Source organism: Bradyrhizobium sp. HKCCYLRH2060 (genome assembly GCF_051168135.1).
In the GTDB taxonomy this organism is placed as follows: Bacteria; Pseudomonadota; Alphaproteobacteria; order Rhizobiales; family Xanthobacteraceae; genus Bradyrhizobium.
Genome location: NZ_JBNPUK010000023.1, coordinates 1 through 104,536, shown reverse-complemented (window position 1 = coordinate 104,536; position 104,536 = coordinate 1). Strand labels below are relative to the sequence as shown.

The 104,536-nt window shown below is 65.7% G+C and carries 85 protein-coding genes, 2 tRNA genes and 1 pseudogene; 46 read left to right on the top strand and 42 right to left on the bottom strand.

Annotated features, from left to right (window positions below; translation table 11 throughout):
• Positions 1–110: 110 nt before the first annotated feature.
• The 5 genes from ACQR10_RS30825 (at position 111) to ACQR10_RS30805 (ending at position 6,243) form a co-directional block, all read left to right on the top strand.
• Positions 111–989 carry an SDR family oxidoreductase gene (locus ACQR10_RS30825; RefSeq protein ID WP_316182076.1) on the top strand — a complete coding sequence of 293 codons (879 nt, stop codon included), beginning with the start codon at positions 111–113 and terminating at the stop codon, positions 987–989.
• Between the two features lie 118 nt (positions 990–1,107).
• Positions 1,108–2,061 (top strand): dihydrodipicolinate synthase family protein, encoded by a 954-nt coding sequence (locus ACQR10_RS30820; RefSeq protein WP_434848874.1) that lies wholly within the window; start codon positions 1,108–1,110, stop codon positions 2,059–2,061.
• A 2-nt stretch (positions 2,062–2,063) separates the two neighbouring features.
• Positions 2,064–2,867: an NUDIX hydrolase gene (locus tag ACQR10_RS30815; RefSeq protein ID WP_434848869.1), complete on the top strand. Its 804-nt coding sequence runs from the start codon at positions 2,064–2,066 to the stop codon at positions 2,865–2,867.
• A gap of 113 nt (positions 2,868–2,980) precedes the next feature.
• On the top strand, positions 2,981–5,662 hold the full coding sequence (locus ACQR10_RS30810) for a PAS domain-containing protein (RefSeq protein ID WP_316182081.1): 2,682 nt from the start codon (positions 2,981–2,983) through the stop codon (positions 5,660–5,662).
• Positions 5,663–5,787: 125 nt separating this feature from the next.
• Positions 5,788–6,243 carry a hypothetical protein gene (locus ACQR10_RS30805; RefSeq protein ID WP_409997977.1) on the top strand — a complete coding sequence of 152 codons (456 nt, stop codon included), beginning with the start codon at positions 5,788–5,790 and terminating at the stop codon, positions 6,241–6,243.
• A 16-nt stretch (positions 6,244–6,259) separates the two neighbouring features.
• On the opposite strand, the gene ACQR10_RS30800 is transcribed toward ACQR10_RS30805, so the two are convergent.
• Complete coding sequence (locus ACQR10_RS30800; RefSeq protein WP_434848870.1) at positions 6,260–6,643, bottom strand: VOC family protein; 384 nt, start codon at positions 6,641–6,643, stop codon at positions 6,260–6,262.
• A 222-nt stretch (positions 6,644–6,865) separates the two neighbouring features.
• Between ACQR10_RS30800 and ACQR10_RS30795 the strand changes: the two genes are divergently transcribed.
• From ACQR10_RS30795 to ACQR10_RS30780, 4 genes are all read left to right on the top strand, one after another.
• The gene (locus ACQR10_RS30795) at positions 6,866–7,576 is read left to right on the top strand and encodes a hypothetical protein (RefSeq protein ID WP_316216070.1); all 711 of its coding nucleotides are present in this window, start codon (positions 6,866–6,868) and stop codon (positions 7,574–7,576) included.
• Between the two features lie 114 nt (positions 7,577–7,690).
• A complete protein-coding gene (locus ACQR10_RS30790; protein WP_316216071.1) occupies positions 7,691–8,155 on the top strand; it encodes a hypothetical protein in 465 nt (154 codons plus the stop codon).
• A 194-nt stretch (positions 8,156–8,349) separates the two neighbouring features.
• The gene (locus tag ACQR10_RS30785; protein ID WP_315804852.1) at positions 8,350–8,763 is read left to right on the top strand and encodes a DUF3775 domain-containing protein; all 414 of its coding nucleotides are present in this window, start codon (positions 8,350–8,352) and stop codon (positions 8,761–8,763) included.
• A 69-nt stretch (positions 8,764–8,832) separates the two neighbouring features.
• Positions 8,833–9,279 (top strand): host attachment protein, encoded by a 447-nt coding sequence (locus tag ACQR10_RS30780; RefSeq protein WP_315804853.1) that lies wholly within the window; start codon positions 8,833–8,835, stop codon positions 9,277–9,279.
• A 66-nt stretch (positions 9,280–9,345) separates the two neighbouring features.
• On the opposite strand, the gene ACQR10_RS30775 is transcribed toward ACQR10_RS30780, so the two are convergent.
• The 3 genes from ACQR10_RS30775 to ACQR10_RS30765 all read right to left on the bottom strand — a co-directional run bounded on the left by ACQR10_RS30775 (position 9,346) and on the right by ACQR10_RS30765 (position 11,868).
• Entirely contained in the window at positions 9,346–9,540 is a 195-nt protein-coding gene (locus tag ACQR10_RS30775) for a hypothetical protein (RefSeq protein WP_315804854.1), read from the bottom strand.
• A gap of 161 nt (positions 9,541–9,701) precedes the next feature.
• Positions 9,702–9,884, bottom strand: coding sequence for a hypothetical protein (locus ACQR10_RS30770; protein ID WP_315804960.1), 183 nt, complete (start codon positions 9,882–9,884; stop codon positions 9,702–9,704).
• A gap of 796 nt (positions 9,885–10,680) precedes the next feature.
• A complete protein-coding gene (locus ACQR10_RS30765) occupies positions 10,681–11,868 on the bottom strand; it encodes an acyltransferase family protein (RefSeq protein WP_316216072.1) in 1,188 nt (395 codons plus the stop codon).
• A 134-nt stretch (positions 11,869–12,002) separates the two neighbouring features.
• Here ACQR10_RS30765 and ACQR10_RS30760 point away from each other — a divergent pair, with 134 nt between their 5' ends.
• The 6 genes from ACQR10_RS30760 to ACQR10_RS30735 all read left to right on the top strand — a co-directional run bounded on the left by ACQR10_RS30760 (position 12,003) and on the right by ACQR10_RS30735 (position 29,439).
• Entirely contained in the window at positions 12,003–12,293 is a 291-nt protein-coding gene (locus ACQR10_RS30760; RefSeq protein WP_315804856.1) for a hypothetical protein, read from the top strand.
• Positions 12,294–12,459: 166 nt separating this feature from the next.
• Positions 12,460–12,855 (top strand): hypothetical protein, encoded by a 396-nt coding sequence (locus tag ACQR10_RS30755; RefSeq protein WP_315804857.1) that lies wholly within the window; start codon positions 12,460–12,462, stop codon positions 12,853–12,855.
• A gap of 222 nt (positions 12,856–13,077) precedes the next feature.
• A complete protein-coding gene (locus tag ACQR10_RS30750; RefSeq protein ID WP_315804858.1) occupies positions 13,078–13,830 on the top strand; it encodes a hypothetical protein in 753 nt (250 codons plus the stop codon).
• A 7-nt stretch (positions 13,831–13,837) separates the two neighbouring features.
• A complete protein-coding gene (locus ACQR10_RS30745) occupies positions 13,838–17,467 on the top strand; it encodes a hypothetical protein (protein ID WP_316216073.1) in 3,630 nt (1,209 codons plus the stop codon).
• Positions 17,464–18,879, top strand: coding sequence for a hypothetical protein (locus tag ACQR10_RS30740; RefSeq protein ID WP_316182095.1), 1,416 nt, complete (start codon positions 17,464–17,466; stop codon positions 18,877–18,879). Before ACQR10_RS30745 ends, ACQR10_RS30740 begins: the two co-directional genes overlap by 4 nt.
• Positions 18,880–18,894: 15 nt before the next feature.
• Positions 18,895–29,439, top strand: a complete 10,545-nt coding sequence (locus tag ACQR10_RS30735; protein WP_316216074.1) for a LysM peptidoglycan-binding domain-containing protein — start codon at positions 18,895–18,897, stop codon at positions 29,437–29,439.
• A 108-nt stretch (positions 29,440–29,547) separates the two neighbouring features.
• On the opposite strand, the gene ACQR10_RS30730 is transcribed toward ACQR10_RS30735, so the two are convergent.
• Both ACQR10_RS30730 and ACQR10_RS30725 read right to left on the bottom strand, forming a co-directional pair.
• Positions 29,548–29,624 (bottom strand) — tRNA-Arg (locus tag ACQR10_RS30730).
• A 116-nt stretch (positions 29,625–29,740) separates the two neighbouring features.
• Positions 29,741–30,001 (bottom strand): hypothetical protein, encoded by a 261-nt coding sequence (locus ACQR10_RS30725; protein WP_316182112.1) that lies wholly within the window; start codon positions 29,999–30,001, stop codon positions 29,741–29,743.
• A 223-nt stretch (positions 30,002–30,224) separates the two neighbouring features.
• On the opposite strand from ACQR10_RS30725, the gene ACQR10_RS30720 reads away from it, so the two are divergent.
• Positions 30,225–30,668, top strand: a complete 444-nt coding sequence (locus ACQR10_RS30720; RefSeq protein WP_315804890.1) for a hypothetical protein — start codon at positions 30,225–30,227, stop codon at positions 30,666–30,668.
• Positions 30,669–30,919: 251 nt separating this feature from the next.
• Here ACQR10_RS30720 and ACQR10_RS30715 read toward each other — a convergent pair whose 3' ends face one another.
• Together ACQR10_RS30715 and ACQR10_RS30710 are read right to left on the bottom strand one after the other, a co-directional pair.
• A complete protein-coding gene (locus ACQR10_RS30715) occupies positions 30,920–31,225 on the bottom strand; it encodes a histone (RefSeq protein ID WP_316216075.1) in 306 nt (101 codons plus the stop codon).
• Between the two features lie 72 nt (positions 31,226–31,297).
• A complete protein-coding gene (locus tag ACQR10_RS30710) occupies positions 31,298–32,743 on the bottom strand; it encodes a cryptochrome/photolyase family protein (RefSeq protein ID WP_316216076.1) in 1,446 nt (481 codons plus the stop codon).
• 126 nt (positions 32,744–32,869) lie between these two features.
• Here ACQR10_RS30710 and ACQR10_RS30705 point away from each other — a divergent pair, with 126 nt between their 5' ends.
• Positions 32,870–34,573: a methyl-accepting chemotaxis protein gene (locus ACQR10_RS30705; protein WP_315804893.1), complete on the top strand. Its 1,704-nt coding sequence runs from the start codon at positions 32,870–32,872 to the stop codon at positions 34,571–34,573.
• Positions 34,574–34,582: 9 nt separating this feature from the next.
• Here the strand turns inward: ACQR10_RS30705 and ACQR10_RS30700 are convergent, their stop codons facing one another.
• The 6 genes from ACQR10_RS30700 to ACQR10_RS30675 all read right to left on the bottom strand — a co-directional run bounded on the left by ACQR10_RS30700 (position 34,583) and on the right by ACQR10_RS30675 (position 43,167).
• Complete coding sequence (locus ACQR10_RS30700; RefSeq protein ID WP_316216077.1) at positions 34,583–35,887, bottom strand: TRAP transporter large permease; 1,305 nt, start codon at positions 35,885–35,887, stop codon at positions 34,583–34,585.
• Between the two features lie 370 nt (positions 35,888–36,257).
• Positions 36,258–36,863, bottom strand: coding sequence for a TRAP transporter small permease subunit (locus tag ACQR10_RS30695; RefSeq protein ID WP_315804895.1), 606 nt, complete (start codon positions 36,861–36,863; stop codon positions 36,258–36,260).
• Positions 36,856–37,857, bottom strand: a complete 1,002-nt coding sequence (locus tag ACQR10_RS30690) for a TRAP transporter substrate-binding protein (RefSeq protein ID WP_315804896.1) — start codon at positions 37,855–37,857, stop codon at positions 36,856–36,858. Before ACQR10_RS30690 ends, ACQR10_RS30695 begins: the two co-directional genes overlap by 8 nt.
• A gap of 269 nt (positions 37,858–38,126) precedes the next feature.
• Positions 38,127–39,782 carry a hydantoinase B/oxoprolinase family protein gene (locus ACQR10_RS30685; RefSeq protein WP_315804897.1) on the bottom strand — a complete coding sequence of 552 codons (1,656 nt, stop codon included), beginning with the start codon at positions 39,780–39,782 and terminating at the stop codon, positions 38,127–38,129.
• A gap of 2 nt (positions 39,783–39,784) precedes the next feature.
• On the bottom strand, positions 39,785–41,869 hold the full coding sequence (locus tag ACQR10_RS30680) for a hydantoinase/oxoprolinase family protein (protein ID WP_316216078.1): 2,085 nt from the start codon (positions 41,867–41,869) through the stop codon (positions 39,785–39,787).
• 788 nt (positions 41,870–42,657) lie between these two features.
• Entirely contained in the window at positions 42,658–43,167 is a 510-nt protein-coding gene (locus tag ACQR10_RS30675; RefSeq protein ID WP_434912186.1) for a DUF6789 family protein, read from the bottom strand.
• A gap of 112 nt (positions 43,168–43,279) precedes the next feature.
• Between ACQR10_RS30675 and ACQR10_RS30670 the strand changes: the two genes are divergently transcribed.
• From ACQR10_RS30670 to ACQR10_RS30660, 3 genes are all read left to right on the top strand, one after another.
• Positions 43,280–43,786 carry a Spy/CpxP family protein refolding chaperone gene (locus ACQR10_RS30670; protein WP_315804900.1) on the top strand — a complete coding sequence of 169 codons (507 nt, stop codon included), beginning with the start codon at positions 43,280–43,282 and terminating at the stop codon, positions 43,784–43,786.
• A gap of 108 nt (positions 43,787–43,894) precedes the next feature.
• A complete protein-coding gene (locus ACQR10_RS30665; RefSeq protein WP_316216079.1) occupies positions 43,895–45,883 on the top strand; it encodes a DEAD/DEAH box helicase in 1,989 nt (662 codons plus the stop codon).
• Positions 45,884–45,941: 58 nt separating this feature from the next.
• Positions 45,942–46,343 carry a DUF2177 family protein gene (locus tag ACQR10_RS30660; protein ID WP_316216080.1) on the top strand — a complete coding sequence of 134 codons (402 nt, stop codon included), beginning with the start codon at positions 45,942–45,944 and terminating at the stop codon, positions 46,341–46,343.
• A gap of 108 nt (positions 46,344–46,451) precedes the next feature.
• Here the strand turns inward: ACQR10_RS30660 and ACQR10_RS30655 are convergent, their stop codons facing one another.
• Positions 46,452–47,111: a peroxiredoxin gene (locus ACQR10_RS30655; RefSeq protein ID WP_434912185.1), complete on the bottom strand. Its 660-nt coding sequence runs from the start codon at positions 47,109–47,111 to the stop codon at positions 46,452–46,454.
• A 365-nt stretch (positions 47,112–47,476) separates the two neighbouring features.
• Between ACQR10_RS30655 and ACQR10_RS30650 the strand changes: the two genes are divergently transcribed.
• On the top strand, positions 47,477–48,046 hold the full coding sequence (locus ACQR10_RS30650; RefSeq protein ID WP_315804904.1) for a hypothetical protein: 570 nt from the start codon (positions 47,477–47,479) through the stop codon (positions 48,044–48,046).
• A 172-nt stretch (positions 48,047–48,218) separates the two neighbouring features.
• Positions 48,219–49,343 carry a S1C family serine protease gene (locus ACQR10_RS30645; RefSeq protein WP_316216081.1) on the top strand — a complete coding sequence of 375 codons (1,125 nt, stop codon included), beginning with the start codon at positions 48,219–48,221 and terminating at the stop codon, positions 49,341–49,343.
• 188 nt (positions 49,344–49,531) lie between these two features.
• Here the strand turns inward: ACQR10_RS30645 and ACQR10_RS30640 are convergent, their stop codons facing one another.
• Positions 49,532–51,388 carry an alkaline phosphatase family protein gene (locus ACQR10_RS30640; RefSeq protein WP_316216082.1) on the bottom strand — a complete coding sequence of 619 codons (1,857 nt, stop codon included), beginning with the start codon at positions 51,386–51,388 and terminating at the stop codon, positions 49,532–49,534.
• Between the two features lie 204 nt (positions 51,389–51,592).
• Here ACQR10_RS30640 and ACQR10_RS30635 point away from each other — a divergent pair, with 204 nt between their 5' ends.
• Entirely contained in the window at positions 51,593–52,087 is a 495-nt protein-coding gene (locus tag ACQR10_RS30635) for a ferritin-like domain-containing protein (protein WP_316216083.1), read from the top strand.
• 235 nt (positions 52,088–52,322) lie between these two features.
• Here the strand turns inward: ACQR10_RS30635 and ACQR10_RS30630 are convergent, their stop codons facing one another.
• The gene (locus ACQR10_RS30630) at positions 52,323–52,871 is read right to left on the bottom strand and encodes a cupin domain-containing protein (RefSeq protein ID WP_316182196.1); all 549 of its coding nucleotides are present in this window, start codon (positions 52,869–52,871) and stop codon (positions 52,323–52,325) included.
• 196 nt (positions 52,872–53,067) lie between these two features.
• Between ACQR10_RS30630 and ACQR10_RS30625 the strand changes: the two genes are divergently transcribed.
• On the top strand, positions 53,068–54,351 hold the full coding sequence (locus ACQR10_RS30625; RefSeq protein WP_316182198.1) for an aspartate aminotransferase family protein: 1,284 nt from the start codon (positions 53,068–53,070) through the stop codon (positions 54,349–54,351).
• Positions 54,352–54,403: 52 nt separating this feature from the next.
• On the opposite strand, the gene ACQR10_RS30620 is transcribed toward ACQR10_RS30625, so the two are convergent.
• A complete protein-coding gene (locus ACQR10_RS30620; protein WP_316182134.1) occupies positions 54,404–55,075 on the bottom strand; it encodes a TetR/AcrR family transcriptional regulator in 672 nt (223 codons plus the stop codon).
• Between the two features lie 87 nt (positions 55,076–55,162).
• Here ACQR10_RS30620 and ACQR10_RS30615 point away from each other — a divergent pair, with 87 nt between their 5' ends.
• Entirely contained in the window at positions 55,163–56,302 is a 1,140-nt protein-coding gene (locus ACQR10_RS30615) for an FAD-dependent oxidoreductase (protein WP_316182200.1), read from the top strand.
• Here ACQR10_RS30615 and ACQR10_RS30610 read toward each other — a convergent pair whose 3' ends face one another.
• The 7 genes from ACQR10_RS30610 to ACQR10_RS30580 all read right to left on the bottom strand — a co-directional run bounded on the left by ACQR10_RS30610 (position 56,303) and on the right by ACQR10_RS30580 (position 65,778).
• Positions 56,303–57,556: an arsenic transporter gene (locus tag ACQR10_RS30610; protein WP_316216084.1), complete on the bottom strand. Its 1,254-nt coding sequence runs from the start codon at positions 57,554–57,556 to the stop codon at positions 56,303–56,305.
• A 22-nt stretch (positions 57,557–57,578) separates the two neighbouring features.
• Positions 57,579–58,853, bottom strand: coding sequence for an MFS transporter (locus ACQR10_RS30605; RefSeq protein WP_316216085.1), 1,275 nt, complete (start codon positions 58,851–58,853; stop codon positions 57,579–57,581).
• A gap of 39 nt (positions 58,854–58,892) precedes the next feature.
• Positions 58,893–59,546 carry a hypothetical protein gene (locus ACQR10_RS30600; protein WP_316216086.1) on the bottom strand — a complete coding sequence of 218 codons (654 nt, stop codon included), beginning with the start codon at positions 59,544–59,546 and terminating at the stop codon, positions 58,893–58,895.
• Between the two features lie 45 nt (positions 59,547–59,591).
• Positions 59,592–60,293, bottom strand: a complete 702-nt coding sequence (locus ACQR10_RS30595) for a hypothetical protein (RefSeq protein ID WP_315804965.1) — start codon at positions 60,291–60,293, stop codon at positions 59,592–59,594.
• A gap of 111 nt (positions 60,294–60,404) precedes the next feature.
• Complete coding sequence (locus ACQR10_RS30590; protein WP_316216087.1) at positions 60,405–61,763, bottom strand: sigma-54-dependent transcriptional regulator; 1,359 nt, start codon at positions 61,761–61,763, stop codon at positions 60,405–60,407.
• Positions 61,748–63,196, bottom strand: coding sequence for a sensor histidine kinase (locus tag ACQR10_RS30585; RefSeq protein ID WP_316216088.1), 1,449 nt, complete (start codon positions 63,194–63,196; stop codon positions 61,748–61,750). Before ACQR10_RS30585 ends, ACQR10_RS30590 begins: the two co-directional genes overlap by 16 nt.
• A 116-nt stretch (positions 63,197–63,312) precedes the next feature.
• Positions 63,313–65,778: a PAS domain-containing hybrid sensor histidine kinase/response regulator gene (locus ACQR10_RS30580; protein ID WP_315804913.1), complete on the bottom strand. Its 2,466-nt coding sequence runs from the start codon at positions 65,776–65,778 to the stop codon at positions 63,313–63,315.
• A 226-nt stretch (positions 65,779–66,004) separates the two neighbouring features.
• Here ACQR10_RS30580 and ACQR10_RS30575 point away from each other — a divergent pair, with 226 nt between their 5' ends.
• From ACQR10_RS30575 to ACQR10_RS30555, 5 genes are all read left to right on the top strand, one after another.
• A complete protein-coding gene (locus ACQR10_RS30575; RefSeq protein ID WP_315804914.1) occupies positions 66,005–67,132 on the top strand; it encodes a zinc-binding metallopeptidase family protein in 1,128 nt (375 codons plus the stop codon).
• 68 nt (positions 67,133–67,200) lie between these two features.
• Positions 67,201–67,428 (top strand): hypothetical protein, encoded by a 228-nt coding sequence (locus ACQR10_RS30570; protein ID WP_315804915.1) that lies wholly within the window; start codon positions 67,201–67,203, stop codon positions 67,426–67,428.
• A 157-nt stretch (positions 67,429–67,585) separates the two neighbouring features.
• Positions 67,586–69,601: an acetyl/propionyl/methylcrotonyl-CoA carboxylase subunit alpha gene (locus ACQR10_RS30565; RefSeq protein WP_316216090.1), complete on the top strand. Its 2,016-nt coding sequence runs from the start codon at positions 67,586–67,588 to the stop codon at positions 69,599–69,601.
• 112 nt (positions 69,602–69,713) lie between these two features.
• Positions 69,714–70,580, top strand: a complete 867-nt coding sequence (locus ACQR10_RS30560) for an isocitrate lyase/PEP mutase family protein (RefSeq protein ID WP_316216091.1) — start codon at positions 69,714–69,716, stop codon at positions 70,578–70,580.
• Positions 70,577–70,879 (top strand): acylphosphatase, encoded by a 303-nt coding sequence (locus ACQR10_RS30555; protein WP_316216092.1) that lies wholly within the window; start codon positions 70,577–70,579, stop codon positions 70,877–70,879. Before ACQR10_RS30560 ends, ACQR10_RS30555 begins: the two co-directional genes overlap by 4 nt.
• A gap of 24 nt (positions 70,880–70,903) precedes the next feature.
• On the opposite strand, the gene ACQR10_RS30550 is transcribed toward ACQR10_RS30555, so the two are convergent.
• Positions 70,904–71,713 (bottom strand): class I SAM-dependent methyltransferase, encoded by an 810-nt coding sequence (locus ACQR10_RS30550; protein WP_316216093.1) that lies wholly within the window; start codon positions 71,711–71,713, stop codon positions 70,904–70,906.
• 149 nt (positions 71,714–71,862) lie between these two features.
• On the opposite strand from ACQR10_RS30550, the gene ACQR10_RS30545 reads away from it, so the two are divergent.
• From ACQR10_RS30545 to ACQR10_RS30535, 3 genes are read left to right on the top strand one after another with little or no spacing between them, the layout of a single operon-like run.
• Positions 71,863–72,432, top strand: coding sequence for a GbsR/MarR family transcriptional regulator (locus ACQR10_RS30545; RefSeq protein ID WP_315804920.1), 570 nt, complete (start codon positions 71,863–71,865; stop codon positions 72,430–72,432).
• Between the two features lie 17 nt (positions 72,433–72,449).
• Positions 72,450–73,109 (top strand): DUF4166 domain-containing protein, encoded by a 660-nt coding sequence (locus tag ACQR10_RS30540; RefSeq protein WP_316216094.1) that lies wholly within the window; start codon positions 72,450–72,452, stop codon positions 73,107–73,109.
• Positions 73,106–74,542: a TIGR01777 family oxidoreductase gene (locus tag ACQR10_RS30535; RefSeq protein ID WP_316216095.1), complete on the top strand. Its 1,437-nt coding sequence runs from the start codon at positions 73,106–73,108 to the stop codon at positions 74,540–74,542. Before ACQR10_RS30540 ends, ACQR10_RS30535 begins: the two co-directional genes overlap by 4 nt.
• Positions 74,543–74,555: 13 nt before the next feature.
• Here the strand turns inward: ACQR10_RS30535 and ACQR10_RS30530 are convergent, their stop codons facing one another.
• Positions 74,556–75,602, bottom strand: a complete 1,047-nt coding sequence (locus ACQR10_RS30530) for an AraC family transcriptional regulator (protein WP_316216096.1) — start codon at positions 75,600–75,602, stop codon at positions 74,556–74,558.
• A 59-nt stretch (positions 75,603–75,661) separates the two neighbouring features.
• Complete coding sequence (locus tag ACQR10_RS30525) at positions 75,662–76,519, bottom strand: LysR family transcriptional regulator (RefSeq protein WP_316182159.1); 858 nt, start codon at positions 76,517–76,519, stop codon at positions 75,662–75,664.
• A gap of 108 nt (positions 76,520–76,627) precedes the next feature.
• Between ACQR10_RS30525 and ACQR10_RS30520 the strand changes: the two genes are divergently transcribed.
• On the top strand, positions 76,628–77,056 hold the full coding sequence (locus ACQR10_RS30520) for a tautomerase family protein (RefSeq protein ID WP_315804925.1): 429 nt from the start codon (positions 76,628–76,630) through the stop codon (positions 77,054–77,056).
• A gap of 2 nt (positions 77,057–77,058) precedes the next feature.
• Here the strand turns inward: ACQR10_RS30520 and lipB are convergent, their stop codons facing one another.
• Entirely contained in the window at positions 77,059–77,781 is a 723-nt protein-coding gene (lipB, locus tag ACQR10_RS30515; RefSeq protein WP_315804926.1) for a lipoyl(octanoyl) transferase LipB, read from the bottom strand.
• Positions 77,782–77,846: 65 nt separating this feature from the next.
• Between lipB and ACQR10_RS30510 the strand changes: the two genes are divergently transcribed.
• Complete coding sequence (locus ACQR10_RS30510; protein WP_315717718.1) at positions 77,847–78,095, top strand: FliM/FliN family flagellar motor switch protein; 249 nt, start codon at positions 77,847–77,849, stop codon at positions 78,093–78,095.
• Between the two features lie 136 nt (positions 78,096–78,231).
• Positions 78,232–78,316: transfer RNA gene (locus ACQR10_RS30505), tRNA-Leu, on the top strand.
• A gap of 786 nt (positions 78,317–79,102) precedes the next feature.
• On the opposite strand, the gene ACQR10_RS30500 is transcribed toward ACQR10_RS30505, so the two are convergent.
• The 3 genes from ACQR10_RS30500 to ACQR10_RS30490 are packed head-to-tail and all read right to left on the bottom strand — an operon-like array spanning position 79,103 to position 81,236.
• Complete coding sequence (locus ACQR10_RS30500) at positions 79,103–79,600, bottom strand: nuclear transport factor 2 family protein (protein ID WP_316182164.1); 498 nt, start codon at positions 79,598–79,600, stop codon at positions 79,103–79,105.
• A complete protein-coding gene (locus tag ACQR10_RS30495; RefSeq protein WP_316182166.1) occupies positions 79,597–80,451 on the bottom strand; it encodes an SDR family NAD(P)-dependent oxidoreductase in 855 nt (284 codons plus the stop codon). The genes ACQR10_RS30500 and ACQR10_RS30495 overlap by 4 nt, the downstream gene beginning before the upstream one ends.
• The gene (locus tag ACQR10_RS30490; RefSeq protein WP_316216097.1) at positions 80,448–81,236 is read right to left on the bottom strand and encodes an SDR family NAD(P)-dependent oxidoreductase; all 789 of its coding nucleotides are present in this window, start codon (positions 81,234–81,236) and stop codon (positions 80,448–80,450) included. The genes ACQR10_RS30495 and ACQR10_RS30490 overlap by 4 nt, the downstream gene beginning before the upstream one ends.
• A gap of 348 nt (positions 81,237–81,584) precedes the next feature.
• Here ACQR10_RS30490 and ACQR10_RS30485 point away from each other — a divergent pair, with 348 nt between their 5' ends.
• The 6 genes from ACQR10_RS30485 (at position 81,585) to ACQR10_RS30460 (ending at position 87,965) form a co-directional block, all read left to right on the top strand.
• Positions 81,585–81,881, top strand: coding sequence for a putative quinol monooxygenase (locus ACQR10_RS30485; protein ID WP_315804939.1), 297 nt, complete (start codon positions 81,585–81,587; stop codon positions 81,879–81,881).
• 169 nt (positions 81,882–82,050) lie between these two features.
• Positions 82,051–82,755, top strand: coding sequence for a Crp/Fnr family transcriptional regulator (locus tag ACQR10_RS30480; protein ID WP_316216098.1), 705 nt, complete (start codon positions 82,051–82,053; stop codon positions 82,753–82,755).
• A gap of 451 nt (positions 82,756–83,206) precedes the next feature.
• Positions 83,207–84,898, top strand: coding sequence for a PQQ-dependent dehydrogenase, methanol/ethanol family (locus ACQR10_RS30475; RefSeq protein WP_316216099.1), 1,692 nt, complete (start codon positions 83,207–83,209; stop codon positions 84,896–84,898).
• A 235-nt stretch (positions 84,899–85,133) separates the two neighbouring features.
• The gene (locus ACQR10_RS30470) at positions 85,134–86,261 is read left to right on the top strand and encodes a c-type cytochrome (protein ID WP_410051409.1); all 1,128 of its coding nucleotides are present in this window, start codon (positions 85,134–85,136) and stop codon (positions 86,259–86,261) included.
• Between the two features lie 69 nt (positions 86,262–86,330).
• A complete protein-coding gene (locus tag ACQR10_RS30465; protein ID WP_315804942.1) occupies positions 86,331–87,020 on the top strand; it encodes a response regulator transcription factor in 690 nt (229 codons plus the stop codon).
• Between the two features lie 210 nt (positions 87,021–87,230).
• Positions 87,231–87,965: a response regulator transcription factor gene (locus ACQR10_RS30460; protein ID WP_316216101.1), complete on the top strand. Its 735-nt coding sequence runs from the start codon at positions 87,231–87,233 to the stop codon at positions 87,963–87,965.
• Here ACQR10_RS30460 and ACQR10_RS30455 read toward each other — a convergent pair.
• Positions 87,919–89,271 (bottom strand): hybrid sensor histidine kinase/response regulator, encoded by a 1,353-nt coding sequence (locus ACQR10_RS30455; RefSeq protein WP_316216102.1) that lies wholly within the window; start codon positions 89,269–89,271, stop codon positions 87,919–87,921. The two genes, ACQR10_RS30460 and ACQR10_RS30455, sit on opposite strands and share 47 nt — an antisense overlap.
• Positions 89,268–90,440, bottom strand: a complete 1,173-nt coding sequence (locus ACQR10_RS30450) for an FIST N-terminal domain-containing protein (RefSeq protein WP_434912184.1) — start codon at positions 90,438–90,440, stop codon at positions 89,268–89,270. The genes ACQR10_RS30455 and ACQR10_RS30450 overlap by 4 nt, the downstream gene beginning before the upstream one ends.
• Positions 90,441–90,533: 93 nt before the next feature.
• On the opposite strand from ACQR10_RS30450, the gene ACQR10_RS30445 reads away from it, so the two are divergent.
• A complete protein-coding gene (locus ACQR10_RS30445; protein WP_316216103.1) occupies positions 90,534–91,025 on the top strand; it encodes a c-type cytochrome in 492 nt (163 codons plus the stop codon).
• A gap of 168 nt (positions 91,026–91,193) precedes the next feature.
• On the opposite strand, the gene ACQR10_RS30440 is transcribed toward ACQR10_RS30445, so the two are convergent.
• The 8 genes from ACQR10_RS30440 to ACQR10_RS30405 all read right to left on the bottom strand — a co-directional run bounded on the left by ACQR10_RS30440 (position 91,194) and on the right by ACQR10_RS30405 (position 100,680).
• The gene (locus ACQR10_RS30440; RefSeq protein WP_316216104.1) at positions 91,194–92,570 is read right to left on the bottom strand and encodes a HAMP domain-containing sensor histidine kinase; all 1,377 of its coding nucleotides are present in this window, start codon (positions 92,568–92,570) and stop codon (positions 91,194–91,196) included.
• Positions 92,571–92,574: 4 nt separating this feature from the next.
• On the bottom strand, positions 92,575–93,228 hold the full coding sequence (locus ACQR10_RS30435) for a response regulator transcription factor (protein WP_315804948.1): 654 nt from the start codon (positions 93,226–93,228) through the stop codon (positions 92,575–92,577).
• Between the two features lie 64 nt (positions 93,229–93,292).
• Entirely contained in the window at positions 93,293–94,612 is a 1,320-nt protein-coding gene (gene ccmI / locus ACQR10_RS30430; RefSeq protein WP_316216105.1) for a c-type cytochrome biogenesis protein CcmI, read from the bottom strand.
• Positions 94,609–95,121, bottom strand: coding sequence for a cytochrome c-type biogenesis protein (locus ACQR10_RS30425; RefSeq protein WP_315769962.1), 513 nt, complete (start codon positions 95,119–95,121; stop codon positions 94,609–94,611). Before ACQR10_RS30425 ends, ccmI begins: the two co-directional genes overlap by 4 nt.
• On the bottom strand, positions 95,118–95,654 hold the full coding sequence (locus ACQR10_RS30420) for a DsbE family thiol:disulfide interchange protein (protein ID WP_316216106.1): 537 nt from the start codon (positions 95,652–95,654) through the stop codon (positions 95,118–95,120). The genes ACQR10_RS30425 and ACQR10_RS30420 overlap by 4 nt, the downstream gene beginning before the upstream one ends.
• Positions 95,655–95,662: 8 nt before the next feature.
• Entirely contained in the window at positions 95,663–97,651 is a 1,989-nt protein-coding gene (locus ACQR10_RS30415) for a heme lyase CcmF/NrfE family subunit (RefSeq protein WP_316216107.1), read from the bottom strand.
• Between the two features lie 298 nt (positions 97,652–97,949).
• Positions 97,950–99,353 (bottom strand): ankyrin repeat domain-containing protein, encoded by a 1,404-nt coding sequence (locus ACQR10_RS30410; RefSeq protein WP_315804952.1) that lies wholly within the window; start codon positions 99,351–99,353, stop codon positions 97,950–97,952.
• An 85-nt stretch (positions 99,354–99,438) separates the two neighbouring features.
• A complete protein-coding gene (locus ACQR10_RS30405; protein ID WP_434912183.1) occupies positions 99,439–100,680 on the bottom strand; it encodes an NAD(P)-binding domain-containing protein in 1,242 nt (413 codons plus the stop codon).
• A gap of 417 nt (positions 100,681–101,097) precedes the next feature.
• Between ACQR10_RS30405 and ACQR10_RS30400 the strand changes: the two genes are divergently transcribed.
• The 3 genes and pseudogenes from ACQR10_RS30400 to ACQR10_RS30390 all read left to right on the top strand — a co-directional run.
• Complete coding sequence (locus ACQR10_RS30400) at positions 101,098–101,976, top strand: pyridine nucleotide-disulfide oxidoreductase (RefSeq protein ID WP_316216109.1); 879 nt, start codon at positions 101,098–101,100, stop codon at positions 101,974–101,976.
• A gap of 12 nt (positions 101,977–101,988) precedes the next feature.
• Positions 101,989–103,347, top strand: coding sequence for a cytochrome c3 family protein (locus tag ACQR10_RS30395; protein WP_434912182.1), 1,359 nt, complete (start codon positions 101,989–101,991; stop codon positions 103,345–103,347).
• Between the two features lie 491 nt (positions 103,348–103,838).
• Positions 103,839–104,536: pseudogene (locus tag ACQR10_RS30390) on the top strand (hypothetical protein); the annotation flags it as partial.

Genomic DNA, 104,536 nt, shown 5'->3' with positions numbered 1-104,536 from the left:
CAAAAACCCACAACAGTTGAGCCTCGCAATATGCGGAAGCTGAACCGGACAGCCGTGGGTCAAGCCCGGCCATGACGGAGAAAGCAAGAACATAAGCGGAGGACGCACCCATGGGACTGCTCGACGGCAAGGTGGCGCTGATCACCGGCGCAGGTGGCGGCCTCGGCGAGGCCTACGCCAAACTGTTCGCGCGCGAGGGCGCGGCGGTGGTGGTCAACGACCTTGGCGGGCCGCGCGACGGCTCCGGCTCCGACCTGTCGATGGCCGAGCAGGTGGTGGCCGCGATCAAGGCCGAGGGCGGCCACGCCGTCGCCAACGCCGCCGACATCTCCACCATGGCCGGCGGGCAGTCTGTGTTCGACGACGCCATCCGGCATTTCGGCCGCGCCGACATCCTGGTCAACAATGCCGGCATCCTGCGCGACCAGACCTTTGCCAAGTCGAGCGAAGCGGATTGGGACAAGGTGATCCAGGTGCACCTCAAAGGCACCTTCTGCTGCACCCTGCCGGTGTTCCGCTGGATGCGCGACAATGGCGGCGGCGTCATCGTCAACACCTCATCGACCTCGGGCCTGATCGGCAATTTCGGCCAGTCCAACTACGGCGCCGCCAAGGGCGGTATCTGGGGCCTGTCCAACGTGCTGGCAATCGAGGGCCGCAAGTACAACATCCGGGTGTGGACCTTGGCGCCGGGCGCGCTGACCCGCATGACCGCGGATCTGCCGCGCTACAAGGAGAACCCGGGCGCGGCGCTGACGCCCGAGGGCATTGCGCCGGCCGTGCTCTACATGGTCAGCAGTCTCTCGGGGGATCAGACCGGCAAGGTGCTCGGCGTCTCCGGCCCACGCGGCGTGCGCGAGTTGCGCATGATGGAAATGGACGGATGGAAACCGCCGTCGTCGGCCTGGAAGGCCGAGGACATCGCCGCCCATGCAGGGGAGATATTCTTTTCGGAGGCCGAGATAGCCAAGTCCGCACGGCGGTTTTGATGTATTCAGGTCGTCATTCCGGAGCGCTCGCGACGGCGAGCGAACCCGGAATCTCGAGATTCCGGGTCTCGTCCTGCGGACGATCCCGGAATGACGCCAGAGAGATTGGAGACAGATGATGAAGCTCACCGCCGCCGCCAAGGGCACCTTCGCGATCGCGCCGACCCCGTTCCATGATGACGGCCGCATCGACGACGCCTCGATCGACCGGCTGGTCGATTTCTATGCCGAGGCCGGCTGCGACGGCATCACGGTGCTCGGCATCATGGGCGAGGCGCCGAAGCTGGACGCGGCGGAATCCGAGCAGGTTGCGGTGCGCTTTGCCAAGCGCGCCAAGAACCTGCAGATCATCGTCGGTGTCTCCGCGCCGGGGTTCGCGACGATGCGCGCGCTGGCGCGCGCCTCGATGGATGCCGGCGCTGCCGGCGTGATGATCGCGCCGCCGCCGACCCTGCGCACCGATGATCAGATCACGGGCTATTTCAAGCAGGCCCAGGAGGCGATCGGCGAGGACATTCCGTGGGTGCTGCAGGACTATCCGCTGACGCTGAACGTGCAGTTCACGCCGGCGGTGATCCGCAGGATCGTCATGGACAGTCCGTCCTGCGTGATGCTCAAGCATGAGGACTGGCCGGGCCTTGAGAAGATCTCGGCGCTGCGCGGCTTCCAGAAGGACGGCTCGCTGCGGCCGCTGTCGATCCTGTGCGGCAATGGCGGCCTGTTCCTGGACTTCGAGATGGAGCGCGGCGCCGACGGCGCGATGACCGGCTACGCCTTCCCGGAAATGCTGGTCGACGTCGTCAAGCTCTCGCAGGCTGGCAAGCGCGATGCCGCGCACGACCTGTTCGACGCGCATCTGCCGCTGGTCCGCTACGAGCAGCAGCCCGGCGCCGGCCTTGCCGTGCGCAAATACGTGCTGCAGAAGCGCGGCGCAATCGCCTCCAGCGCGCAGCGCAAGCCGGCCTCGGCGATCACGGCGGCCGCCAAGGCCGAGGTCGACTATCTGCTGTCGCGTGTCGCCCGCACCGACGCCCGCGCCAATCTGCAACCCCGAGCCACCGCCGCGGAGTGACCATGGCTGACGCTGCCGCCGTCCGTCCCGCCTCGACCGTGCTGCTGCTGCGCGATAGCGCAGCCGCACGTGAGATCGAGGTATTCATGATGGTGCGCCACCATCAGATCGAGTTCAACTCGGGCGCCCTGGTGTTTCCAGGCGGCAGCGTCGACAAGGGCGATCAGGAGATCGCCGGCAGGCCGGAGCTCTATGCCGGCGACGATGGCCTGGACGCCGAGGCGCTCGGCTTCCGCATCGCCGGGGTGCGCGAGACCTTCGAGGAGAGCGGCATCCTGCTGGCGCGAGCGCGCGGCGCGCGCACGCTGATCGAGGCCGCTGCCGCCCGCGAGATCGAGGCTGCACATCGCCTGGCGCTGTGCGAAGGCAAGGCCAGCTTCCTCGAGGTCATCGAGGCGCACGGCCTGGTGCTGGCGCTCGACGCGCTGGTTCCCTACGCGCATTGGATCACGCCCGAGGGCATGCCGAAGCGCTTCGACACCTGGTTCTTCCTGGCGGCGGCGCCGCCGGACCAACTCGGCGCCCATGACGGCCGGGAATCGACCGACTCCGTCTGGGTCTCGCCGCGCGAGGCGCTGGCCGGCGGCGAGGACGGCCGGTTCAAGCTGCCGTTTCCGACGACCCGCAACCTGATCCGTCTGGGCAAACAGCCGGCGGTGGCGGGGGCGTTGGCGGCGGCGCGCGACATGGAGATCGTCACCGTCATGCCGGTCATGACCAGGACCGCCGAGGGCGGTCGCCAGCTGCGCATCCCCCGCGAGGCCGGCTATGATGGGGAGGTATTCGAGTTCGGTGCGGCCGGTTAACCGCACAGGCTATTTTTCGTCCGGCGGATGATGCGCGGACGAGAGTTGTTCTCTATATGTTCATTCAGCCGCGCGGCGGCTCGTATATAATGCGGTTCCGACCATCGGATCCCATGAGTAGATTACCGGACCTCGACACGGCCTGCAGCAGCCTCCGATCGATGACGATCGGGCGGATGATCTTTGGCAGCTTTTTGCTGCTGCTCGCCGTCATCACCGCAACCAGCATGGCGAGCGTGATCGCCATCCGTCACATCGATTCGACCTTTGCCGAGTTGCAGCGGCTGCAGGGCGTCGGCGATCTCGCCGAGGAGATCGACCAGCGCATGAACGAGCTGCGGCTCGCGGCGCGTGATTTTGTCACCGATCCCGGTTCGCGTTCCGACCGGGCCATGGAGGCGGCGACCGAGCTCAGCGCGCTCCTGAAGAAGACGCGCCTGCAGCTCGCGCCGGAGCAGCAGGCGACCATCGATGGCGTCGCCCAGCGGCTCGCCAATTACCGCGAGGGCATCGACCGGATCAGTGCGCTGATCGCCCGGCGTGCCGAGCTGCTGTCGGGTTTGCCGGCGGCGCGCGAGGGCTTCGAGGACGCCATCGCCGGCTTGACCGATCGCGGCACGGCGCGGGCGCTGTTCCAGGTGCAGAACCAGGTCGGCGCGGCGCTGCTGGCGCGCGACCCGGCCGGCGCCGAGCAGGCCGCCCGCAGCATGCGCGCAATGCCGATCGAGGACAGCGCGCTTCGCGCGGCCGCCGACCGCTATGCCGAGGCGATCATCGCCATTGCCGGCACGGAGGACGAGATCGCGCGCCTCGACAAGGAGGTGCTGGGCATCGAGGGGCGGCTGATCGGCCGGGTCACCGAGTTGCTGCGCGCCTTGAGCGCGAGCCAGGGCAAGGTGCTGTCGCGCGACTTCGCCCGTACCCTGGCGGAGACGAAATGGCAGAGCATCATCTTCGGCACGGCGGGCGTTCTGATCGGCATCTTCGCTGCGTCTTTCGTGGTCCGGCGCACCGTGCGGCCGCTGGCCTCGATCGCACGCTCGATCAGGGCGCTGGCGGCAGGCGAAAAGGCGGCGTCGATCCCCCAGACCGACGTTCAGAACGAGATCGGCGACATCGCGCGGGCGGCCGAGGTCTTCCGGCAGACTTTGCAGGACGCCGACGCGGCGCGCGAGGCGGCGGTCCGCGCGCTGGCCGAGCAGCGGCTGGCCGAGGAGAGCTACCGCAAACTGTTCGAAGCCTCGATCGACGGCATCTATGTGACCACACCGAGCGGTCTTGTGCTCAATGCCAATCCGGCGCTCGCGCGCATCATGGGCTACGAATCCGCGAGCGAGCTGATCCAGAGCGTCAACGACATCGCGGATACGATCTATGTCCATCCCCTGGCGCGCGAACGCTATCAGCGGCTGATGCGGCGCGACGGCATGGTGCGCGAGTTCGAATACCAGGTGCGCCGGCGCACCGGTGAGGTCCGCTGGCTTTCCGACAGCGCCACGGTGGTGCGGGACGAGAGCGGCGAGGTGGTTCGCTACGAAGGCGTGGTCCGCGACATCACGGATCAGAAGCGCGCCGAGGACGCGATCGCGGAAGGCCGGCGATTGCTGCAGCAGGTCATCGACACGGTGCCGGCGGTGATCAACGTCAAGGATCGCGAGCTGCGCTATGTCCTGATGAACCGCTATATGGCCGGCATCTTCAACGTCGAGCCCGAGGATGCGCTCGGTCGTACCACGGGCGAGCTGATGTCGCGCTACGGCGCGAACAAGACCGACTCGAACGACAAGCGCGTGCTGGCGACGAAGGCGGGCCTCGGGTTCTACGAGGAGGAATACCTCGATTCATGCAACGTCATGCGGCAATGGCTGGTCAACAAGCTACCGCTTCTCGATGCCGACGGCGAGGTTGACAAGATCGTCACGGTGGCGCTCGACATCGGCGAGCGCAAGAAGAGCGAACTGGAGATGCGCAAGGCCAAGGAGGCCGCCGAGACCGCGCTCCGGAACCTGCGCGAGACCCAGGCCTCGCTGATCGAAGCCGAGAAGCTCGCGGCGCTCGGGCGCATGGTCGCCGGTGTTGCTCACGAGGTCAACAACCCCGTCGGCATCAGCCTGACGGTCGCTTCCGCGCTCGAGCGCAAGACCGAGCGCTTCAGCGAGGCGGTCACGCGGGGCGAGCTGCGGCGGTCGAGTCTCACTGAGTTCATCGAGATGAGCCGCAGCGCCGCGGGACAGCTCGTCGCCAATCTCAATCGCGCGGCCGAGCTGATCCAGTCGTTCAAGCAGGTGGCGGCGGACCGCAACTACTCCGATCAACGCAGCTTCGATCTCGCCGATCTCACCGAGCAGGTGGTGATGAGTCTTCGCCCGGGCGTGCGCAGACAGAACCTGACGGTGAATGTGGATTGCCAGCCCGACCTGGTGATGAACAGCTACCCCGGGCCGTACGGGCAGGTCCTGACCAATCTGTTCCTCAATGCGGTCGCGCACGCGTTTCCGGACGGCAGGAGCGGCGTGATCGAAATCAGGGCCCGGGAGTCCGGCCGCGACAATGTCGAGATCATCTTTTCCGACAATGGCTGCGGCATGTCGCTCGACGTTCGCCGCCGCGCCTTCGATCCTTTTTTCACGACGCGCCGCGACCAGGGCGGCACCGGGCTCGGCCTGCACATCGTCTACAGCATCGTGACCAGCCGGCTCGGCGGCCGGCTCGATCTCGACTCCGAGCCGGGCGCCGGCACGCGCGTCCAGATCATTCTGCCGCGGGTCGCGCCGCTGGAGCAGGCGGCCGAATAGGGCGGTCTGCGTAAAACCCCGGATTGACTCTCACGAAGCCGAGATCGAAACGAAATCTGGCCCGGTTGATGCATTTCTATCCGTGCACCCTGGGGTGGTGCAGGAGCCAGATGGACCAGATGGAAATGAGCAGATGGATTGTTTGCCGCGGCCGTGAGCCGCATCGAGCTGATCGCTCCGACATCAGCAGGACGGTCTCGAGGCCGCAGGCGGCCGCGCGATGGAAGCCACCTGTCCAGGTCGGCAGTGCGGCGCTGCTGATCGCACTCGCCGCGCCACCGTCACTGGCGCGCGATCGCGGCCAGTACGCGAACTCGTCGCCGGAGATGAAGGCATGGTTCGACGGCCTGCGCAGCGGCAAGGGCCCGTGCTGTTCGGACGCCGATGGCAGCGCCGTCAGCGATGTCGACTGGGAGAGCAGGGGCGGTCACTACCGCGTCCGCATCGAGGGTGAATGGCTCGACGTTCCCGACGACGCTGTCATCACGGAGCCCAACCGGGTCGGCCGCACGATGGTGTGGCCGATGCGCGGCTATCAGGGCCTCCAGATCCGCTGCTTCATGCCGGGTAGCATGTCGTAGCCGGACGGGGCGGCGCTCAGGTGTATTTCTTGTCGCGCTCCAGCAGCTCGATGGAAATGCCCTCCGGCCCGCGGATGAAGCAGATGCGAACACCGGGGCGGATCGTGGTCGGCTCGGTCGTGAAGGTGATGCCCTTGGCCTTGAGCTCGGCGGCCGCGGCGTCAATGTCCTTCACGGTGAGGCCGAAATGATCGAGGCCCTGGTGCGGCGTCACAGGCGGCGCGTTGACGCCGTCGCCCGGCTCGACCTTGGCGATGAATACGCTGGCACCGCCGAGCCTGACGTCGATGCGGCCGGGATGGCGGATGATCTCGCCGCCGAGAATGTCGTGAAGCCAATTAGCGGTGGCTTCCGGGTCCGGACTGCGCAGATGGATGTGGTCCCACGTGACATTCAACATCGTCGATATCTTTCGAAAGGGTGAACCGGCTGCGGCGCGGCGGCGTTTCTCGAGGTGCCGGCAACGGGTCGGATGTTTACCGGCCCGTCACCGGCCGCGCCAGCCCGGCATACCGACCGGTATCCGGGCCTGCCCTCCAATTGTCGGCTTTGCATGCAACCCTATCGATGTTTGCCGATTGAAGCTTCCAGATGCCCCCGCCGGGCAGCCGATGGTGCAGACATGAGCGCGGGTCTCTCTCGTTTGCTGGGGCGCAAGCCCGATGCCACGGCGTCGCTGGCCATGCGCCGAAGCGACGGAGCGTCCATCCCATTGGGAGCTGCGGTGTCGGGGTTGGCGATCCTCGCGCTGATCATGTTCAGCGTCGTCGGGTGGCTGATCATGTCGGTCGAAGAGGAGGAGGTGGCCGACTCCAGCCTCACGCGGGTCGGATCGGCCTCCCCGAGCAGCGGCTATGAAGGGGATGAAGACGGGACGGAGACGTCGCGTGGACTCTCCTTGGTGGTGCCCAGCCCGGCGGCCAAGTCCAGCGCGCACCCCGATTCGTCCCCGGTGGTCGGCTCCGGCCGGACCGTCATGGACGCCAATGCCAGCCTTTCGCCGACGATGACGCCTGCTTCATCCCCTGCGCTCGACCCGGCCGCTCTGTCCGGCCTGCGGATCAGTTCCCAGTCCTGGCGGCGCGGCGGTCTTGGGTCGAGGGCGCTGGTGACCTTCACGGTACGGAATGCCAACAGTTTCGCAATCAAGGACGTCGAAATCACCTGCGCCTTCAGCCGGCGGGACGGTAGTCATGTCAGCGACCGCCGACGGATCGTGCCTGGCCAAGTCGGGCCGCGCAGCCGGAAGACCTTCGCGGCGGTCCATGTCGGATTCGTCAACGTTAACGTCAGCACGGCCAAATGCGCGCTGGTTGCAGCGACGAAAATCTAATTATGTCGCGCTAGTCTCCCACGGTTTTTGAACCCGAGCGTTCGACGCGGGAACATACTGTCATGATCCTCCGTTAGGTGGATGTCGGCGCAGGTGCCGACGGAGCGGTAAATTATGCCCATTCTGCGTTACTTTCTTTTCGTCGGTGGAACTCTGCTGGCGCTGCTGGTCCTGGCGGATGCCGTGCTTCCCAGCGTACCATTGCCTGCAAGCCTGTCGTCTGCGTCGGACTTTCCCCCGGTGCGCATTCAGTCCACCAGAAAGTGGCCGGAGCGGATCGTGATGGACACCTCGATCGCCACGCCGGCTCCGGTGAAGCTCGCGAAGGCGGAGCAGCCTGCGGCAGAAGTGGCCAAGCCCAGTGCCCGCGACGCCTTCGCGCAGATGAGCGCCGTCGAGACCAACCCGCAGGTTGCGGCCGTGAAGTCCGCCGAGAAGCCTCGCGCGACGCGGATTGCCGACACAGGCAAGCCGGCTGCAGAGGCGAAGAAGCGAAGGACCGCAAAAGCTCATCCGGGCAGACCGATGATTCTGGTCGCGCAGCAGCCGCATGTCGGCTCTCTCGATTGGACTTGGTAGTATCGATCGCCCGCGGTCCCTGGTCGATCCAAGCGGTCCCGCTGCAATCGCGCTCCGGGGCTCGCGCGGGGTGCTGCGCCGGTTTTCACGCCGCTACGCTGCCTTGATCTTGCGCAAAGTGCGCTCCTTCCGGAACGCCTAGCGTCTCTGCACGGGACCTGGGGGCGTTTGCCCGGGGACCCAGGAGACGCTGAATGACGACTACCACGCCCACCCTCTCGATCTCGCCGGAGAAGGTCGCCTTCGTCGTGACCAAGATCCACCAGCACGAAATGGAAGCGGCCGAACCCGAATTGCTGGCAGATTTGGCAGATGACGACACGGCGCCCGGTACCGGTGGGCGAGGCCTGAAAACGGACCGGTCGGAGCTCGTCAGCTTCATCAGGGGCCTCAATGTCGACGAACAGATCGATCTGGTCACGCTGATGTGGCTGGGCCGGGGCGACGGCTCGCTGGACAATTGGGATGAGCTTCGTGCGCAGGCCGCTCAGGCGCACAACAATCGCACGGCGACGTATCTGATCGAAACGCCGATGCTCGGCGACTATCTGGAGGAGGCTCTCTCGGAGTTCGGCCTTTCCTTGGAAGATTTCGAAGAAGGCATATAGCTGCGGTGGCTTCTCCCGATGAGTTCGCCGGCACATTCTTCGCTGCAATTCGGATGATGGAGTAATCTCATGGACAAGATGAAGGTCGGAACCGGTGATTGGATCGTCGTGTGCGACGGGCGCAAGGCGCTGATCCTCGAGAACGTCGGTGACAGCATGTTTCCGAACCTGCACACCAAAGAGGTCCGTGAACAGGAGAACGACCGCACGAGCGCTCAGGGCACGGACGCTCCCGGCTCGGTGCAGCCGTCATTTGGCAATGCTCGGAGTTCAGTGGATCAGACGGATTGGCATGATCAGGCTGAGCGCATCTTTCTCAAGCAGCTTGCCGATCGCCTGCATCATGCTGTCATTTCAGGCGAAACCAAAGCCGTCACGATGGTGGCGTCGCCGCGCGCGCTCGGGATCATCCGCGCCGACTATTCCGACGCGGTACGAAAGGCGCTGCATGGCGAGGTCCACAAGGATCTGGTCAAGCTTCCGGTCTACGAAATCGAGAAGCAACTGCTTGCCTGAGCCAGGCTGTCTCATGCCAATGAGTGTCCGGAGACCCCGTTCGCGGTCTCGGTGATCGCGACGGGATCAATGTGTGCTTTCATGCGACGGTGTCGATTCCGGCGCCGCAGGCACGAGGCTTGCGCCCACATGCGCAGCTCCTTTTTCGACGATCTCGTAGCCGCAATCGTCCAGCCAGGCGATCAGGCGATCGGCCATGGCGTAATCCCAGGTCGGGTAGGAGCGTGCGATGACTTGGCGTGGCGTGAGCTTGCGAGACATTGGTGATCCTTCCCTGATCTCATGGTGCTCGATGAAACGTCGAGCGTTGGTCTTGTCATCCTGAACCCCAGGACGGGATGCACAGTTCCTGCGGCGCCCGAGCGCTGCCGCTCAAGGAGCGCTGATCGTTCACCGCGCCCCGGCGAAAGGCGCTCAATTCATCAAGCGCCGATCACGTGTGGCCGCGCGTCATCGGTCACGAGAGCCGCGGTGCGCTCCGGCTTCTTCTCCACGATCTCGTAACCACAATGATCGAGCCATGCGATCAACCGATCCGCCATGGCATAGTCCCAACTGGGATAGGATCTGGCAATGACTTCGCGGACTGAAAGCTTTCGTGTCATGATGTCGATCTGTCGCTCCCTGCATTCGCCACGGGCCCGTCCGGCATACATCCGGACGATCCAAGGCTGGCCGGCAGTTCGTGCCGCCGGTTCTTGATGTTGTTTGGCTCGTCCCGCTTCTAAGCGCGCGCCCCAGCGCCTCACCACGATCAAACTGGCGTGGAGAGGTGACTTTTCCGCTTCCGGCTCGCCCAGGCTGCGCAATCATCGCCCAACATGGTGAAAACCTTCTCGCTACGATGGTTTCCCATTCCCGTGCACGGATATGGCGCAGTCGTGCGCGTAGTGGGGCTGGAGTGTGGTGGCGGCGCGGTGTTTCGTCACAGGCTGGCGGCGACGATCTCCGACGAAAGCAGCTCGAGCAGGCTGCGACAAACTGAGGAACGGTTTGGCACGTTCATGGTTTCAGCTGGGGCGCAGTCGCATGGGCTCGTCGTCTCAGAGGCAACGGAGCGAAGCGATGAGGCTGATGTTCTCGGTCGTGCTACTGACCGGCCTTGCGGCAGGGGCCGGCCGGATGGACGCCAATGAGTCCTGCGGCCCAGGGTGCCACGTCGCGCCGAATGGCGGCTGCGTCGTGAATGGCTGGGAGGTGGGAGCGCCGGTGTGGAACGAATGCCCCGCGGGCGCTCGGCCAAGACCGCCGTGCGGAACCGCGTTCAAATGGAGCAGACAGGCGAAGGCCTGTGTCAGCAGGTGAATATACGAGGGCTGATCACCGGCGCGAGAACGTGGGTCGGACCGCCGGCTGTCGCGAGCCGTGCCTTGTATCAGGAGCAAGACGAAGCTCCGGCGCTCAGACCGGCCTCGCATGGATCACGTCGCGTGGTGCGCTGGTGCGGAAGGCTCTCCGTAACCATGCCCGCGACGGTGCCTCGATGAGCATGTAGGTGATCCAGGCCATCGCCGTCGCAATCGCAACGAACAGACCGAGCCGCAGTGCGAGCTCAAGAGCGCCAGGAGCATCTGACTTTCCGATCATCGCAAGCCGAATGAGAAAGGGATGCAGCAGATAGATCGAATAGCTGCATTCGCCACCAATGATCAGGGCTCTGGACGACAGCCAGGGGGCATGGCCGTATCGACTGGCGGCGACGAAGACGATCGAAAATCCCGAGATCTCGATGAGACGTACGGCAAGTTCGATCGCGAATGACCAGCCGGGCAGACGAGGCTGCAGAAACAGCAGCACAGGCGCACAGATGAGGCTCACCAGCGAAAGCCAGAACAGGAGCCTCACGCAGCGCCGCTCCCCGTCACCGACGCTGGCATCGGCGCGGTTCCTGTAGATCATGGCGGCAAGGCAGCCGGCCAGGAACTGAGCGATGTGAAGATAGGGAGAGTAGTAGGTGAGCCACTGCATCCCGTTTTGCGTCAGGCTCGGCGCGACGGCCCGCAGCAACGCATCCCCGAAGGTGAAGGCGGCCGCGATCGTCAGCGCGAACGTCACGATGTTCACCAGCGCGATCCAGATGATCGTTTGCAGCCGGACGACGGCTGCAAACAGCAGGCAGACGAATGGAAACAGCAGGTAGAAGAACAGCTCCACGCTGATGGACCAGAGGTGCTGCAGCGATGGCACGACTGCGACCAGCATGGTGCCGTTCTGCACGGGAAACCAGGCTTGCGTCATCGTGAGGATGAAGCCGAGCGACGGGGCCGAAAGACCTCGCGCAATCACGATGTATGCGACGACTGCGAGCGCAATCACGGCGTACATGGGGTAGAGCCGGGCGAAGCGCGCGATGGCAAATTCGCGAAGAGCGCTTCCGAGCGGTTGCGACTGGAAGCGCTCGGCGTAGTTGAGCCACAGGACGAATCCGCTCAGCACGAAGAACATCGTCATTCCGATGCTGCTGATTTGTGCGATGAGCTCCGGCAGCGGGCCTTGCGCCAACGACGGGGCGCCATGGCCGATGGCGACCGTTGCGGCCGCGACGAAGCGTAAGCCGGTCAGCGAGCCGATGAAGCGTTGCTCGTTCACTTGGGGGGATGGTCCTGATGCTTGGGAGGCGCTCCGGCTGTTGTAGAAACAGGAGGGCCTAGAGGCAACCCGACGCACGCCGCCGGAGACGGGATTGCCGCCCGCCGAGCGACGATCAGGCGTCCAGGCCGGAGATGATTCTGCGCCTGATCATTCCGGCGTCTGCCGCTTGCGACGTCCGCCGCGGCGGCATCTCACGTTGCAGTCACGACAACGGATTGAAAAATATGGAAAAATCAACTTTGCCGTCAGCAGCGTCCGACCACCGGTCGAGGCGTTTCCCGGCGCGCGGCATGCGATCGGCGGGGGGGAAGGAGCGGGCAACAGGGCTGCTAGAGTTTGAGGAAACCTGGGAAGAGCAGCTCTTGCAGCGGATCGGGCCGGTTGCGAAAAGCCGCCTGGACTCCTCGATCCGCGGGACGTGACGGCCAGGGGCATGGTCGCCCCTGCGTGAGATGCAGAGCCCCCGTCCGGACTGGTGCAGGGGCCGGATTGCAAATGGACTCGCAAACCGACCACAGCTAGTTATTTGTTACCCTCTAGCGGGTCATTTTGCACGACGCTGAGCGCCTGAAGAGAACGGGAGTCGCCTTGCTCGCTGCGCCATCTCAGCTCACCGATCAAACCGTCAACACCCAGCTGACGACGAATTGCAATGCGCAGGTGGCTGCAACGTTCGACACGAATGACAGCACCTGGGTGACCTTCTTTTTCAACGGTACGATCCCGTGCTGGAGAGCGCTGGTGTCGATTGGCGAAGTGGAGGTCGAGCTGACCGAGGACATTGCCATTGCAGGCATCGTCCTGCGCAAGGGACTGACCGTGACCATGCACCCGATGGGTCGCTACTACACGGTCACGATGAGCGGGGAGATTGTCGATTCCGGAAAGGAGAGCAGCTTTACCGGATTCGTGCTCGGCTCGTTCATCCGGTCCGCAGCGATGAAGCGTGCAATGCAGATGCTCCGGAAACAAGTCAGCCGCTGAGCGGCGCCCGGCTTCGCCTGAAATGTAAACACCAGAATGTGACCGGGCGTGGGGGGAAGACTGTGATCTGGCCCGATTGACCACCGCGGCGAACCCTGTTACACGCCACAACCTCTGATAGATTTCAATCATTGGTAGCTTAGTTGATTTTCCATTCGTTTCAGCCGCGCCGGCGGTTGCGTACTGCGGGTTTCAATCTGTGTTTTAGAAAAGGAGATAGCCATGGCTCATCATGAAGGCCTTCGTTTTTCGGCTCCCGCCGTTGTCACCACCCCCACAAGCCCCAACACCGAGGTCGTCGCGACGCCGACGGGCGATCAAAACAACACGACGCAGCTCGTGTTCGAGTATCAGGGGCGCATTCCGGTCTGGACGCCGGTTGTCTCGCAGGCGCAACCTCAGGTCGTTTTGGCGACTGACATCACGATCGGCGCAACGACTTGGCGCAAAGGCATTACGATCCAGTATGCGGCGCTTGGATCGACCCAGTACACCGTGACCATCATCTCGGGCGAGATCGTGGACGACCGTGGGCTCTACCTGCTCCAGGGCGTGACGCTCGGCATCTTCCCGATCGGTTTGGATGTCAAGGCAGCGCCGCCCGCGACCACGCGGACCGAAGAGTATCCACGCGCCGCCTTCACGGCGCTGCCGACGGTGAATACGCCGACCAGTCCGAACAGCAACGTGGTGACGACGCCAAGCGGCGACACCAACAACACGACCTACGTTTCGTTCCAGTACCAGGGCCGCATCCCGGTCTGGACGCCGATCGTCTCGCAGTCCCAGATCACCGCGGTTCTCGCCGCGGATATCACGATCGGCGCGACGACATGGAAGGCGGGCATCACGGTGCAATATGCTGCGCTGGGCTCGGCGCAATATACGGTGACCATCATCAAGGGCGATATCATCGACGATCGCGCTCTCTATTCACTGGCGGGCACCTTGCTCGGCATTTTCCCGATCGGGTGATACGAGCATGGACGCGTCCGCGTCAGCGCAGTTCGAGCAGGTCGACTCCTCTGCGATTTACGAGACCAGGGTTGCCGGCTCGGTTGGCTGGGCCGGCTACCTTCTCGGCACGGGCTCGTCGCTGCCACCGTTCATCAACTACGATGACTCGCTGAAGAAGTACGGTGGCAGCTATATTTTCGCGACGCAGCGGCCCGCCGATCTTGATCGTGATCCCGGCGGGTTCGCCGAGCGTGTGCGGACCTATATCAGCAAGGCGACGCGCAACCGCGCCGTCGTCTGGCTGGCCTCGGCCAATCCGGTCAGGTTTGGCGACTTCGAGAGTTACGGCATCTCCTTCATCAACCTGCCGCCGGTCTACCAGGTCTCGGGCAACCTGAACCTCTGGTTCGCCCGCAACGCCAAATTCTACATTCTCGATCAGACCCGGATCGAGATCGATGGTGGGGCGCTGCGCCTGTCGGGCTCGGCGCTGAGCTCGCCTCCGTTCGTCGGCTTCTCGGGCAAGGGCGACAACCCGCTCGGCATTCGGCTTGCGCGGACCTCCAACAATCGCATCTACGCCTACGTGCCGTTCGGCGGTGCCAACATCGGTTGCGTCACCTTTGATGGGCTGCTCGATTCGAAGCAGGCGTTCGTCAGCCAGGGCTTGGAGCAGGGCGTCCGCTACGTCATCAACAACAACGCGACGACGTCGCCGCAAGCTGCGCAATATGCCGCCATGACGGTGGCGGCGTTGCCGTCGCAGCTTTCGATCGCAGGCGCCTTCGACCTCGGCGATCCGGCCAACCGCGCGATCGGCCGAGAGCAGCTCGAGCAGGGCTATCTGCGTTCGGGTTTCGCCATCAAGGGGGCGCCGGCGCTGACCAGCGAATTCCGCACGACCGGCGGGCGTGTCGTGCAACTGACGCCGCTCGGGGCTGGCAGCGCGGATACGGCGCCGGCGCTCGGGGCAGGGGGCTTCGCCTTTGCGACCAGCGCCGCGAAGACGGCCGCGGTCGAGACAGGCACGACCTATCTGAGCCTGGCCGGCCACTACGCGCTCGGTGCCGATGGCAGCTCGGCGGGGCAGCTTGCGAAGCTGATGGGCGGACTGTTCGGATCGGAAGCGCTGAGCTTCAAGGCGTACGACGTCAGCCTGCCTGCAGCCCAGAACGATCGTCTCAACGCCATTCCCTCGAAGCCGGGCTACGCGCCGGTGTTTCCATTCGAGACGGCGGACCTAAACCGTCCCACGAGCGGTGCCGTCGCGGCGCGCCTGACGGACGAGCATCAGACCTCCTGGGTGACCATCGTCTCCGGAGGCGGCGTCGTCGACTATCTCGCAGAGCCCGAAGGCAGCGCGATCTACGCTGCGGCTGAGGCCGGCGCCGGCGCCGAGGACGTCGCGATCCTGCAATCGGCGCCGCCATTCATGCCGCTTGCCCAGGGCAGCGACAAGACGTTTCCGCTGGTGCCTTATGGAGCTGCTGCGAGCAGCGGCCTCGATGGCGCTACGCTCGTCCAGTTCGAAAGCCAGATCGTGGCCGCGACCCGTAAGTCGCTGATCTCGAGCTATGGCAGCAAGACGTGGTCGGCGCGCGTGCAGGCGGCGCGGGCTCACGCGCTGCGCGGCACGCTGCCGGACGGCCCGAGCACCGATGGGACGACGCCGCAGGGCTTCATCATCGCGGGCGATCCGACGACGGGTGCCTATCTGAAGGTCAGCATGGCGCAGTCGATCGACCGCGACGGCAACACCCTGCCATTCGCGCTATCTGCTCCGACCCAGGCGATGCAGGACGCCTTGCAGACCAACCAGCTCTTTCTCGTCGCCGTCAATCCGGAGCCGTTCGGCACCGGCGCGCAGTTCGCCAACACCGTCAACATCGCGGGCTGGACCATGACCGCGGCGGTCGGCGCCGGCGCGTCGGCGACCGCCTACCGCAACGTTGTCATCATGAAGTTCTGCTCCGGTTCGTTGTTGGAGCGGGTCACGAATGCCAATCGCTGGACGTCGGCGGAGCAGTTCTCGCTGTTGCCCGGCACGCCGCCGGTCACCGCCGCGCTGTCCTACACCGGCCTGTCGCAATGGCTGCAGGACTACATCGCGGAAGCGATCGTGCGTTCGAAGGGAGCGTCCGGCCCATTCTACGAGAATTTCGCGCGAATCGCGCAGGATCCGAACTGGACCGGCGTCATCGTGCTCGCGGCCGATCTCGGCCAGCGCGACATGCCGCCGGAGATTGCGGGGCTTGCCGCCGGCATCGACTTCACCCGCTTCAACGCCCATCATTTCGGCTTCACCGTCAGCCGCGTCACGGTCGATGGCCGGAGCGGCCGGATCACGATGCCCCCGGGCAATTCGAGCCTGTTCGGCCTGATCGACTACGAAGATCCGCGCTATGCAATGAACATCTCCAACGGCGTTGCGCCTGACGTGCCGGTGGCGGTGCAGATGAGCGGTGAGTTCGACTTCACCGTGCTGCAGTTGCAGTCGTTGTTCGAGAACGCCAGGCTGACGCGGTTCGACAGCCACGTCCAGCTCTCGGTCGCGGCGCTGTTCGGCGCGCCGGTCTCGCGGCTGTACTCGCGCCGCACGCCGCAGCCCTTCACGGGAATCGTGCTCAAGGGCAGCTATGTCGACCAGGGCGGCCGCGGCGCCTATGTCTTCGAGCAGAACACGACCAACGTGCTGACCAGCCCGTCGAACGTGCTACCGGCCGTTGCCTTCGACCGCGTGCAGTTCAACACGATTGGCACCCAGGACCAGGGCGCCACGGTGGCCAGCAACTTCCTGGTCTGGGGACAGTTCGATTTCACGGCGCTTGAGAGCACCATCGGAGAGACGCTCGACCTGCTGTCGTTCGGCAGCCCGCCGGACACGCCGGAGGAAGCGCTCGGCGTCGGGCTTGCCTTCTCCGGCCTCGTGATCGGCATGACCTATCCGCAGGCGACGCCCGGAGCCAAGCGGTTCCAGGTCGCGACCGGCAACCTGGCCTGGAATCTCAACGGCTCGAGGATGCGCGACACCAGCCTGTTCCGCGGCTTCGCACTGCAGCTCAAGAGCTTCGTCAACGCGACCGGCGATCAGAAGCCGTCGGATCTCGGCTTCCTGCCGGTGACCTCGCAGCTCAACCTGACCGAGCTGGAGGGACCCTGGTTCGGCGTCGTCTACGACATCACGCTGGGCGGCCCGGGAGCACTCGCCTCCGGCGTCGGCTTCCAGTCGCAACTGCTTGCGGCATGGTCGCCGGTCACCACCGGCTCGGACGCGCAGCATGCGGTCTTCATCGGCATGAGCCTGCCGGGCGCGGCGCCCGGCGCCAGCCTGTTCAGCATCCAGGGCGTCATCAAGGTTGCGGTCGGCGCGATCTCGATCCTGCGCCAGCCGGTGCCGACCGCATCGGGACGCAAGCTGCCGGAAGACGGGCCGAAGTGGTTCTACTGCCTGCGGATCGACGATATCGCGATCAAGATCTTCGGCATCGCCAAGTTGCCGCCGTCCGCCAACATCCAGTTCTTCCTGTTCGGCGATCCCGACAACACCGGCAGCCTCGGCTGGTATGCCGCCTACGTCGCCGACGACAATCCGGGCTGCGAGCAGTCGCTCGCATTCGCCGCAAACAAGCCCGAGCTGCAGGAGCCGCCATCATGACGCGGATCCTGTTCTGGAACATCGAGAACTTCTCGATCAACAAGATCTTTTCCGCCTCGATCAAGCGGCAGCGCGGGCATGGCGGCCTCAACGACATGCAGAGCGCGATCCAGCGCCGCGCGGTGATCAATGCCGTGCTGACGGCCACCCAGCCGGACATCATCGTCATCATCGAGGTAAGCTCCGGCGACAATGCGCCCAACGCGCTGGCGAGCCAGACCGGCGGCATCAATGCGCTCGCCATGGTGCAGTTCGGGCTCAACAACCCCGCCACCATGGTGGCGGGCGGATGGAACGCCGTGCCGCCGCTCTACACCGGGGTGGGCGGGCGCGCCGAAACGGTCGGTATTCTCTATCGCCGCACCAACACTGCGGGCACCCTCAACCGCTACTTCACCGGGCCCAACATCTGGACCGGCGGGCATGGCGGCATGTCGGTGCCGCCGGGCGGCGGCGTCGCCACGCCGTACAACGGCATGCTGGTGCCTCTCGGTGCCGTCAACGTCAACGGAATGCTGGTCCCCCCGGGGCTTGGTGGCGTGCGGCAGATTCCTGCGGCCGCTCAGCACAATGGCGGGCTCAACGAGGACGTCGTGGCCGCGCGCATCGCCTTCACCACCACGCTCGGCGCGCCCGTTGCCTTCGCCGGGTTGCGCGAGCCGTTCATGGCGACGTTCACGGAGGCCGACAATCTCGGCAACGTCCAGCGCGACCTCACCATCTTCGGCATCCATTCGCCGCCGAACAACCCCGCGGCGGCGAACTACATCACCACGATGTCGACGATCAACGACGTCGTCGGCGCCCTGGGTGTGAACGAGACGCGGGTGATCGGCGGCGACTTCAACGTCAATCTGTTCGCCGTCAACGGGACGGCCTCGGGTCTCTACAATCCGCTCACCGGCGGGCCCGGTGCCTACACGCTGCTTCTCAGTCCGACGGCCGTGGGCGTTCCCGTCAATCTGGACCAGTACAAGGGCTATTTCTCCACCCATATCCGCGGCAAGGACAAGACGGCGGCGTCCAAATTCCTCTGGTCCAACGGCGGCGGGCCGGGACAGAGCTTTTATCCCGGCTACGGCTATGTCGGTTCGAACTTCGTCGCCGCGCCGTTCTACTCGATCGACAACGTCCTGGTCTGGCCGCACAACGGCATGCACAACTATCAGACCACGATCATGAACACGGTGACCGGCACGCCGATGAACGGGGTCATGGCGCCGCCGGACAATCCTCCCCTCGGCACGGTCGCGTTGGCCAACCAGTTCACCGCGGCGCCGATGGGATGGCCGGGCGCGCCGACGGCGGCGAACTATCCCGGGATCGGCGGCGCCGGAAATCTGACCGGCTGGAGCAACTACGGGCGCGTCCGCAACACCAGCGATCATTTCGGCGTCTTTGCCGACATCTGAAGGGAGCGCCGGCTGATGAGCGCTATCGACAATCTCCGCGCCGCTGTCGAAGCCGCCGCCGGCGAGACCGCGTTCGCGCTCGATGCCGCCTTCCTGACGGCGGGCCTCGCCGATCCCGCCGTGAAGGTCCCCGCCGACTACGACACCTGGCTGAGCCAGGCCTTCTTCCTCAAGACCGCGGCCGATTTCAAGGTCACGGTGGAAAAATCCGACGTCGGCCCCGTGGAAGGGGCGGCGTTCACGGTGCAGTCGGCGACGATCCCGTTCATCGGCGCCACCGCTCCGCTGGCCGCGAAGGCCACGCTCGTGTTCACGGTGGACGGCGACCAACTGATCGTGCAGGCCGAGGCGACGCCGTCGAACTGGACCTGGACCAGCAGCTTCGCCTTCATGGGCGGCTTCCCGTTCAATCAGTTCGGCACGCTGAAGAACGTCAGCTTCGTGTTCTCGACGGCGACCGGCAGCTATCCGTACGGTGACTCCGCGGGGCGTGCCGTGAGCGGCGGCGCGGTGCAGAATTTCGACGCCAAGGTCGCGCTGCCGGACGTCGCCAAGCCGTTCCTGCTGCTGTTTCCGGGGCTCACCGCGCCGACCGGCGACCTGCTGCTGAGCGGCGCCCTCAACATGGGCATCTTCAACGGCGAGACCGTTCTGTTCCCGCCGGGGCAATTGCGGGCGGCGATCCAGGACGGCACATTCAAGCTAGCGTCGCAGTTCACGGTCAAGGATCCGAGCCTGGCCCTGACCATTCCTGTGCCCGATGGCGCTGACGAGGTCGATGGCGTCCTGGTGCTGGCCGATCTCGTCGATCCGGATGCGGGCGACCAGGCGCCGACGCTCGCGATCTCCTCGCAGTTCGACATCGGCGGTACCGGTTCCTATCAGCTCGACGTCGAGATCACGCCCGGCGCGGATGCCAACTATTCGGTGGCGCTCGCCGTGGTCACAGGCGGCGATCCGCTGACGCCGGCGACGGTGATCGAGGTGATGGGCGGCAATGGCGGCTATCTCGCCGCGACTCCCGACGTGCTGCAGCAGTTCCTCGCCTTCGTCGGTCTCAACGGCTTCTCGATCGCCGGCACGCTCGGCAGCTCGCCGACGATCACGGCCGTCTCGATCGAGATCGGCAGCTCAAAGGACACGAGCTGGCAGATCCTGCCGGCGACCGGCGTTCTCGACTTCAAGATCACCAGCTTCTCGCTGCAATGGTCGATGGCGTATCCGTTCGACGGCGCCAAGCGACAGCAGACCTATGATTTCACCACCGAGTTCGTGCTGGCACCGAGCGTCTTCAAGGGACCGGACGGCGAGGGCGACGGCGTGTTCACCGTCCAGTTCACGTCAGCCAAGCAGTTCTACGCGTCCTTCGCGGGCACCGCCAAGCTGAGCGACTTCCTGACGGCGCTGTCCAGCGGCGCGGTTGTGCTCGACGTCGAGAATGTCGGGGATTTCGAGCTCGGCGACATCGCGGTCGCGGTCGACTACGGCGCGCAGAGCTTTCAGTTCGATGCCGGCTTCAGCCTGACCCTCAATCTGCTCAAGATCAACAACCAGCCGATCCTTGCCGTGCGAGAAGGGACCGTCTCGATCGCGGCGCAGACTCCGACGCAGACGCCGGACGGCGGCAATGCGACGACGCTGTTGCGGGCGGCGCCGCTACCGATGCTGCGGAGCTCGCGCGGGGGCGCGCTGCAGACGGCCTCGCAGACGCAGTGGAAGTCGAGCGTCGGCGGATTCCTCGATGTCGGGCCGTTGCACACCAAGGTCAGCGTGACCTATGACGGGTTCGAAACGCCGAAGCGGTGGGATCTCGCCGCCTCGCTGGAGGAGTCGCTCGAGGTCTCGGACCTCATCAACCAGTTCTTTTCGCCCGGCAGCGCCTACGGTTTCCCGAGCTTCCTGCCCGGCGACCTCACCATCTCCGAATTCGCGATCACCGCGACCATTCCGGCGGAGCAGGGCGAGCTGGAGACGAGCTACGACATCACCGTCGGCTTCGAGTGGACATTCGCGTTCGGCGATCAGACCGTCGGCATCGATCCGGCACGGCTCGGCGTCAGTTATGACGGCAACAAGCCGGCCCAGCAGCAGTTCTCCGGCTTCGCGCAAGGCACCTGGGTCTACTCGGCGATCAATCTCAAGCTCACCATGGGCTATGAGTTCAAGACGACCGAGGCGGGCTCGAACAACATCCTGTTCGTCGAGTGGGAAGGTTTCCGAGCCGCCTGGGAGAGCGACAAGGAACTGGTCACGTTCAGCCTCAAGGGCTGGAGCATCGGCTCGCTAATCCAGGCGCTGGTGCGCACGCTCGGAAATCCGTACTTCACCCTCGACTCGCCGTGGGATCTCCTCAACCAGATCTCGCTCGATGCGCTACGCGTCAACGTCTCGCTCAAGAACGGCGAGAGCTTCTCGCAACGCCTGTCGGCCACTTACGAGCTGTCGAGCCCGATCAACCTCGGCTTCATCAGCATCACCGCGCTGACCTTCCGTCGCGACACCGACGGCAAGGTGACGCTTGCCATCGAGGGCTCGAGCCCGCTCGTCGCCGACGATCCGGCGTTCAAGAATCTGCTCGATCCGGCCAAGGGGCAGGACGTGAAGGACCTGCCCTCGGTGCCCGGCCGGGGCGAGGAATGGTTCAAGCTGTTCCTGCTGGTGCTCGGGCAGCGCATCGGCATCACCGGCCATTCCAGCTTCGAGAGCACCAAGGAGGTGATCTGCGCGCTGCAGTCCGTCCCCGGCACGACGGGCAAGATGAATCCGGTCGATCCCAATGCGGACGACGGCGGGACACCGGGGCTGCCCTATTACGACCAGTCCAACAACTGGCTCATCGCCGGGCATCTCGGCCTGATGAAGGTGGCGGGCGCCTGGTCGATCGATGCGATGCTGGTGTTCAACGACCCCAATCTCTATGGTCTGCGGCTGGCACTCGCCGGCGAGAAGATGGGCGGGCTCGCCAATCTCGTCGTCGACATCCTCTACAAGAAGATCACCGACGACATCGGCGTCTACCAGATCGATTTCACCTTCCCGGACATCATCCGCAATCTCAATTTCGGCGCGGTGTCGATCACGCTGCCGCAGCTCGGGATCAAGGTCTATACCAACGGCGATTTCTTCATCGACATCGGGTTCCCCTACAATCTCGATTTCCGGCGTTCCTTCTCGATCTCGGTGATCGTCTACGGCGTCCCGGTGCTGGGCGCCGGCGGCTTCTACATCGGAAAGCTCTCCAACGCGACCTCGACAAGAATCCCGAAGACCGATCTCGGCACCTTCGATCCGGTGATCGAGTTCGGCATCGGGCTGCAGCTCGGTTTGGGCTACAATTTCGAGAAGGGGCCGCTGAAGGCGGGTTTCGCGCTCACGGTGTTCGGCATCGTTGAAGGCGTCGTGGCGCCGTGGCATCCCTATAACGCCACGCGCACGCTGGCGTCGCGCGCCAGCAGCGGTGCGCTGCAAAGCGATTATTACTTCAAGCTGTCGGGCACCGTCGGTATCATCGGCCTGCTGTATGGCAGCGTCGATTTCGCGATCATTTCAGCCTCGGTCAACGTCAAGATCGTGCTGTCGATCCAGCTCACCTATGAGAGCTATCGCGAGATCCCGGTGGTCGCCAGCGCCAGCGTGACGATCAGCCTCAAGGTCAAGATCAACCTCGGCCTGTTCTCGATCTCGATCAGCCTGTCGTTCTCGGCCCAGGTGTCTGCGACCTTCGTGATCGGACAGACCAGCACGGCCCCGTGGGAGGTTCAGGGGGCACGCGCCGATGCGCTGCTGATGCAGCGGGCGCATGCCCGCGGACCGGACGCGGCGATGCGGCTGGCGCGCAGCTTGAAGCCGCGACCGAAGCGGCTCGCGCCGGCCGCCGCTCGCCGGATGGGACTTGCCGCCGCAGATGGCAACAAGCCCAAGCTGTCGCTGATGGCCGGCGCGCAGTACACCGTGCTCGCTCCGGAGGGAGCCACCGACGCCACCTCGAACCAAGGGGCATTCGTGCTCCTGCTCGCGATGGACGCGCCGGATGCCGCGGCCAGCGCGCCGTCCGCCACCAAGACGTCCTTCGACGTGCTGGCCGAGGTCTACTTCCCCTGGATCATTGATGCACTGGGGAACGAGAGCGGGGATGCGGCCGAGCTCGCCGAGACGCTGGCCACGTCGGTGACGCTCACCCAGCTCGAGGCCTATGTCGCGCGCCTCGCCGACACGGCCGATCCGTTCCTGTCGATCAAGGGTCTGTTGCAGTTCCTGGCCGACGCCTTCACGCTCGACATCTTCAATCCGGCGACGGCGCAATCCTCGGGGCTGAAGACCAAGCTCGATGCCGGCTCGGTGCTGTTTCCGGTGTTCGACGGATTGAAGCTGCAGGTCCCCGGCGTGTCCGGCGGCCAGACGTCGCCGATTGCGTTCGAGACCTACACCACGGCGACGCCCGGCTATGCGACCGCGGTCAGCAAGTTGTTCGCGCAGGTGGCTGCGGACATCCAGGCCCAGAACAAGGAAGCGCGCCGGCTTGCCGCGGAGAGCGATGCGAACTCGGCAGAGTCGATGGCGGCCCTGGTGTTCGTCGACACGTTCACGCTGATCGCGCGCCAACTGCTCCAGGCCGCGGCCGACGCGCTGCAGAGCTATGCCTATCCGCTGACCGCGACGAGCAGCATCGGTGCCATCCTGGATGAGCTGAACGGAATCGTCGGCAACGCCTTGACCATTGCCGATATCGTCCAGCCCAACGTCGATCATGCCTTGGGAGCCGGGCTGTCGTTGCATATCGACGACCTCGAATACGTCGTTCAGACCGGCGACACCCTGCAAAGCATCGCTGGCCGCTATTCCGACGCGGCGCCGACGCCGCGCTGGACCACGACGCCGGACCGCCTGATCGTGGCCAACCGGTCACGCCACATGCTGCAGGGCGGCGTCATCCTGCTGCTCACCAACAGCCAGGGCAAGGAGCAGATCTATGTGACGCGGCAGGGCGACAGCTTCGACGAAATCGCGCTGCAACTCGGCGCGATCTCGATCGACGCGCTCGCCGCACAGAGCGTGCTCTATGGCGCCGCCGGCCTGCTGCAGCCGACCTTGCCGCTCGCGATCTGGCCGATCACCTACAGGACCGCCGGGGCATCCGGCCCGTCCTCCGATACGCTGGCGACGGTCGCGAGCCTCTTCCAGACCACCGCAGTTGCGGTCGCGGACGCCAATCGCGGTGTCGCCGGACTGTTCTCGGTGCAGGCGGAGCGCGGCCTGCTCACCGTCGCTAATCTTCAGGCTCTGTCGGTCGGCGCATTGTGGTCGGCGATCGCGGCCACGGGCCAGGTCGGCCAGACCGCCGGCATGGTCTCGCGCTTCCTGGTCTATGGGCTGCGGCTGCCGGTCCAGGATGGACTGACGCTGTCGCCTGCGTTCCTCTATCCAAGGACGCAGTCGGGCTACGGTGTCTATCAGCTCACCGGCCAGCAGTTCCCGACGCCCAGCTCTGCCAGCGGCTACAAGATCGACTTCGCGCGCGAGACGCAGAGCCACGGTGTCCTGCTCGATTTCATCATGCTGAATGCCGGCACCGGCCTCAGCATGGAGGTTGATCTGAGCCAGGCCTTTGCCGCGTTGAACGTCGTCGTCAGCTGGGCCAGGACGCCTGGCAATTTCGTTCCGAGCCCGACGTTTGCGGCGCTGCCGCTTGCCGAGCGCCAGCCGCGGCCGTTCACCGCCAGCGGCTATGCGCGTTGGTCGAGCGGATCCGTCGCGAGTCTGCTGGCGCTGACGAATCGCAGCGGCGTTGCCGCGGCCGCCGATGCCGGTGCGCAGACGCAGCCGACGCTGTGGAGCCTGCCGCCGGCGCAGACCAATCTGGTCGCCACGCGCGAGCAGTCGATCCGCGCCGTCATGCCGGATCTCCGTTCGACGTTCGCGCTGCTGCCGAAGTTCCAGCCGCAGATCGGGCGCAGCAATCCCGCGACCGCACGCACCGACTATGCTGACCTGGGGCGCTGGGCTTGGTGCACGCGGCTCGACATTGAGATCAAGCGTCTGCCGGATGCGGCGGCGCTGGCTGCTCAGGGCACGGGCGCAGGCGATCTGCCGAGCGGTCCGGCATCCGCGCCGTCGCTGCCGTTCGTCTATGAGCTGGTCGGACCCAGCTCGGAGGATGCGGTCCGGCTGCAGCGCATCCTGACCGCCATGGATGCGCTGGGCGAAGGCATCGCCTCCGCCGTCTTCCTGCTCTACAACCAGTCCGGACCGGGCGCGCCGATGCTGGTGACGCCGGCGGACGCCAACTTCCTCGCCTTCATCACCCAGACCAACCTGTCGACCGAGACCAATCCGGCGGCGGCGCTGCGGCTGATGCTGAGTGCCGAGGATGCTCCGCCGCGCGGCATTGCCAATTCTCCGGCGCAGTTCATCCGCCTGATGTGGGAGCTCAGCACGGTCCGCAGCGGCGGCTACTATCTCTACTACGAGAACGTCGAAAGCGAGGAGGGCCTGCCGGCGGCCGTGTTCGATTCCTCGGGCTCCGGCATCGTGACGATGGTCGTGACGTTCGCGGCGCAGGGCAGCGAGTCCTTCGGCACCACGCTTCCCGATTTCGTCAACGCCTTCGTGACGACCGACGCCGTCGATCCGCAGAGCGACCTGGTGCAGACGGTGTCGCTGGCCTCGACCGGCCCAACGGCGCCGGTCGCAGCAGGAGCATCGCTCGACGCGCTCGCGGCGATCTACGGCCCCGGGCCCGGACGGATCGCCGAGGTCAACGCGACCAGGCCGCTCGCCGCGGACGCGCTGGTGCCGATCGTGGGCGCGGTCCGCCAGCTCACCGACGCGGATCTGGTCCGCGGCACCGGCGGGGCGATCGATGCGCAGGCCACGCTCGACAAGCTCGCCAGGCTGTTCTCCGCCGGTGCAGTCCGTCCGATCACCGGCCAGGACATCGCCGCATTCAATCCACAAGTCGCCGTTGCGCTCGCGGCGGTATTCTACATCCCGCCGCTGACCTATCAGGTCAATTCCTCGGCCGCGCCCGGAATGAGCTTTGCCAGCATGGCCGCCTATTACGGCCTGGACGTCGACCTGATCGCCCGCGGCGCCTGCGCTGCGCCCGGACTGTTCCCGGTCAATGCCGTGCTCGATCTCGATCCTCAGCTGTTCTCGCTACGCGACCAGTTGCCGCCGCAGAACATCGGGTTCGCCCTGACGCGCGACAATTTCGGCCTCCCGCCGGACGATCCCGCCGCGCCGGACTTCGCCAAGAAGACGATGTATCAGCTCTACACCTCGCTTGCCGCGGGGCTTGCCGGCAACGTCTTCTACAAGGTCAGTCCGCTCGGCATGCCGTTCGGTCCGCAGGATCACGACGACAACGAGGCCGGCGCGTTCGACAGCCATGCCCGCTCGGCGAGGACGCGCAGCAACCGCCTTGCGCAGGTCGCTCTCGCCGATCTCGACTATCGCCAGTCGATCGGCATCGGCGCGCAGTTCGCGCTGGTCAACGCCGCGCCCGATCCGTCCGATTCCAATCTGCCGCCAAAGGCGGCCAATCCCTATCTCGGTGTCGGCACCATGGCGCAGGTCGCGCTGCAATGGCGCGATATCTTCGGCAACACCACGGTGACGCCGTTCGAGGCGCCGCCGCAAGGGTATCGCGGCGCGCTCAACGGGGCTGCGGTGCCGATGCTGTACCGCGACGAGCTGATCGGGCTCGGGTCCTGGATCAATACCAATGCCAGCTACACCTATGAATCCGCGAGCGGTGCGGCGTTCAAGCTTGCATTGTCCCTCAACGCTGCGGCCTATGCAGGGCCGGACGGTGCGGCGCGGGCCGCCGACGATCTCTCGCTCTACACCCGGATCTACTATCAGCTGCATCAGGACTATTCCGCCAATGTCTCCGTGAAGGTGCCGGGCGTTTCCGGCAACGCGGTGGCAATGCGGCTGTCGAATTCGCTGCTAGCCAAGCCCGACGTGGACCTCACCGATGCGCAGGCGGACATCATTCGCGGCTATGTGCGCGCCTGCTTGCTGTATCTGAAGCTCGTGACGCAGGGACAGGCGCCCGCAGCCCCCGCTGCGACGCTGTCGCTTCCTGTCGACGTCAATGCGATCGCTGCGGGCAACATCCTCGAGCTCGACGTGACGCTCGCGCTCAGCCGCAATCCGCTGCTGGTCGATCCGGCCGTGGCGGCGTTGCAGGGCGGCACCGGCGTGGTCGCAGCGATCCTGCCGCGGGCCGACGGCGACGGCAACGTGTCCTATACGGTGTTCAGCACAGCGGTCGAGGCGATTTTCGCCACGGCCGATTGGTATCTCAAGGTCGGGCAGGGCCTGTCCCGCGACGGCGAGGATGCGGCCGACGGCGCGCAGCAGCTCTGGGCGGTGCGCTTCGGCAAGGCGGCCGGGAAAGGCATCCATTTCAAGCTGGGCACGTCCCCGAGCTATTTCGCGCCGAAACCGATCGCCAAGGCGTTGACGAGCGGCGATGTGACGATCACGCGCTACGACACCGGCGAGATTGACACGCTGCATCTTGACGGCGCCGACCTGAACCAGTGGTTCCAGAGTACGCTGGACGCGATCGATCTGTTCCTGTCGGCGGCCTATGCGCCGCACGCCTTCATCCTCGACCTGATCGACGATGTGACCGATCCGCTCACGGATGGTTCATTGGGACGCGTGCTGTCGACCAAGGAATTGCTGGCGGATACGATCAGCCTGAAGACGCTGCCGGTGCTGTCGACCAGCGCGGGCGATCCCTCGACCGCCTTTGCCGCAGCTGAGAAGCTGCGCCAGCAGCTGCTCAACCAGCTCGGCGCAGCCTATCGGGCCGGTGCGGCCGTCGTGTTCGGGCTGACCGAGGTCACCGGTGGCGGCGACAACAATCCGGCCGGTCCGCCGAACCTCTACGGTCAGCCGGGCGGAAGCATCAAGGGCGCGGCGGACAATCAGAACTACACGCTGACGCCGACGCGCATCCCGCTCGGCGAGGTCTACGATCCCGCTAGCAAGACCTGGTATGATCCGCGACTGGCCTTCGTGTTCGCCACCAAGAACGTCATCGATCAAGCCTATGTGCCGCTGAAGCTTACGCTGTCGCTCACCCATCTCGAGTTCGAGCGGCGCACTGTCCCCGGCATCGACGGCTATGTCGGTTCGCGATGGCTCGCCTTTGTCAATGGACCGTTCGATTATCCGTTGGGAACGCAGGTCGCCAACATTCCGGTCGTCAATCGCGACCTGCCGACGCCGCCCACGGTCTCCGCCCAGCAGGCGCTGCAGCTCACCGGCGAGGGCGCGACCGATCCGTCGAAGCTGAGCGCCTGGTGCTATTCGTTCGACTATCTCTATCAGCAGGCGGCAGCAGACGCGGTGTCCTGCACGGTGGAGTTCAACCGTCCGACCATGCCAACGCTGCGCCGCTCGGCCAGGCTGAGCGGGGAGCCGGATCTGTTCACCGCGCTGGCGCAGTTCGTGACCAACTATCCGGCGATCCTGCGCGATCTCAACCAGTATCTGGTCGGCATCGATGGCGCCGAACCCGATCCGGCGACGCTGGCGGCTGCGCGCAAGGCGACCGCCGCCTTTGCACTGGAAACCAGGCAGGTCGCGGATGCCTACGCGCGGGAGAGCGTGGGAGCTGCAAGACTGGCGGCCGCACCGGCACATGTGATCGTGAAGTTTCTGTCGACGCTCGACGGCACTGCGGAAGGACACGCGCGCACCAATCTGGTCAACATCACCATCGATGGGATGGCGGCGAGCTGGAATGCGGTAGCCAATACGATCTCGAACGGCACCACCACGCTCCCGGCGCCGGTCATCGCAATCATCGCGCCCGAGCTCTATACGCCCCAGGCGGTGCCGCCGGCGGAGCTGCCCGCAGGCGTACAGATCGCCTACGTCTATACGCGTCAGGTCGACGGCAAGACGGTTTATCTCGGCGAAGCGGAGGCACGTGGTTTGCCGGCCCGGACGGTGTCGGTCGCGACGCTCGACGTCCTGCTGTATCAGAGCGGCTGGGCCTCGGTGTTCGTGCAGCGCAATCTCGCGCTGTTCCCGCTGGCCGATCTCAAGACCACCAGCACCAACCCGGCATTCCTGTTCCAGACGCCCGAGGTGCGGTTCGCCTCCACCGTGGTTCCCCAGCTGAATTATACGTCGTTCCCGCTCGACGCGATGCCGGGCGCATCCGGTGACCTCGACGCGCGCCTGACGACATTCTTCGCCGCGCTCTATGCCAACGGCAATGGCAGCACCAGCGACGAGGTCGCGATGCAGGGCATGTACAGCTATGAGATCGTGGCCGGCCAGCCGGCGATCCCGCGCGTCCGGGTGCCGATCAACCTGCTGACGCCGACCCCATCGGTGGTCGATCCCGGTGTGAAGCCGACCTTCGTGGCCCCGTTCGCGCAGATGATCGATACGTGGCGCGGGACGACCAAGCCAACGACCGCGGGCCATGCCCGGGTCGAGATCGAACTGAAGGTCTTCGGCGGAATCGGCGATGCGACGCAGCCGTTGATCCAGGTCGGCCGGCTCACGCACGACGTCGCGACCGCCTGAGCCCGTCTGTCCCGGCATCGAAACTGCGGCCGTCCTGGGAGGTCATCTGGACAGGCTGACCGGAGGGTCGGATCGCACTGGAGCAGGGCGCAGGCTGGTCAATGGCTCTGGCGCGCTCGGAGAGATTCGAACTCCCGACCCTCGGAATCGAAATCCGATGCTCTATCCAGCTGAGCTACGAGCGCGCGATGCGGGCCAAATCTCCCGCGTGACCGGGATACCAGACTTGGATGGGCAAGGCCAGCCTCTGTCGGATATCAACGGTCGTTTGCCGAAGCTGGCCGGGCGTCCTTGGATGGCGTCAGAAGCAGGGATGCCGGCGTCGGTCCTGGCCGATATAGGCGGCCGAGCTCTGGTAGCAGTGGTTGGTGGAAGGACCGTCATAGAACGCAAAGGTGCCGGGCAGCGGGCCGGGGCCATAATTGTGCAGGAAGCTGACGGTGTAGGGCAGCCCGTAGTGGTGGCGGTGATGCCGATGATGGCTGCGCGCCTCGGACGTGGTGGGCACCAGGGCGGCAATCGACACGATCAAGGCGGCGGCGAGGGATGCGAGCTTGCTCATGACTTTTCTCTTCTCCGGAAAACGACGTCAAGGCCGGCCGTCCGGCTGATAGCCTAACGCGGAAGTGGCGGAAAGGGTGCGCAAAAGGCGACAATCCGTCAAATTTTTGGCCTTTTCCGCGTGCTTAAGAAGACCATGACAAGGTCCGGCAAGTGCCGTCGCGCATTGGGCCCGAGGCGTTGTCGCGACAGCGCCAGAAAAGACCGGGTTTGCCGTCCTGTCCATGAATCGCCTGATCCCAAGCGTCTTGCTCCTGCTGGTCGCCGCTAGCCCGGCGCGTGCGGATTTGCACATTACGCGCGATCACGGTGGCTACATCGAAGAGTACAAGGCCAAGTACAAGCGCGTCAGGGAAACGCGTCAGCGCGTCATCATCGACGGCATCTGCAATTCCGCCTGCACGCTCGTCTTCGGCTTTGTGCCGCTCAACAGGATCTGCGTCACGCCCAGGGCCAGCCTCGGCTTCCACCAGGCCTATTACGACAAGGCGTTCACGTTCGGCATCAAGGTCACCAGCGTGGAGGGGACGTCCGAGCTGATGTCCTATTACCCCGATTCGGTGAAGGACTGGATCCGGCGCAACGGCGGGCTCACCACCGAGATGAAGCGGATCAAGAACGGCATCGAACTCTGGAAAATCGTCGACCCCTGTCCCGACGTCTGGTGAGGGCACCGCCCGCACGGAATCTCTCTGTCCAAGCAGACCTCCGCCGGCAATCCGATCGCAAGCCGGTCCCGCGTCCGCGCGGCATCACCGTTTGCTGCGCCGCGCCGCGGATGCCAGGTCCCGGCTCCCAACCGAACGGCGACAAACGAAACAATCCAGCGCCAGATCGTCCCCACTACCGGGCACTGGATTGTTTCGCCGAGACCAGCAGCGAAGGTGACGAGTCGCCTTCGGTCCCGAGCCAGGCAGAATCAGCGCTTGGCCTTCTTCGTCTTCTTGGCCGCTTTCTTGGTGGCCTTCTTGGCCGTCTTCTTCGCAGCTTTCTTGGCCGCCTTCTTCACGGTCTTCTTCGCAGTCTTCTTGGCGGACTTCTTGGTCGCGACCTTCTTGGCCTTGGCGGCGGCCCGCTTGGGTGCAGCCTTCTTGGAGGTCTTCTTCGCGGTCTTCTTGGCCGCTCGCCGGGCCTTGGGTGCCATCGCGGTCACCGGATCCTTCGGCGCCTCGGCGGGCATGCTGGTCTCGGTCACGGTCGGATCAGAGAGTGGAGTGTCGTCCATATCGGGTCCCCCGATTTGTTGGAAACCCTGCGACGATAGCTGGATTCTCCGTGCTGTCAAAGCGCGCCCCAACTAATCACTTGTGCGCAAGCTCGCGTAGGCTGCCAGCGCGCGCTCCCGCCCGGGCTTGTGATCCACGATCGGCGCCGGGTAGGTGCGGCCGAGTGCAACCGCGGCCTCGGCGAGCTCGAGCGGCTTCGCCGCCCAGGGCTGGTGGATCAGCGCGGCCGGCAGGCGTGCCAGCTCCGGGACCCAGCGGCGGACATAGGTCCCGCGAGAATCGAATTTTTCGCCCTGCAGCACGGGATTGAAGACGCGGAAGTAGGGCGCGGCATCGGCGCCCGATCCCGCAACCCATTGCCAACTTGCCGGATTGCTGCCCGGGTCGGCGTCGACCAGCGTGTCCCAGAACCACTCTTCGCCGCGCCGCCAGTCGATCAGCAGGTGCTTCACGAGCAGCGAGGCTGCGACCATCCGGACGCGGTTGTGCATGCTCCCGGTATGCCAGAGCTCGCGCATCCCGGCATCGACGATCGGATAACCGGTTCGCCCGCGCTGCCAGGCCTGCAGCGCCGCATCATCCTGGGCCCAGGGAAAGGCATCGAAGGCCGGCTGCAGATTGCGGATTGCGAGGTCGGGATTGTTGGAGAGCAGGTGCCGGCTGAACTCGCGCCAGCCGAGCTCGCTCAGGAACTTGTCGATGCCGGCGGCGGAACCCGGGCGCTCGGCGGCGGCAAATCGCGCCGCGTGCCAGACCTGGCGCGGGCTGATCTCGCCGAAGCGCAGATGCGGCGACAGCCGGGAGGTCGCCTCGATGTCGGGCCGGTCGCGATTGGCGGCATAGGTCTGCACGGCCGTTTCGAGAAAGCCGGCGAGGCGCGCCTGCGCCGCGCGCTCGCCGGCTTGCCACGTCGCACGCAGTCCGCCCGCCCAGTCGGGCTTGCTCGGCTCGAGCGCGAGCTCGTCGATCGTCAGGCTCGTGACGCCCGAGGCGTGCGACAGCCGGGCCGGCCGCGGCAGCGGCTTCGGCGGATCGCCCAGAGCGAGCACGCGCTTCCAGAACGGCGTGAACACGCGCGGGCCGCGTCCATCCTTGCCGCGCAGCTCGGCTGGGTCGACCAGGAGGTCGTCGGGAAACACGCGCGAGGAGACGCCGATCTCGGCGAGTGCTGCTTCGACATCGGCAGCGACGACGCGCGGTGCGGCCTGCGCGACATCGTTCCAGTACACCGCGCTCGCGCCGGTCTGGCGCGCCAGCTCGCCGAGCGCGGTGGCCGCGGGTCCGCGCCGGATCACGAGGTCGGCGCCGAGCGAATGTAGTTCGGCCTGGAGTGCACGCAACGATTGCGCGAGCCACCAGCGCGACGCGCCGCCGAGCGGACGCAACCCGGGGCTTTCCTGATCGTGGACGTAACTACAAACGATCCGAGCGCCCGACTTCGCGGCTTCATGCAACGCGGGGTGGTCAGACAGCCGCAGGCTCTCGCGAAACCATACGATGATGGGGGAGGAGGACATGATCAGGTATCTTATTGCCGTTTTTTATAGTGAGTTCCGGTATTCTACGTTCCGGAAAATAACTGCTTTGAAACCAACTACGGGCAGTTTGAGATTCAGTTGCAGTTCCCCTGGAAGGTTTATGACGTGTCCGTCCAATTGAAGCTCGGCACCAAGGCGCTGATCGGCGCCGTTGTCGTGATCGCCCTGAATACCGCCCTGGTCGTCGGCGCAGCGTACTGGTCGCTGTCCTCCGATTTCACCGATCGCGCCAAGCGCGACATCGAAGGCAATCTGCGCACCTTTGCGCTGACGTTCACCGAGACGTTCAAGGACGCGAAAGTCAGCGTGCAGAACGGCGTCGTTACGCGCATCGAGATTCCGGCGATTCCCGAGATCAAGGATCATGCGATCGTGGATCGCGCGGTGTCCTATGTCGGCGGCAGCGCCACGCTGTTCGTGGTCGATGACAGCGGACAGTTCGTCCGCCGTTCGACCAACGTGAAGAAGGAGAATGGCGACCGCGCCGTGGGCACCCAGCTTGCCGCGGATCATCCGGCGCAGGCGCTGCTGCGCCGCGGCGAGGCTTACAAGGGCCCCGCGACGCTGTTCGGCAAGTCGTTCATGACCGCTTATTTTCCCGTCACCAATCCGGCGGACAAGGTGATCGGCATTCTCTATGTCGGCGTGCCCATGGCCGAGCTCGACGCCATGCTGTCGCAGGCGATGCGGACCATGGTCGTCGCCGCGGCGATCGCTGCGCTGCTGGTGCTCGGCCTGACGATGCTGGCGGTGCGACGTGTCACCAAGCCTCTCGCCGCCGTGACCGACGCGCTCACCGCAATCGCTGAGGGGCGCGAGGACGTTGCGATCAAGTCCGATGACCGCAGCGACGAGATTGGCGAGATCGCGCGCAGCCTGGTCGTGTTCCGCAGTGCCGCGAGCGAGCGGCGCCGGATGCGCGAGGAGCAGGCGGCCGCGGCCACTGCGGCTGTCGAGCAGCGCAAGGCCGAGCTGCAGCGTTTCGTCGATTCCTTCCAGGCCAGCATCGGCGGCATCATCGAGAACGTCTTGACGTCGTCGGGCGAGTTCGAGCGCGAGGCGCGCCAGCTCACCCAGACCGCGCGGACCACCGCCGACCTGTCCGGCCATTCGGCCGGCGCTTCGGAAAGCGCTTCCGAGCACGTCCGCACCGCGGCCGTTGCCTCGGACGAGCTGTCCGGCTCGATCGCCGAGATCATCCGTCGCGTGCAGGAGTCCAACGCCATCGCCGCCGAGGCGGTCAACCAGGCGACCGCGACCGACCAGCGCATCAAGGAGCTGTCCGACGCCGGCAACCGCATCGGCGACGTCGTCAAGCTGATCACCTCGATCGCCGAGCAGACCAACCTGCTGGCGCTCAACGCCACCATCGAGGCCGCCCGTGCCGGCGATGCCGGCCGCGGCTTCGCGGTGGTCGCCCAGGAGGTCAAGACGCTTGCCGGCCAGACCGCCAAGGCGACGGAGGAGATCTCCAGCCAGATCGCCAACATGCAGACCGTGACCCAGGAATCGGTCGACGCCATCAAGGCAATCGGCTCGACCATCGAGCGCATCAACGGGATCGCTGCCTCGATCTCGGCCGCCGTCGAACAGCAGCGCGCCGCCACGCAGAACATCACCCAGAGCGTCCGCTCGGCCGCGACCGGCACCGCCGAGGTCGTCGAGAACATCCGCAGCGCGGCGCGTGGGGCGGGCGAGACCGGCGAAAGCTCCAACCGGATGTTCGCCTCGGCCCAGGCGCTGTCCAGCGAAAGCCTGCGGCTGAAGGCCGAGGTGCAGAAGTTCCTCGACGGAATGCGCGCCGCCTGACATCGCGGCTCATCCGTAGAGCAGCCTTGGCAGGATCGTCACGATGCCCGGGAAGAGGGTGAGCAGCAGCACGAAGGCGACCATGATGGCGAGATAGGGGGCGGTCACACGGGCGATATAGCCGAGACCGTCCTCCGTCAGGCCCTGGATCACGAACAGGTTGAAACCGACCGGCGGCGTGATCTGGGCCATCTCGACCGCGAGCACCAGGAAGACCCCGAACCAGACCTCGTCGAAGCCGGCGCCCTTCACGATCGGCAGCACGATCGGCAGGGTCATCACGATCATCGAAAAGCCGTCGAGGAAGCAGCCGAGGATCAGGTAGAACACGATCAGGACTGTGATCAGCATGAACGGCGACAGGCCGAGACCCTTGACGAAGGTAGCCACGGCTTGCGGAATGCCGAGGAAGGCCGCGGCGTTGCCGAGGATCGAGGCGCCGAGCACGATCAGGGCGATCATCGAGCAGGTGATGACCGAGCCGATCATCACGTCGCGCACCACCTGCCGCGACATCGCGCCCTGGAAGTAGGCCACCAGCGCTGCGCCGAGCACACCGACGGCGGCGGCCTCCGACGGCGTCGCCAGGCCGCCATACATCGAGCCGAGGACGCAGGCGATCAGGAACAGGGCGGGGGCGAGATCCTTCAGCGCCGCGAACCGCTCCGCCCAGGGCACCTGCGACAGTTGCGCCTCCGCCTTTGGCACCATCGAAGGCGTCAGCGTCGTGTGCAGCATCACCCAGCCCATGAAGGTGCCGGCCAGCAACAACCCCGGCAATACGCCGGCGGTGAACAGCTTCAGGATCGAGACGTCGCCGAGCACGCCATAGATGATCATGATGTTCGACGGCGGGATCAGGAAGCCGAGCGTCCCGGCGCCCGCGAGCGAGCCGACCGCGATGTCGCGCGCATAGCCGCGGCGCAGCAGCTCGTTGAGCGACATCCGGCCGATCACCTGCGTCGTTGCGGCCGACGAGCCGGAGATCGCGGCGAAGATGGTGCAGCCGATGACGTTGACGTGGAGCAGGCGGCCCGGCAGCAGCCCGGCCCATGGCGCCAGGCCTTGGAACAGCGAGCGCGACAGCCGCGTCCGGAACAGCAGCTCACCCATCAGGATGAACAGCGGCAGCGCCAGCAGCTCCTGGGTGGTGAGAATGTTCCAGGCATATTGCGGAAGCAGCTTGTCGAGCGGGATCGAGCGGAACATCGCCAGCAGCAGGGTCGCGGTGAAGGCGAGCGTGAGCCCGATCCACAGGCCGCCGGCCAGCAGCGCGAACAGGATGGCGAACAGGGCGACGACTTCGATGGTCATGGGGAGGGGGAGTCCGCGGTGAGGGAGGCGGGCGGGATGGGGCCTGCGAATCCCAAACTGGTGGGATCGTCGCGAATGGCATCGCCGTGATGCGCGATGGTCGTGCCGCAGGCGCGGTTCGACCTCGCCCCGCTTGCGGGGAGAGGTCGGATTGCATCGCAAGATGCAATCCGGGTGAGGGGGTACAGGTCTCTCCGCACGCACTTCCCGCGCGGCTGCCCCTCACCCCGACCCTCTCCCCGTAAGGACGGGGAGAGGGGGCGCACCGCGTGCGGGGTGAGAGTTCGCCTATCAGTTGATGGACAAGAACTGCGTAGTTCGGCGGCCGCTGCTCGCGGCGAACCGATCGTCGCGACGTGGGCACGCTCTCTCATTCGACCGGCGACGCCTTCATGCGGTGATCCTCCAGCGGCAGTCCCAGCGCGGCCTGAATGGCGCGGGCGAGGAATTGCAGGGTCAGGAGCAGCATGCCGAAGGTGACGACGGCCTGCGGAAACCACAGCGGGGTGTCGCTGGAGGTCGAGACCTGGCCGCGGACGAAGGAGCTCCAGGCGAACTTGGTCATCGCCGACGTCAGGAACGCCATGAAGGCGAAGCCGGCGGCGGCGGCCAGCACCTCCAGCGCGCGCTGCAGCGGCGCCGGCACGTTCTTGAGCAGCAGCACCACGCGGATATGGCCGCCGACGCGCAAGGTCATGGCCGCGCCGAAGGTGAACGAGGCCGCCATCAGATAGGACGAGTATTCCCAGGCGATCGAGATGGTCGGCGGGAAGAACGGCAGCACGTTCGACAGCGCCCGCGTCGTCACCTCGGCCAGCATCAGCGCCGTCAAGGTCAGCAGACAGCCGCCGCCGATCCAGCCGTCGAGCCGGCCCAGCCGGTCGATGACATCGAGCAGGATGCGCAGCGGCGCGGGCGCCGCTGCATTGAGGCTCGCCCGTTCGCCCGGCGACGGCTCCACGATCGCGTCAGCCACGCTTCATCTCGGCAAGATAGGACTTCACCGGTTGATCGGCAGCGGGCACGCGCTTGAGGAAGGCTTCCATCTGTGGCGCGGTCTTGGCCCGGATCTCGGTCATCATCGCATCCGAAACCGGCACCACTTCCATGCCGCCTTCCTTGAGCCGGTTGAGGCTGTCGACATCGGCCTTGAGCGAATTCGCCCAGAAGGTCGGCTCCATCTTGGCGGCGATGTCGCTGACGGTCTTCTGCTGCTCGGGCGTCAGCGCCTTCCAGGAATCCAGGTTCACGTTGAGCATCTGCGACGACCACACATGATTGGTCGGGTAGACGTATTTGAGGAATTCCCAGAACTTGCCGTCGACCCCTGAGACCGAGGAGGTCGAGACGCCCGCCACGGCGCCGGAGGCCAGTGCCGGGATCGTCTCGCCCCAGGGGATCATGACCGCGGCCATGCCGATGGCGTTGAGCATGTCGACCGCGTTCTTGTCGGGCACGCGGATCTTGATGTTCTTCAGGCCGGCGACGTCTGATGTCTTGACCTTCAGGTGCAGATACTGCGTCGGCCACGGCACGATGTAGAGGATCTTCTGGTTATTGCGCGCGGCGATCTTCTCATATTCAGGCCGCACGTATTTGTGCAGCACCTTGAGCTCGTCCATCGAGCCGGCGAGGAACGGGATGCTCTCAACGCCCATGAAGGGCTCGTCGCCGACCTGCTGGATGTTGAGCACGTCCGCGAGCGGGACGAGACCGTCGCGCACCGCGCGCAGATGCTCCGGGCCCTTGAAGCCGAGCTGACCGCCTGCCTTCACGGTGATGTTGACGGCGCCGTTGGTCTGCTTCTTTACCTCCTCGGCGAAGGCCATCGCGTTCTGGGTGTGAAAGTTGCCCTCGGGCCAGACCGTCGACATGTCCCAGTTGGTCGTCGCCGCGCGTGCCCTTGTCGAGACCTGGCTCGCCGTGAGCAGCGCCGCTGCACCTGCCGTGAACGTCCGTCGCGTGATCATCAGTGTCTCCGCTTCGTTGCTGAGCTAAGGGAAATGGAAGAGGTTTGGCGAGCCGTGTGGTCGTGGCCATCCTTCGAGACGCCCGCCTGCGGCGGGCTCCTCAGGATGAGGGCTCGTTGCGCGGCCAGATGCTGATCCTCTCCATGAGGACGCCCCTCATGGTCAATGTGCAGCACCGATAGCGGTGCTAAACCCTCATGGTGAGGAGCGTCGCTCTTGCGACGCGTCTCGAACCATGAGGCCACCAATGTTTCGACTGGCATGAGATCTCACCGCGCCTGCCCGTAGACCTTTGCCGCGTTGTCCGCCGACACCAGCCCGCTCTCGACATCGCTCTGCACGAGCTCCGCCGCGCGTTCGCGGGGATCGCCGATGCCTGCACCGCCCGGCGTCAGCACCACCAGCCGGTCGTCCGGCGGCACGGTCTGAAAACCCTTGCCACGCAGCTTCTTGCCCGACGCGAGCCCGACATAGCCGGCTTCGCCATGGTGGCCGCCGTCGCGGCCGCGCGGCGGGTGGTCGATGCGGTCGAAGGCGGCGAGGATGTCGAACGGCGCGTCGACGCCGCTGCCGACCTCGATGATCTGGCCGAGGCCGCCGCGGGTGCGGCCGGCGCCGCCGGAATCCGGCCGCAGCTCCTTGCGCCAGAAGATCAGCGGCGTCTGCGTCTCCGCGATCTCGACCGGCGTGCCGCGCACGCCGGAGGGATAGGCGGTAGCCGACAGCCCGTCCTTGTCGAAACGGGCGCCTGTGCCGCCGTTCGACGTCACCGCCATCGAGAACCCGTAATTGCCGCCGGCGCCGGAGCGGGTCTGGCCGCGGACGTTGAGATTCCACAGACACGACGTGCCTTCGGCGGGCACGCGCTCGGGGATGATCTGGCGCAGGCAGCCGAACACCACGTCGGGCAGCATCTGGCCGATGACATGACGCGAGGCGACGGGCGCCGGCTTCGGCGCATTGAGGATCGCGCCCGATGGCGCCGACACGGTCAGCGGCGATAGCGAGCCGGCATTGTTGGGGATCGCGGAGGCCACGACGCAACCGAGCCCGAACACCGTGTAGGCCGTGGTGTAGGACAATGGCACGTTGATACCGAATTTCGAGGCGGGCGAGGTGCCGTCGAAGTCGACGTGGATGCCGTTCTCCGAGATCGTCAGCGCCGCCTTCAGGGTGACAGGCGCATCATAGCCGTCGACCACCATCTCGTTGCGCCAGGTGCCCTTGGGCAGCTTGGCGATCTCGGCCAGGACGGCGTCGCGCGAGCGGTCGCAGATGTAGTCGCCGAGCGTATCGAGCGAGGCGATGCCGAACTCGGTCATCATCTCGACCAGGCGCTGGCAGCCGACATCGTTGCAGGCGGCGAGCGAATAGGTGTCGCCTTCGGTGTCCACCGGCAGCCGGGTGTTGGCGCGGATCATGGCCATCAGCGTCTCGTTGACGACGCCCTGGTCGATCAGCTTCAGCATCGGGATGTACAGCCCCTCCATGAATACGTCGGTGCCGTCGGGGCCGAAGCCGATGCCGCCGATATCCATCAGATGGCTGGTGCAGGAGAACAAGGCGACCGGCTGGCCGTCCTTGAAGCAGGGGGTGGTGACGACGAAATCGTTGAGATGCCCGGTGCCCATCCAGGGATCGTTGGTGATGTAGGCATCGCCGGGCTTCATCGTGTGGATCGGAAAATGCGCGATGAAGTGCTTCACCGACTCCGCCATCGAGTTGACGTGGCCCGGCGTGCCGGTGACGGCCTGCGCCAGCATGCGGCCGTTCAGGTCGAACACGCCGGCGGAGAGGTCGCCGCATTCGCGCACGATCGGGCTGAAGGCGGTGCGCAGCAGCACCTGGGCCTGTTCCTCGACCACGGCGATCAGCCGGTGCCACATGATCTGCAAGTCGATCAGGCTGCTCTGTGATGGACTCATTGTCAGGCCGCCTTCCGTTCCATGACGATGCTGCCGGCACCATCGATATGCGCGTCAAAACTGTTGGAGATGAAAGTCGAGGTCTCGTCCTCGGCGATCACGGCGGGGCCGGCGATGACCGCGCCCGGCGCCATCTGCTCGCGGCGATACAGCGGGATCTCGACGAAGCGTCCGGCGCGGCCGTCGAAGAACCTGCGGTGCCCCGCAGCCTTGCCCGCAGGCTTGCGCTGCACCTCGGTGACGGCGGGCGGTTGGTGCGCTTCCGTCGTCGCGAGCACCGACCAGCTCAGGACCTCGATCGCCGCACCGGGGATCGGGCGCTCGAACAGCGCGGCATAGCCGGCCTCGAAGGTCGTACGCAGGGTGGGCAGGTCGTCCGCCGTCAGGGGGCGGTTCGGCAACTCGACATTGATCTCGTGGCCCTGGCCGACATAGCGCATGAAAGCCGAGCGGCGCTCGCGCAACGGTGCGCCGGCCGCACCAGGCTCCACCAGCGCGCGGGCCTCATCGGCCATCTCCTGCAGCAGGGTGGAGACGAGCGCCGTGTCGAAATCATCGAGCCTCGCATGGCGGCTGCGCACCAGCTCATAGGCGATCGGTGCCGCGAGGAAGCCGACGGCCGAGCCGACGCCGGCGTTCGACGGCACGACCACCCTGGCGACGCCGATCTTCTCGGCGACGCGCGCGGCATGCAGCGGCGCGGCGCCGCCGAAGGCGATCAGCGTGTGCTGGCCGATCACGGCGCCGCGCTCGACGGCATGGACGCGGGCCGCGCTCGCCATATTCTCGCAGACGACCTCATGCACGGCGTAGGCAGCGGTCTCCGCATCGAGGCCGAGCGGGGCGCCGACGTCGCGGAGCAGGGCCTGTTTCGACAGTTCGGGATCGAGCCTGATGGTGCCGCCGGCAAACGCGTCGGGATCGATCATGCCGAGCGCGACATCGGAATCGGTGACCGCCGGGCGCTGGCCGCCGCGGCCGTAGCAGGCCGGACCCGGCTCGGAAGAGGCGCTCTCCGGGCCCACGGTGACGCGCTTCATCGCATCGATGCGCGCGATCGAGCCGCCGCCGGCGCCGATCTCGACCATCTCGATCACGGGGATGCGCACCGGCAGGCCCGAGCCTTTGAGGAACCGCGCGGCACGGTCGACCTCGAACACACGCGAGCTCTCCGGCTCGAAATTCTCGATCAGGCAGATCTTGGCGGTGGTGCCGCCCATGTCGAACGACAGCACCTTGCGCTCGCCGAGCGTAGCTGCGATCTGGCCGGCGAAGATCGCGCCGCCAGCGGGACCGGATTCGACGAGCCGCACCGGGAAGCGGCGCGCCGTGGCGATCGAGGTGACGCCGCCGCCCGAGGTGACGAGATAGATCGCGCCGCGGAACTGCTCGATTTGCAGCGCCCGCTCCATGCGCGCGAGATAGCTGTCCATCAACGGCTGCACATAGGCGTTGGCGACCGCGGTCGAGGTGCGTTCGTATTCCCGGATTTCGGGACAGACCGCCGAGGACAAAGTGACCGAGACATCAGGCATCGCCTCGGTCAGGATCTCGGCAGCGCGGCGCTCATGCGCGGGATTGGCGTAGGCGTGCAGGAAGGCGACGGCGATGCTGGCGACATCGAGGGCGCGCAACTGCGGCACCAGCGCGCGCACCGCCGCTTCGTCGAGCGGCAGTCTGACGTCTCCGTGGGCATCAACGCGCTCGGGCACGGTGAAGCGCAGGGAGCGCGGCACCAGCGGCTTCGGTTTGTCGATCGAGAGATCGTACTGGTCGTAGCGGCTCTCGGTTCCAATATCCAGAACATCGCGGAAGCCGGACGTTGCGATCAGTGCGGTCCTGGCGCCGCGGCGCTCGATGATGGCATTGGTCGCGAGCGTGGTGCCGTGAATGAAGACATCGATGTCGCAGATGCGCGCCTTCGCGTCGGCGAGAATGAGACGGGTGCCGTCCAGCACGGCCTGCTCCGGCTGCGTCGGCGTGGTCAGCAGCTTGCGCGTCCGGCGCTGCGTACCGATGTCGAGAACGATATCGGTGAACGTGCCCCCGATATCGACGGCCAGCCGGACTTCGGCTCCTTCAAGCATTCCATGTCTCCGCAAGCGACGAACTGATGTGCGATTTGAGCAAGTCCCATGCCATTGCGCCAGCGGGTATGCAGTTTGCTGCTCTGCGTTTGCTGCGGTGCGGACTTGAGGTCGCGGTGCGATGGGCGATCAACTTGGCCGATCGGCTTGCTGTTGTTTGCGACACCGTCATGTCGCCACGCGCGACGATTGGCGTGAGACCGACGATCATCTCCACAACGTCATTCCGGGGCTCGCCGTGCGGGCGCCCCGGAATGACACCGTGTGTTGATCGAACGCGCCAAACATGACTTCGCATTCCCGCGGCACGATGGGCCCGAGTTTCTGCTGCTTGCTCACCCTCCGCAAACGAGAGGGTGCAGGGAATGCCGGGTGAAGGCCTCACCCATGGCCCGCCTGCGAAAAAAATGCAGGCGGCAGGTACCACAGGCAAAGCCGAACACTCCGGCATTCCCTGCGCGGTGGTCTTCACGCTTATACGCAGTCTCCCTGGTGCGCCGGCTTGTTGGCCACCATTGTCCGCGCGATGCGCAAGCATCGTCACGAGCGTGATACCAGCTTCGGGGTATCGGGACGCTGCGACTTCACGTCCGCAATCATGCCGGTCGTCTGCGCGAAATGCGCGTCCGGCATGAATCGCGGCCACCGCATCCCGCACCGACGTTCGTGACGACGCGTACGTCCCTCTGCATGGGCAGGACGACGCGGATCATACATGAGTTACGAGAAAACGAAAGAAAAAAATTCGGTCTTTTCGAAATGACGCCAGGGGTCCCTCCCGGCGGCGCTCAGACGTGACCGCCGTCTCCGCGGCCGACCTCGATCTTCTGATCCGGTCCCTGCAGAGCCGCATACACGGCGCCCAGCACGACGCTATACGCCTCGACCATCGCCAGCGAGAACAGCGCCGGGCCGGCGCCCAGCCCGAGCGACGTTGCGAACGGTCCAAGGCCGATGGCGGGAAACAACACGATTCCGAGCAGCAGCCAGCCGGCGAGCCCGAGCAGGAAGCCTTTGGCGACACCGCTGCCGCCGGGCAGGCGGTGGAAGAAGCGCCCGAACAGCAGGCCGATCAGGAAGGCTCCGTTGAGCTGCGAGAGCAGCCACAGCGGCGCCCCGTCCTGCATCGCTCGGGCGAACAGGGGCTGGAGCGTATCGAGCAGCGCCGAGGCGGGATCGAACTGCGGCAACAGGTGAAGCCCGCTCTTGAGCTCCATCACGCCTATATGAGCCAACGTCCCGCAGCCCGATGCGACCGCCGACGTCCATATCCAGCGATAGCTGCGTATCGTTGTCATCTCCTCAATTTGGCCGTCGCCCATCATTGGTCCGTTGATCTTGCTCAAAAGGCAAGTTCGCCGTGCGCTTAGTTTGCGCGAACTCATTGGTGCCACGTCGAGGAGTTCTGCCATGCGATTAGATCCACGCGCGCTGGTGTTCGCAGCCGCAATCGTGACCGTCACCGCCGCCCCGGGCCTTGCCCAGCCGGGCGCAGGCGGACCGGGTTGGGGGCCGGGCATGATGATGGGGCCGGGGATGATGGGCGGCCGAGGGTTCGGCTTCCTCTGCAATCCCCGCATGGCCGGATTTGCCGAATGGCGGATGTCGCAGATCGAGGCGGCCATCAAGCCGAACGACACGCAGCGGGCGCGGCTCGATGATCTCAAGGCGGCATCGGCCAAAGCTGCGGAGCTGATCACGAAGGACTGCCCGGCGACGCCGCCGGCCAAGGCGACCGACCGCCTCGCGCTGGCGGAGCAGCGCCTCGACACGATGCAGCAGGCGATCAAGATCGTCCGGCCAGCGTTCCAGGCGCTCTACGACTCGCTCGACGACAAGCAGAAGGCGGCGATGGACAGCAGCGGGCCCCGCAACTGGGGTTGGCGTCACTGGCACTGGCCGTGGAGCGACGAGTAGCGGCGTAGCGGGGGCCGGGGAGCGCCGCGTTGATTGGGTGCGGGCGGGCATGGCGATTTCGCTCCGCATGGCGTAAAGCCATCGGAATCAAACGAGGTTTTCCGTCAATTGCCCTTTCCCGCGACCCATCCGCCGCTCGCCCGCGCCCTGGCCGAGCGCAACTATGAGACTCCCACGCCCGTCCAGCTCGCGGTGCTCGCGGACGACGCCGTCGATCGCGACCTCCTGGTGTCGGCCCAAACGGGGTCTGGCAAGACCGTCGCCTATGGGCTGGCGATGGCGGCGAATCTGTTGGGTGACGCCGAACGGTTCGCGCCGGCGGCGGCGCCGCTGGCGCTGATCGTGGCGCCGACGCGCGAGCTGGCGCTGCAGGTCCAGCGCGAGCTCGGCTGGCTCTATCAGCACGCCGGTGCGCGCGTCGTCTCCTGCGTCGGCGGCATGGATCCGCGCCGCGAGCAGCGCGAGCTCGAGGCGGGCGCCCATATCGTGGTCGGTACGCCCGGGCGTCTCTGCGATCATCTGCGGCGCGGGCGGCTCGATATCTCGGAATTGAAGGCCGTGGTGCTCGACGAGGCCGACGAGATGCTCAATCTCGGCTTTCGCGAGGACATGGAGTTCATTCTCGAGACCACGCCGGAGACGCGCCGGACCCTGCTGTTCTCGGCGACCTTTCCGCGCGGCATCGTGGCGCTGGCGAAGCAGTATCAGGACGACGCGTTCCGGATCGAGGTCGAGGGCGATGAAGGCGGGCATGCCGACATCGAGTACCGCGCCATCCGCATCGCCGCCGACGATGTCGAGCATGCGGTCGTCAACGTGCTGCGCTTCTACGAGTCGCCGAGCGCGATCGTATTCTGCAACACCCGCGAGGCGGTGCGTCATCTGCAGGCGGCGCTGCTGGAGCGCGGTTTTTCCGTCGTCGCGCTGTCGGGTGAGCTCACCCAGAACGAGCGGACCACGGCGCTGCAGTCGCTGCGCGACGGGCGCGCGCGGGTGTGCGTGGCAACCGACGTCGCGGCACGCGGCATCGATCTCGCGAAGCTCGACCTTGTGGTCCACGCCGAGCTGCCGAACGATCCCGAGGTGATGCAGCATCGCTCGGGCCGCACCGGCCGCGCCGGCCGCAAGGGCGTCAGCGTGCTGCTGGTGCCGCCGGCGCGGCGGCGGCGGGCGGAAACGCTGCTGAACCTCGCCGGCATCGAGGCCGCCTGGGGCGCGGCGCCGCAGGCTGACGAGATCCGCAAGCTCGATCAGGAGCGCATGCTGCACGACCAGGTGTTCACCGAGGAGACGACGGCGGAGGATCTGGCGCTCGCGCAGGCGCTGCTGGCGGAGCGGTCGGCCGAGGACATCGCCGCCGCATTGGCGCGGCTCTATCGCGCGCGGCTGCCGTCACCCGAGGACATTCTCGATCCGGGCCAGGATCGCGGCCGCCCGCGCCAGGATCGTGGTCGCGACACCGCCCGGCCGGCGCGCGGCGAGGAGCGGCCACCGTCGCCCCGAACGAAGACCGGGAAGCCGTCGGCGCGCCACGGCATGGGCGAGCCGAGCGTCTGGTTCCGGGCGGCGATCGGGCGCAGGAAGAATGCGGAAGCGCGCTGGCTGCTGCCGATGATCTGCCGTCGCGGCGGCATCGACAAGCACGACATCGGCGCCATCAAGATCCAGGACACGACGACCGAGTTCGAGATTGCCGCGCGCGTCGCCGACGCCTTCGCGGCGAACATCCGCCGTCCCGACAAGGAGGATACGATCCGCATCGAGCCGCTGGCGGCTGCGCCGTCGGGGCAGGGGGCCGCCGACAAACCGCGTCCGGAGAAGCGGGCGGCGCGGCGCGAGGCCGAGCCACGGCGCCAGGCAGAGGAAAGCGCCTACCATCCGCTGCATCGCGATCAGCCTCGCCGGGACAAGGAAACTCCGCCGCGGAGCAGGGCGCATCACGACGCTCCGCCGTCGAAGTCCGGCCATGCCCAGGCGTTCACGAAGAAAAAGAAGCACGGCGACAAGTCCAGCCGTGGCGGACCGGCGTTTCCGTCTCATAGCCCACGGTCGAAGGCGCCTGGTGGAAAGAAGCCCAAGACCAAGCGTCGCGGCTGACGGCACCGGCCGATCCCGCGCCGACGGCAGTGCGTGAAACGTGAAGGAGGAGCCGTCCTTGAGCCGCTACGCCGTCCTGTATTTTGCAACCCTGGCCGTGCTGCTCGGCTTCGACATCCCGTTCCTGAGCATCGTCGCCAAGGGCTTCTTCCAGTCGCAGGTCGGCGAGATGCTCGGCGAGATTCGTCCCGTGCCGGCGGTGCTGTTCTATCTGCTCTATGTCGTGGGCGTTCTGATCTTCGTCAGCGGCACGCTTGATGCGACCTGGCGCTCGACCTTGCTCTATGGCGCGCTGTTCGGGCTGTTCTGCTACGCGACCTTCGAGCTGACCTCGCTCGCGATGCTCAAGCAGTGGACCTGGACGGTGGTGGCGGTCGACATCAGCTGGGGCGTGTTCGTCACGGCGGTATCGGCGACGGTGGGGTTGCTGATCGCCGACTGGGCGACGCCGCGGGCCTGAAGTGGCATCGGCCCGAAGCGCTTGGAGTCGAGGCCCAGTCAATCGAAATCCCGGGTCCGCCTCTGCGAGGCGTCCCGGGATGACGTCGTCAAACGTCGGTTGCCGACCTCACTTCGGCTGCGGCACGACGCGCAGATAGGGCTTCGGCGCCTTCCAGCCGTTCGGATAGATCGTCTTGGCCTCGTCGTCGGACACCGAGCCGGCGATGATGACGTCCTCGCCCTGCTTCCAGTCGGCGGGGGTGGCGACGCGGTGCTTCGACGTGAGCTGCAGCGAATCGATGACGCGGAGAATTTCCTGGAAGTTGCGCCCGGTGGTCATCGGGTAGACCAGGATCAGCTTGATCTTCTTGTCCGGGCCGATGATGAAGACGTTGCGGACGGTCTGGTTGTCGGCCGCGCTGCGCTTGGACGGGTCCCCGGAGATCGCCGCCGGCAGCATGTCGTAGAGCTTCGAGACGTTGTAGTCGGTGTCGCCGATCATCGGATAGTTCGGCGCCGCGCCCTGCGTCTCGCGGATGTCCTCCGACCATTTGGCGTGGTTGTAGACCGGGTCGACCGACAGGCCCATCAGCTTGACGCCGCGCTTGTCGAACTCCGGCTTCAGCCGGGCGAGCGCGCCGAGCTCGGTGGTGCACACCGGGGTGAAATCCTTCGGATGCGAGAACAGGAGCGCCCAGCTGTCGCCGATCCAGTCGTGGAATTTGATCTTGCCTTCGGTGGTGTCTGCCTCGAAGTCGGGGGCAGTGGAGCCGATCTGGAGAGCCATGGCAGTCCTCAATTCATTGCACGTGGTGGGAATAAATCTTCCAAACAGTATAGGAAATACCGCCGCGAAAGGGAACCGGCTGACGGAAAAGAGAAGATAATTGCCCCAAAGCTCACGAGGCCAACAACTTCTTTTGAGTTCCCGGGCTGCGGCGAAACATCCGTCAGACGACCGCTTGCCCAGATTTCGCCATCTGCTGGTCGCAACACGCCGCCCCCTGACGCCCCACGGCTTTGAACCGTGATCGAGGTCACTGCGGCAAATCGGCAACCGATACAAAAACCCACAGCACCGTTTCGAACCGTTAACCACTCGTTCAGACGGGCGCCGACAAGGTGGGTCAACACAGCAACTGAGAAGAGAACATGGCTACCTCTGCACCAAAAACCATCGGCATCGATGGTCTCGAACCGTCCTCCTGTGAGACCGCTGCTCTCGCGCTCGGCATCGTGCGCGACGGCGTGATCACCGGCGAGGGGCCGACCACCGCGGGACGCGTGCATTTCTCCCGCGTGCTCGATGCCGATGACGCGGCCTGGTGCGCGCGCATTCTGAGCGCCGCCGCGATCAACGACGCGCCGGTCAGCCGCGCCGAGGCCGAGGCGCTGTTCGCGATCGATGCCGCCGCAACCGAGCGCAAGGACGACGGCCGTTTCGAGGATCTGCTCGCCAAGGCGGTGGCGCATCACACCGCGGCCGCCTCCGGCCTGCCGGTGCCGCCGCGCAGCGTGGCGCTGTCGCCGGAGACCGCGATCGAGAGCTGGGCTCCGATCAATGCGCGGGGCATTCGCACCGATGCGCTGGAATGGGTCGCCAAGCAGATGCGCGGCAAGCGCCAGGGCAACCGCGCGCTGATGGCGATGGTCGCGACCCTGGTCGGCGTCACCGTGCTGCCGCTGGCGCAACTGCCCTCGATGATCGACATCGGGATGTAGGCGCGTCGCGTTCATCCAGCCGCATGAGTTCGACGAGCGCGATGATCTCATCGCGCTCTTTTCGTTTTGACCGGTCTTTCTGACCGGCGGCGATCGCATCACGGCTCTTGATGGCGCCGCCCGGCCGGTGAATCAATCGGCGATGATGCGACCGAACACGGAGAATGTCGAGATGAGCCGATGGAGCTTCGCCGCGCGTCTGTTCGCGGTGGCGGCGACGGCGCTGCTGCTCATGATGGCCTGGCAGACCTTTCCGCTGATCCAGGCCGAGCTGCTCGGGATGCGCGCCAAGCCCCGCGAGATCACGCCGCGCGGCGATCTCGCCGCCGACGAGAAGAGCACGATCGCGCTGTTCGAGAGCCGCAGCGGCTCGGTCGTCTTCATCACGACCGTTCAACAATCGGTCAACCCGTGGACCGGCAATTCGCAGCAGGAGCGCTCCGGCACCGGCTCGGGCTTCGTGTGGGACGACCTCGGCCACGTCGTCACCAACTATCACGTCATCGAAGGCGCCACCGAGGCGCTGGTCAGCCTGACCGACGGACGCTCGTTCCGCGCCGCGCTGGTCGGCGCCAGTCCGGAGAACGATCTGGCGGTGCTCGTGATCGGCGTCGGCGTCGACCGGCCGAAGCCGCTGCCGCTCGGCACCAGCGCCGACCTCAAGGTCGGGCAGAAGGTGTTCGCGATCGGCAATCCGTTCGGTCTCAGCAGCACGCTCACCACCGGCATCGTCTCGGCGCTCAACCGCAACCTTCAGGTCACGCAGGACCGCACCCTGAGGGGACTGATCCAGACCGATGCCGCGATCAATCCGGGCAATTCCGGCGGCCCGCTGCTCGACAGCGCGGGACGGCTGATCGGCGTCAACACCGCGATCTACAGCCCCTCGGGCGCCTCTGCCGGTATCGGCTTCGCCGTGCCCGTCGACAGGGTCAACCGGGTCGTGCCGCGCCTGATCGTGAGCGGCCGCTACGTCACCCCGAGCCTTGGCATCCGCACCGATCCCAAGGCCAACGAGGCGCTGTCGGCGCGGCTCGGCCTGTCCGGCGTGTTCGTGCTCGATGTCGAGCAGGATTCGGCGGCCGAGAAGGCGGGGCTCGTTCCGGCGAGGCTGACGCGAGACGGCGGCTTCGCGCTCGGCGATGTCGTGCTGGCGGTCGACGGGCAGGCGGTGGAGTCGCCCGAGGACATGACGCGCGCGCTGGAGAACAAGTCCCCCGGTGATCGGGTCGTGCTGCGCGTGCTCCGCGGCGGCAAGACCGTCGAGGTCCGTGTGACGCTCGACGTCGCGCGGTGAGTAAGTGGACCACACTCCGTCGGCGAGGAGATAGCCGTAGCCCGCATGAGCGAAGCGACATGCGGGAAAAGTGTCCCCGGGTATCGCTGCGCTCACCCGGGCTACGGCATCGCGTTTGATCGAAACAGGAGTGTCCCGCTTTCGCGGGGCACTCCGGTGATCGCATGGAAGTACTGGCGATCGACTGACTACTTCGCCGCGGCCTTCTGCTTCGGCGCCTCGTCATCCAGCCCCACGGTGCGGCCGGGGAAGCCGGCGGCGTCGAAATAGCGCTGGGTGCCGACGCGCTGCAGCTTCAGCACGGTGCGCAGGCCGCCGGCTCCCGGGTCCGATTTGACGACGTCCGACACAGCCTTTGGCGTCGCGCCGTTCGGCATCGCCTCGGTCATGGCGCGGCCGATCAGCCTGCCCTTCGGAGCGACCTTGAGGTCGAGCAGCCTGGCGGCGGTGGCGCCGACATCGGCGTTGCTGACGGGCAGCGGATCGACGAAGCCCGCCTTGAAGTCCGGACCGATGGCCGCCATGAAGTTGTAGGTATCGCCGCGGCCGAACGAGCCGTGCATGCCCTGGCCCTGGCGCAGCACGGTGTCGGCGACCTCGACCTGGCAGTTGGACGGCTGGTCGCAACCCGGCGCGACATAGGTGCGGAAGTTGACCACGATCGCCGGATGCGGCGTCACCGCCTTGCCCTGCAGGTTGATCTGCGACAGCGGCAAGGTGCCCGGGATCTCGCCGAGCTTGTCGTCGACGAAGATGCCGGAGACGTAGTCCTGCGCCAGCAGCGCCTTGACGGTGCGGCGGGCGAGCTTCCTGTCGTTGTTGGGCAAATAGATCAAGTCGGAGCCGCCGTTGGTGGCGACGACGAGATCGGGCTTGGCCGGGTCCTTGCCGAGCACGCCATTGCCGGCCTTGGGGTGCTTGCCTTCGGGCACCGCCGCGTTCTTGTCGTTCGGGTCGAACAGCGGCAGGTCGAGCGCCTTGGCGAGGTCGAGCGCCAGAAAGCCCATCGGCAGGAAGTCCTTCGGCGTGTCGTCATAGCTGACCTTGGCGGAGGGACTCGTTTTGCTCTCCTTGGAGATGGTCGAGAAGCCGTGGTCAGCCTGGACCATGATGTTGGTCGAGGCCGCCAGGCCGAGATCATCGAGCGCCTTGCGCAGCGCGGCCAGATTGTCGTCGGCGTTCTTGATGCCGGCCATCGAGGTCGGGCCGTTGATGCCCGGCGTGATGGTGTTCAGGCTGTCGCCGTGATTGTGCTGGCTGCCGTCCGGGTCGCGCGACCAGAACACCAGCACGAACGGCTTGTTGCGGGCCTTGAACATCGGCAGCACCGCCTTGGTGGCGACGTCGACCATATAGGCCTGCTGGGCGACGTTGGCTGTGGTCGTGCCCGGCGTCTTGGCGTCGCCCGCCTTGCCGTTGTCGCCGCGTGACGGCGTCGCCAGCGCCAGGCCGGCCTTGGTCAGGGCGTCCTTGATCTCGTCGGTGATCGGCACGCCGTTCTTGTTGCCGGTGGAGTCATCGATCACGATCGAGGAGCTCGCGCCCGGCTTGCAAGGGCAGCCGGTGTGGTCGAACAGATAGGTCGGGCCGAGCTTGCCGATCGCGGCGGTCGAATAGCCGGCCTTGCGGGCGAGCTTCAGGATGGTGTCCTCGTTGAGGTAGTCACCGTTGAAATGCTCGTCGATGTCGCCGAGCACGGCGTCGTTCTCGATGAAGGGCACGACAGTGTTGCCGGCCGGCGCCGAGGTGTAGCCGGTGAAGATCGTGTTCGAGAACGTGCCGGTGTCGCCGAGATAATGGCCGGTCGCCATGGCCGAGCCATTGGCCATGGTGAAGGTCGGAAACAGCGAGTGCGAATTCTTGAAGTTGACGCCCTTGTCGCGAACGGCGGCCATGGCCGGCGCCGTCTCCGGCGTCACCTTCAGCGCGCGCAGGCCGTCGGGAATGAACAGGATCAGGTTATGGGGCGTGGCGTTCTGCGCAAAAGCGGCACTGGACGACAGCAGGGTCAGTCCGGCGCACAGCAGCACGAGCGGGCGGCGCATTGAAAACTCCTGAAAAGCAATCGGCGGAATCGCGGCGTCTCGCCGCAGGGAAGAGCTTTAGTTTTGCCGGGTGACAGTTTTGTTACAAGGGGCTCGCGCCCGATCGGCACCGCTCCGGACAGGATTTTCGTGAAGCGGTAGTCCGCGGCAGGAACCAGGGTGTGGCTTTCCGGTTGTCGGCTCACACAATTCAGGGAGCACACCATGCCTGCCGACAAAGACCTCAACGAGCTCTTCCTCGATACCCTCAAGGACATCTACTACGCCGAGAAGCAGATCCTGAAGACGTTGCCGAAAATGGCCAAGGCGGCGCAGTCGGAGAAGCTGGCGGCGGCGTTCGAGAAGCACCAGGAGGAGACCGAAGGCCAGATCGAGCGGCTCGAGCAGATTTTCGAGCTGATCGGCAAGCCTGCCCGCGGCAAGAAGTGCGATGCGATCGAGGGCATCATCGACGAGGGCAAGGAGATCATGGACGAGTACAAGGGGACGCAGGCGCTCGACGCCGGCCTTCTTGCTGCAGCGCAGGCGGTCGAGCACTACGAGATGTCGCGCTATGGCACCCTGAAGGCCTGGGCGCTCAAGCTCAACCTGCCAAAGGCCGCCAAGCTGCTCGACCAGACGCTGAATGAAGAGCGCAAGACGGACGAAAGCCTGACCAAGATCGCGGAGACCGCGGTCAACTACGAGGCTGCGGCATAACGCGTCTCAACAACACTGCAACTGCCGCGGGCGCTGTGAGCAGCGCCGGCGGCACGAATGCTGGCAGCGGTTGCCGCTTTGCCGAAGAGATTGGCCACCGGTCGAGACATTTCGGACGCACGGCTTTGGAAAAGATGAAACGGGTTCGTTGCCATCTTTGGCAGATCGCCTGAAGATGCCCAGGCCGGTGGTCCACGCACGAAAGGCATTGTGGCCGGGAGGGGCCTGCCGGCGTTCAGAACGTCGGCGGCGTGCAGGCGCTGATGACTTCGCACGGCGTGGCGCCGACGCAGCGAAATCGATGCGGGCGGCGGCTTTCGAAGTAATAGGCGTCGCCAGGATCGAGGATGCGGCGTTCGTCTTCGACAGTCACCTCCAGCCGGCCGCTGATCACGATCCCGCCTTCCTCGCCGTCGTGCACGAGCAGCACCCGTCCGGTGTCGCTGCCCGGCTCGTACCGCTCCCTCAGGATCTGCAGGCTGCGGCCAAGCAGATTGTCGCCGACCTGGAGGTAGGAGATCGGTTTCTTGCCGATCTCGGTCAATTCATCGGAGCGATAGAACGCCTTGCGTGGCCGCTTCGGTTCGATGGCGAAGAATTCGGCCAGTCCCATCGGAATGCCGTCGAGAATGCGTTTGAGCGCGCCGACCGACGGATTCATCTGGTTGGACTCGATCAGCGAAATCGTCGAGTTGGTCACGCCGGCGCGCTTGGCCAGTTCGCGCTGCGACAGCTTGTGGCGCGCTCGAACGTACCGCAGCCGCTCGCCTAGATCGATGCTCACCCCAAATCCCTGTTGCTGATGTTGCGGATCGCGCAAATATGACCCGTCGATGTTCGATAAATCAACAGGTTACGAGACACAAGAAAAGGACTTGTTGTATTTTTGCGAACGTGGTCCGGCTAACCTGCCGCAGCAGAGGAGCCCCGCCGTGACCACTCGCCAGATTCCGAACTCCGTCCAACTCGAATCGTTCTGGATGCCGTTCACGGCCAACCGGCAGTTCAAGGCGGCGCCGCGCCTGTTCAGTGGCGCGGAAGGCATGCATTACACGACCGTCGACGGCCGCAAGGTGATCGATGGATCGGCGGGCCTGTGGTGCGTCAATGCCGGTCACGGCCGTCGGCAGATCGCCGCCGCCGTCGAGCGGCAGCTGATGAACCTCGACTTCGCGCCCTCGTTCCAGATGGGCCATCCGCTCGCGTTCGATTTCGCCGAGCGCCTCGCGGAGATCGCGCCCGCCGGTCTCGACCGCGTCTTCTTCACCAATTCCGGCTCGGAGTCGGCGGATACCGCGCTGAAGATCGCGCTGGCCTATCAGCGCGCGATCGGCCAGCCGACGCGCACCCGCCTGATCGGCCGCGAGCGCGGCTATCACGGCGTCAACTTCGGCGGCACGTCGGTCGGCGGCATGGTCAACAACCGCCGCGTCTTCAATCCCGTTCTGCTCCCCGGCGTCGACCACATCAGCCATACCTATGATCTCGCCCGCAATGCCTTCTCCAAAGGCCAGCCGGAGCATGGCGCCGACAAGGCCGACGACATCGAGCGGCTGGTCGCGCTGCATGGCGCGGAGACCATCGCGGCTGTGATCGTTGAGCCGGTGCCGGGCTCCACCGGCGTGTTGCCGCCGCCGAAGGGCTATCTGCAGCGGCTGCGTCAATTGTGCGACAAGCACGGCATCCTCCTGGTCTATGACGAGGTCATCACCGGTTTTGGCCGTCTTGGCGCGCCGTTCGCGGGGCAACATTTCGGCGTGGTGCCGGATCTGATGACGACAGCGAAGGGCATCACCAACGGCGCCGTGCCCTGCGGCGCGGTGTTCGCCAGCCGCAAGGTCCACGATGGACTGATGACGGGGCCGGAGAGCCAGATTGAGCTGTTCCACGGCTATACCTATTCAGCGCATCCGATCGCCTGCGCCGCCGGCATCGCGACGCTCGACATCTACAAGGATGAAGGTCTGCTCACGCGCGGCGCCACGATGGCCGAGTATTGGCAGGACGTGCTCCACCAGCTCAAGGGCCTGCCCAACGTGATCGACATCCGCAACTGCGGCCTGATGGGCGCGGTCGAGCTGGCGCCGCGCGAAGGCGCGCCGGGTGCACGCGGCTATGAGGTCATGGTCGATTGCTTCGAGCACGGCCTTTATCTGCGGCAGGCCGGTGATGCCTTCGCGATGTCGCCGCCCCTGATCGTCGAGCGCAGCCATATCGACGAGATGGTTTCGATCCTGGGCGATGCCATCAAGCGCGTGAGCTGAGGCTTACGCCGCACCGGCACGCCTATGCCAGGTGTGCCGGCGCGGCGGCGGCCTATCTGACGGTTGCGATGCCGGCCAGGATCAAGTCGATGCCGGCGAGAAACTGCTCGCGGTCGTCGTGTCCGCGCAGCTGTGCCGCGACCTTTCGCACGAACGGATATTTTTCCGGATCGAGCTGCGCCCAGCGCGCGGCGACGGCGTCGAGGAACGCCGCGCGATCCGTCTCGGGTGGGGCGAGGCGTGCGTTCGCGGCGTTCTGCACGGCGACGCCCAGAATGTAGTTCGCCAGCGCGGACCAGCAGTCGAACAGCGCGCGTTCGGGGACGCCGAGCGCCAGGAGGCGCCCGCCGATGCCCTCGGATATCTGCAGCGTCGCGGGTTGCCACGGCTCGCGATAGAGCTGAGCGCCCACCCAGGGATGGGTGTCGATCGCATCGAATATCCCAAGTGCAATGGCACGGATCGCCTCACGCGGCGTCCCGCCGGCGACCACACCGGTCATGACACGAGCGACGACATCGTCGGCGGCTGCCGCCAGCAGCTCGTTCTTGTCGGCGACGTGCCAGTAGATCGCACCGCTGCCCGTTGAAAGCCGCGCCGCGAGCGCGCGGAAGGTCAGGGCGCTCTCGCCATCGCTGTCGAGAATCGCAATCGCAGCCGCGACGATCCGCTCTTTCGAGAGCGCGTCCGTCCGCCGTTCGGTCGGCTTTGTCCTGGATGTCATGCACATCATCTTGACATGGATGGAACGATGTTCCAAGGCTTGAGACCTAATGGAACAATGTTCCATTCATGCCAAGGGAGAGCTTCAATGACGCCACCAGTCACGATCGTCGGTGCGGGCCTCGGCGGCCTCGTCCTCGCCCGCGTCCTCCACGTCCATGGCATTGCCGTGACCGTCTATGAAGCGGAGTCCTCGGCCGGTGCTCGCACGCAGGGCGGCCAGCTCGACATTCACGAACATGATGGACAGCGCGCGCTTGAAGTCGCCGGCCTCACCGATGCGTTCCGCGCCATCATCCATGAAGGTGGCCAGGCGACGCGCGTGCTCGACCGGCACGGCACGGTGCTGTTCGAGGCGCCCGACGACGGCACGGGCGGACGGCCTGAGGTGCTGCGGGGCGATCTCAGGCAGATCCTGATCGACTCGCTTCCGGCGGACACGGTCCAATGGGGCAGGAAGCTCTCCGGTGTCGCGCCGCTCGGCGACGGCCGGCACGAACTGACTTTCGAGGATGGATCGACCGTACGCAGCGAACTGCTCGTCGGTGCCGATGGCGCCTGGTCGAAGGTCCGGCCGCTGCTGTCGGACGCCAGGCCCGACTATGTCGGCACGATCTTCATCGAGACCTATCTGTACGACGCCGATACGCGGCACGCCGCGGCAGCCGAAGCGGTCGGAGGCGGTGCGCTGTTCGCGCTCGCCCCGGGGAAGGGGATCTGCGCGCATCGCGAGGCGGGGAGCGTTCTGCATGCCTACGTCGCGCTGAAGCGTGACGCAGCGTGGATTGCTGATATCGACTTCGGCGATGCCGGTGCCGCGACCGCGCGCGTAGCGGCTGAATTCAACGGATGGGCACCGGCGCTCACCGCGCTGATTGCCGACGCCGATACACCGCCAGTGCCGCGCATGATCCATGCGCTCCCGCACGACCACCGATGGGACCGCGTCCCCGGCGTGACGTTGCTCGGAGATGCCGCGCATCTGGCGCCACCGGCCGGCGAGGGCGCGAACCTGGCGATGTTTGACGGCGCTGAGCTGGCGCAAGCGATCGCCGCACATCCCGGCGACATCGAAGCGGCGCTCGTCACCTATGAGGACGCGCTGTTTCCGCGCAGCCAGTCGGCCGCGGTGGACGCACACCGGATCCTGGAACTTTGCCTCAGCGACAACGCACCCTTCGGACTGATCGACTTCTTCACCGCCGCCCATGAGGGCAAGGAGGGCTGACTACCACATTGCCGCCGCCAGCGCTGCGATGAGTGCAGGCGGCGTCGCGATCAGGCCGACCTTCAGAAACTGCCAGGCGGTCACCTCGATCTTCTCGCGCCGCAATGCCGTCAGCCAGAGGATGGTGGCGAGCGAGCCGGTGACCGAGATGTTCGGGCCGAGATCAACCCCGATCAGGATCGCCCGGATGACTCCATGCGGCAGGTGATCGCTGCTGGCGACGGAGCCCGCGACCAAGCCGACCGGCAGGTTGTTGGCGATGTTGTCGGCGATCGCGGTGATCAGGCCCGCGGCCCACGCCGTGCCGTGCGGCGACGACGTCATGCCCTGGTGCAGCCAGGCGCTGAGCTGGCCGATCGCGCCGGCGCGGCTCAGACCTTCCACCATCACGAACAGGCCGCCGACCAGCGGCAGCACGCCCCATGAGATGCCCTTGATCACCGGCCATGGCGACTGCCGGCCGACGAGCAGGATCGCAGCCGCGGTGACCACGCCGCAGACGAAGGTCGGCAGGCCCAGTTGAACGTCGAACGCCGAGGCGGTCAGAAGCACCGCTGCGATGGCGAATATCCCCAGGGCGGCAAGCCGGCCTTCGCGGCTGAGATGCGGCTTCTCGACATCGGTGCGCAGCGTCTCCTCCCGCAACGCGCGGCGCTGGGTGAGCCACAGCGCGACGTAGGTGAGGGCGATCGCGGCCATCGAGGGCAGGGTGAACTGGCGCAGCCATTCGGTGAGATGCGGCATGCGTTCGCCGAACACGACGAGATTGGCCGGGTTGGAGATCGGCAGCACGAAGCTCGCGGCATTGGCGATGAAAGCGCAGACATAGAGATACGGCAGCGGCGAGGCGCCGGCGGCGCGCGTCGCGGCATAGACCGCCGGCGTCAGCACGATCGCCGTGGCGTCATTGGAGAGCAGCACGGTGACCAGGGTGCCGACCGCATAGACCAGCAGGAACAGCAGTTGCGGCGAGCCGCGCGCATGCTCCACGGCATAGGCCGCGAGATAGTCGAACAGGCCCTCGCGGCGCGCCAGCTCGGCGATCAGCATCATGCCGATCAGGAACAGATAGACGTCGACGCCCTTGCGGATGCCGGTGAGCGCGTCGGCGACAGGCAGCAAACCGAGCGCGACCAGCAGGATCGCGCCGGCGGCGGCCCACACGGCCTCGGGCAGCCGAAAGGGACGGATGATGACGCCGGCGATGGCGGGAATGATGATGGCGTAGGCGAGCCAGGTATCGTGCAGGGACATGATCAGGGATCGATAGAGCAAATCATTCGGCGGGGATAGCGGGCGAGGGTGCCGCGTTCGGATGGGCGGCCTCTGCTCCGCCGGTCTCGGGCAGCAGCAGCCAGCACACGATCACGGCGAGGGCGGCGACTGCGCCGAGCGCCAGAAATGCGGCGCTGTAGCCGCCATGGACAACGACCAGGCCGGCCAGCGCGGTCGACAGCGCCGCGCCAATGCTCTGCGCCGTGATGACCGCGCCCTGGGCGACGTTGAAGCGGCCGGTGCCGCGCATCAGGTCGGCGACGATGACCGGCATGATCGCGCCGAAGATGCCGGCGCCGACGCCGTCCAGCAACTGCACGCCGACCAGCCAGGCCTTGTCGTCGGACAGCGTGTAGAGCACGGCGCGCGGCGGCAGGATGAGCAGCGCCGCCAGGAAGAAGCGCTTGTGGCCCCAGCGATCGGCGCGGGCGCCGACCAGCAGCGCCATCGGCACCATCACGAGCTGGGCGGCGGCGATGCAGGCCGACATCAGGCTGGTGCCGAGATTCTTGTCCTGCAGCGCCAGCTTCTGGCCGACCAGCGGCAGCATGGCTGCGTTGGCAAGGTGAAACAGCGCGACGCAGACCGCGAAGATCAGCAGCGGACGGCAGGTCAGGAGAATGCCCAGGCCCGACGGCTGCTCGCCTTGGTCCGCGCGATTGCCGTCCGCCTGGTGGGCCAGCCCGCGCGCGGCATCATGGTCGATGGCGCGCTCGGGGATGGCGAGCACGCTGATGAGGCTGCCGGCCGACGTCACTGCCATCAGGTAGAACACCGCCGACGGTCCGAGCGCATAGGCGGCGGCGCCGGCGATGACGGCGCCGACGGCGTTGCCGGCATGGTTGAAGGTCTCGTTGCGGCCGACCCGCGCGGTGAAGGCTTTGGCGCCGACGATCCCGAGCGACACCGCAGCGATGGCCGGGGCGAAGATCACGCCGGCGGCATTGGCGATGCTCTGCGAGATCGCGACCGGCCAGAAGCTGGTCATGAGAGGTAACAGCAGCGAAGCGGCCGTGACGACGATCGCGGCTGATATCATGACCAGCCGTTTTGCCCTGGTGGCGTCGACCAGCGCGCCGGCCGGGGTCTGCGCGACGATGCCGGCGATCGTCGCCAGCGACATCACCGCGCCGATCGAGGCCTCGTCCCATTTCTGCTCGGTGAGCAAGTAGATCGCGAGATAGGGCCCGAGGCCATCGCGCACGTCGGCCAGGAAGAAATTGGCAGCGTCGAGCGCGCGGCGCGCCCGGTGCGTGGTGGTCTCATCCTGTGACATGCTGTCAGGCTCGGTCCCTCGTTGCGTCAGTGCAGGCGATCACGCGTGCGCGTGATCGTGCTTGGGCCCGTGCTTGTGCTTCGGTCCGTGCTTCGGTCCGTTCTTGGGACCATGCTCAGGGTCCTTCTTGGGGCCATGCTTGAGCGGCTCGAGGCTCTTCAGGTCCGGGCCCGCCTCGCGGGCGTGGATGACCCGGCCGAAGCGCGTGTCGATGCCGTCGCCACGAACCGCCAGCGTCGCTTTCGGCGCGAGCAGCCCGGCAATCTCCTTGGCTTCCTTCGGCCCGATGCGCACGACGGTGCCGTCGGTCAGCAGCGCGCCGCGCAGCTCGCCCTTGGGGCCGAACAGCGACAGCCGCACCTTGCCTTCGACGTCCATCCGGTGATGGTCGTGCTTGGGGTGCTCGCGCTCCTCGTCCGGGCCGTGGTCGATGATCTGCCGGCCATCTTCAGCCGACACGGCGACCGCCGCGAGCAGTTGCGCCCCGCGTGGCTTCACACCCCGCGCGCCGACGGTATCGCCCGCCTTGATGTGGCGCGTCAGCTCCGCCGCCATATGCGGCGGCGTATGGACGAGGATGTCCGTGTCGCCTGCCCGCATGACGAAGCCGTCGACCTCGCCATGCGGATTGAGCACGAAGCGTTCGAGCACGCCGTTCACGAGCGGCAGGCTTTCGGGATCGATCCAATGCATGTTCGTCTCCTGTGGTGCGTTCGTTCGTGATCGAAAGGAAAGAGATCAGCCGCGCGGCGGAGGCGGCGGCGGGCCGAGCCGGTCGGGGCCGCCCCTCGGGCCGCGTGGCGGGCGCGGACCGTCGATTTCCGTCATCTGATCCGGCGAGGTGCCGATGGCCTTGACGTCGACGAGCTTGCCGAGGGCGGTCTCGAGCAGGTCGCCGCGCACCGAGATCGTCTGTCCGGGATGCAGCCAGTCGGCCAGCCGTTCGGCTTCGGGCGGCGGCAGGCGGAGCGACGTGCCGTCATCGAGCACCGCGCCGTTGACCTCGCCGCGCTTGCCGTGCAGCACCGTGGCGATCCGTCCGCTGACCGTCTGGTCGGCGCCGTGCCGGCCGGGGCGGTCGGGCGGACCGTCGTCCACGACGGTCTTGCCGGTCGCGATGTTGGTGATCGAGGCCGCGTCGACCAGCGGCAGCGCGCGGGCGCGCAGGCCGCGGATCGAGACGCCGTCGCCCGGCCGGATCGTGAACACGACCTGAGCCGTCAGATGCGGCGGCAGCTGCACCTCGGTGCCGTCGTTGAGAATCAGTCCGTCGACATCGCCGCGCGGCGTCAGCGTGTATTGCTTGACGATCCCGCGTGTCTCCGGAAGCTGCGATGCATCCCACGTCGCATCCGGCGGGGACAGTGGTGCCTGGGCGCTGGCCGCAGTCATGCCGCAGCCCGCTGCGGCGAGCATCAGCGCGGCCATGATCGGCGTCATCTTTCGCGTCATCCTGGAACTCCTTTGGCAGGGGTGACGCAAGATGGTTCGCAACGGCCGTGCCAAGTGCCGGACGACGACAAATCAATGGGTTGCATGAAGGCTGGGGCGCTAGGCGTCGTCTTTCCCGACGGCGCGCGTCGGATTTCCTGACGCCTGCTCGTCACCCAGACCGTAGCGCTGCATCTTGGTGTAGAGCAGTTGCCGGTTGATCTTGAGCTGTCGCGCCGCTTCGGTGCGGTTGCCGCCGCACGCCGCCAGCGCGCGGCGGATCAGGCGCTCTTCCAGCCGCGCCACCGCCGCCGGCAGGTCCGTCGAAGTCTCCGTCTCCTCGTCATGCGGCGCGTCGGTGATGTCGAGATCGTCGGCGTCGATCAGGACTCCTTGCGTCAGCACGCAGGCGCGTTCGATCACGTTGCGCAACTCGCGGACATTGCCAGGCCAGGGCGCATGAGCGAGCTTGTCGATGGCCGCGTCGGTCAGTTGCGGGCGCGGCCGTCCCTCCGACGCCAGCGCCAGAAAATGGCCGGCCAGCGGCAGGATGTCCTGGGCGCGCTCGCGCAGCGGCGGCAGCTCGATCGGGATCACGTTGAGGCGGTAGTACAGATCCTCGCGGAAGGCGCCGCTCGCGACCAGCCTGGCGAGATCGCGATGCGTGGCCGCGACGACGCGGGCCGACACCTTGACCGGCTTGCCGCCGACCGGCGTGATGACGCGCTCCTGCAGGGCGCGGAGGATCTTGGCCTGCATCGACGGCGGCATGTCGCCGATCTCGTCGAGGAAGAGGGTGCCCGACCCGGCATCGCGGAAGGCGCCGGCGCGGTCGGAGCTGGCGCCGGTGAACGATCCCTTGACGTGGCCGAACAATTCGCTCTCGAGCAGATCGCGTGGGATTGCGGCACAGTTGACGGCAATGAAGGGAGACGCGCTGCGCCGGCTGTGGACATGAAGCGCGCGCGCGACCAGCTCCTTGCCGGTGCCGGTCTCGCCGCGGATCAGCACCGTCGCGTCGGCATCGGCTGCGCGGCCGATCGTCTTCTGCACCCGGCGCATCGCCTCGCTGGTGCCGATCAGTCCGCTGTCGTCGGCGGAGGCCGTGTCCTGCTGCTGAGACCGGCGCGGCGGCAGCCGCGCGATCAGCTCGCGCAGCGCGTCGCGGCCGATCGGCTTCACCAGATGATCGAACGCGCCGAGCCGCATCGCCTCGATCGTGTTCTCAGGGCTGGCATAGGCGGTCAGCACGATCACCGGAGGCGCATCGCCATCGGCGCGGATGCGGCGCAAGGTCTCGATGCCGTCGAGCCCCGGCATCCGCAGGTCGAGCAGCACGGCATCGGTCGCGGGAGACACCATGCCGGTCGCTTCGCGGCCGGAGGCCGCCGTGATCGCCTCGTGGCCGAGATCGGTCAGCGTCTCCGCCAGCCCGTCGCGTAGCGCCGCATCGTCGTCGACGATCAGGATGGTTGCCATGGCAGGGAGATCTCGAAGCTGGTGCCGGTGCTGACAGGGGCGAGTTGTGCATCGCCATGATGGGCGCGCGCGATCTCGCGCACGATGGCAAGTCCAAGCCCGGTGCCGTCGGCGCGGGTGCTGACGAACGGCTCGAACAGGCGATCCCTGATGCCGGGGGCGATGCCCGGGCCGCTGTCGGTGACGCGAAACAGCAGGCGTCCATCGGCGATCTCGGCTGCGACGACGATCTCGCCGCCCTCGGGCGTGTTCTGGATCGCATTGAGGATCAGATTGTCGAGGGCGCGCTGCAGCTGCGCGGGATCGAAGCAGCAGGCCTGCGCGGAGGACGGCGCGATGGCGCGGAGCGCCTGGCCGTGGCGCGCGGCGAGCTCGCGGTGGGAGTCGATCGTGGCCTGCAGGAAGCCGTCGAGCTCGACGGGACGGGTCTTCGGCTGGCTCGCCTGGGTCATCGCCAGGAGATCGCGAAGCAGCGCGTCGAGCCGCGCCACCTGCTGCAGGATCGCTTCGAGCGCGCTGGCCTTGCGCGCAGGGTCGGGCGAGGCGAGCGCGTTCTCGGCCTTCAGGCGCATCGCCGCGATCGGATTGCGGATCTCGTGGGCGAGCGTGGCCGACAGCCGGCCGACGGCTGCGAGGCGCTCGGCGGCGGCGGCGCGCATGCGCTCCGCCGACAGGCGATGGCCGGCATCGTTGACGGCGTCGACGAGGCGGTCGAGCTCGCGGGCGCCGGTGTGCGGCAGTTGCGGCAGGTCGGTATTGTCCGTCGGCTCGCCCAATGCCGTCTCGATCATGCCGATGCGGCGTGACCACGACACCAGGATCCAGGCCAGCCAGATCGCCGAGCCGAGCAGCGTCGCCGCCAGCACGATCAGCCCGATCAGCAGATGCGTGTAGGCCGGACCTTCGGCCGCGGCGGCGCGGGTCATGGTCCAGGCGGTGACGTTCTGGAGCGGACCGCGCAATGGGCAGGCATGAACGATCAGAGTCTGCGACTTCCCGGCGTTCTTCGTCGTGGAGGGGCGGCCGCTGCGCTGCGCGTCGCTGTTGATCTGCTTGATCACGCTGAGTTCGGCTGCCGGCAGGTCGGTCTTGGGTCCGGTGCCTTCGTAGGTCGGATAGGCGTAGGCCAGCGACCCGGTCTCCGTCTGCCAGATGCCGCCTTCGACGCCGGGCGTCGCGGCCAAGGCGGACTGCACCAGCGGGATGAGGTCCTGCTTCAGGCTGTCGTCGACCGGCGCGCCGCGCCAGCCCGAGACGAAGAACTGATAGCGGTCGGCGATGTCGCGGCAGCCGCGCGTGACCAGGTCCTGCGCGCGCGCCACGCGGGCGTCGTTCGACTGCTGGAACGACTCGACAAGAAGATACGCCGTCGCCGCGCCGGAAACTGCCAGCATGAGCCAGAGCGCCGACAGCCGCGAGCGAAGGGAGCGCATCAAATGGTCCGCAATGACATCGGATGACCGAGTGCGGCGCGACGCGCGGACGCGGTTCACGGCACCTCATTGCGGAACAGAACGTCCGATCGGCAATGTTGGTTCCCGATGCCGGCTCAGCGCGGCAGCGGCGCCTTCTCGGCCATCGCCTTGCGCAGGATGCGCGACAGCGATTCCACCGAATAGGGCTTCTTGATCAGCTCGAAGCCGTGATGGGCATTTTCCGCCAGCACGTGGCTGTAGCCGGATGTCAGCACCACCGGCAGGCCGGGATAGCGGTCGCGGATGATGCCGGCAAGCTCGAGGCCGTTGATGCCGGGCATGATGACGTCGGAGAACACGAGATCGACGGCGAACTCATCGTTTGCCAGGATCGCCAGCGCATCGGCGCCGTTGGCGACGCGGCGCGTCACATAGCCGAGATCCTCGAGCAGCTCGGTCGAGAACTGCCCCACCTCGTCATTGTCCTCGACCACGAGCACGCGGTAGCCGCGCCCGATGGTCGCCGGCTCGATGCGCGCGGCGCCCGCTTCCGTGCCGGATTCCGTTGCCGTGGCTTGTGGCAGATAGATCGTGAAGGTCGCGCCGTGGCCGATGCGGCTGTCGACCGCGATGTCGCCTTCGGACTGCTTGGCGAAGCCGAACGCCTGGCTGAGGCCGAGACCCGTGCCCTTGCCGACCTCCTTGGTGGTGAAGAACGGTTCGAAGATCGCGTTGAGATGTTGAGGTGCGATGCCGCCGCCAGTGTCGGTGACCGAGATCGCGATGAAGGCCCCGGGGCGGGGGCTCTGGCCGCGCAAGGCCGGAATGCTCTCGGTTCGCTGCACGCCGATCTGCAGATGACCTTCACCGTTCATGGCGTCGCGCGCATTGACGGCGAGATTGATCAGCGCAGTCTGGAATTGCGCGACGTCGGCGAGGGTGAACAGCCCGCTGTCCGTGACCGCGAGCTCGATCTGGATGCGGCTGCCGACAAGAGGACGGATCAGTTGCACGACGTTCTCGACCTGCTCGCCGACATTGAACACCTGCGGCGTCAAGGGTTGCCGCCGGGCGAAGGCCAGGAGCTGCGCGGTCAGCTTCGAGGCGCGCTCCACCGTCTCCGAGATCGCGTCGACATAGCGCCGGCGCCGCTCCTCGGGAAGATCGCGGCGGCGCAGGAAGTCGGTGGCCGAGCGGATGATCGTGAGCAGGTTGTTGAAGTCGTGGGCGACGCCGCCGGTGAGCTGGCCGACCGCCTCCATCTTCTGCGACTGCCGCAGCAGCTCCTCGCCCTGGATGCGCTCGGTGACGTCGACGGCCTCGGCGACCGCGCCGGTGACCACGTCATGCTGGTCGAACAGCGGCCGCATCGACAGCTCGAAATGTCGCTGGCCGCTGGCGAAGTCGAGCCGCATCTCGGTCCGGAAGCTTTCGCCGGCGAGAACGCGGGCGAACGCCTTGCGCAGCATCTCGGTCACGCCCGGCGTATGGGTGAACCAGGGCGCATCCCAGAGCGGCTGGCCGATGACGTTCACTTCACCGGCGCGCATGCCGGCGACCGCGATGCGGTTGGCATGCATCACGCGGCCCTCGACGTCGAGGATGGCCTGATACTGATTGCTGGTGTCGAAGATCGCGCGCATGCGCGCTTCATTGGCCTCGAGTTGGGCGGTGCGCTCCCTGATACGCTCTTCGAGGGTCTCGTTGACGCGGCGCAGCTCGATCTCGGCCTGCTTGGCGGCGGTGACGTCGTGAGCGACGCCGATGAAGCCGACATGTTTGCCGTTCGCATCCCAGCGTGGCTGCGATTCCGATCGCAGCCAGCGCCATTCCCCGTCGGCGCGCCGGTAGCGCGCCTCGAGGAAGAACGGCTTCAGCGAGCACTCTCCCGACTGCTGCTGCGCGAGGATGCGCGGAAGGTCCTCGGGATGCAGCACCTTGCGCCAGTCGAAGGCCAGCGCCTCGTCAGGGGGCAGGCCGAGGAAATCGATATAGGCGCGATTGACGAAGGAGCGGGTGCGGTCGAGCTTCGTCACCCAGATCGGCACCGGCGCGCTGTCGGCGATCAGCCGGAAGCGTTCCTCGCTCTCGCGCAGCTCGGCCTGCGCCAGCATCTGGTCGGTGACATCGATATGCGCGCCGACCAGACGGATCGCACGGCCGTTCCAGTCACGCTCGATGCGGGCGATGACGCGGACCCAGCGGATCTCGCCGTCGCTGGGACGGATGATGCGGTATTCGGTGGTGTAGTCCTCCTGCTCGCTCTTGACCGCGGCAATGAAGTCCTGCTCGGCCTTGACGCGGTCATCGGGATGGACGCGCCTGACCCAGTCCTCGTGAGTCTCGTGGACGGCCTCCGGCGGCAGGCCGTGAATGATCAGGTATTCGGGGGAGCGGCGGTTGCGGTAGCCCTCGCGCAGGTCGACCTCGACGCCGCCGACCCGGGCGATGCGCTGGATGCGCGCGAGCTCCGCCTCGCGTTCCTGCAGCGCGCGATAGGCCTGATCGCGATCGCGGGCGATCTCCTCGATATGCTGGCGCAACGCGTCGGCGGCAGCCTCCGGCCTTACTTCGTCTCTAGGCGCATCCGCGCTGTTCATGCTGACCTGTACTGGTGTGGCGAGCAGTCGTCCGAGAATTCCACCGCGGGTGTTCGGAAGCGTGGCGACATTGGGTTCAAGGAAAGCAAACTGGGCAGAGATTAAGGCGGGCAAACGACCGCATGACGTGAACGTCGAGGCAGATAAAAAGTTCCGCGTCCCCGGAACGGACTGTTACTGTCGTGCGTCGTCAGGCCCTGAACACCGCAACACGTAGGTCCGTACCGTGAAGCTCTTCGTCTGTCAGGCCTGCAAGAACATCCTGTATTTCGAGAATCGCAGCTGCGGTCGCTGCGGCCATCAGCTCGCCTTCATGCCGGAGCGCCAGACCCTGTCGGCGATCGAGCCGGCGGAGGAGGGTTTCCGGACGCTGGCTGACGGCAGGGCCGGGCGCTTCTTCTGCGCCAATGCCGAACACGACGCGTGCAACTGGCTGCTTGAGATCGGCGAGACCGCAGGCTTCTGCCGCGCCTGCCGGCACAACGGCACGATTCCCAATCTGTCCGATCCGGCGCAGCTCGCCGGATGGCGAGAGCTGGAGGTGGCCAAGCACCGGCTGTTCTACTCGCTGATCCGGTGGAAGCTTCCCGTGAAGACACGGATCGAGGATCCCGAGCACGGCCTGATCTTCAACTTCCTCGCCGATGATCCTGCCGGCCAGCAGAAGGTTTTGACCGGACACGATAACGGCCTCATCACCATTGCGCTGGCCGAGGCCGACGATTTCGAGCGCGAGCGGCGCCGGCTCGAAATGGGCGAGCCGTACCGCACCTTGCTCGGCCATTTCCGCCACGAGGTCGGACACTATTTCTGGGACGTGCTGGTGCGCGATGCCGGAAGGCTCGACGAATGCCGGGCGGTGTTCGGCGACGATACCCAGGACTACGGCGAGGCACTGAAGCGGCACTACGACCAGGGGCCGCCGGTGAACTGGCAGGACAATTTCGTCTCCGCCTACGCCACCACGCATCCGTGGGAGGATTTTGCCGAGACCTGGGCGCACTACCTCCACATCGTCGATACGCTGGAGATGGCCTCCGAGTTCGGTATCGAGATCGATCCGCCCGCCGACCAGATCGGCGGACTGACAGCGCGCGTCACCTTCGATCCGTATGTCGCGGAGGACTTCGACACCATCGTCAACGCCTGGCTGCCGTTCACCTTCGCCATGAACAGCGTCGCGCGGGCGATGGGCGCGCGCGATCTGTATCCCTTCATCCTGACGCCGCCGGTCATCGGCAAGCTCGGCTTCATCCACCGCCTGGTGCGGCAGGGCGGCCAGGAGACGTCCGTCACCCTGGCGCCCGAAAAGCCGCAGGCCGAGCCGCAGCATCAAGAGATCGGGGCGGCGTGATCCGCCTTGACTCCAGAGAACATAAAGTGAACATGACGGCGTGACCGGAGCGAGGACCGCCATCGCGCATGCAGCCCAGATCGCAATCCAACACCGATGCTCAAGCCACGGACGCTGAACACCTCGCGCTGGAGGCCGCCGTGGATCAGGCCATTGCCGCCTGCGGGGGCGACCTGCGCGCGGCCATTCGGGCCCTGATTGTTGCGAACGATTTTCTCGAGACCGAGGTCGGCGAGCTCATGAAGGCGGTGTCCCGCGCCTATGCGCGCGGACGTTTCCACAGCTATTCCGGGTGACGGCAATGCCCGCGGCTGGCATGCCTCGCCGGACGGCACGGTCCGAGCGAGAGGCGGGTTGCGCGCGGGCGATTTTGGTATAGACGAACCGGTCAAGCTCGCGGTGTGACGCCTGTGCCACGAGCGGGGAGCCCGCCCAAAGGTATCAAGCAAGAACATGTTCAAAACCATTCTGATTGCGAACCGCGGCGAGATCGCCTGCCGGGTCATCAAGACTGCCCGCCGCATGGGAATCCGAACCGTTGCGGTCTATTCGGAAGCCGACCGCGATGCGCTGCATGTCGAGATGGCAGATGATGCCGTGCTGATCGGCCCGCCCGCCGCCGCCGAGAGCTATCTCCTCATCGACCGCATCGTCGAGGCCTGCAAGAAGACCGGCGCCGAGGCGGTGCATCCGGGCTACGGCTTCCTGTCCGAGCGCGAGGCTTTCCCGCGGGCATTGGCCGAGGCCGGCATCGTCTTCATCGGCCCGAACCCAGGCGCGATCGCCGCGATGGGCGACAAGATCGAATCGAAGAAGGCGGCCGCCAAGGCCAAGGTCTCGACCGTGCCCGGCTTCCTCGGCGTCATCGAGGACGACAAGCACGCGGTGCGCATCGCCGACGAGATCGGCTACCCCGTGATGATCAAGGCCTCCGCCGGCGGCGGCGGCAAGGGCATGCGCATCGCGCATTCGACCGCCGAGGTCGCCGAGGGCTTCAATCTCGCCAAGGCCGAGGCCAAGGCCTCGTTCGGCGACGATCGCGTCTTCATCGAGAAGTTCATCACAGATCCGCGCCACATCGAGATCCAGGTGCTCGGCGACAAGCATGGCAACGTGATCTATCTCGGCGAGCGCGAATGCTCGATCCAGCGCCGCAACCAGAAGGTCATCGAGGAGGCGCCGTCGCCGCTGCTCGACGAGGAGACGCGGCGCAAGATGGGCGAGCAGGCGGTCGCGCTCGCCAAGGCCGTGAACTACGACTCCGCCGGCACCGTCGAGTTCGTCGCCGGCCAGGACAAGAGCTTCTACTTCCTCGAGATGAACACGCGCCTGCAGGTCGAGCATCCCGTGACCGAGCTCGTCACCGGCATCGATCTCGTCGAGCAGATGATCCGCGTCGCCGCCGGCGAGAAGCTTTCGCTTGCGCAGAAGGACGTGACGATGACCGGCTGGGCGGTGGAATCCCGCGTCTATGCGGAAGATCCGTTCCGGAGCTTCCTGCCGTCGATCGGCCGCCTCGTGAAGTATCGCCCGCCGGCCGAGAGCAAGGCTGACGGCATCACCGTGCGCAACGACACCGGCGTGCAGGAGGGCGGCGAGATCTCGATCTATTACGATCCGATGATCGCCAAGCTCGTCACCCATGCGGAGTCGCGGGCTGCCGCGATCGAGGCGCAGTCGACCGCGCTTGATGCGTTCTATGTCGACGGCATCCGCCACAACATCCCGTTCCTGTCGGCGCTGATGAACCATCCGCGCTGGCGCGAGGGCCGGCTGTCGACCGGCTTCATCGCCGAGGAGTTTCCCAAGGGCTTTGCCGCGCGCGCGCCGGAAGGCGAGATCGCGCGCCGGCTGGCGGCGGTGGGTGCTGCGATCGACCACGTGCTCGGCGAGCGCAAGCGGCAGATCTCGCAGCAGATGATCGGCCGGCCTGTGAAGCGGCAGGGCCGCCGCGCGGTGTGGCTCGGGCGTGACGAGATCCTGCTCGACATCACCAGGGAGAACGGCGCGATCACGGTCCGCTTCGTCGGGGGCGACGGCAAGGTCGGCCCGGCGCATCAGCTGGTGTCGGATTGGAAACCGGGCGATGCCGTGTGGCACGGCACCATCGATGGTGCGGCCATCGCAGTGCAGACGCGTCTCATTGCGAACGGCGTGCGGCTCGCGCATCAGGGCGTCGAAGCGCCGGTCTACGTCTACACGGAGGCCGAGGCGACCGCGGCGCGGCTGATGCCGGTCGTCACCGCCGGCGACAGCGGCAAGAAGCTGCTGTGCCCGATGCCCGGCCTCGTGGTCTCGATCGCCGTGACCGAAGGGCAGGAGGTCAAGGCGGGCGAGACGCTGGCCGTGATCGAAGCCATGAAGATGCAGAACGTGCTGCGCGCCGAGCAGGACGGCACGGTAAAGAAGATCCACGCCGCTGCAGGGGCCACGCTCGCGGTCGATGCGCTGATCCTGGAGTTTGCGTAGTAAGTCTAACCGCCGTCATTGCGAGCGAAGCGAAGCAATCCAGGGCCCAGCAAGAGACTCTGGATTGCTTCGTCGCTTCGCTCCTCGCAATGACGGAGAGAGGTAGGGCGTGATGACGTTCCGTACTCGCCGAGAAGCGTTGCGCACAATCCTCGCCAGCGATCGCTGCGTCCATCCCGGCTCCGTTTACGACGCGATTTCGATCCGCGTTGCCGAGGACCTCGGCTTCGAACTCGGCATGTTCGGCGGCTCGGCGGCTTCGCTCGCCGTCCTCGGCGATCCCGACATTGCCTTGATCACCTTGACCGAGCTCGCCGAGCAGATGCGGCGGATGTCGCGCGCGGCAGCGCTGCCGGTGCTGGTCGATGCCGATCACGGCTACGGCAATGCGATGAACGTGCGCCGAACGGTGCAGGAGCTGGAAGCGGCCGGGGCCGCGGGTCTCACCATCGAGGATACGCTGCTGCCGCAGGGCTATGGCGAGGCGAAGCCGCAGCTGATCCCGTTAGCCGAGGGTGTCGGCAAGGTGAAGGCAGCGCTCGACGGCCGAGGCGATCCCGCGCTGGTCATCCTGGGGCGGACGGGCGCCGTTTCCATCACCTCACTCGACCACGCGATCGCGCGGGCCAGGGCGTATGAGGCCTGCGGCGTCGACGGGCTTTTCTTCACCGGCATCACCGCGCGCGATCAGCTCGACGCGGTCGCGGCCGCCACCACGCTGCCGATCGTGCTCGGCGGTGCGCCGGAGGAGATGTCCGATCTCGGCTATCTCGCCTCGCGCCGTGTCCGCGTCGCGCTGCAGGGCCATGCGCCGATCGCCGCCGCGACGCAGGCGGTGCATGAGACGCTGAAGGCGCTGCGTGACGGCGTCTCGCCGAAGCAGCTCAAGGGGCTGCCGTCGGCCGAGCTGACGGCACGCGTGATGCGCGACGCCGATGTGAAGAAGCGCCTGCGCGATTTTCTGGGGCTCGGATCATGACCGATCGCGCCATCGTCCACGTCATGGTTCGCGGCCGCGTCCAGGGCGTCGGCTACCGCGCATGGGTCGAGGACCAGGCCATCCTCAACGGCCTCGAAGGCTGGGTGCGCAACCGCACCGATGGCAGTGTCGAGGCGTTGTTCGCGGGTGCCTCGGACGACGTCGCCGCCGTGTTGGCAGCCTGCCGCGAGGGACCGCCAGCAGCGCGTGTCGATGCCGTGATGGAAAACCCGGCGACGGCCGATCAGCTCAAACCGCGCCGGCCGGGCGAGGCGTTCTCCGTGTTGCCGACGCTCTAACGACACGGCGCGCGAGTCCGTCGCTCACCCCGCCGAGATCACCAGCGCCTGTATCCGGCCTTCGATGGCACCCTCGCCAAAGCGGCGCGCCAGCGCTTCCGCGGTCGCCTGCGTCACGGCGGCGAGGCCGGGCGTGCCGCGCGCTTCGATCTCGCCGCGCATCGGCGTGCCCTGGCAAAATGCCATGGCCGGGTCCTGAGGCGAAGCCGCGCGGCTGCGATGCGTCACCGTCTCGATCGCGATGTCCGTGAAGCCCGCTGCGGTCAGATCGGCCTCGATCCGCCCGGCATCGAAATAGCCGTGCGGAGTCCGGGTGAAGAACTGCGGCGGGCTTTCGGGGAAGACCTGTTGCAACGTCTCGTGAACGACGTGAGGAATTTCATTCTCCTCGATCCGGTCCCAGACGTTGAAGACGAAACGTCCGCCGGGCCGGAGCACGCGGCGGGCCTCCGCATAGCCCTTGACGCGATCGGGGAAGAACATCGCGCCGAACTGACAGGCGACGGCATCGAAGCTCGCATCGGCAAAGGGCAGGGCCAGCGCATCGGCTTGATGAAATGCGATGCGGTCCGCAGCGGCGAGATGGGTCTTCGCCTGCGCGAGCATCGGCTCGTTGAGGTCGGTGGCGGTGATCCGGACCTCCGGCGGCAGTTGAGCATGCAGGGCCCGCGTCAACACGCCGGTGCCCGCCGCCGTCTCCAGTACGTCGCGCGGCAGGTACGCCGCGATGCGCCGCGCGAGGTCCAGCGCGTAGGGCGCGAAGATCAAGGGAACCATCAGTTGATCGTAGATCTGCGGGATCGATCCAGTGAACGCCTTGTCGGATGCCGTCATGGCTTGCTCCTGTTGCAGAGGGGGGCAGGCGGGGAACCGGGCGGTCGGCAGGCGCAAAATGTGCGCCGTAACATCCGTCTGGCCGGCCGCCAGTCCGGTTCAAAGCCGCGCCTCTTGACATTCACTCTCTTCAGTCAGATATTTCTGTCATGACAGAAATTGCAGGTCATCGAAAACTTCCTCCCGCCGTCGAGCGCTTCATCCTCAACTGGGGCGACATGGGCGACCAGTGGGGCGTGAACCGCTCGGTGAGCCAGATCCACGGGCTGCTGTACCTCGCCGAGAAGCCGATGACGGCGGAGGACATCGCCGACACGCTCGGCATGGCCCGCTCCAACGTCTCGAACTCGCTGAAGGAGCTGCTCGCCTGGGGCTTGATCCGGCGCGTGCCGATCCTCGGCGACCGCCGCGATCATTTCGAGGCCGAGACCGACATCTGGGAGGTGGCGCAGCGGATCGCGGCCGGCCGCAAGGAACGCGAGATCGATCCCGCCATCGCGGCGCTGCGCGCCTGCGTCGCGGAGGCGACCGGCGATCCCGCGATCAGCGCGGTCGCAGCCAAGCGGCTGAAGGACATGCTGGCGTTCACCGAGCTGGTCGACCGTTGGTACGTGCAGATGCTGAAGGTGCCGCGGCCGCGCCTCGTCACGCTGATCAAGCTCGGCGAGAAGATCGTCAACCTGCTGCCGTCGGGAAGGTCCAGGTCCGGCAGCGTTTGAAGAGAGTGGAGGGCGTCATGGTGACCATGCGACATCCCGGACTTTCAACGCCCGCCAGCGCCAGGCTTCATGATGATCACAGGTTTCGTGCGCTGCTGTCGGCCGAGGATTGGGGACGGCTGCCGGTGTCGATCTGGCGCCGCTTCTCCAAGCGCCTCGCCGATGGCGCCACCGTCGTCTATGTCGGCGAGGTCGATCAGGCCGAGATCAGCCGTGCCGGCTTCTGGTTCGCGCATCTGGCGCGGCTGATCGGCGGGCCGCTGCCGACGCGCGCGAACATCGGCGTGCCGATGATCGTCGCGGTGACCGAGGACGCGGCGAGTGGCGGCCAGATCTGGACGCGCATCTGCGGGCGCCCGCATGGCTTCCCGCAGGTGATCCATTCCGCCAAGCGCTTCGCCGGTCCGACGGGGCTCGAGGAATATCTCGGCTGGGGCCTCAGCATGAGCCTGCGCGTCGGCGTCGCCGATGGCGCGCTTCATTTCCATAGCGCCGGCTACACGTTCGACTTCGCCGGCCGGCGCTGGGTGCTGCCGGCATGGCTCACGCCCGGCGACCTCACCGTCACCCATTCCGATCTCGGCAGCGGCGTCTTTCGCTTCTCGCTCGAGATCGTCCATCCGCGCTTCGGGCGCATCATGCGCCAGAGCGCCGTGTTCCGGGAGTCCGCACCATGACGCCGCTGCTCTGGTCCCTGATCGCGCTTCAGATCGTGATGGGCGTGTTCGACACCTTCTATCACCATGAGTTCACCGAGCGCCTGGCCTGGCGCCCGTCACAGCGGGGCGAGCTCAAGCTGCACGGCGTCCGCAATGGGCTCTATGCGCTGCTGTTCGCCGTCCTCGGCTGGTGCGAGGTGCATGGATTGTTCGCGATCCTCGTGCTCGCGGTGCTCCTGGCCGAGATCGCCATCACCCTCACCGATTTCGTCGAGGAGGATCTGACGCGCAAGCTGCCGCCGAGCGAACGCATCAATCACACACTGCTCGCCATCAACTACGGTGCGATCCTCATGCTGCTGGTGCCGCTGCTGATCGGCTGGGCGATGCGGCCTTCGGTGATCGTGCCGGCCTATGCCGGCGTGCTGAGCTGGATTGCTGCTGCCGCCGCGGTTGGCGCCGCGCTGTGCGGCCTGCGCGACTTCGCCGCGGCCCGGCGCCTTGCGCGAATGTCGCAGCCGGATGCGGCCGGGCTGGTCGCGGCGCTGCCGCCGGCGCAGACCATCCTCATCACCGGTGCGACTGGCTTCATCGGCGCGCGGCTGGCGGCCGGTCTCACTGCGGCCGGTCATCACGTCGTCGCCCTGGTCCGCGACCCGGCCAAGGCCGCCATGTTGCCGGCGCCGCTGACCTTGATCACACGTCTCGATCAGCTCGCCTCCGGCACCCGTATCGACGCGATCGTCAACCTGGCCGGCGAGCCGATCGGCAATGCGCCGTGGACCGCGGCCAGGCGCGCGACGATCCTGCAGTCCCGGCTTGCTACCACGGAAGCGGTCGTATCCCTGATCGCGCGGCTCGACCGCAAGCCGAAGGTGTTGGTCAACGGTTCGGCGATCGGCTGGTACGGCCTGTGGCAGGACCAGCCTCTGACCGAATCGGCCAAGTCGCATGCCTGCTTCAGCCATGACCTCTGCGACGCCTGGGAACAGGCGGCGCGCGGTGCCGAAGCGCACGGTGTCCGCGTCGCATTGCTGCGGATCGGGCTCGTCGTCGGCCGCGACGGCGGCTTCCTGGCGCGGATGCTGACGCCGTTCGAGTTCGGCCTGGGCGGGCCGTTCGGCTCCGGCCTGCAATGGATGTCCTGGATCGAGCGCGACGATCTCGTTCGGCTGATCGCGCATGTGATCGCGACGGATGCCATCACCGGGCCGGTCAATGCGACGGCGCCGCTGCCGGTGCGCAATCTCGCCTTCACCGCCGAGCTCGCGCGCTGCCTGCGGCGTCCGGCGCTGCTGCGTGTTCCCGCCGGCCTCTTGCGCCGGATCGGTGGCGACTTCGCCGAGGAGCTCTTGCTCGGCGGCCAGCGCGTGGTGCCGAACAAGGCGCTGTCGAGCGGCTTCGTGTTCCGGCATCAGAGCCTGCGCAGCGCGCTCGAATCCATCCTGTGAGCGGCCGAGCGCGTCATGACCGCTCGCCCCGGGCCATCGTTGCCGATGGCAGCTCGCCGAACGTGGCGCGGTAGTAGCGGGCGAAGTGTCCGGCATTGGCAAAGTTGCAGGCGGCGGCTGCCGCCGCCACCGTGACGGCGGGATCGCCCGAGCGCAGCATCTCGTGGGCGCGCCGTAGGCGCACCGATTTGGCAAAGGCCATCGGCGAATAGCCGCGCACACGCTCGAACAGGCGGAAGATCGACCGGACGCTGACGCCGGCCTCGCGCGCCAGCCGCTCGATCGTGATCGGCTCGCGCCAGTTGGCCTCGATATAGTCCTCTAGCCGCTTGACCAGGCCGAAATCCGGCATCGGAGAGGGATCCAGGAGCGTGTCGCGGAAACGATGACGGCTGGCGCAGAGGAAGGCGACATGTACCGCATCCTCCAGCTCGCGATAGACTGCGGCGGGGAACGCCGTATCCTGCTCGTTGAGCTGGGTCGTCAGGAAGTCCAGCAGCCGCATCAGGCTGCGGGCCTGCGGATCGGCGGCCGGAATGGCAGGGTCGATCACGAAGTCGGTGCGCGGCTGCACGCCGACCTGCGCCGTGAGGCGCCGTCGCAGCGCCTGCGGATCGAGCCGCAGGGTCAGTCGCCGATGGCCGCCCTGGCACGCCATCTGCCATGGCACGCCGGCCGGCGCGACCGCGAACTGATGCTCATTGACGTCGGTCGCCTCGCCGGGAGTGCAACTGACCGCGCGTCCCTTCAGGGCGATCTGCACTCTGATGAAGTCGGCGGCGCGATGGTCGCAGACCATGTCGCAGGTCGTGGTGCCGAAGGCGAGACCGATGGTCTCGAGTTCGATCAGGTTGACGATCGCCTCGAAGCGCTCGGCGTTCCTGAAGTCGACGCGCTCGGCGCCGAGCCGGCGCCCCGCGAGGTCGCGCAGCACGTCGGCGTTCGAGGTCCGGATCAGCGCGTGGCGATGCAATGGTTCGAGGCCGGTCGCGCCGGTCGAGGCCGGGCTCGGCTTTGCTGGGGCGCTGACGATGTCAGCTGCGGTCAAGAGACGGTTCAAGCCGCTGCTCCTGAACTCCGATTATTAACCCATGCTACATCAGGTCCTGTCGGCGTCAATTACTTCGACATCGCGGCGCTTCGGAATGCCGCGGCCAGCGTGCGCAAGGCCGCGCGCTTGGCCGCATCTCCCGCCTTTGCATGCAGCATCACCTTGGAGCGGCCGAGCTTGGGCAGGCCGAGATCCGTTCCGATATCGATCAGTCCGCTGGGTGCGATCCGGCGGGCCAGCGGCGCAATCGCAAGACCGGCGCGCGCGGCGGCCGCAACGGCCGTCACCCCGCCGCCGACGAACGTCTCGCTGAAGCTGATTCGCGCGCGCTCGAGCGCGCGGACCGCGATGCTGCGCACGCCACAGGGCGGTGCGAGCGTGGCGAGCGGCAGCGTGCCGCCGGCCGGCAGACGAAATCTGGGCGCTGCGAACCAGCCGAACTCGTCCGTGATCAACGCCTCGCCACCGCGGCGGCTCGCCTCCTGGCGGACGATCACGGCGTCGAGCTTGCCGGCATCGTAGCGGTCGAGCAGGTCGCGCGAGAAGCCGATGCTGACCGACAGCACGAGGTCCGCCATGGCAGCATGCAACTGCTCGAGCATCGGCACCAGCTCGGGGCCGGCGACGTGATCGCTGATCCCCAGCGACAGCAGCGGCCGGATGCGGGGGGGCCCGGTGAGCGCGAGGTCATGCGCGGCAACCAGCGCGCGGGCGTTCTCGGCGAAGGCCGCGCCGTCGGCGGTGAGCCGGACCGCGCGCGGCGAACGCTCGACCAGCCGCTTTCCGAGCAGCGCTTCGAGCCGCTGCAGCTTGAGACTGACCGCGGCCTGGGTGGTGCCGAGCGTCTCGGCCGCCCGGGTGAAGCTGTGCAGGTCGCTCACCAGCAGAAAGGCGCGGACGGTCGCGATGTCGAGCGTGGCGGTCATATGAACTCGTTATCATTGATATCCATATCGATAAGGTACCAAAATGAGCGGCGCGCGGCTAGCTTTGCTCCCGAAGCGCAGTCACGCGCTGGATACCGGGAGCCGACCATGCCGTTGATCAACATCGTCTATGCCAGCCAGCGCCGCCCGCCGTCGCTGAAGAAGGCCATTGCGGACGCCATCACCGAACTGACCGCGCGCATCCTGCGCAAGGATCCCAAGGTCACCGCCGTCATCGTCTCGGAAGCGGACGCCGCGGACTGGTTCGCTGGCGGCGCCTCGCTGGCGGAGCAAGGGCTTGCCAGCTACTGGATCGACGTTCACGTCAGCGAGGGCACCAACACCAAGGACGAGAAGGCCGCCTATCTCGCCGCGGTGTTCGCGCGCATGGCCGAGCTGATCGGCCCGCTGCATCACGAGACCTATCTGCATGTCGACGAGGTCAAGGCGGATGCCTACGGCTTCGGCGGCCTGAGCCAGGAGCGCCGCTATGTTGCGGCGAAGCTCGACGTCCCGCCGCAGCAGGGCGCCGCGTGAGCTCATGCCGTCTCCGGCTGCGCGACGCTGACGGCGCCGAACACGCTCTCGAACGCCTGCCGGAACGCGACGTCGACATCGGCGAGCGTCACCGGCAGGCCGAGATCGACCAGGCTGGTGACGCCGTAGCGCGGATCGGTCACGCCGCAGGGCACGATAGCCTGGAAGTGCGACAGGTCCGGCTCGACATTGATGGCGATGCCGTGGAAGGTCACCCAGCGCTTCAGCCGCACGCCGATGGCGGCGATCTTGTCCTCGTGGCCCTCGCCCTTGTCGGGCCGCTTGACCCAGACGCCGACGCGATCCTCGCGCCGCTCGCCGCGCACGTTGAAGGCGTCGAGGGTGCGGATGATGGTCTCCTCGAGCGCGGCGACATAGGCGCGCACGTCGGGGCGCCGCCGCTTGAGGTCGAGCATGACATAGGCCACGCGCTGGCCGGGGCCATGATAGGTGACCTGGCCGCCGCGGCCGGTCGGCACCAGCGGAAAGCGCGGATCGCGCAGGTCTTCGGCCTTGCCCGACGTGCCTGACGTGTAGACCGGCGGATGCTCCAGCAGCCAGACCATCTCCGCGGCCTCATGGGCGGCGATCGCGGCCGCCCGCGCCTCCATGAATTCGGTCGCCCGGGCGTAGTCGACCGGCGAATCGGAGATGCGCCAATCCACGGCGTTGCCGGGAGGGCCCGCAAAGGTGGTCAGGTCGAGTGTTTCGCGGCTGTTAACCATTGGCTAACCACAACATGGTGATGTCTGGGCAATCAAAATCCAGTCGTGACTTCGGTGGTCCTGCAGTGTCAACCCTCGATAAAGTGACAGTCGACCTGATGGTCGTTCTCGGCACCTGCTCCATGCCCATCCACCAGGTTCTGCGCCTGTCCCGCGGCGCCATCATCGAGCTGGATGCCACCGAGGCCGACGACGTCAAGGTGCTCGCCAACAATCTGCCGATCGCAAATGGGGTGGTGCTGGTCGACCGCAACCGCATCGCGGTCGAGGTCAAGCAGATGCTGCCGCGCTCGCCGACGCCGACGTCGCGATAGCGCGCCACGGCCCACGCCAAAACCGTCCACAATCCGGTATTTTAGGGCAGGGCGGGCCTTGTCCCCCTGACATCGATTTGATACACGGGCGCCACTGATCCGGTGCCGCCCTTCCTCTGGCTCCGGCTTCTTCTTCGCGCTCGTGGCGGAATTGGTAGACGCGCTGCCTTGAGGTGGCAGTGGGTAACACCGTGGGGGTTCGAGTCCCTCCGAGCGCACCATCTCTCTCTCCTCAAATTCAAATCTGTTTGCGGTTTGTTCCAGCCTCGCGCCTTTCGTTCGGGCGAGGGACTGCGGTCCCGCGGCGCGATGGCGTCCGAGTTCTGCCGGTCGTTCCGCCCTCGAGAATGAGAGGGCGCGGGGAATGCCGGGCGCTGGCCGCACCCATGGCCCGCCTGCGAAAAAAAGCAGGCGGCAGGAACCACAGGTTCAGCCGAGACATCCCGGCATTCCCCGCGCGATGGTTTTCACGCTTATGTCGCGATCTCCCCGGTGTCCGGCTTCTTAGCCACCGTCGCCCTCGGGATCATCGCCCGACGACTAGGCGCCAGCATCGGGGCGCCAGGACCACGCGTCTTCACGTCCGCAAGCCTGCCGTTCGTCGGCGAGCCCGTAAGCCCGCTGCAGCACGCCTGCGGCCACCGCATCCCCAGACCCCACGTCTCGTGACGATCGCGAAGCGCCCCTCTCGGCGGGTCCAAGATGGCGATACATAAACATTGTTTCTGAAAAAAAGCAACAGAATTAATTTATTCAGAAGTTGTGGACAGGGCCAAATCAGCTTGATTCCGTCTGATGGAACCCGTCGCGCCGGGCGCCCCGACTCCGCCGCAGTGACGTTGCTAGGGTAAGTGACCCCGCAGCGACGCGTGCCCAGCGTTGGCGCCAGTCGGGGCGGGCCGGGGCACGGCCGGTGAAAGATCGTGCATGACGCCGTCCTTGTCGGCGCCGCTATCCACGTCTGACGGAGCTCGGCCGTCAAATCAGCAGGCCTGAGTTCGTGCAGCTCAGGTCTGGGCCGGCCTGGTCGCTGCCGCGGCTTCCCAGCCGGGCTCGACCGGGACCATGTACCAGGTCGTCAACACGACTTTCGAAAACAGCCAACGGCCGTTTTCCCTGACATATTCATCATCGAACCGGCCGCCGACCATGAGGCTCTTGCCGTTGAGAACGGGGCGCCCGTCGAGATGGCTGTAGCCTCTGCCGTGGTCGCCATCGATTTCGACGACGTGCGCGTGGATGAATTGACGCGCCCATTTGATCGGGAAGTTGAGGAAGAAGTCGCGGATGGCCTCGCGGCCGGTCACCGACGGCCGACCGCCATAGGAGACGGTGGCGTTCTCCGCAAAGAGATCGGCCAGTTCGGCGACGCGCTCCTGGTTGACGTATTCGTGGTACGTGCAGCGCAGTGTCCGGATCGCCTCGCGATCATCATGCTCGGCAACGCGTTTCTCGAGCGCCTCGATCCTGGCTCTGAGGTCGGCGGTCTCGTTTGAATTGCTCATGGTTCATCCGTCGACCCAAGGAGGCCGTCTGGCTGGTGGTGATGTTGATCACCGATGATGTTGCGAAGCCGCTCCTCGACCCGGAGCCGCACCGCGGGATGCGGAAGGATGTAGAATTCGTCGTCGTGGATGGCCTGGATCGTCATGCTGGCCACATCGGCGGCGCTGACCTCGGATTCCTCCATTCCCGCTCTGACGCGCTGATCATATGCTGCAGTGTCGGGGTTTGTCGAAGCCAGATGTGCGGGCCGATGTCGGCCTGAGTCGGCGATGGCGGTCTTGACCAGCGAGGGGCACAGCACGTTGACCTTGAGAGGAGAGCCGGCGAGCTGAAGGTCCTTCAAGAGGCACTCGGACAAGGCTACGACCGCGTGCTTGCTGGCGCAGTAGGCGCCGGAGCCCGCAACGGCGGTCAACCCCGCGGCTGACGCCGTGTTGACGATGTGGCCCTCGTCGCCTGCAGCCATCATGCGCGGCACGAAGCTGCGAATGCCGTTGACGACGCCCAGGAGGTTGACTCCGAGCACCCACGTCCAGTCCTCGGGAGTTGCGGACCAGACCGGGCCAAGCGCCGCGACACCGGCGTTGTTGAAGAGCAGGTGAACGTTGCCGAACTCTTCAAAGGCAAGGTCGGCGAGGCGTTGAACCGCTTCGACGCTGGACACGTCGCACTGCGCCGTGTGCACGGCAATCCCGCCCGGCATCGGGTCTTTCGTGGCTGATAGTCCGTCGCGATCGACGTCGGCGAGAACGAGCTTCATTCCTTGCGCAGCGCAGGCAGCGGCCAGCTCGCGCCCGATGCCGCTGGCAGCTCCCGTGATCACCGCGACCTTGCCTTCGAGGTGCTTCATGCCGCGCTGATTCCGCCGTCCACGGTGAACACCGATCCGGTGATATAGCTCGCGGCCGGCGATGCCAGCAGCAGGCTGACGCCGGCAATCTCGTCGGGGATCCCAAGCCGGTTCATCGGCACCATGGCGTGGAGCGGCGCTGTCGCGGCCTCGTCCAGCAGGCGGCCTCCGCCGAGCCCCGTCCGGAAGAAGCCGGGCGCGATGGCATTGACCTGGACGTCGAACGTGGCGAGCTCGAGCGCGGCCTGCCTGACCAGGTTCACCACCGCGGCCTTGGCGGCCGCATACGCATAGGCGGTCGCTGCCGAGCCTCTTAATCCTCCGACCGACGCCGTGACCACGATCCGACCGCCGCGCTGCGCCTTCATGTGACGGGCCGCAGCCTGGATGGTCGCGAACGCGCCGGTCTGGTTGATGGCAATAACGTCATTCCAGGCTGCGAAATCGACGTTCTCGATGTGGCCCTGCGGCAATCGAATTCCGGCTCCCCCGCTGATGCCGGCGTTCGCGAACATGACGTCGAGCCGGCCCTTGCGCGCGATGACGTCATCGACCGTCCGCCGGATGGCGGCTGGATCTGCGACATCGACCGTCGCGATCTCTGCCCCCGGGATGATCTCCTCGCCGATCCGCCTCAGTTCGGTCTCGTTCCTGTCAACCAGGATCAAATCGGCACCGTTGGCTGCCATGGTCCGGGAAATGGCCAGGCCAAGTCCGCTCGCCGCGCCGGTCACGATGGTGACCAAGCCCTCGACTGCGAAGAGGCGTTCGGCCGTCAGCAACATCGGGTCTCCTCGTTTCGACATGGTTGCCCGTTGCGCCTCCGGCCGTGCCGCGTCGTGACGCCGCCAAGAGACGAGCACAGATCATGGCCGAGACTGTCGCAATCGCGACAATCGATGCACAAAATCACCTTAGCTTGAGCCGGCGAGGGCGCCGGGACGCAGGTCGCCGCGTGCAAGAAAATCAACTTCGCGGGGAAACGACGGTCAGCATGACAACCGAGGCAACCAATGTTCTGGCGTCCATCCCAGGCGCCGAGGTCTCGACGTCCGCACGATCCCGCTCATGCCATTCGCCGAGGACAGCCATCCGGCGCCTTCTGAGGAACACAAGAGTGAGGATGTGAGCCGATGATCATCGTTGTGGGGTCTGTGGACGGGCTTGGCGAAAGCTTTGATCGTCTGATGAAGATCAGCCTGGAGCATGTGCATCGTTCGCGTATGGAAGACGGCTGCGTGGAGCACACCGTGCAGGTCGATTGTGAAAACTCGCTCCGTCTGCGCTTCTTCGAGCGCTGGCGTGACGCCATCGCGCTCGAGGCGCATTTCGCCCGACCCGAGTCACGGGCGTTCGTGCAGGAGGTCGCCAAGCTGTGCGCGAGACCGCCCGTCATGACCATCTATGAGGCCGAGGAAAAATCGTTCTAGCGCTGGCGGGCCGCCGGTGTGACGCGCCTCATTTTACCCCATCCGGCGACTCGCGCTGGGGTGGGCCTACACCGCCGGGAGCCCGGCCACCTCGATTGATCTCCGCTACACTGATATGGGATGACAGATGTCGCGACAGCGACCATCCCGTCTTCATGTGTGGCGACGAATGAACAAAGCGGTCCTCAAGGCTGTTCTGCGCAGGAACAAGTGGTTTGCTGGCCTTTCTCCGTCATTGGCGGACAACATTCTTCGTCTGGGTCGCGTTCGAAACGCGGACAACTCCCTGATCTATTCCGCGAGCGACTCCCGCGACGGATTGATTGCCCTGGTGTCGGGGCAGGTGCGCTTGACCAGCTTTTCGCTGTCCGGCAATCCCTCCTTCCTGCTGATCTCTTCGCCTGGGTCGTGGATCGGCGTCACCTCGGCCCTCGACGGGCGCCCATATGGTTATGACGCATTCGCCATTGGCAAGGCGGTGCTGTTTCACGTGAGCCAGGAGCGGTTCGAGGCGCTCATCAACGAGAGCAACGAGTATTATTCTGCGTTTGTTCGAATGGTCTGCGATCACCTGCGCGTGTCGATGCAGAACCTGATCATTCTCCGCAATCGGCGTCCACTTCACCGGCTTGCGCAGGAATTGCAGAGGCTCGCAGAGAGTCACGGGCGACAGACCAAGAAAGGGTTGGTCATCGATTTGCGATTGTCGCAGGAGGACCTTGCGGTGATGATTGGGGTCGGCCGGCAGACGATCAATCGTCTGCTCAAGAGTCTCGAGCAGGATGGGATTGCGACGGCAAAGTACGCGTCGGTCACGATTCACGACCTGGAGGCGATCGAACGCCTCAGCTCGAGCGACCCCGTGGAGAGCTAGACGTCACCAGGCCAAGGCAAGCTTTGCGCTCGGGTTTCCCTGTCTGGCACCGAGCCCCGCGTATTCCAGCGGCGGCCGCGCCTGAACTAAAAGATGCCGCTCTTCGGTCCGGTTTGTTCAAGGCGTCATCTCGAGAGAGGGCTTCCCTCGGTGTGGCGACCGCGAGGACGCCAAGCTTCCACGAGATCGCGCAGTGGAAGCGCGATAACGATCCTTCCGCTCGCAGGTCACAGAATTTCGATAAGCCGCTGAAAGGACGCCGTAATCGGCCTTCAACCCTGATCCCCGCCGCCTACTACCTTCCGCCTATGAGAGCCGGGCCGCGCTGATGCTGTAATCGCCCCGGTGCTTGCACCGCGACTGCTCATCTGGGGCCTCGCGCGCACGCGTCATACGAACACAACAAAGACATAGGCGGAGGGAACTGATGAATTTCACGAGCAGGAGATTCTTGGCTGGCATCTCGACGGTTGCCTTCCTTGTCGCCGGCACGTTGGGCGTCCGCGCCAACGACTCGGCGCTGAAGGCCGCCAGCGAGCCCGGCGCCTGGGCGATGGCCGGACATGACTACGGCAACACCCGGTTCAGCCCGCTCAAGGAGATCAACACCGAGAACGCCGGTAAGCTGTCGCTGGTCTATTCGTTCTCACTGGCCTCGCTGCGCTCGAACGAGGCCTCGCCGATCGTGATCGGCAACACGCTCTACGTCTCGACGTCGTGGGGTCCGAAATACGTCTACGCGCTGGATGCCGCGACCGGCGCGCGCAAATGGACCTATGAGCCGGAGATTCCGGACGATACGCTGCAATATGCCTGCTGCGACGTGAACAGCCGCGGCATCGCCTATGCCGACGGCAAGCTGTTCGTCGGCCGGCTCGACGGCAAGCTGAGCGCGCTCGATGCCGCCACCGGCAAGGAGCTGTGGACCTCGAAGGTCGTCGACTACAAGCAGGGATCGGTGATCACCTCGCCGCCGCTGGTCGTGCGCGACAAGGTCATCACCGGCTTCGGCGGCGGCGAGTATGGCGTCCGCGGCTCGCTGCAGGCCTACGACATCAACTCCGGCAAGCTGGTCTGGCAGACCTACACGGTGCCTGCGCCCGGCGAGCCCGGCAGCGAGACCTGGAAGGGCGACACCGGCCTGCATGGCGGCGGCGCAGCCTGGCTGGTCGGCTCCTACGATCCGAAGAGCGACACGGTCTATTGGGGCACCAGCAACCCCGGTCCCTGGAACACCGCCGTGCGCTCGACCGGCAATGGCGATTTCGGCAAGCTGACCAATCTGTATACGGCGTCCACGCTGGCGCTCGATCCGAACACCGGAAAAATCAAGTGGCACATCCAGACCACGCCTGCCGATGCCTGGGACTATGACGGCGTCAACGAAGCCATCCTCGCCGATCTCAAGGTCGGCGGCGCAGCCGTTCCGACCTTGATGAAGGCCGATCGCAACGGCTTCTTCTTCGTGGCCAATCGAGAGACCGGCAAGGTGATCTCGGCCGAAAAGTACGTCTTCGCCAACTGGGCGCAGAAATGGGACATTTCGACCCTGCGCGCGGTCGAGGACCCGGACAAGCGGCCGGGCCCTGGACATCCCGTCAAGGACGTCTGCCCGAACCTGATCGGCGGCAAGAACTGGCAGCCGATGTCGTACAATCCGGACACCGGCCTGGTCTACATCCCGACCAACAATGTCTGCATGGACTGGGCGGTCAGCGACGTCTCGTACAAGCGCGGCGTGTTCTATCTCGGTGCGGAATTCCCGACCAAGGAAGGCCCGGGCGGATTCCTCGGCGAGCTCATCGCCTGGGATCCCGTGAACAACAAGAAGGTCTGGTCGATCCGGGAAGACCTTCCGTTCAACGGAGGTACGCTCAGCACCGGCGGCGGCCTGGTGTTCTCCGGCAACCTGCACGGCGATTTCCGCGCCATCGACGCCAAGACCGGCAAGATCCTGTGGAAGAAGAATCTCGGCTCCGGCATCGGCGCCGGTCCGGTGACCTACTCGGTGGACGGCAAGCAGTACGTGGCCGTCGTCGTCGGCCGCACCGCCTCGATCCCGGCGTTCCTGGGTGAGATCGGCAAGAAGATGACGAACGCAGCTCCCGAAGGCGGCGCCCTGTTCGTGTTCGCGGTCCAATAGCCGCAGAGCTCGCGACGGCCTCGCGTGTCCCCGGCCGCGGGGACACGCGCAGCGTTCGGCCAATCCGCATCAAGCGGACGAAGGAAGGCGGCCCGCTCGCGAGACCGAGCCGTACCATATAAACAGATAAACAAGATCTGAGGGATCGAGGATGCGCCTGAATCGTCGTCAGACTGGCTCGAATGGGCGGGCCGCCGCCGTACTGGCAGCACGCGCGACGGCTCTCGTCGCCTTGATGGCCGCCACCCCGCTGGCCTCGTCGGCGGCGGGTCTGGCCAACGAGGCGGAGCCGCTGCGGCTTTGTGCCGATCCGACCAATCTTCCGTTCTCGAGCAACAATCCAACGCAGCCGGGATTCTATCTCGAGGTCGGTCAGGCGCTGTCACAGCAACTCGGCCGCCCCGTGGCCTATGACTGGTACAAATCCTATTTCGGCAAGCGAACCGTGCGCGTGACGCTGCTGGGCAAGCAGTGCGACGCGATGATCGGCCTGCCGCTGTCAGCGGACTTCATGGGACCGGCCGTGATCTTCTCGAAGAAGATCACGACCGAAACCTACGCACTCGTCAGCCGCGGGACGCTCATCGTCCATAGCATCGACGATCTCCGAGGCAAGCGTGTCGCCGTGCAATACCAGACCACGCCGCAAAACCTGCTGGCCCAACGCGACGACATCAAGAAGGTGACGGTGCTGACGCCGGACGAGGGCCTTGCGGCGCTGGCCCAGGGCAGGGCCGACGTCGCCTTCGTCTGGGGGCCGGTTGCAGGCTGGTTGAACAAGACGATCTACCAGAGCGGCTTCCGGATCCAGCCGGTCGAGGGCGACGGGCTCTCCTGGGATGCCGCGATCGGCCTTGCCAAGAGCTCCGGCCAACTGCGCGATCAGATCGACGCCGCATTGCCGCAGCTCGCGCCGCGGATCGCCGAGCTCGCGGTCAAATACGGGCTGCCGAGCGAGCCGTCGATCAGGCTCGGCGCCGTGCCGCGCCCGATCAAGCTGGCGTCGACAACTGACCCCGCTCCGCTTCTCCGCCAGCCGGTCGCCGAGGCCGTCGTGACCAGCGTTTCGGACTCGACTGCGAGCGAGTCGAAGACCGAGGCGGTGACGCTAGGCAAAGAGATCTTCAATGGCACCTGCGCCCACTGTCACGGACCCGACGCCGTGCAGGCAGAACGCCGGATCGACCTGCGACGGCTGCAGACCCGCTACGGTGAGGACATGCGCGACAAATTTTGGACCACCGTGCATGAAGGTCGTCCCTCCAAGGGCATGCCCGCCTGGAAGGAGGTCTTTACCGACGACCAGTTCGAGAGCATCTATACATTCCTGCTGACCGTGCAGTCGTCAGAGACGGCAAATTGAGGGAGCGACACCGGCCGACACGATCTGCCGGATCACCCGGCACGTGCTGGCAGCGAGTGAAGGTCGGACATGACGCGTTTTCTGATCATCGACGATCATCCCCTGTTTCGCGAAGCTCTCGGTAATGCGGTGCGTCTGGCGCATCCTGACGCCGAGATCTTCGAGGCGCTGTCGATTGCCGATGCCCTCAGCACCCTTGCGCTCGAACCCGACATCGACCTGGCGCTGCTCGATCTGACGCTGCCCGATGCCATGGGCTTCTCGGGATTCCAGCGGCTTCGCGCCGCCCATCCGCGGCTTCCGGTCGCGATCGTCTCGAGTGACGAGGACCAGAACGTGGTGCGCGAGGCGCTTTCGCTCGGCGCGGCCGGCTATCTGCCGAAGTCGACCTCGAAGCGCGAGCTGACGTCCGCGATCGAGCGCGTGCTCAGCGGCTCGATCTCGGTCCCGAAAGACTTCGTGCCCGCGGTCGAGCGCCACGGGAAGGGCTCATCTCGCGCGCTGCAGGCGCGTCTCGAGGAGCTGACGCCGCAACAGCTTCGCGTCCTCGACCTGATCAGGCGTGGCTATCAGAACCGGGAAATCGCCGGCGAGCTTCAGCTTGCGGAGTCGACCGTCAAGGCGCACATCACCGAGATCCTGAGAAAACTCCGCCTGTTCAGCCGCAACAAGGCCATCATCGAGATCGGCAAGATCGCGCTGAACGCGCCGGCCGACCGTCAGGGATCGCGCACCGCTTCGGGCAGAAAACACCTGTAGCGGAATTGTTGCGCCGCAAGACTTCACGGCCACCGCAGGCGTGGCGACGTCGATGGCGTCTTGGTCGTTGATTGATGCCAGCCAACGCGATATCGCTGATGCTCCGGTTCTGACGTTCCTTCGAAGACGCGGCGCGCACGCTGGTTGAATGTCGGATCCGCGACACTGAATAAGCCGGACCTTCGATCTGGCCGGGGAGGGGACAGGCACGTGGCTCGATTGCTCATCGTCGAGGACCATCCGCTGTTTCGCGAGGCGCTGGAGAGCGCGATCCGCGCCGCTCTGGCTGACGCCGAGATGCGCGAGGCGACGTCCGTCGACATGGCCGTTGGGCTTCTTTCATCTCCGCCGAGATTCGACCTGATCCTGCTCGACCTCTCGACGCCCGGAACGACCGGACTCTCCGGCGTCATCCGCATCCGCAAGACCGCGCCGCGCACGCCGATCCTGGTCGTTTCCGCGCATCGGGACCCGGACCTCGTCGCCCACGTGCTCGCGCTGGGTGTCTCCGGCTACATCTCGAAATCGACTTCGAAGCAGCAGCTTGCCGAGGCAATCAACGCCGTGCTGCGCGGCGAGGTCCATGTTGAAGGCGGCTCCCTCTGCGCCGGCGCGCGCCGTGGCCGGCTTCCTGCTCAGGACCTCCTGAAGCGTCTTCACGAGCTGACGCCGCAGCAGCTGCGCGTGCTCGACCTTATCCGCCGTGGACTGCAGAACAAGCAGATCGCCTATGAGCTCGGGATCTGCGAGACGACAGTGAAGGTCCACGTCTCGGAGATCCTGCGCAAGCTTCGCGTCATGAGCAGGACCAAGGCCATCATCGAGATGGAAAAGATCGACTTCGTGAACCTCATCAGCGAGCCGCGCACGCCAGCTCGGACAAACGGCGCTGAAGCGCTCATGACAGCAAGAACGACAACAGCGCGCGAAGCTCCGCAGGCCTGACCGGCTTGGTCAAGATCTCGAGCCCGTATTGGCTTGCTTCCCTGGCTGCGTCTTCGGAATAGTCGGCGGTCACGATCATGGCCGCAACATCTCGGCCAAGGAATTGCCTGATGTCCCGGATGGCGGCAAGCCCGCTCTCGTCGCCATCCAGGTGCAGATCCGCGATGATCGTCTCAGGGACTGCGCCGAGCGCACTCAAACGCTGCAAGGCGTCATTCAACGACGCTGTAGCTACGACGTCGCAGCCCCATTTTTCCAGCAGACTGACCATGGCCTCGGCGGTGGCCAGGTCGTTTTCGATCAGCAGGATCTTGGCGCCTTCGAGCCCGCCATAGTCGTGGTCGACGTGATCCGCGGGATGTGGATCCGGCAGTACGGCTGCCGGGTCTGCGCGGTCGAGCTCGAGCTTGAATGTGGACCCATGTCCAACCCGCGAAGCCAGCCTGACCTCATGGTCCAATGCCTTGGCGAAGCGACGAACGATCGACAGGCCCAGCCCAAAACCGGCCTGATCCTCGGCGCTCGGCCGACCGCGCTGGAATTCGAGAAAGATCGCTTCTTGTTGCGGCTTCGGAATCCCCGGGCCGGTGTCGTGGACCTCGATGCGAACCCGGCCCGCTCCCGGCCCCGGCCGGCATCCCATGACGACGCCGCCCTGCCGTGTGTAGCGCAGGGAGTTGGCGAGGAGGTTCTGCAAGATGCGCCGCAGCATCATGGCATCCGAGACCACGGCGATCGAGCACGGACAAATGCGCAGGGACAACCCGCGTTTGGCCGCGATCGGGGCGAATTCGCGTTCGAGCGGCTCGAACAGGGTCGAGAGCAGAACGGGCCTGACATCGGGGCGCAGGGCTCCGGCATCGAGCTTGGCAATCTCCAGCAGGGATCGCAGCAGATCCTCGAGCATGGCCAGCGAATGGTCGACCTGGCCGACCATGGCCGTTCCGCGATCGGACGAGACCTCGTCCGCCAAGGTCGAGAGCGTGAGCCGCGCGGCGTTGAGCGGCTGAAGCAGATCATGCGTGACGGAGATGAGAACCGAGGATTTCAGGGAGCTCGCCGCTTCAGCCTGCTGCTTGGCCCGAAAGAGGTCCTTGTTGGCGGTTTCGATCGAACGCAGCGCATCACGCAGCTGGCGCGTTCGCTCGCGCACCTGCTGATCGAGCGCAATCGCCGTTTCGAACAGTGAGAACGCGTTGAACTGCTGGTCCATCGAGCGTTCGACCCGGGACATCAGCGCGGCGTTGATCTTCCTGAGCTTGGCCGCCTCGCGCTGCAGGTCTTCCGGAGACGCCGCGGCGGTCATTGCTGCGTCGCTCCACGTTTGCCGATCGCGACCCCGGTCAGCGTCTGATTGACATGCATTGAACCGTACTGCTCGCCATAGGTATGGAACCCGACGATCCGGTTGTCGCGATAGAGCTCGGACATTTCCCGCGCAAACTGATGCTGCTCCGCGTCAAGACGCCTGAGGATGCACTCGAAACCGATGAAGATCGAGACCTCGCCGATCTCGTCGCGGACCTCGGCCAGCATCTCGCGGGCGGCCGCCACGGAATTGCGTGACCTCGCCGCCGTCAGCACCATGCCTTCGTCGATCGCGCAGAAGAACCGGAGTGAGCCGTCAGGGCTGACGCGCTGAATCGAGCGCGCGAAATAGGAGCCGCCGACTCGCACCAGGACCGGATGGGCTGCAAACAGGAACGGGTCGAGCTCGGAATCGGCGATTCCGATTGCGCGGCAATATTCCTCCGCCGCCGGCTCGGCATTGAGCTGCTTGACGATGCGCTGCTCGAGATCGGCCTCCGTCACCACCATCTTGGTCGAGGTCGGCTCGAAATTGTCGCATTTGAACAGCCGGAACGGCAATGACGTCCTGATCAGGATCAGCACAGCCATGTCCGTGTGGGCCTTGCCGTCGTGAAAGACCCAGGTGCGCTCGAACCGCAGACCATCGCCGGCCGACCCGCCAACCAGGGGAATATTGTCGAGCGAGGCGTAGATCGCCGACATGATCGCCTCTTCGCGCTGGCACATGCCGTCGATCAGGACGAGTCCGAACACGCCGTCGTCGTCGCGACCACCGTGCCGCGACAGATCCTGCCTCAGCTGGTTGCCGAGGCGACGTCCTTCATCGACGCGAAAGCCCGACAACCCGAAGATGGGCTGTGCGAATACCGTGAAATCTTCGGCGGCAAATCCGAGAGCGACGACACTGTTGTCGTCCCAGCCATCGGGCGACAGCTCTCCGGCCGTCGTACAGCCGTATACGGGGATGTCCGCAAGACGGGTCGTCACCTCCACCATGAACTCGTTTGGATCGTAGTGGGGCGACAGGAGGATCAGCACCATCGCCAACCCGTCGGCCGGCAACTGGCTGCAGATGTCGGCCGCCGCAGCGGCCTCCGTTGCAGCCTTGGACTTTGCAGCAGTCACGCCAGACGGACGCGGGGGCCGAGGATCGGCGTCTCCCATCGGGCACCTCCCGGAACGACACTTTGGGTTGTTGGTGATCGTTCGTTTTTTTAGAAGATTAGGCCAATTGAGCAGCAACGGCAACTGCGCGGCTTGATCCAGAACAAGGACTTGGGCCGGGCTGTCGTCCGATCATCTGCCCGGATCTGCTCACCGCGCCTGGCCGGGGGGCTGGCCCGCGCCCGCTCCGGATCGAAAAGGGAAAGATCTCGCATGCTCCGCCGCATCGTTCTTGTCGCCGTTCTCGTCAGCCTGGCACCGAGCGCCCGCGCGCTCGACGGCAATCCGGTCGCCGGGGAAGGCATCTTCCAGCGCATCTGCCATAACTGCCACTCTGCCGAGATCGGCGTCAACAAGGTCGGCCCGAGCCTCTGGAACATCGTTGGGCGCCAGCCGGCGGCTGTGCCGGACTACGCCTATTCGGAGAGCATGAAAAAGAACAACGCGCCTTGGACCGCAACGGCACTGGATGCCTATATCGCCGATCCTCGCGGGGACGTTCACGGGGTCAAGATGTATTTCAAAGGATTGGCGGACGCGAAAGAGCGGGCCGACGTCGTCGCCTATCTCTCGACACTGAGATAGCGCGGCCGGGGAAGCTTGCGATTTTGCCGACGCTGCTGACCCGCGCTGTTCGAAAGGAGCCTCTCACCGACTACGGCTGGCGTCGTTGGCTCGCTGGCCCAGGGCATTTCCTGCTCCACTGGCTTCGTGCCGTATGCCGCTGCGGTCGCTTTGCGGGCACCAGTCATGTCACGATGAGCCTGGATCACCCTTCTTTCGAAGTGCGAGCTTCAGGGCGACGCCCCCAATTCGCGAATCCTCGATCCACAGTCGGCCATCATAGAGGCTGGTCAGGTCGCGGGCGATCGCCAGACCGAGGCCAGTGCCCGGCTTCGCGTCGTCAAGTCTCGTGCCCACGTCGAACACGCGCATGCGATGTTCGACCGGAATGCCGGGCCCGTCGTCCTCCACCGTGATCAAGACGGTGCTGTCGAGATCCTCGATCGAAACCACGACGCGGTCACGTGCCCATTTTGCCGCGTTGTCGAGCAGGTTGCCGATGAGCTCGGTCAGATCGTTGGTATCGCAGGCAACGACGACGTCGGTTGCTCCTTCGACTTCGAACCGCCGGTCGTGCCCCGGGCTGAATTGCGAGTAGGTATTGATGATGCTTCTCAAGACGTCGGCGACGACCGCAAACGCACCGGCATTCGCGATCGTGGAAGCCTTTGCACGCGCCGTCTGGTAGTCGATGAGCAGCGCCATGCGCGAGCACTGCTCCGACAGGATCTGCGCGTGGCTCTCCTGACCGGACGCTTTCAGCCGTGCGGCCTCCTCGTCGAGGATTGCCAGAGGCGTCTTCAGCGCGTGCGCAAAGCTTCCTGCGAGCACGCGAGCGCGATCGACCATGCTGAGGTTTGCCGTGATCATCCCGTTCAATTCGGTGACGAGCGGCATGATTTCCTCCGGCAGGTCCTCGGGCAGGCGTGTGGTCTTGCCGCTGCGCACGTCCACGATGGCGCGACTCATCCGCTGCAGCGGCCGCAGGCCGTAGGCGACCTGAGCGTAGGCGGTGCCAACCATGGCGAGGGCCAGCAGACCCAGCGTCGCCATCAGTGTCAGATTGAGGTGCTCCATCTCGTCACTAATCAGTCGCTCGTCGGCGCCGATTCGGATTTCGACGGGTTGCCCGAGACGAGACGGCTCGCTGATGTTTCGGACCATCCGCATCGGCCCGGTCGGTCCTTCCACATTCGCCAGCGCCGTGGAGGGAGGCAGTGAGCCCTCGCGGGTCTGGTCGGGCGTGACCGAAAGAGAGAGGTCATCCTGTAGCGAGGGCGAACGCACGGTCTCGCCGTTCTGCAGGATGACCTGCCAATACATTCCGGATCTGGCCGGAGAGAAACGCGGATCGCTCAGATTGCGGGCGATGAACAGCCGCTGCGCCGCGTCGAGCTCCACGAGATCGGCGAGCTCGCGGGCGTGATCCAGCAGGTCGTGATCAAAATGGGCCTCGACGACACGACGAATGACGATCGAGAGCCCGAGCCCGCTGGCGAACAAGACGATGGAAATCCAGATCGCGGCGACCGCGATCATCCGGGCTCGGAAGTTGCGGCTGAACATGGCTCTATCCGAAGCGATATCCCATGCCTCTGACGGTGCGAATGCAGTCACGCCCCAGCTTTCTCCTGAGCCGGGCAATGTAGACTTCGACCGTATTGGAGTCGCGATGGTCGCTGCTCGGATAGATGTGCTCCAGCAGCTCGGTCTGCGACACGATATGATCGGCGCGGCGCATGAGGAACTCGAGGACGCGCAACTCGAGTGCAGTCAGGTCGACGATCTCCCCGTCCTTTTTGACCAGGCCGGCCGCCGCGTTGAATTCGATCTGTCGGAGGCGGAGCACGGCCTCCGGTCTGCTGGAAACCCGACGGAGCAGCGATTTGACCCGCGCGACGAGCTCCTGGGCCTTGAAGGGCTTTTCGAGATAGTCGTCCGCGCCTGCGTTCAGGCCGTTGACACGCTCGACCCAGCCGCTGCGGGCGGACAGGATCAGCACCGGCAGCGTGTGCCCGGTATGACGCCAGCGTTGCAGCACGTCGAGGCCCGAAATGCACGGCAGGCCGAGGTCGAGGACCGCGGCATCATAGGGCTGGCTGTTGCCCAGCATCCAGCCCTGCCTGCCATCGGTGGCGAGATCCGCCTCGAAACCGGCATCGGCCAGGCTTTCCCTGATGCGCTCCGCGTAGACGGGCTCGTCCTCTATGAGCAGAATGCGCATTGCCATTCCTCCGGTTGCCGAACGGGTTCCGACGATGCGGACACGCGGATCGGGCCCTCGAACGCTATGGATTGATCCCGAGCTCTTTGGCTGCGTCAGCTATGCGCGTGCGCTCCGGGGCGTCCTCCGCAAAGACCGACAGTGCGCGTTGCAGCGACTGTTTCGCCGCCTCGACGTCACCCAGCACCACCCGCGAGCGGATCAACTTGATCCAGCCTTCTGCATCGCGCGGTGATTGTTCGAGTCGGCTCGCAAGGCCATCCACCATGCCCCGGATCATGAGGTTGCGATCCTGTGTGGACATGCTTTCCGCCTTGCGGATGTCCTCGGCGCGGGGGCCGCGCGGCTCCGCCGGCTCGCTCTGCGCGGTCTTGCCGGAGCGCAGGAGTTCCTGCATGCGCTCGGCGGACAGGTTCGGCCGGGCAGGCGATGGCGAGCCGTCATCCTCCCCGAGCTCGCGACGAAGCGCGCCGAGCCGCTGCTTGAGATCAGGCAGCCACGGCTCGTTCGGATCGGCCTCCGATACGATCGCCGTCCAGTCGGCCATCGCACCCCGTTTGTCTCCATCCTGTTCTTTCACGACGCCGATGAAGAAACGGGCGCGCGCGTCCTTGGGATCCAGTTTGAGTGCTTCGTCGAAATCCGCGCGGGCTTCGGAGTTGACGGTGCCGTCCGCGGCCCGCACCAGCGCTTCGCCCCGCGCGCTGCGATACTCTGCCGAACTTGGCCGCAGCTCCATTGCGCGCGCATAGGCCTGCGCCGCCTCCGCAAAGCGCTCGATGTTGAACAAGGACCAGCCCAGCAGCCGCCATCCGTCCGGATCCCTGGGATTTCGCTCCAGTCTGGTCTGCACACGCTGGATCATCTCTTCGACCGGCGGCAGTCCGCTGCCCTGCTGCGGTCGGTCGCGGCCGTCCTGGCCGGCCATCTGCTCCAACGATGCGATGGCCTGGGTGCCTGCGTCCGTTCGCGCTTCGCCAACCGACTTCAGCGTCGTGCCGACGGCGGTCTGGCCCGGCGCGGCCGCGGGGACATCCGGGTTTCCGATGACCGCGTACAGGACGACGGAGCCGAACACCACCGTCAGCGTGACGACGGCGAGCGCAAATTTTCGTTCGGAGCTGGTGAGGGAGGGCGCCGGCGGCTGTTCGGCGGCGGCTGCGGCGAGAATGCGCCGCTTGATCTCGCTGGCCGCGTTCTCGCCATCCGACTTGTCGATCAGGCCGCGTGCGGTTTCGCTCTCGATCTCGCGGAGCTGGTCGTGGTGGACGGCAAGTCCCTGAGCCGAAGCCAACCGTCTCCGCTCGTAGCTGCGGATGAATGGCGTCGATATGAGCACGGCGGCCACGGAAATCATCGCCGTCAGGATCAGCCACAGCATCATGAAAGGCTCCTTCGATCGAGGATCGCCTCGATGGCTTCGAGTTCGTCGGCGCTGAGCGGAGCGACGTGCTCCGCCTCGGGCGCACTCGCATTGGCTGCCGCCCGGCGCACGTAGCGGCCGAAGCCGACGGCGGCCGTGAGCAAAGCGAGCAGGGGACCGATCCACAGCGCGATGGTATTCCACTGTAAGGGAGGCTTGAGCAGGACGAAGTTGCCGTAGCGTGCGACCAGGAAGTCCACCGCCTGCCGGTCGCTGTCGCCGGCCTGCAGGCGATCGCGCAGCAGCACCCTCAGATCGTGCGCCAATGGAGCGTTGGAGTCGTCAATGCTCTGATTTTGACAAACGACGCAGCGCAGCTCCTGGCCCAGCGCGCGCGCGCGGGCCTCCAGCCCCTCGTCGCGCAACATTTCGTCGGGAAGCACCGCACGAGATGGCGACCAGGTCGCCGTCAGCACGAGCGAGCTGACGAGCAGCGCTTCGGCCGCGCGCTTGATCCGCCGGCAGTTCATGACTCGCTCCTGAGTGCCTTCAGCAGAGGTTCGAAATCGTCCCGCCATACATCTTCGGTCAGCGGGCCGGGATAGCGGAAGCGGATGCGGCCGGCCCGATCGATCACGAAGGTTTCGGGAACGCCGGTCACGCCAAGATCGATGCCGGTCCGGCCGGACTCATCGGAGCCGACACGGGCATAGGGACTGCCATGCTTGGCAAGCCACCGTTTGCCGTCGTTCCGATCGTCCTTCCAGTTCAGCCCATAGATCGGGATCGCGGAGCTCTCCGCGAGCTTGAGCAGCATGGGATGCTCGACGCGACATCCGGGGCACCAGGATGCGAACACGTTGAGCAGGACCACGTCGCCCTGCAGGTCGGTACTGGCAAGACCGCCGCCCTTGCCGTCGAGCGACGCGAGCTCGAAACGCGGCGTCGGCTTGTCGATCAGGGTCGAGGGCATTCGCTGCGGATCGTTGGTCAGGCTGAAAGCCAGTCCAGCGGCCAGTGCGACGAAAGCCGCGAGAGGTATGAGATAGGGTAGGCGCGGCATGTCTCGTCCTATTCAGCAGGAACGGCAGTCGGTACGGCCCGCATCGCCCGTCGCGGAGCTCCGACACGAAATCTCCGGTCGGCCAGCGAGACGAAGCCGCCGCACGCCATCATCAGTGCGCCGATCCAGACCAGCGGCACCAGCGGGTGATAGTAGCAACGCACCGCCCACGCGCCTTTGTCGTCGGGATCGCCGAGCGTCACGTAGACGTTCCAGATCAGGTTGGTTCGAATGCCGGCGGCGGTCGTCTGCTGCTGTCTGACGGGATAGAAGCGGCGCTCGCTGGAAAGCTGCGTGAACGGTTTGCCGTTCCGCGTGATGTCGAACGTGCCACGCTCGGCTTCGTAGTTGGGGCCTGGAAATTTTCCGATCGAGCGCAACTTGATGTCGTAGCCCGCGAGCTGCAGGCTCTGGCCCGGCCGCAGCATCTGCACCTTCTCGCTGGCCCACGCGGTCATCCCGGTAATGCCCGCGACGGTGACGCCCATTCCCGCATGGGCCAGCACCAGGCCGTAGACCGCGAGCGGGGTGGTGCGCGCGAGGTTGAGCGAGGTCGCCAGCGGAGTCGTCATGCCGAGGCGGACGCGATGAGCCAGCACCATCAGCGAGCCGATCACGAGCCAGACGGCGATGCCGAAGAAGAACGCGACCAGGAAACGCTGTCCGAACGTCGCGATGAGGATCGCGACGGCAATGAATGCCGCAAGTCCTCCGGCCAGGCGGAGTCGTTGCAGGGCCGCAACGAGGAGATCGCGCTTCCATTTCAGAACCGGGCCGATCACCATGGCAAGCAGCAGCGGAACCATGATCGGAACGAACGTCAGGTTGTAGTAGGGAGGACCGACGGAGATCTTGTCGTTTCCGAGCATGTCGACGAGGAGCGGGTAGAACGTGCCGAGAAACACGGTGGCCACGGCTGCCGTGAGCAGCACATTGTTGAGGACGAGGCCGCTCTCGCGGCTGACGGCCGCGAACAGCGCACCGTGCTTCAGGCTTGGGGCTCGGATCGCATACAGCGTCAACGCCCCGCCGGTCGCCACCAGGATGAGCGCCAGGATGAATGCGCCACGCGAGGGGTCCTGTGCGAAGGCATGAACACTGGTGAGCACGCCGGATCGCACCAGGAAGGTCCCGATCAGGCTCAATGAGAAGGTCACGATCCCCAGCAGGATCGTCCAGCTCTGGAGGGCGCTCCGACGTTCGACCACCAGGGCGGAATGCAGCAGCGCAGTCCCCGCAAGCCACGGCATGAAGGACGCGTTCTCGACGGGGTCCCAGAACCACCAGCCGCCCCAGCCGAGCGTGTAGTACGCCCATGCGCTGCCCAGCGTGATTCCAATCGTGAGAAAGCACCAGGCCGCGAGCACCCACGGTCGGACCCAGCGGGCCCAGCTGGCATCGACCTTTCCCTCGATCAGCGCGGCGACCGAGAACGAGAACGCCATCGAGAAGCCGACGTAGCCCAGATACAGAAACGGTGGATGAAAGGCGAGGCCGGGATCCTGCAAGATCGGATTCAGTCCGTTGCCTTCGAGGGGAGCATCGACCAGCCGCGCGAACGGATTCGATGTCGAGACGATGAACGCCAGAAAGCCGAGGCCGATCATGCCGTGCACGCCGAGGACGTTGCTCTGCAGTCGCTCCGGAAGGTTCGTTCCGAACAATGCAACGGCAGCACCGAACAATGAGAGGATCAGGACCCACAACAACATGGATCCCTCATGGTTTCCCCAGACTCCGGAGACCTTGTAGAGCAGCGGCTTGAGCGTGTGCGAATTGGCTGCGACGACCTGGACTGAAAAGTCGGAGTGGACAAACAGCGACGTCAGGCATGCGAATGCGATCGAGACGAACAGAAACTGAGTCAAGGCAGCGTGCCGAACGAAGCCGGCGATCATCTCGGATTGGCGGCGCAGCGCTGCGAACGGAACGATCGACTGCACCAGCGACACGAGGAGCGCGAGAATGAGCGCAAACGATCCGACCTCCGCTGTCATGTGCTATCTCCGACTGCAGCGGATATTCCTGCAGCTAACTATCAAGTGTCTGTGATGCGTCGACAATCAATGCGCCGAATGAGGCATCATTCGTACGGAATGATGATGATCCATCGACGTGCATCTTAGTTTAACTGCAACTCATTCGCACGCGTGGACCGACAACGGTATCATCGGGGCGTCTCGGTACGGAGCGTTATGGTCATTGATAGATAGCGCTTGAATCGTCTGCGGCGCGTCGCGCCGCGAGCGCGGCGCCGACCGCATGACAGGCAGGGAGGAGAAACGAAGTCGCCCGCTATTCCAGAAGCTTGGCGATATCGCTGTGACCGCTGGCAGCGGCGATGTCCGTGGCACGTTCGCGCCGCTTGTTTCTCAATTGCTTTTCGGCGCCGGCGGCGAGAAGGCTGTGCGCAATGCCGATGTTCCCCTCATGGGCCGCCATCATCAACGCGCTCATGCCCTGGCCATTGCGCACGTTCGGGTCGGCCTTGCGCCTGAGAAGCTCACTGACGACATCCGCAAGCCCGGCGCGCGCAGCGAGGATGAGGGCGGTATTTCCGCCTCTTGTCGCGCGTTTCGGGTCGGCCCCATGGTCCAACAGAAGCAGCGAGGCCGCGGCGCTGCGGCCTTCGATGGCATTCAGCAACGGCGTCTTGTCGTCGGCGTCAGCGCGGTTGACGTCCGCACCGGCGCGGATCAGTTGTCCGATCGCGTGCGTATTGCCATTGCCGGCCGCGTGCCAGAGTGCGGTGCGGCCCTGCCCATCGGCGGCGTTGAGGTCGGATCTCTGAACGAGTTGCCGATCGAGCGGGCCATTGGTGCACGACGCGACCGCGATCATGAGGGGGGTCCGGCCGTCCGCCGACGCGGGCAGACTGCCGGAGGCGCCGTCGAGGAGCGCAGCGATCGCGGCGCCGTTGCAGCGGCTGAGCGCCATCAATAGTGCGGTCGTGCCATCTGCACGCGCTGCAGATGGGTCGGCCGCCTTCGTCAGCAGCAGTTTGATGATGTCTCCATGATCCTTGTCCGCTGCCAGCATCAAAGGCGTGTCGCCACGCCGGTTGCCGGTGTTCGGGTTGGCTCCCGAGGCGAGCAGGAGCTCCACCAGCCGAAGATGCCCGGCGGCCGCGGCGATCGCCAGAGGCGTATCGCCGTCCTCGTTGACCGCGTTGACGTCAGCCTTCGCAGCGATGAGCTGGCGCATCGGATCGAACTGGCCGCGCAGGGCGGCGTCGATGATGGCCGGATGGCCGTTTCGCATGGCGGCCTGCGCATCGAGCGTCGGTGGCGGCCTGCGCGCAGCTTCGCGCGCCGGCTCCCTGGCGCGGGGTCGCGCGTCTCGGCTGGCCATGTCGGCCATCAACTGCTCGGCGGGCTGATAGCCAGCCGCCGCCGACTTGCGTAGCCACTCCCGCGCCCGGTCGGGATCGGCCGGTGTTCCGCGGCCCGCGAGCCACATCGCTGCGACATTGTACTGCGCCTTGACGTGTCCCTTCCTTGCGCTTGCCTCCATCCATTTGAACGCCAGCGTATCGTCTGCTCTGGTGCCGAGACCGGCGCGGTAGAGCGACGCAAGCCGGTACTGCGCCTCCGGATCCCCGGCGTTGGCGGCGCGCTCGAGCAGCTTCAGTGCGTCCTCAGGATGTCCGGCGCGGATCGCGGCATCGGCCGCCTGGCTCGCGAATGCTTCGGAGCTCACGCCGGCCGGCGCGTCGCCGGCCGGGGCGACCGACGGCACGGTCGAGCCGACGAGACAGATCAGGGGGATGATGACGTGAGAGGACTTAAGCCGTGCCATATTTCGTCTCCACCTCGATACCCATGCTCTTCAGGAATGCGGTGGGCAGAATGCCGCCGACGCAGACGATGACGGCATCGTTTCGGATCGTGCTCGTGTTGCCGCCGGCATCGATGTCGACGTCGTCGCTGCCGATCCGTTTGACCGTGGAGTTGTAGATGACCCGGAGCCGCCCCGATCGAGCAGCTGTTTCAGTCCGTTGACGGTTCTTCAGCTTGGCGCGGCCGAACGACTCGCTGCGATGCGACAGGGTCACCGTCGTTCCGGGCTCGTCGGCGATGGAGCACGCGGCTTCCAGTGCGGCGTCGCCGCCACCGACGACGAGCACGTGCTGGCCGCGATACTGTTCGGGGTCGATCAGTCGATAGACGACCTTGTTCTGCTCTTCGCCAGTAGCTTCCAGCTTGCGTGGCGTTCCGCGGCGCCCGATCGCCAGGAGCACGGCATGCGTTCTGTAGCTGCCGCGGTTCGTCCTGACGTCGAAGCTTTCTCCCATTCGCGTGACGGCCTCGACGCGCTCGCCGACGTTCACCTTGAGGCGGGCCTTGCGCACGATCCCCATGAAGAAGGTGATCAACTGCTCCTTGCTGAGCTCTCTGAAGTTGAACTTGCCCGCGAGCGGCAGCGTGAAAGGTGCCGTCATCACCAGCTTGCCGCGGGGAAAGTGCGCGACGGTGCCGCCAAGCGAGTCCTGCTCCAGCGTCACGAAGCGCAGCCGATGCTGCAGGCAGGCGAGACTGGCGGAAAGTCCGGCCGGACCGCAGCCGACAATCACGACGTCGAGCATGTCGGACTTGCCGATGTTCTTGACCTTGCGGACGGAGTCGATCGCCTGGCGCCCCTGTTCGATGGCGTTGCGGACCAGCCCCATCCCGCCGAGCTCTCCGGCGATGAAGATGCCGGGCACGTTGGTCTGGAACGCCTCGTCCACGTTTGGAATGTCGATGCCGCGCGTTTCGGTGCCGAACACCAGCGTGATGGCGTTCACGGGGCACACCGCCTTGCAGGCGCCGTGTCCGATACAATGCGAAGGTTCGACCAGCGACGCCTTGCCGCCGATCAGGCCGAGAATGTCGCCCTCCGGGCACGCCCTGACGCATGACCCGCAGCCGATGCACAAGGCGGGATCGATGATGGGATGCAAGGATGCCGGCTCAAGCAGACCGGCTTCCTTGGCGGCCGAGAGCTTCGCGACGCTCTTTATTTCTCTTCTCTTGCGCACCGCCATGTAGGTGGCCCAGACGCCGAGCATCGGCGCGGCGTAGACGATCAGGAGATCGAGCGCCATGTCGTCTCGCTCCCTTGTCTTATGAACTAACAGCAGAAGAGAGCCGCTGGCCGCGAACTCCGCGTGAAGAGGTTCGATGCGGTGCTAGATGCAAATTCCTCTCAAGAGATGCCGACATAGAAATTCCAGAATGATCTGACGTCTTGGAGACAAGGATTGGATCATTCGTTGAACAGATGCCGTCGGCGGAAATATGGCTCGCACTGATTTCGGACTAATGACGTCGGTGTCGGAAGACGGATGGGGATGTTGCAAGTGGTTATCACTAAGTGGTCTCTCGACTGAGATCCGGAGATCCGCGAACGAGTCTGGCTTCCGCCAATCCGGCATTCGGGTTTCACAGGAAACGTCGAGGTCATGAGCAGAGCAGCGGTCGCTCGCGCGCGGGGCAATCCTCTTCGAGGAACCATTCCGGTCGTCATCACGGTCGTCGTTCTCGGAGCGATTACCGTGGGGTGGCTGCAGAAGGGGGAGGAGTATATTACGCCGGGCTCCGGCATCGGATACTGGCTCGGGATCTACGGCAGCGTCGCGATGCTGTCGCTGCTGGCCTATTCGATGCGCAAGCGCTTCAAGTCGCTGCGCGGGATCGGCTCGGTGCCGTTCTGGTTCAGGACGCACATGCTGCTCGGCGTCATCGGTCCCGTGCTCATCCTGTTCCATGCGAATTTCCAGCTGGGGGCGCTCAACAGCAATGTGGCGTTCTTCACCATGCTGATCGTGGCGATCAGCGGCGTGGTCGGCCGTTACATCTATGGCAAGATCCATATGGGCCTCCATGGTGGGAGAGCGCGGGTCAAGGAGCTGCTCGCCGAGGCCGAGGCAATGCGGACGGAGCTCGGTCAGGAAATGCAGGCCGTCTCGTTCGTGTCGCGGGAGTTGGCCGCCTTCAGCAAAGGGCTCGACAACAGGGTACCCCGAACCGCGCTGGGCAGCCTGCGGACCGGCGCGGTCATCGCAGCGCGCACGCGGCGGCTGCGCGCCAATGTGGTTGCGGAAGCGCGCCGGCTCATTCGCGCCGAAGCCAAGCGCGCGCGATGGTCGTGGTCCGAGCGGCGGCGTCGCGAGAAGCGAATCGAGGAGGTGGTGCGGCGCTACGCCGCCGCGGTGCGCAAGGCCGCTGAGCTGACGTTCTTCGAACGATTGTTTTCGTTGTGGCATGTGCTTCATCTGCCGCTGTTTTTTCTCATGCTGCTGGCGGGCGTCGTTCATGTCTGGGCCGTCCATCACTATTGACGGAGTTGCGTGATGCGGTGGCGTGTTGCGGTCGTCGTCGCCGTCCTGGCCGGCGTTGCGATGCTCTCGGCCGGGGGGCGGGCGCAGACGTTGCTGGAGAAGCTCGTCATGCCGGGCCCGTTGGTCGAGAAGCATGCCAAGCTCGAGAGCGAATGCGGAAAGTGCCACGAAGCCTATACGCGGAAAGCACAGTCGGGCCTCTGCCTCGATTGCCACAAGGAGATTGCCGTCGATCGCAGGCAGCGTGAGCGCCTGCACGGACGCGACCAGGCGGCGCTGAGCCAGGAGTGCAGGCAGTGTCACACCGACCACAAGGGGCGTGGAACCGACATCGTCCAGCTCGACAAGGAGACCTTCAACCACGACATGACGAACTACCGGCTTGTCGACGCGCACAAGACCGTGCCTTGTGCGGGATGTCACGTCGCGAAGGTGAAGTTCCGCAACGCGCCCTCGACCTGTTTCGAGTGTCACAAGGCGATTGATCCGCATCGCGGTCGACTCGGTGAACGCTGCGAGAACTGCCACGCGGCGGTGAAATGGCGCGCGACCAAGGAGTTCGACCATACCAAGACCCGGTTTCCCCTCGTGGGCGCCCACAAGTCGGTCGCTTGTGCGACGTGTCATTCCGGTCAGCAATACAAGGATCTGCCGACCTCCTGTGGCTCATGTCACCGTCTTCAGGACGTTCATGGCGGCCGCTTCGGCGACAAGTGCGAGACCTGCCATGATCAGGACAAGTGGAAGACGGTCCGCTTCAATCACGACAAGACCCGCTTCCCCCTGCGAAATGCGCATGCCAAGGTGAAGTGCGAGGGCTGCCATACGGGTGATCTCTATCGGGACAAGCTCGCGACCTCATGCGTGTCCTGTCACCGCAAGCAGGATCCGCATCAGGGCAAGCTCGGTGAGCGTTGCGAGACGTGCCATAGCGATATAGGCTGGCGGAAGAAGCTCTCCTTCGATCATGAAATCACGCGCTTCCCATTGATCGGCCTGCACAAGTCGGTGCCCTGCGAGGAGTGCCACCGGACGCCGACCTACAAGAACACCCCGATGGCCTGCGAGAGCTGCCACAAGGATTTCCACCAGGGGAAACTCGGCGGGCGATGCGCCAGTTGCCACAATCCGAACGGATGGCGGCTATGGCGTTTCGATCACGCGCGGCAGACACGATTCCCGCTGGTCGGTGTCCACCAGAAGATCACCTGCGAGGCCTGTCACAAGGCCAAGTCGCCGCCGGATCTGAAGTTGCCGATGGATTGCTTCAGCTGTCATCGCAGCTCGGACGTGCACAATGGTACCTTCGGTCAGACGTGCGAGCGCTGCCATGTCGCAACGGGATGGCGCAACGTTCAGATCAGGAACTGATTCGAACGGCCGCGGTGGCTGCTGCAAGACGTCTGACATCGTATCGAGCTGATAAGAGCTCGCAATACTGATCAGTTCGAATGCAGATCAATGGCTTGCGTGATGGGCTTGCCGGACCATCGCGCGCGGGTGAGGTCAGAAACCTAAACCTCCATTCAGCTTGAGTTCAGCTTGGCCCAGTTTTGGGCCAGCTTTGCGCGTCTCTGGAAGCTCTGTCGTAGGCGTAGCGAAGGCTGCGTGATCTGGCCGGTGACTCCGTCATCGCCTAATCGATGCAGCGCTCGATCAAGGGAGCACGGAGCGTTTCGAGTATTCGGTGGCTGGGGAAGACGTGCCGCCGGGCCGTAGGGGGAATCCGCAAGAGTGTCTTGGGTTTGTCAGGGCGACCGCCGAGCGGCGGACGCTCAACGGTCTCGGCTGGATTGGGGTCGGCCGGTCGCCGTCGGATGTCCGGCTGGCGATCGAGTCGAGAGTGAAGAGCGGAGTTGGAGTTGAGCAGCTGCTACAGCAGACTGGGGCTGTTGGCGCGAGCCTCGCACCGCATGGTGCAGTGGCTGCTCGCCTGTGTGCTGCTCACTCTGGTGTTGGCAGGGCACGCTGCCGCGCAGAGCTCATTCGATCACGTCTCGACCGGGTTTCCGCTGACCGGAAGCCATGTCGGCGTGGAGTGCTCGTCCTGTCACGTCGGCGGGCGGTTCAAGGGCACGCAGACGCAGTGCGCCAGTTGCCACAACGGCGCGCAGACGGCGGGCATGTCCGTCAATCACCCGATGACCACGCGGCGCTGTGAGAGCTGCCATCAGACTTCGACATGGAAGGACGTCCGGGCGATCGATCATACCCAGGCGAAGGCGTCATGTACGACCTGCCACAACGGTGTGATGGCACGGGGCAAGTCGAAGAATCATATCACGACCGCAGCGCCATGCGATGTGTGCCACAGGTCGACGGCGAGTTTTCGCATCAGAATGAAGATGGACCACGCCGGCATCGTCGCCGGTTGTGCCAACTGTCACAACGGGACGACCGCGCGCGGCAAGTCCAGCAATCATCTCCAGACCAATCTGCCGTGCGAGTCCTGTCACACCAGCACGGCCAGCTTCGGCGGCGCGGCCTTCAAGCATGCCGCGACCGACACCAACTGCGCGACCTGTCACAACGGCAAGACGGCGCAGGGGATGACCACGCC

What these genes read in the sequence shown, in the direction of transcription:
- ACQR10_RS30710 (WP_316216076.1), bottom strand. Translation starts at nt 32,743, where the DNA reads ATGTCCTCCTCCCCCATCATCGTATGGTTTCGCGAGAGCCTGCGGCTG.
- ACQR10_RS30580 (WP_315804913.1), bottom strand. Translation starts at nt 65,778, where the DNA reads ATGAACAGCGCGGATGCGCCTAGAGACGAAGTAAGGCCGGAGGCTGCC.
- ACQR10_RS30455 (WP_316216102.1), bottom strand. Translation starts at nt 89,271, where the DNA reads ATGACCGCCGCGGCGTCTCCGGAAGACCTGCAGCGCGAGGCGGCCAAG.
- ACQR10_RS30425 (WP_315769962.1), bottom strand. Translation starts at nt 95,121, where the DNA reads ATGAACTGCCGGCGGATCAAGCGCGCGGCCGAAGCGCTGCTCGTCAGC.
- ACQR10_RS30770 (WP_315804960.1), bottom strand. Translation starts at nt 9,884, where the DNA reads ATGACACGAAAGCTTTCAGTCCGCGAAGTCATTGCCAGATCCTATCCC.
- ACQR10_RS30595 (WP_315804965.1), bottom strand. Translation starts at nt 60,293, where the DNA reads ATGACGCCGATCATGGCCGCGCTGATGCTCGCCGCAGCGGGCTGCGGC.
- ACQR10_RS30435 (WP_315804948.1), bottom strand. Translation starts at nt 93,228, where the DNA reads ATGCGCATTCTGCTCATAGAGGACGAGCCCGTCTACGCGGAGCGCATC.
- ACQR10_RS30560 (WP_316216091.1), top strand. Translation starts at nt 69,714, where the DNA reads ATGACGTTCCGTACTCGCCGAGAAGCGTTGCGCACAATCCTCGCCAGC.
- ACQR10_RS30735 (WP_316216074.1), top strand. Translation starts at nt 18,895, where the DNA reads ATGAGCGCTATCGACAATCTCCGCGCCGCTGTCGAAGCCGCCGCCGGC.
- ACQR10_RS30720 (WP_315804890.1), top strand. Translation starts at nt 30,225, where the DNA reads ATGAATCGCCTGATCCCAAGCGTCTTGCTCCTGCTGGTCGCCGCTAGC.
- ccmI (WP_316216105.1), bottom strand. Translation starts at nt 94,612, where the DNA reads ATGATGCTGTGGCTGATCCTGACGGCGATGATTTCCGTGGCCGCCGTG.
- lipB (WP_315804926.1), bottom strand. Translation starts at nt 77,781, where the DNA reads ATGGTTAACAGCCGCGAAACACTCGACCTGACCACCTTTGCGGGCCCT.
- ACQR10_RS30585 (WP_316216088.1), bottom strand. Translation starts at nt 63,196, where the DNA reads ATGCGCTCCCTTCGCTCGCGGCTGTCGGCGCTCTGGCTCATGCTGGCA.
- ACQR10_RS30675 (WP_434912186.1), bottom strand. Translation starts at nt 43,167, where the DNA reads ATGACAACGATACGCAGCTATCGCTGGATATGGACGTCGGCGGTCGCA.
- ACQR10_RS30555 (WP_316216092.1), top strand. Translation starts at nt 70,577, where the DNA reads ATGACCGATCGCGCCATCGTCCACGTCATGGTTCGCGGCCGCGTCCAG.
- ACQR10_RS30785 (WP_315804852.1), top strand. Translation starts at nt 8,350, where the DNA reads ATGACGACTACCACGCCCACCCTCTCGATCTCGCCGGAGAAGGTCGCC.
- ACQR10_RS30690 (WP_315804896.1), bottom strand. Translation starts at nt 37,857, where the DNA reads ATGATCACGCGACGGACGTTCACGGCAGGTGCAGCGGCGCTGCTCACG.
- ACQR10_RS30800 (WP_434848870.1), bottom strand. Translation starts at nt 6,643, where the DNA reads ATGTTGAATGTCACGTGGGACCACATCCATCTGCGCAGTCCGGACCCG.
- ACQR10_RS30600 (WP_316216086.1), bottom strand. Translation starts at nt 59,546, where the DNA reads ATGCATTGGATCGATCCCGAAAGCCTGCCGCTCGTGAACGGCGTGCTC.
- ACQR10_RS30650 (WP_315804904.1), top strand. Translation starts at nt 47,477, where the DNA reads ATGGCTACCTCTGCACCAAAAACCATCGGCATCGATGGTCTCGAACCG.
- ACQR10_RS30395 (WP_434912182.1), top strand. Translation starts at nt 101,989, where the DNA reads ATGCGGTGGCGTGTTGCGGTCGTCGTCGCCGTCCTGGCCGGCGTTGCG.
- ACQR10_RS30760 (WP_315804856.1), top strand. Translation starts at nt 12,003, where the DNA reads ATGATTCTGCGCCTGATCATTCCGGCGTCTGCCGCTTGCGACGTCCGC.
- ACQR10_RS30520 (WP_315804925.1), top strand. Translation starts at nt 76,628, where the DNA reads ATGCCGTTGATCAACATCGTCTATGCCAGCCAGCGCCGCCCGCCGTCG.
- ACQR10_RS30715 (WP_316216075.1), bottom strand. Translation starts at nt 31,225, where the DNA reads ATGGACGACACTCCACTCTCTGATCCGACCGTGACCGAGACCAGCATG.
- ACQR10_RS30700 (WP_316216077.1), bottom strand. Translation starts at nt 35,887, where the DNA reads ATGACCATCGAAGTCGTCGCCCTGTTCGCCATCCTGTTCGCGCTGCTG.
- ACQR10_RS30495 (WP_316182166.1), bottom strand. Translation starts at nt 80,451, where the DNA reads ATGAAGCACCTCGAAGGCAAGGTCGCGGTGATCACGGGAGCTGCCAGC.
- ACQR10_RS30620 (WP_316182134.1), bottom strand. Translation starts at nt 55,075, where the DNA reads ATGACATCCAGGACAAAGCCGACCGAACGGCGGACGGACGCGCTCTCG.
- ACQR10_RS30825 (WP_316182076.1), top strand. Translation starts at nt 111, where the DNA reads ATGGGACTGCTCGACGGCAAGGTGGCGCTGATCACCGGCGCAGGTGGC.
- ACQR10_RS30490 (WP_316216097.1), bottom strand. Translation starts at nt 81,236, where the DNA reads ATGTTGCTGACGGCCGAACGCCTCTTCGCAGTCGAGGGCTTGGTCACC.
- ACQR10_RS30635 (WP_316216083.1), top strand. Translation starts at nt 51,593, where the DNA reads ATGCCTGCCGACAAAGACCTCAACGAGCTCTTCCTCGATACCCTCAAG.
- ACQR10_RS30405 (WP_434912183.1), bottom strand. Translation starts at nt 100,680, where the DNA reads ATGGCGGTGCGCAAGAGAAGAGAAATAAAGAGCGTCGCGAAGCTCTCG.
- ACQR10_RS30805 (WP_409997977.1), top strand. Translation starts at nt 5,788, where the DNA reads ATGAGCAGATGGATTGTTTGCCGCGGCCGTGAGCCGCATCGAGCTGAT.
- ACQR10_RS30745 (WP_316216073.1), top strand. Translation starts at nt 13,838, where the DNA reads ATGGACGCGTCCGCGTCAGCGCAGTTCGAGCAGGTCGACTCCTCTGCG.
- ACQR10_RS30450 (WP_434912184.1), bottom strand. Translation starts at nt 90,440, where the DNA reads ATGGGAGACGCCGATCCTCGGCCCCCGCGTCCGTCTGGCGTGACTGCT.
- ACQR10_RS30740 (WP_316182095.1), top strand. Translation starts at nt 17,464, where the DNA reads ATGACGCGGATCCTGTTCTGGAACATCGAGAACTTCTCGATCAACAAG.
- ACQR10_RS30625 (WP_316182198.1), top strand. Translation starts at nt 53,068, where the DNA reads ATGCCGTTCACGGCCAACCGGCAGTTCAAGGCGGCGCCGCGCCTGTTC.
- ACQR10_RS30440 (WP_316216104.1), bottom strand. Translation starts at nt 92,570, where the DNA reads ATGTTCAGCCGCAACTTCCGAGCCCGGATGATCGCGGTCGCCGCGATC.
- ACQR10_RS30670 (WP_315804900.1), top strand. Translation starts at nt 43,280, where the DNA reads ATGCGATTAGATCCACGCGCGCTGGTGTTCGCAGCCGCAATCGTGACC.
- ACQR10_RS30570 (WP_315804915.1), top strand. Translation starts at nt 67,201, where the DNA reads ATGCAGCCCAGATCGCAATCCAACACCGATGCTCAAGCCACGGACGCT.
- ACQR10_RS30610 (WP_316216084.1), bottom strand. Translation starts at nt 57,556, where the DNA reads ATGTCCCTGCACGATACCTGGCTCGCCTACGCCATCATCATTCCCGCC.
- ACQR10_RS30470 (WP_410051409.1), top strand. Translation starts at nt 85,134, where the DNA reads ATGGCCGCCACCCCGCTGGCCTCGTCGGCGGCGGGTCTGGCCAACGAG.
- ACQR10_RS30780 (WP_315804853.1), top strand. Translation starts at nt 8,833, where the DNA reads ATGGACAAGATGAAGGTCGGAACCGGTGATTGGATCGTCGTGTGCGAC.
- ACQR10_RS30480 (WP_316216098.1), top strand. Translation starts at nt 82,051, where the DNA reads ATGAACAAAGCGGTCCTCAAGGCTGTTCTGCGCAGGAACAAGTGGTTT.
- ACQR10_RS30550 (WP_316216093.1), bottom strand. Translation starts at nt 71,713, where the DNA reads ATGACGGCATCCGACAAGGCGTTCACTGGATCGATCCCGCAGATCTAC.
- ACQR10_RS30500 (WP_316182164.1), bottom strand. Translation starts at nt 79,600, where the DNA reads ATGAGCAATTCAAACGAGACCGCCGACCTCAGAGCCAGGATCGAGGCG.
- ACQR10_RS30565 (WP_316216090.1), top strand. Translation starts at nt 67,586, where the DNA reads ATGTTCAAAACCATTCTGATTGCGAACCGCGGCGAGATCGCCTGCCGG.
- ACQR10_RS30810 (WP_316182081.1), top strand. Translation starts at nt 2,981, where the DNA reads ATGAGTAGATTACCGGACCTCGACACGGCCTGCAGCAGCCTCCGATCG.
- ACQR10_RS30525 (WP_316182159.1), bottom strand. Translation starts at nt 76,519, where the DNA reads ATGACCGCCACGCTCGACATCGCGACCGTCCGCGCCTTTCTGCTGGTG.
- ACQR10_RS30640 (WP_316216082.1), bottom strand. Translation starts at nt 51,388, where the DNA reads ATGCGCCGCCCGCTCGTGCTGCTGTGCGCCGGACTGACCCTGCTGTCG.
- ACQR10_RS30680 (WP_316216078.1), bottom strand. Translation starts at nt 41,869, where the DNA reads ATGCTTGAAGGAGCCGAAGTCCGGCTGGCCGTCGATATCGGGGGCACG.
- ACQR10_RS30535 (WP_316216095.1), top strand. Translation starts at nt 73,106, where the DNA reads ATGACGCCGCTGCTCTGGTCCCTGATCGCGCTTCAGATCGTGATGGGC.
- ACQR10_RS30400 (WP_316216109.1), top strand. Translation starts at nt 101,098, where the DNA reads ATGAGCAGAGCAGCGGTCGCTCGCGCGCGGGGCAATCCTCTTCGAGGA.
- ACQR10_RS30685 (WP_315804897.1), bottom strand. Translation starts at nt 39,782, where the DNA reads ATGAGTCCATCACAGAGCAGCCTGATCGACTTGCAGATCATGTGGCAC.
- ACQR10_RS30820 (WP_434848874.1), top strand. Translation starts at nt 1,108, where the DNA reads ATGAAGCTCACCGCCGCCGCCAAGGGCACCTTCGCGATCGCGCCGACC.
- ACQR10_RS30795 (WP_316216070.1), top strand. Translation starts at nt 6,866, where the DNA reads ATGAGCGCGGGTCTCTCTCGTTTGCTGGGGCGCAAGCCCGATGCCACG.
- ACQR10_RS30775 (WP_315804854.1), bottom strand. Translation starts at nt 9,540, where the DNA reads ATGTCTCGCAAGCTCACGCCACGCCAAGTCATCGCACGCTCCTACCCG.
- ACQR10_RS30545 (WP_315804920.1), top strand. Translation starts at nt 71,863, where the DNA reads ATGACAGAAATTGCAGGTCATCGAAAACTTCCTCCCGCCGTCGAGCGC.
- ACQR10_RS30420 (WP_316216106.1), bottom strand. Translation starts at nt 95,654, where the DNA reads ATGCCGCGCCTACCCTATCTCATACCTCTCGCGGCTTTCGTCGCACTG.
- ACQR10_RS30590 (WP_316216087.1), bottom strand. Translation starts at nt 61,763, where the DNA reads ATGGCAACCATCCTGATCGTCGACGACGATGCGGCGCTACGCGACGGG.
- ACQR10_RS30485 (WP_315804939.1), top strand. Translation starts at nt 81,585, where the DNA reads ATGATCATCGTTGTGGGGTCTGTGGACGGGCTTGGCGAAAGCTTTGAT.
- ACQR10_RS30750 (WP_315804858.1), top strand. Translation starts at nt 13,078, where the DNA reads ATGGCTCATCATGAAGGCCTTCGTTTTTCGGCTCCCGCCGTTGTCACC.
- ACQR10_RS30615 (WP_316182200.1), top strand. Translation starts at nt 55,163, where the DNA reads ATGACGCCACCAGTCACGATCGTCGGTGCGGGCCTCGGCGGCCTCGTC.
- ACQR10_RS30645 (WP_316216081.1), top strand. Translation starts at nt 48,219, where the DNA reads ATGAGCCGATGGAGCTTCGCCGCGCGTCTGTTCGCGGTGGCGGCGACG.
- ACQR10_RS30415 (WP_316216107.1), bottom strand. Translation starts at nt 97,651, where the DNA reads ATGACAGCGGAGGTCGGATCGTTTGCGCTCATTCTCGCGCTCCTCGTG.
- ACQR10_RS30815 (WP_434848869.1), top strand. Translation starts at nt 2,064, where the DNA reads ATGGCTGACGCTGCCGCCGTCCGTCCCGCCTCGACCGTGCTGCTGCTG.
- ACQR10_RS30605 (WP_316216085.1), bottom strand. Translation starts at nt 58,853, where the DNA reads ATGTCACAGGATGAGACCACCACGCACCGGGCGCGCCGCGCGCTCGAC.
- ACQR10_RS30655 (WP_434912185.1), bottom strand. Translation starts at nt 47,111, where the DNA reads ATGGCTCTCCAGATCGGCTCCACTGCCCCCGACTTCGAGGCAGACACC.
- ACQR10_RS30790 (WP_316216071.1), top strand. Translation starts at nt 7,691, where the DNA reads ATGCCCATTCTGCGTTACTTTCTTTTCGTCGGTGGAACTCTGCTGGCG.
- ACQR10_RS30540 (WP_316216094.1), top strand. Translation starts at nt 72,450, where the DNA reads ATGGTGACCATGCGACATCCCGGACTTTCAACGCCCGCCAGCGCCAGG.
- ACQR10_RS30465 (WP_315804942.1), top strand. Translation starts at nt 86,331, where the DNA reads ATGACGCGTTTTCTGATCATCGACGATCATCCCCTGTTTCGCGAAGCT.
- ACQR10_RS30725 (WP_316182112.1), bottom strand. Translation starts at nt 30,001, where the DNA reads ATGAGCAAGCTCGCATCCCTCGCCGCCGCCTTGATCGTGTCGATTGCC.